The organism is Roseateles sp. (assembly GCF_049240545.1).
Lineage (GTDB): Bacteria > Pseudomonadota > Gammaproteobacteria > Burkholderiales > Burkholderiaceae_C > Paucibacter_A.
In genome coordinates, this window is record NZ_JBMLSK010000107.1 from 59,526 (window position 1) to 152,040 (window position 92,515).

General features: G+C 64.2%; 88 protein-coding genes and 1 pseudogene. 47 read left to right on the plus strand and 42 right to left on the minus strand.

Annotated features, from left to right (window positions below):
- The 4 genes from ACOVRJ_RS07260 to ACOVRJ_RS07275 all read left to right on the plus strand — a co-directional run.
- Positions 1-3,253: hypothetical protein (locus ACOVRJ_RS07260; protein ID WP_422043210.1), on the plus strand; the 3,253-nt coding region annotated here is incomplete at its 5' end.
- 65 nt (positions 3,254-3,318) lie between these two features.
- Positions 3,319-4,464: an OmpA family protein gene (locus tag ACOVRJ_RS07265; RefSeq protein ID WP_422043211.1), complete on the plus strand. Its 1,146-nt coding sequence runs from the start codon at positions 3,319-3,321 to the stop codon at positions 4,462-4,464.
- Positions 4,465-4,578: 114 nt separating this feature from the next.
- Positions 4,579-6,555: an amidohydrolase gene (locus tag ACOVRJ_RS07270; RefSeq protein ID WP_422043212.1), complete on the plus strand. Its 1,977-nt coding sequence runs from the start codon at positions 4,579-4,581 to the stop codon at positions 6,553-6,555.
- A 37-nt stretch (positions 6,556-6,592) separates the two neighbouring features.
- Positions 6,593-8,065 (plus strand): alginate export family protein, encoded by a 1,473-nt coding sequence (locus ACOVRJ_RS07275; protein WP_422043213.1) that lies wholly within the window; start codon positions 6,593-6,595, stop codon positions 8,063-8,065.
- Positions 8,066-8,130: 65 nt separating this feature from the next.
- Here the strand turns inward: ACOVRJ_RS07275 and ACOVRJ_RS07280 are convergent, their stop codons facing one another.
- The 3 genes from ACOVRJ_RS07280 to ACOVRJ_RS07290 form a co-directional block, all read right to left on the minus strand.
- Positions 8,131-8,574, minus strand: coding sequence for a GNAT family N-acetyltransferase (locus ACOVRJ_RS07280; RefSeq protein WP_422043214.1), 444 nt, complete (start codon positions 8,572-8,574; stop codon positions 8,131-8,133).
- The gene (locus ACOVRJ_RS07285) at positions 8,571-9,176 is read right to left on the minus strand and encodes a GNAT family N-acetyltransferase (RefSeq protein ID WP_422043215.1); all 606 of its coding nucleotides are present in this window, start codon (positions 9,174-9,176) and stop codon (positions 8,571-8,573) included. The genes ACOVRJ_RS07280 and ACOVRJ_RS07285 overlap by 4 nt, the downstream gene beginning before the upstream one ends.
- Positions 9,177-9,806: 630 nt before the next feature.
- Complete coding sequence (locus ACOVRJ_RS07290; RefSeq protein ID WP_422043216.1) at positions 9,807-10,430, minus strand: FMN-binding negative transcriptional regulator; 624 nt, start codon at positions 10,428-10,430, stop codon at positions 9,807-9,809.
- Between the two features lie 92 nt (positions 10,431-10,522).
- On the opposite strand from ACOVRJ_RS07290, the gene ACOVRJ_RS07295 reads away from it, so the two are divergent.
- On the plus strand, positions 10,523-12,145 hold the full coding sequence (locus tag ACOVRJ_RS07295; protein ID WP_422043217.1) for a PLP-dependent aminotransferase family protein: 1,623 nt from the start codon (positions 10,523-10,525) through the stop codon (positions 12,143-12,145).
- On the opposite strand, the gene ACOVRJ_RS07300 is transcribed toward ACOVRJ_RS07295, so the two are convergent.
- The 5 genes from ACOVRJ_RS07300 to ACOVRJ_RS07320 all read right to left on the minus strand — a co-directional run bounded on the left by ACOVRJ_RS07300 (position 12,142) and on the right by ACOVRJ_RS07320 (position 19,337).
- Positions 12,142-15,312, minus strand: a complete 3,171-nt coding sequence (locus ACOVRJ_RS07300) for an efflux RND transporter permease subunit (RefSeq protein WP_422043218.1) — start codon at positions 15,310-15,312, stop codon at positions 12,142-12,144. The genes ACOVRJ_RS07295 and ACOVRJ_RS07300 overlap by 4 nt on opposite strands.
- Positions 15,313-15,329: 17 nt before the next feature.
- Positions 15,330-16,562, minus strand: coding sequence for an efflux RND transporter periplasmic adaptor subunit (locus ACOVRJ_RS07305; RefSeq protein ID WP_422043219.1), 1,233 nt, complete (start codon positions 16,560-16,562; stop codon positions 15,330-15,332).
- Positions 16,559-17,854 carry a TolC family protein gene (locus tag ACOVRJ_RS07310; protein ID WP_422043220.1) on the minus strand — a complete coding sequence of 432 codons (1,296 nt, stop codon included), beginning with the start codon at positions 17,852-17,854 and terminating at the stop codon, positions 16,559-16,561. The genes ACOVRJ_RS07305 and ACOVRJ_RS07310 overlap by 4 nt, the downstream gene beginning before the upstream one ends.
- Positions 17,855-18,002: 148 nt before the next feature.
- Positions 18,003-18,425 carry a hypothetical protein gene (locus ACOVRJ_RS07315; RefSeq protein ID WP_422043221.1) on the minus strand — a complete coding sequence of 141 codons (423 nt, stop codon included), beginning with the start codon at positions 18,423-18,425 and terminating at the stop codon, positions 18,003-18,005.
- A gap of 66 nt (positions 18,426-18,491) precedes the next feature.
- Positions 18,492-19,337: a helix-turn-helix domain-containing protein gene (locus tag ACOVRJ_RS07320; protein ID WP_422043222.1), complete on the minus strand. Its 846-nt coding sequence runs from the start codon at positions 19,335-19,337 to the stop codon at positions 18,492-18,494.
- Between the two features lie 116 nt (positions 19,338-19,453).
- Between ACOVRJ_RS07320 and ACOVRJ_RS07325 the strand changes: the two genes are divergently transcribed.
- The 3 genes from ACOVRJ_RS07325 (at position 19,454) to ACOVRJ_RS07335 (ending at position 22,218) form a co-directional block, all read left to right on the plus strand.
- Positions 19,454-19,744 (plus strand): DUF2834 domain-containing protein, encoded by a 291-nt coding sequence (locus ACOVRJ_RS07325; RefSeq protein WP_422043223.1) that lies wholly within the window; start codon positions 19,454-19,456, stop codon positions 19,742-19,744.
- A 172-nt stretch (positions 19,745-19,916) separates the two neighbouring features.
- On the plus strand, positions 19,917-20,984 hold the full coding sequence (locus tag ACOVRJ_RS07330; RefSeq protein WP_422043224.1) for an alpha/beta hydrolase family protein: 1,068 nt from the start codon (positions 19,917-19,919) through the stop codon (positions 20,982-20,984).
- A 121-nt stretch (positions 20,985-21,105) separates the two neighbouring features.
- Complete coding sequence (locus ACOVRJ_RS07335) at positions 21,106-22,218, plus strand: MBL fold metallo-hydrolase (protein ID WP_422043225.1); 1,113 nt, start codon at positions 21,106-21,108, stop codon at positions 22,216-22,218.
- A 53-nt stretch (positions 22,219-22,271) separates the two neighbouring features.
- Here the strand turns inward: ACOVRJ_RS07335 and soxZ are convergent, their stop codons facing one another.
- Together soxZ and soxY are read right to left on the minus strand one after the other, a co-directional pair.
- Complete coding sequence (gene soxZ, locus ACOVRJ_RS07340; protein ID WP_422043226.1) at positions 22,272-22,589, minus strand: thiosulfate oxidation carrier complex protein SoxZ; 318 nt, start codon at positions 22,587-22,589, stop codon at positions 22,272-22,274.
- 17 nt (positions 22,590-22,606) lie between these two features.
- On the minus strand, positions 22,607-23,059 hold the full coding sequence (gene soxY / locus ACOVRJ_RS07345; protein ID WP_422043227.1) for a thiosulfate oxidation carrier protein SoxY: 453 nt from the start codon (positions 23,057-23,059) through the stop codon (positions 22,607-22,609).
- A 179-nt stretch (positions 23,060-23,238) separates the two neighbouring features.
- Between soxY and ACOVRJ_RS07350 the strand changes: the two genes are divergently transcribed.
- The gene (locus tag ACOVRJ_RS07350; protein ID WP_422043228.1) at positions 23,239-24,333 is read left to right on the plus strand and encodes a YeeE/YedE family protein; all 1,095 of its coding nucleotides are present in this window, start codon (positions 23,239-23,241) and stop codon (positions 24,331-24,333) included.
- A gap of 58 nt (positions 24,334-24,391) precedes the next feature.
- On the opposite strand, the gene ACOVRJ_RS07355 is transcribed toward ACOVRJ_RS07350, so the two are convergent.
- From ACOVRJ_RS07355 to ACOVRJ_RS07365, 3 genes are all read right to left on the minus strand, one after another.
- Positions 24,392-25,666, minus strand: coding sequence for an FCSD flavin-binding domain-containing protein (locus ACOVRJ_RS07355; protein ID WP_422043229.1), 1,275 nt, complete (start codon positions 25,664-25,666; stop codon positions 24,392-24,394).
- Positions 25,666-26,034 carry a c-type cytochrome gene (locus tag ACOVRJ_RS07360; protein WP_422043230.1) on the minus strand — a complete coding sequence of 123 codons (369 nt, stop codon included), beginning with the start codon at positions 26,032-26,034 and terminating at the stop codon, positions 25,666-25,668. Before ACOVRJ_RS07360 ends, ACOVRJ_RS07355 begins: the two co-directional genes overlap by 1 nt.
- Positions 26,035-26,308: 274 nt before the next feature.
- Positions 26,309-26,464 (minus strand): hypothetical protein, encoded by a 156-nt coding sequence (locus ACOVRJ_RS07365; protein WP_422043231.1) that lies wholly within the window; start codon positions 26,462-26,464, stop codon positions 26,309-26,311.
- A gap of 132 nt (positions 26,465-26,596) precedes the next feature.
- On the opposite strand from ACOVRJ_RS07365, the gene ACOVRJ_RS07370 reads away from it, so the two are divergent.
- The 6 genes from ACOVRJ_RS07370 to ACOVRJ_RS07395 all read left to right on the plus strand — a co-directional run bounded on the left by ACOVRJ_RS07370 (position 26,597) and on the right by ACOVRJ_RS07395 (position 33,153).
- The gene (locus ACOVRJ_RS07370; RefSeq protein WP_422043232.1) at positions 26,597-26,836 is read left to right on the plus strand and encodes a DUF2789 domain-containing protein; all 240 of its coding nucleotides are present in this window, start codon (positions 26,597-26,599) and stop codon (positions 26,834-26,836) included.
- Between the two features lie 51 nt (positions 26,837-26,887).
- Complete coding sequence (locus ACOVRJ_RS07375) at positions 26,888-27,889, plus strand: XdhC family protein (RefSeq protein WP_422043233.1); 1,002 nt, start codon at positions 26,888-26,890, stop codon at positions 27,887-27,889.
- Complete coding sequence (locus ACOVRJ_RS07380; protein ID WP_422043234.1) at positions 27,879-28,556, plus strand: hypothetical protein; 678 nt, start codon at positions 27,879-27,881, stop codon at positions 28,554-28,556. Before ACOVRJ_RS07375 ends, ACOVRJ_RS07380 begins: the two co-directional genes overlap by 11 nt.
- Before the next feature lie 103 nt (positions 28,557-28,659).
- Positions 28,660-31,227, plus strand: coding sequence for a tetratricopeptide repeat protein (locus tag ACOVRJ_RS07385; RefSeq protein WP_422043235.1), 2,568 nt, complete (start codon positions 28,660-28,662; stop codon positions 31,225-31,227).
- 51 nt (positions 31,228-31,278) lie between these two features.
- A complete protein-coding gene (locus ACOVRJ_RS07390; RefSeq protein WP_422043236.1) occupies positions 31,279-32,277 on the plus strand; it encodes a GNAT family N-acetyltransferase in 999 nt (332 codons plus the stop codon).
- Positions 32,278-32,340: 63 nt separating this feature from the next.
- A complete protein-coding gene (locus ACOVRJ_RS07395) occupies positions 32,341-33,153 on the plus strand; it encodes an META domain-containing protein (protein ID WP_422043237.1) in 813 nt (270 codons plus the stop codon).
- Between the two features lie 18 nt (positions 33,154-33,171).
- Here ACOVRJ_RS07395 and ACOVRJ_RS07400 read toward each other — a convergent pair whose 3' ends face one another.
- The 3 genes from ACOVRJ_RS07400 to ACOVRJ_RS07410 form a co-directional block, all read right to left on the minus strand.
- Positions 33,172-33,930 (minus strand): transporter substrate-binding domain-containing protein, encoded by a 759-nt coding sequence (locus tag ACOVRJ_RS07400; RefSeq protein WP_422043238.1) that lies wholly within the window; start codon positions 33,928-33,930, stop codon positions 33,172-33,174.
- Between the two features lie 106 nt (positions 33,931-34,036).
- Positions 34,037-34,228, minus strand: coding sequence for a helix-turn-helix transcriptional regulator (locus ACOVRJ_RS07405; RefSeq protein ID WP_422043239.1), 192 nt, complete (start codon positions 34,226-34,228; stop codon positions 34,037-34,039).
- Positions 34,228-34,608 carry a hypothetical protein gene (locus ACOVRJ_RS07410; protein ID WP_422043240.1) on the minus strand — a complete coding sequence of 127 codons (381 nt, stop codon included), beginning with the start codon at positions 34,606-34,608 and terminating at the stop codon, positions 34,228-34,230. The genes ACOVRJ_RS07405 and ACOVRJ_RS07410 overlap by 1 nt, the downstream gene beginning before the upstream one ends.
- Before the next feature lie 154 nt (positions 34,609-34,762).
- On the opposite strand from ACOVRJ_RS07410, the gene ACOVRJ_RS07415 reads away from it, so the two are divergent.
- On the plus strand, positions 34,763-35,413 hold the full coding sequence (locus tag ACOVRJ_RS07415) for a glutathione S-transferase family protein (RefSeq protein WP_422043241.1): 651 nt from the start codon (positions 34,763-34,765) through the stop codon (positions 35,411-35,413).
- On the opposite strand, the gene ACOVRJ_RS07420 is transcribed toward ACOVRJ_RS07415, so the two are convergent.
- Positions 35,410-35,874 carry a MaoC family dehydratase gene (locus ACOVRJ_RS07420; protein ID WP_422043242.1) on the minus strand — a complete coding sequence of 155 codons (465 nt, stop codon included), beginning with the start codon at positions 35,872-35,874 and terminating at the stop codon, positions 35,410-35,412. The two genes, ACOVRJ_RS07415 and ACOVRJ_RS07420, sit on opposite strands and share 4 nt — an antisense overlap.
- Positions 35,871-36,713: a hypothetical protein gene (locus tag ACOVRJ_RS07425; protein WP_422043243.1), complete on the minus strand. Its 843-nt coding sequence runs from the start codon at positions 36,711-36,713 to the stop codon at positions 35,871-35,873. Before ACOVRJ_RS07425 ends, ACOVRJ_RS07420 begins: the two co-directional genes overlap by 4 nt.
- A 328-nt stretch (positions 36,714-37,041) precedes the next feature.
- On the opposite strand from ACOVRJ_RS07425, the gene ACOVRJ_RS07430 reads away from it, so the two are divergent.
- The 4 genes from ACOVRJ_RS07430 to ACOVRJ_RS07445 are packed head-to-tail and all read left to right on the plus strand — an operon-like array spanning position 37,042 to position 42,181.
- Complete coding sequence (locus ACOVRJ_RS07430; protein WP_422043244.1) at positions 37,042-38,295, plus strand: hypothetical protein; 1,254 nt, start codon at positions 37,042-37,044, stop codon at positions 38,293-38,295.
- Positions 38,292-39,161, plus strand: a complete 870-nt coding sequence (locus ACOVRJ_RS07435; RefSeq protein WP_422043245.1) for a hypothetical protein — start codon at positions 38,292-38,294, stop codon at positions 39,159-39,161. Before ACOVRJ_RS07430 ends, ACOVRJ_RS07435 begins: the two co-directional genes overlap by 4 nt.
- 39 nt (positions 39,162-39,200) lie before the next feature.
- Positions 39,201-40,499 carry a hypothetical protein gene (locus ACOVRJ_RS07440; protein ID WP_422043246.1) on the plus strand — a complete coding sequence of 433 codons (1,299 nt, stop codon included), beginning with the start codon at positions 39,201-39,203 and terminating at the stop codon, positions 40,497-40,499.
- Positions 40,496-42,181: an SUMF1/EgtB/PvdO family nonheme iron enzyme gene (locus tag ACOVRJ_RS07445; RefSeq protein ID WP_422043247.1), complete on the plus strand. Its 1,686-nt coding sequence runs from the start codon at positions 40,496-40,498 to the stop codon at positions 42,179-42,181. The genes ACOVRJ_RS07440 and ACOVRJ_RS07445 overlap by 4 nt, the downstream gene beginning before the upstream one ends.
- 174 nt (positions 42,182-42,355) lie before the next feature.
- Here ACOVRJ_RS07445 and ACOVRJ_RS07450 read toward each other — a convergent pair whose 3' ends face one another.
- The gene (locus ACOVRJ_RS07450) at positions 42,356-43,150 is read right to left on the minus strand and encodes a hypothetical protein (RefSeq protein WP_422043248.1); all 795 of its coding nucleotides are present in this window, start codon (positions 43,148-43,150) and stop codon (positions 42,356-42,358) included.
- 229 nt (positions 43,151-43,379) lie between these two features.
- On the opposite strand from ACOVRJ_RS07450, the gene ACOVRJ_RS07455 reads away from it, so the two are divergent.
- The 4 genes from ACOVRJ_RS07455 (at position 43,380) to gstA (ending at position 45,737) form a co-directional block, all read left to right on the plus strand.
- Positions 43,380-44,003: a helix-turn-helix domain-containing protein gene (locus ACOVRJ_RS07455; RefSeq protein WP_422043249.1), complete on the plus strand. Its 624-nt coding sequence runs from the start codon at positions 43,380-43,382 to the stop codon at positions 44,001-44,003.
- A 15-nt stretch (positions 44,004-44,018) separates the two neighbouring features.
- Entirely contained in the window at positions 44,019-44,537 is a 519-nt protein-coding gene (locus ACOVRJ_RS07460) for a GNAT family N-acetyltransferase (protein ID WP_422043299.1), read from the plus strand.
- 179 nt (positions 44,538-44,716) lie between these two features.
- The gene (locus ACOVRJ_RS07465; protein WP_422043250.1) at positions 44,717-45,049 is read left to right on the plus strand and encodes a PspC domain-containing protein; all 333 of its coding nucleotides are present in this window, start codon (positions 44,717-44,719) and stop codon (positions 45,047-45,049) included.
- 76 nt (positions 45,050-45,125) lie between these two features.
- The gene (gene gstA / locus ACOVRJ_RS07470; protein ID WP_422043251.1) at positions 45,126-45,737 is read left to right on the plus strand and encodes a glutathione transferase GstA; all 612 of its coding nucleotides are present in this window, start codon (positions 45,126-45,128) and stop codon (positions 45,735-45,737) included.
- 22 nt (positions 45,738-45,759) lie between these two features.
- Here gstA and ACOVRJ_RS07475 read toward each other — a convergent pair whose 3' ends face one another.
- Positions 45,760-46,227: a TerB family tellurite resistance protein gene (locus ACOVRJ_RS07475; RefSeq protein WP_422043252.1), complete on the minus strand. Its 468-nt coding sequence runs from the start codon at positions 46,225-46,227 to the stop codon at positions 45,760-45,762.
- A gap of 10 nt (positions 46,228-46,237) precedes the next feature.
- A complete protein-coding gene (locus ACOVRJ_RS07480) occupies positions 46,238-46,954 on the minus strand; it encodes a VC0807 family protein (protein ID WP_422043253.1) in 717 nt (238 codons plus the stop codon).
- A gap of 88 nt (positions 46,955-47,042) precedes the next feature.
- Here ACOVRJ_RS07480 and ACOVRJ_RS07485 point away from each other — a divergent pair, with 88 nt between their 5' ends.
- Both ACOVRJ_RS07485 and ACOVRJ_RS07490 read left to right on the plus strand, forming a co-directional pair.
- Positions 47,043-47,651, plus strand: a complete 609-nt coding sequence (locus tag ACOVRJ_RS07485) for an NUDIX hydrolase (RefSeq protein ID WP_422043254.1) — start codon at positions 47,043-47,045, stop codon at positions 47,649-47,651.
- A gap of 855 nt (positions 47,652-48,506) precedes the next feature.
- Positions 48,507-50,441, plus strand: a complete 1,935-nt coding sequence (locus ACOVRJ_RS07490) for a TonB-dependent receptor domain-containing protein (RefSeq protein WP_422043255.1) — start codon at positions 48,507-48,509, stop codon at positions 50,439-50,441.
- A gap of 86 nt (positions 50,442-50,527) precedes the next feature.
- On the opposite strand, the gene ACOVRJ_RS07495 is transcribed toward ACOVRJ_RS07490, so the two are convergent.
- The 3 genes from ACOVRJ_RS07495 to ACOVRJ_RS07505 all read right to left on the minus strand — a co-directional run bounded on the left by ACOVRJ_RS07495 (position 50,528) and on the right by ACOVRJ_RS07505 (position 53,653).
- Positions 50,528-52,108 (minus strand): thioredoxin family protein, encoded by a 1,581-nt coding sequence (locus tag ACOVRJ_RS07495; protein WP_422043256.1) that lies wholly within the window; start codon positions 52,106-52,108, stop codon positions 50,528-50,530.
- 215 nt (positions 52,109-52,323) lie between these two features.
- Positions 52,324-52,725: a hypothetical protein gene (locus ACOVRJ_RS07500; protein ID WP_422043257.1), complete on the minus strand. Its 402-nt coding sequence runs from the start codon at positions 52,723-52,725 to the stop codon at positions 52,324-52,326.
- Positions 52,726-52,909: 184 nt separating this feature from the next.
- Positions 52,910-53,653, minus strand: a complete 744-nt coding sequence (locus ACOVRJ_RS07505; protein WP_422043258.1) for an ankyrin repeat domain-containing protein — start codon at positions 53,651-53,653, stop codon at positions 52,910-52,912.
- Positions 53,654-54,717: 1,064 nt separating this feature from the next.
- Between ACOVRJ_RS07505 and ACOVRJ_RS07510 the strand changes: the two genes are divergently transcribed.
- The 6 genes from ACOVRJ_RS07510 to ACOVRJ_RS07535 all read left to right on the plus strand — a co-directional run bounded on the left by ACOVRJ_RS07510 (position 54,718) and on the right by ACOVRJ_RS07535 (position 58,519).
- Positions 54,718-55,359 carry an alpha/beta family hydrolase gene (locus tag ACOVRJ_RS07510; protein ID WP_422043259.1) on the plus strand — a complete coding sequence of 214 codons (642 nt, stop codon included), beginning with the start codon at positions 54,718-54,720 and terminating at the stop codon, positions 55,357-55,359.
- Positions 55,360-55,566: 207 nt separating this feature from the next.
- Positions 55,567-56,076, plus strand: a complete 510-nt coding sequence (locus tag ACOVRJ_RS07515; RefSeq protein WP_422043260.1) for a GNAT family N-acetyltransferase — start codon at positions 55,567-55,569, stop codon at positions 56,074-56,076.
- A 72-nt stretch (positions 56,077-56,148) separates the two neighbouring features.
- Complete coding sequence (locus tag ACOVRJ_RS07520) at positions 56,149-57,027, plus strand: tetratricopeptide repeat protein (protein WP_422043261.1); 879 nt, start codon at positions 56,149-56,151, stop codon at positions 57,025-57,027.
- A 72-nt stretch (positions 57,028-57,099) separates the two neighbouring features.
- Entirely contained in the window at positions 57,100-57,486 is a 387-nt protein-coding gene (locus ACOVRJ_RS07525; protein ID WP_422043262.1) for a VOC family protein, read from the plus strand.
- A gap of 68 nt (positions 57,487-57,554) precedes the next feature.
- Positions 57,555-57,884 (plus strand): GFA family protein, encoded by a 330-nt coding sequence (locus ACOVRJ_RS07530; protein WP_422043263.1) that lies wholly within the window; start codon positions 57,555-57,557, stop codon positions 57,882-57,884.
- A gap of 59 nt (positions 57,885-57,943) precedes the next feature.
- The gene (locus tag ACOVRJ_RS07535; RefSeq protein WP_422043264.1) at positions 57,944-58,519 is read left to right on the plus strand and encodes a hypothetical protein; all 576 of its coding nucleotides are present in this window, start codon (positions 57,944-57,946) and stop codon (positions 58,517-58,519) included.
- Positions 58,520-58,525: 6 nt separating this feature from the next.
- Here the strand turns inward: ACOVRJ_RS07535 and fabI are convergent, their stop codons facing one another.
- The 7 genes from fabI to ACOVRJ_RS07570 form a co-directional block, all read right to left on the minus strand.
- A complete protein-coding gene (fabI, locus tag ACOVRJ_RS07540; RefSeq protein WP_422043300.1) occupies positions 58,526-59,308 on the minus strand; it encodes an enoyl-ACP reductase FabI in 783 nt (260 codons plus the stop codon).
- Positions 59,309-59,310: 2 nt separating this feature from the next.
- Positions 59,311-60,588, minus strand: coding sequence for an acetate/propionate family kinase (locus tag ACOVRJ_RS07545; RefSeq protein WP_422043265.1), 1,278 nt, complete (start codon positions 60,586-60,588; stop codon positions 59,311-59,313).
- Complete coding sequence (locus ACOVRJ_RS07550) at positions 60,585-61,535, minus strand: phosphate acetyltransferase (protein ID WP_422043266.1); 951 nt, start codon at positions 61,533-61,535, stop codon at positions 60,585-60,587. Before ACOVRJ_RS07550 ends, ACOVRJ_RS07545 begins: the two co-directional genes overlap by 4 nt.
- The gene (locus ACOVRJ_RS07555) at positions 61,532-63,928 is read right to left on the minus strand and encodes a DUF3141 domain-containing protein (protein ID WP_422043267.1); all 2,397 of its coding nucleotides are present in this window, start codon (positions 63,926-63,928) and stop codon (positions 61,532-61,534) included. Before ACOVRJ_RS07555 ends, ACOVRJ_RS07550 begins: the two co-directional genes overlap by 4 nt.
- 132 nt (positions 63,929-64,060) lie before the next feature.
- Positions 64,061-64,456 (minus strand): DUF4440 domain-containing protein, encoded by a 396-nt coding sequence (locus ACOVRJ_RS07560; protein WP_422043268.1) that lies wholly within the window; start codon positions 64,454-64,456, stop codon positions 64,061-64,063.
- A gap of 6 nt (positions 64,457-64,462) precedes the next feature.
- The gene (locus tag ACOVRJ_RS07565; protein ID WP_422043269.1) at positions 64,463-65,098 is read right to left on the minus strand and encodes a class I SAM-dependent methyltransferase; all 636 of its coding nucleotides are present in this window, start codon (positions 65,096-65,098) and stop codon (positions 64,463-64,465) included.
- 19 nt (positions 65,099-65,117) lie between these two features.
- The gene (locus ACOVRJ_RS07570; protein ID WP_422043270.1) at positions 65,118-65,486 is read right to left on the minus strand and encodes an HPF/RaiA family ribosome-associated protein; all 369 of its coding nucleotides are present in this window, start codon (positions 65,484-65,486) and stop codon (positions 65,118-65,120) included.
- A 372-nt stretch (positions 65,487-65,858) separates the two neighbouring features.
- Here ACOVRJ_RS07570 and ACOVRJ_RS07575 point away from each other — a divergent pair, with 372 nt between their 5' ends.
- The 5 genes from ACOVRJ_RS07575 (at position 65,859) to ACOVRJ_RS07595 (ending at position 71,262) form a co-directional block, all read left to right on the plus strand.
- Positions 65,859-66,623 (plus strand): hypothetical protein, encoded by a 765-nt coding sequence (locus tag ACOVRJ_RS07575; RefSeq protein ID WP_422043271.1) that lies wholly within the window; start codon positions 65,859-65,861, stop codon positions 66,621-66,623.
- A gap of 217 nt (positions 66,624-66,840) precedes the next feature.
- Positions 66,841-68,013, plus strand: a complete 1,173-nt coding sequence (locus ACOVRJ_RS07580; protein WP_422043272.1) for a response regulator — start codon at positions 66,841-66,843, stop codon at positions 68,011-68,013.
- 443 nt (positions 68,014-68,456) lie between these two features.
- The gene (locus ACOVRJ_RS07585) at positions 68,457-69,902 is read left to right on the plus strand and encodes a peptide MFS transporter (protein ID WP_422043273.1); all 1,446 of its coding nucleotides are present in this window, start codon (positions 68,457-68,459) and stop codon (positions 69,900-69,902) included.
- 121 nt (positions 69,903-70,023) lie between these two features.
- A complete protein-coding gene (locus ACOVRJ_RS07590; RefSeq protein WP_422043274.1) occupies positions 70,024-70,437 on the plus strand; it encodes an SRPBCC domain-containing protein in 414 nt (137 codons plus the stop codon).
- Positions 70,438-70,476: 39 nt separating this feature from the next.
- Complete coding sequence (locus ACOVRJ_RS07595) at positions 70,477-71,262, plus strand: GFA family protein (protein WP_422043275.1); 786 nt, start codon at positions 70,477-70,479, stop codon at positions 71,260-71,262.
- Between the two features lie 12 nt (positions 71,263-71,274).
- On the opposite strand, the gene ACOVRJ_RS07600 is transcribed toward ACOVRJ_RS07595, so the two are convergent.
- Together ACOVRJ_RS07600 and ACOVRJ_RS07605 are read right to left on the minus strand one after the other, a co-directional pair.
- Positions 71,275-72,720, minus strand: a complete 1,446-nt coding sequence (locus tag ACOVRJ_RS07600; RefSeq protein ID WP_422043276.1) for a PLP-dependent aminotransferase family protein — start codon at positions 72,718-72,720, stop codon at positions 71,275-71,277.
- A 9-nt stretch (positions 72,721-72,729) separates the two neighbouring features.
- Positions 72,730-73,323: a LysE family translocator gene (locus ACOVRJ_RS07605; protein WP_422043277.1), complete on the minus strand. Its 594-nt coding sequence runs from the start codon at positions 73,321-73,323 to the stop codon at positions 72,730-72,732.
- Positions 73,324-73,469: 146 nt separating this feature from the next.
- Between ACOVRJ_RS07605 and ACOVRJ_RS07610 the strand changes: the two genes are divergently transcribed.
- Positions 73,470-74,132, plus strand: a complete 663-nt coding sequence (locus ACOVRJ_RS07610) for a DNA alkylation repair protein (protein ID WP_422043278.1) — start codon at positions 73,470-73,472, stop codon at positions 74,130-74,132.
- A gap of 41 nt (positions 74,133-74,173) precedes the next feature.
- Here the strand turns inward: ACOVRJ_RS07610 and ACOVRJ_RS07615 are convergent, their stop codons facing one another.
- Positions 74,174-74,530, minus strand: a complete 357-nt coding sequence (locus tag ACOVRJ_RS07615) for a hypothetical protein (RefSeq protein ID WP_422043279.1) — start codon at positions 74,528-74,530, stop codon at positions 74,174-74,176.
- 261 nt (positions 74,531-74,791) lie between these two features.
- On the opposite strand from ACOVRJ_RS07615, the gene ACOVRJ_RS07620 reads away from it, so the two are divergent.
- From ACOVRJ_RS07620 to ACOVRJ_RS07640, 5 genes are all read left to right on the plus strand, one after another.
- Positions 74,792-75,307 (plus strand): nucleotidyltransferase family protein, encoded by a 516-nt coding sequence (locus ACOVRJ_RS07620; protein ID WP_422043280.1) that lies wholly within the window; start codon positions 74,792-74,794, stop codon positions 75,305-75,307.
- Between the two features lie 468 nt (positions 75,308-75,775).
- Positions 75,776-77,959, plus strand: coding sequence for a TonB-dependent hemoglobin/transferrin/lactoferrin family receptor (locus ACOVRJ_RS07625; RefSeq protein ID WP_422043281.1), 2,184 nt, complete (start codon positions 75,776-75,778; stop codon positions 77,957-77,959).
- Between the two features lie 26 nt (positions 77,960-77,985).
- A complete protein-coding gene (locus tag ACOVRJ_RS07630; RefSeq protein WP_422043282.1) occupies positions 77,986-78,654 on the plus strand; it encodes an energy transducer TonB in 669 nt (222 codons plus the stop codon).
- A 71-nt stretch (positions 78,655-78,725) separates the two neighbouring features.
- Entirely contained in the window at positions 78,726-79,526 is an 801-nt protein-coding gene (locus tag ACOVRJ_RS07635; protein ID WP_422043283.1) for a DUF4198 domain-containing protein, read from the plus strand.
- An 11-nt stretch (positions 79,527-79,537) separates the two neighbouring features.
- Positions 79,538-80,023, plus strand: coding sequence for an EF-hand domain-containing protein (locus tag ACOVRJ_RS07640; RefSeq protein ID WP_422043284.1), 486 nt, complete (start codon positions 79,538-79,540; stop codon positions 80,021-80,023).
- On the opposite strand, the gene ACOVRJ_RS07645 is transcribed toward ACOVRJ_RS07640, so the two are convergent.
- The 5 genes from ACOVRJ_RS07645 to ACOVRJ_RS07665 are packed head-to-tail and all read right to left on the minus strand — an operon-like array spanning position 80,020 to position 83,717.
- Positions 80,020-81,408: an ATP-binding protein gene (locus ACOVRJ_RS07645; RefSeq protein WP_422043285.1), complete on the minus strand. Its 1,389-nt coding sequence runs from the start codon at positions 81,406-81,408 to the stop codon at positions 80,020-80,022. The two genes, ACOVRJ_RS07640 and ACOVRJ_RS07645, sit on opposite strands and share 4 nt — an antisense overlap.
- An 11-nt stretch (positions 81,409-81,419) precedes the next feature.
- The gene (locus tag ACOVRJ_RS07650; RefSeq protein WP_422043286.1) at positions 81,420-82,097 is read right to left on the minus strand and encodes a winged helix-turn-helix domain-containing protein; all 678 of its coding nucleotides are present in this window, start codon (positions 82,095-82,097) and stop codon (positions 81,420-81,422) included.
- Between the two features lie 20 nt (positions 82,098-82,117).
- Positions 82,118-82,855 carry a cytochrome b/b6 domain-containing protein gene (locus ACOVRJ_RS07655; RefSeq protein WP_422043287.1) on the minus strand — a complete coding sequence of 246 codons (738 nt, stop codon included), beginning with the start codon at positions 82,853-82,855 and terminating at the stop codon, positions 82,118-82,120.
- Positions 82,827-83,306, minus strand: a complete 480-nt coding sequence (locus tag ACOVRJ_RS07660) for a diheme cytochrome c (RefSeq protein WP_422043288.1) — start codon at positions 83,304-83,306, stop codon at positions 82,827-82,829. Before ACOVRJ_RS07660 ends, ACOVRJ_RS07655 begins: the two co-directional genes overlap by 29 nt.
- Positions 83,307-83,315: 9 nt before the next feature.
- Complete coding sequence (locus ACOVRJ_RS07665; RefSeq protein WP_422043289.1) at positions 83,316-83,717, minus strand: DUF1924 domain-containing protein; 402 nt, start codon at positions 83,715-83,717, stop codon at positions 83,316-83,318.
- Positions 83,718-83,828: 111 nt separating this feature from the next.
- Here ACOVRJ_RS07665 and ACOVRJ_RS07670 point away from each other — a divergent pair, with 111 nt between their 5' ends.
- The 3 genes from ACOVRJ_RS07670 to ACOVRJ_RS07680 all read left to right on the plus strand — a co-directional run bounded on the left by ACOVRJ_RS07670 (position 83,829) and on the right by ACOVRJ_RS07680 (position 89,363).
- A complete protein-coding gene (locus ACOVRJ_RS07670) occupies positions 83,829-86,402 on the plus strand; it encodes a cation-translocating P-type ATPase (protein ID WP_422043290.1) in 2,574 nt (857 codons plus the stop codon).
- A 163-nt stretch (positions 86,403-86,565) separates the two neighbouring features.
- Positions 86,566-87,618, plus strand: a complete 1,053-nt coding sequence (locus ACOVRJ_RS07675) for an ABC transporter substrate-binding protein (protein WP_422043291.1) — start codon at positions 86,566-86,568, stop codon at positions 87,616-87,618.
- Entirely contained in the window at positions 87,615-89,363 is a 1,749-nt protein-coding gene (locus tag ACOVRJ_RS07680) for a diguanylate cyclase domain-containing protein (RefSeq protein WP_422043292.1), read from the plus strand. Before ACOVRJ_RS07675 ends, ACOVRJ_RS07680 begins: the two co-directional genes overlap by 4 nt.
- A gap of 2 nt (positions 89,364-89,365) precedes the next feature.
- On the opposite strand, the gene ACOVRJ_RS07685 is transcribed toward ACOVRJ_RS07680, so the two are convergent.
- From ACOVRJ_RS07685 to ACOVRJ_RS07695, 3 genes are all read right to left on the minus strand, one after another.
- Positions 89,366-89,866 carry an LEA type 2 family protein gene (locus tag ACOVRJ_RS07685; RefSeq protein WP_422043293.1) on the minus strand — a complete coding sequence of 167 codons (501 nt, stop codon included), beginning with the start codon at positions 89,864-89,866 and terminating at the stop codon, positions 89,366-89,368.
- Positions 89,867-89,906: 40 nt separating this feature from the next.
- Complete coding sequence (locus ACOVRJ_RS07690; RefSeq protein ID WP_422043294.1) at positions 89,907-90,569, minus strand: alpha/beta hydrolase; 663 nt, start codon at positions 90,567-90,569, stop codon at positions 89,907-89,909.
- Between the two features lie 62 nt (positions 90,570-90,631).
- Complete coding sequence (locus ACOVRJ_RS07695) at positions 90,632-91,582, minus strand: DMT family transporter (RefSeq protein ID WP_422043295.1); 951 nt, start codon at positions 91,580-91,582, stop codon at positions 90,632-90,634.
- Between the two features lie 143 nt (positions 91,583-91,725).
- Between ACOVRJ_RS07695 and fadH the strand changes: the two are divergent.
- Positions 91,726-92,515: pseudogene (gene fadH, locus ACOVRJ_RS07700) on the plus strand (NADPH-dependent 2,4-dienoyl-CoA reductase); the annotation flags it as partial.

Here is a 92,515-nt window from a genome sequence, read left to right on the forward strand (position 1 = left end):
GCTGCAGCTGCGCATGATGGGCGAGCTGGGCGATCGCGCCACCCTGTATCGCTCGCCGGTCGGTGAGTTGGAATTCAGCAGCCTGGCCAAACCCTTGAAAGAGGGCCCTTATGCGCTGAATGCGCAGGTGGCGCGGCTGGAACTCAAGATCACCGGGGCCGGCGTGCCGGCCGATGGCGTGAGCCGCTTGCAGGTCACGGTGCGCGCCTTCACCGCCAGCGGCGCACCGGTGCAAGAGGCCGCGCTGCTGACGCTGGAGCACAGCGGCGGCCGCCTGGAGTTGGCCGACTCAGGTGCCAGTTCGCTGATGGCACCGCGCCTGGACCAAGACCGCCGCACCCCCGGCACCCAGCTGCGGCTGGAAAACGGCGAGGCCCGCTTCGTGCTGGTGGCGCCGGTCAATCCGCAAGATGTGCGCTTGCGCATCAGCGCCGGCGAGACCGTGGTCGAGGGCTTGCTGCCCTTTGACGCCGAGCTGCGCGAGATGGTGGCGGCCGGTTTGATCGAAGGCATTCTGCGCATCAACAAGCAGCACTACGACAGCAACGTCACCCCGGTGCGCCTGGAAGACGGCTTCGAGCAAGAGCTGCGGGCCTGGAGCCGCCGCTTCGACGGCGACAAGGGCACGGCCGCGGCCCGCGCCGCAATGTTCCTGAAGGGCAAGATTCGCGGCGACGCACTGCTGACCTTGAGCTACGACTCTGAAAAAGAGAGCCGCCAGCGCCTGCTGCAAGAGGTGCGCCCCGACGCCTATTACCCGGTCTATGGCGACGCCAGCATCAGCGGCTTCGAGGCGCGCAGCTCCGGCAAGCTGTTTGTGCGTATCGACCAGAAGCGCAGCTTTGTGCTGTATGGCGACTTCAACACCGGCAGCGGCTTCACCCAGTCGGCCGGATCCGGCCTGGTGGCGGGCAGCCCTTTGAGCCAGCTCGGCCAGTACAACCGCACGCTCAATGGTCTGCGCGGCCATGTCGAGAACACGCAGGGCGTGGGCAATGTCTACGCCAGCCGCGACACCTTGCGCCAGGCGGTCGATGAAATTCGCGCCAATGGCACCAGCGGGCCGTTCGCCATTTCCAGCAGCCATGCGCTGGAGAACAGCGACAAGATCGAGGTGCTGGTGCGCGACAAGAATGACCTGCGCCGCATCCTCAGCAGCCAGCCCTTGCAGCGCTGGGTCGACTATTCCTTCGAGCCCTTCAGCGGCCGGGTTTTGCTGGCCCGGCCCTTGCCCAGTCTCGATGAAATGGGCAATCCGCAAAGCCTGCGCATCAGCTATGAGGTGGACCAGGGCGGGGAGAGCTTCTGGCTCTTCGGCGCCGACGGCCAAATCAATCTGAGCCCGGCCCTGACGGTGGGCGGCAGTTTGGTCGAAGACCGCAATCCGCTGCAGCAGTTCCGCCTGCGCAGCGTCAATAGCGGATTCAAGGTGGCCGATAAGACCACGTTGGTGGCCGAGGCCGCGCAGACCGAAGGCCGCCTGCAGAATGGGGTGATGCCGCTGGCCGCGGCAGCATCGGCAATGGGCGATGAAGTGAGCGGCTCGGCCCAGCGGCTGGAGCTCTTCCACGACGGCGAGAGCCTCAAGCTGCGCGCCTGGGCGCAACGCGCCGACCTGGACTTTGGCAATGCCAATGCCGGTGTCACGCCCGGCACCCGCCAGATGGGCGCCCAGCTCAGCGCGCAGCTCAAAGAGGGCCTGAACCTGAGCGTCGAGGCGCGCGAGATTCAAGACCTGGCCAGCGACGCCAAGCGCAGCGGCGCCAGCGTCACGCTGAGCCAGCAGCTGCAGCCGGGCTTGCAGCTCAGCGGCGGCTTGCGCCACAGCCAGGAGCAGGGCCGCGTGGCCGGCCTTGCCGCCGGTATTGGCGACAACCCAGCGCCGGGCAGTGCCTTCGCACCCGGCTCCGCTGGAGGCATACCGGGCAATGGTTCGAACTTGCTGAACGGCTCGGCCGGGCTGGGCAATCTCAACAATATCGGCATCGGCGGCGGCCTCAACCCAGGCTTGGTGCCGGATCTGAACAGCAACACCGCCTTTGTCGGCTTGCGCGCTCAGGTCGGCGAGGCCTGGAGCCTCAGCGCCCAGGCCGAGGGCGGATTGAACAACAGCCAGCAGCACCGCTTGCAGCTGGGCGCCCGCTACCAGGTGGCTGAGCGCACCGGCCTGTATGCGCGCGCGGAGACGCAGAGCGGCCTGGCTTCCTACTACGGGCTGGACGCCGGCCCGCGCAGCCACAGCCTCTCGGTGGGTGTCGATTCAAGCTACTTGCGCGGCGGCAATTTCTTCAGCGAGTACCGCCTGCGCGACGCGGCCCAAGGCCAGGAGCAACAGCTGGCCAGCGGCTTGCGCCATGCCTGGCAGCTGGACGAAGGTGTGTTGGTGACCGGCGGCGCCGAGCGCCTGCAAATCAGCGCCGATCAGCCGCAGACCGCAACCGCCTTGAGCAGCAGCGTGGACTACACCGGCTCCGAGTTGTGGAAGGGTTCGGCCCGCGTCGAGTGGCGCCGGCTCGACGGCGCTAGCCTGGGCCTGCCTCAGCCCGATGGCCGCATCAAACCGGTCAATGGTCAGCAAGACAGCCTCTTGATCACGCTGGCCGCGGCGCGCAAGCTCAGCCGCGACTGGACCGGCCTGCTGCGCGACTACCACCTCGGCCAAGACAACCACGGCCTGCGTGCCAATGGTTGGCAGAACCGCCTGCAGTTCGGCGCCGCCTACCGGCCGGTGGACAACAACCGCTGGGACTTGCTGTCGATGCTGGAGTACAAGGCCGAGACCAATGTCAACGGCCTGGACGAATGGCGCCGTGTGGCGCTGGCCAGCGTGCATGCCAACTTCCACCCCTCGCGGCCCTGGTGGTGGAGCGCGCGGCTGGCGGCCAAGCAGGTCAAGGAGCAGTTCCCGCTCAATGAGGGCGCGGCCCTCAGTCGCTACAGCGCCTGGCTGCTGGGCGGCCGCGTGGTCTATGACATCAGCGAGCGCTGGGACCTGGGCCTGCTGCTGAGCCGCATGCAAGGCTTTGGCGATGAAGCCAGCAGCAGCCGCCAGACCGCCGTCGGCGTGGAAGCCGGCTATTTGCTGCGGCAAAACCTCTGGCTCAGCGCCGGCTACAACTTCAGTGGCTTCAGTGACCGCGACCTCAGCAGCGACTACACCGCGCGCGGCGTCTATCTGCGCCTGCGCTTCAAGTTTGACCAGCAGCTGTTCAAGAACTGGGGCGGTAGCAGCAGCGGTGGCGAGCAGCCTTGAGCCGCTGCCGCCCCGTCCTGCCCAGCCGACCCCAACCGATTGACGCCCTCCAAGAACACCCCGCCATGAACACATCGTTCTTCTTTTCTACCGCCTCGAAGCCCTGGCTGCTGTCGTCCATGCTGGCCCTGTGCGCTGTGCCGGCCTTGGCTCAAAGCCTGACCCCGCCCGAGGCGCGCATCAGCGACGCTGCGATTGGCGCCGATCTGCAGCAGTTTGAAGCCCAGCAGCAGCGCCTGCGCAGCCTCAATAGCACGGGCCGCCGCATTCCGCTCAGCGACTACAGCATGGCCAAGGCGCAATGCTGGCTGGATGTGGCCCGGCATGAATATGCCCGCAATGACCGCAGCGCCTTCCCCGAGCTGGCCTTGCAGCAGTCCCAGGCGATTGCACGTTATCTGGAGCAGGGCGCCGCGCCCCAAGGCGTTGAAGACCCGGCCCTGGCCAGCCCCTTGATCAACGGTGCCGAGCGTTTGCGCGAGGACCTCTGGGCGCAGGCGGCGACCTTGAAGAAGGCCCCCGGTGCCACCTGTGTGCAGGCGCTGGTGGCCTGTGCCGAGGTTGAGCTGGTCCATGCAGGTCATGAGCAAACCCAGCTGCAATGGCGTCACGCCGCGCCTTATGTGGGCATGGCCGAGCAGCAACTGGCGCGTGCCCAACGCGGCGCCGAGGCCTGCGCCGCTGCCGAAGCCGCCAAGCCCGCACCGGTGCTGGCCGCCGCGCCGCGCCCAGCGCAGCCCGCGCCGGCACCCGTTGTCAGTACCCAGAAATGGACGCTCAGCGGCGACGCCTTGTTCAAGTTCAATCGCTCCGATCTGGCGTCCTTGCTGCCGGGCGGCCGCGAGGCCTTGGAGCGCTTGGCCCTGAGCCTGCGCCAGGACTATCAGCGCATCGACCATGTGCAGGTGGTCGGCCACACCGATCATCTGGGCAGCGCCGCGCGCAACGACCACCTGGCCTGGCGCCGCGCCGAAACTGTGCGCGACCGTCTGCTGGCGCTGCAGGTCAGCGGCCCCATCGCCGCTTATGGCATGGGCCCGCGCCAGCCCATCCACGCCTGCCCCGATGCGCTCTACGAGAAGGCCGCCACCGACCGCAAGCCCTTGATTGCCTGTTTGCAGCCGAACCGTCGGGTTGAGATTGCGGTGGTGGGGGTGCGCTTTCCGGTGCCGCCGAGTTCTACGCCGAAGGTTGCCAGCGAAGGCCCCTGAGGCCAAGCAAAAGGGGCTTGAGCAGGTGCGCTGTGCATGCCCCTGCAAGACCTAGGCCAGCCCCGGCTGTGGGATCATCTCCGGCATTGTCAGTGCCTAAGAAAGGATCAGCACATGAAGCTTCAAGGAGTCGAATGGCCACGGATGCGCGGCCAAAGGGCGGGCGGCCAGCGTTGGTACTGGGGCGGTGCGCTGCTGCTGTTGACCTCGCTGAGTTGTTCGGCACTGGAACTAGCAGACAAGATCTACAGCGGCGGCGCGATTCTGACCATGGAAGACGGTCAACCGCGCGCCGAGGCCTTGGCCACGCGTCAGGGTCGCATCTTGGCGGTGGGCTCTCGCGCTGAAGTGATGCGTTACTCAGGCGCCAAGACAGAAATGGTGAATCTGGCCGGGCGCGCTTTGCTGCCCGGCTTTGTTGACAGTCATGGCCATGTGGTCGGCGGCGGTATGCAGGCGATGTCGGCCAATTTGTTGGCTCCCCCCGATGGGCCGGTGAAAGACATCGCTTCTTTGCAACAGGCTTTGCTCAGTTGGCAGGCGCAGAACGGCGCGGCGGTCAAGAAGTTTGGCGCCATCATCGGTTTTGGATATGACCCGGCCCAGATGGCCGAGCAACGGCATCCCACGGCGGCAGAGTTGGACGCAGTGTCCAAGGATCTGCCGATTTACTTGATGCATCAATCGGGGCACTTCGGGGTGGCCAACACGGCGGCACTGAAGCTGATCGGCATCACGGCCAAGACGCCCGATCCTGCCGGCGGCATTATTCGCCGACTCGCCGATGGCCGCCCCAATGGCGTGATGGAGGAGACCGCGCATTTCCAGTCTTTGATGAAGGTGATGGGTGGCTTGGGGGTAGAAGGCTTCACCGAGTTGGCGCGCGCGGGTGCGCAGATGTGGGCTCGCTATGGCTACACCACCGCCCAAGAGGGCCGTGCCATGCCCGACACGGTGGCCACCATGCGCAAGGTGGCCAGCGAAGGTGGCTTCGCCATCGATCTGGTGGCTTATGTCGATGTACTGGTGGACCGGAATTTCATCGCCGCCCATGTGTCTCAAGATTATGTGAACCGGGTCCGGGTCGGCGGAGCCAAACTGACGATCGATGGCAGCCCCCAAGGCTTTACGGCCTGGCGCGACCGTCCGTATTACAAACCAGTGGGGGATTACCCACCGGGCTATGCGGGTTACCCAGCGGCCACTGAAGCACAGGTCAATGAGGCGATGGCCTGGGCTTACAAGAATGGCATTCAAGTCTTGACCCATGCCAATGGCGAACGAGCCACCGATGTGATGTTGGCAGCGATGCGTGCCGCCGCGGCGAAGTACGGGCCGGGCCGTCGGCCGGTGCTGATCCACGGCCAGTTCATGCGGGAAGATCAGGTCGACGCCTTGAAGGCGCAAGGTGTCTTTCCCTCCTTGTTCCCGATGCACACGTTTTACTGGGGCGATTGGCATCGCGAGCACACGGTTGGGCCTGTGCTTGCCGAGGATATGTCGCCCACCGGTTGGGTGCTGCAACGCGGTATGAAGTTTGGCACCCATCACGACGCGCCGGTGGCCTTCCCGGACTCGATGCGGGTTTTGTCCGCCACCGTGACGCGGCGCTCCCGCACCGGGGACATCCTGGGGCCGCGTCACCGCGTCCCTGTGGAAACGGCGCTCAAGGCGATGACGATCTGGCCCGCTTGGCAGCATTTTGAAGAGAACAGCAAGGGCTCCTTGGCTCCGGGCAAGTTGGCTGATTTGGTGGTGTTGTCAGCGGACCCTACGGCGGTTGATCCGGAGAAGCTTGATCAGCTGAAAGTGCTGCAAACCATCAAAGAAGACCGTGTGGTGTACGCAGCCCCTGCCGAGTCGGCCACGACCTCATTTGCCCCGCTTGCGGGTGAATCAGGCGAAGCCTTCTCTCGAGCGCTGGGTGTTTTGGCCGGCTATAGCGAGATGGCAGGCTTGCCGGACACCGAAGTGCGGCAGCGGGTGCGTTTGCTGCGCGCCTCCTCCGGGGCGCATGGCGGCGCTTGTGTGTCTCAGTTCCTGGTGCAAGCGTTGCATGCCCAGACCAGCGCGGTGCCCATGAAGCCGTGAACGCCCGCAGCGCTATTTTTTTGAAAAGTTTGATTCCATGAGCGAAAGCAAAAAACCAGGCCGGGCGTTGAGCCCGCGGCGAGCACGGTGCGGCCTGGTGTGCGCGGGGCTGGGCGTGCTGGCCAGCTCTGGTGCTTGGGCGCAAGCCCAGTCCAGCGAGAGCGAGGCCAGCGCTCGCTTTTTGGCTTGGCGCGTGCATTTTCAAGCCGGTGTGAACGCCGTGGCGGAACAGCATTTGTTCTGGAACCTGGCAGAAAAAGCGGCGCCCGACAGCGGCTATGAACCCAACAAGAAATGGCTGGAGTCCTATATCAAGCCAGGTCTCAGCGTGCAACAGCCCTTGGCCGGCGAGTGGATCTTGTTCGGCAAGCTGTCCTCGGTGGCCTCGTACACCCACGGGACCGACGCCTTTGCAGGTGGCAACACCGGCGCGGTGACGCTGGAAGATGGTTATATGGGTTTGCGCGGCCAAACGGATCAGGGCATGGGCCTTGAGCTCTCCGTGGGGCCGCGCGACCTTAAGCTGGGCACGGGCATGTTGATTGCAAATGGCGCCTCCAGCGGATTTGAGCGTGGGGCCTTGAAGTTCGGGCCGCGTAAAGCTTGGGGCATGAGCGGCATCGCGAAGCTGACTGCGGGAGGCGCAAGCGGCACCGCCTTTTTTGTTGACCCAAACGAGTTGCCGTCTTCCGATGGCAAGAATCGTTTGGCGGGTGTCGATGTGCGCTGGGATTCTCCTCAAGGCGGTTTTTTGGGGGCGACATGGTTGCGGGCCCTGAATTCGGAATCGCCGTATGTTCAGGCTGCGCCGGGCGGGCAAGGCGCACCCACGATATTGAGCGGGGCTCGCCATGGCACCAGCGTCTTGAGTGCCTATACCGCGACCGGTCAATTGACGGGTCCGTTGGCGTCTTGGCAGTTTGCCGCTGACCTTGCCTATCAGTGGAATGACACTGTGCAGTTGCGTGCCTGGGCGGGTCGCTTGCGAGTGAAGTACAGCTGGGCTCAGCTCCCTTGGGCGCCGAACCTGAGCTACTCGTATCAGAGCTTTTCGGGCGATGACCCCAACACCTCCAAGCTTGAGCGCTTCGATCCCATGTACTACGAGGGCAACCCTAGCGCTTGGTCGACTGGGTCGAAGTCCTCCATGGCCTTCGTGAATTCCAATGTCAACGCCCATCTGTTGGCGCTTCAATTGAAACCGACGGACATGGACGTCCTAACGCTGCGCTATGCCCTGATTCGTGCCAACCAGCTCCGCAGTCCGATTCAGTTTGGACAAGCCACGCGTTTTGAAACCTCGGGGGACGCTGCCAACCTTGTCGCCGGGGTCACCTCACCCGGTTTGGCCAAGGATGTATTCCTGGAATACAGCCGAGTGCTGAGTCGCCATTTGTTTTTGTCTGGCGGCATCGCTTTGTCTCTGCCGGGCCAAGGTATTCGCGATGTGGTCGGCGGGCATACGCCGACCTGGAGCGGCGGCTACCTCAACTTGGTGTTGGACTATTGATGCGAGACTGGTCTGGGTGATGCCCAGTTGCGGATGAGCGGGCGCCCGACGTATTTAGGCGGCATTCAGTCGGTGAATCCGCGGTCCCGGGCGAGCTCAGGCTTGGCAAAGCGGGCCAAGGCAGTTTTCATGCGGCGAAAGCCCAGGTGCTCATAAAACGGCTCTTTGCCCGGTGCCGCGTACAGCATCGTTTGGGCGCCACCGGCGCGGGTCTGCAGGTTTTGCATGATGGCGCGGCCGAGGCCTAAACCTTGAACTTCGGGCGCCAGCGCCACGTCGAAGATCACGGTCCAAGTCAGCCGGTCGCTCAAGGCCCGCCCGGCGCCGACGATCTGGCCCTCGCGATAGGCAAAGCAAGACAAGCTGCTGTTGCGAAAGCTCTGCTCCAAGACTTTCGGATCGCGGGTACCTAGCGGCGCGCGCTCAAACACATCGACCAGCGCAAGCCAATCCACTTCGTCCAACTCATGCTTGAGCAAGACCTGACCCTCGGGAGGCGAGGGTCTCATGCGCTTTGGCGCGCAGCCATGTGCTGCAAGCGCTGTTTCACCTCTGGCCACTCGCTGTCGATGATGGCGAAGTAGACGGTATCGCGCACCCGGCCGGTGTCGGTCTGCACATGGCGGCGGAAGATGCCTTCTTGTTGTGCGCCGATGCGGGCAATGGCCGCACGCGATTTCTCGTTCAGAAAGTCGGTCTTCAGCTCGACCCGGTGTGCGCCCAGTGTCTCAAAGGCATGGGTCAGCAAGAGCGTTTTGGCCTCGGTGTTGGCGCAGCTGCGCTGCCAGGCTTTGGCGACCCAGGTCCAACCGATCTCCAGCCGGCGGTCACGCAGCGAGATATTGCCGAAGCGGGTGCAGCCGATGATGGGGCCGTCTTTCTGATCCGGCCCCGCCAACACCAAGGCAAAAGGCAGGCTGCTGCCGCTCAGCTGCTCGGCCAGTGCTTGTTCCACATAAGCCCGCATATCGGCGGAACTGCGCACTTGATTCGGCACCCAGCGCCATAAGTCAGGGTCTAGGCCGACTTCGGTCAGGCCAGGCAGATGGGCGAGTGACAGAGGTACCAGGCGCAGATGTAGGCCTTGAAGCGTGGCTGGAGTCACTTGCATGGGGATGATGGGCGTCATGGTCTTTGCCAAAGTGTGAAGTATGGAAATCTGATGTCTGGGCTGGTTCGCTCCGGTGGCCCGGCCCGTCGTCGTGCTCATGGTGTCCGGGTCGGCTCTGGCGAGCCGACTGCCCTCGCTGCTCACTGCGCGGGTCAGCGGCGGCCAACTCACTTCGTTCGCGGCGCTCACTCCGTTCAAACAGGGGCCGCCAAGTCAGACCTTGAAGCGCGCTGTGCGCGCCAGACCCGCTCCGCTGCGCCCTCGGCCGGGCACAAATCGCCCGTCGGCGGGCCAGGCCCCCTTCGAGTGCGGCTTTCACCACCTGAGAAAACCGTCGTTCGCTATGCAAGCGCACTGCAGCTCGGGCAGTTGCTGGGCGATTTGTGAGGGGCCGAGCAGCGCAGCAGCTTGGGACGCGCGCGCAGCGCGCTTCAACTTCTGACTTGGCGCAGCATGTTTGAACGAAACGAGCGCAGCGAGTGCAGTGAGTTCTGCGCCGGTCCCAAGATGCGAGCAGCGCAGGGAAGTCGACCCGCGAGGGGCGACCCCCGAGCCATGAGCCCGGCGGCTGCCCAAGCTGCAGTGCCCGCCCGATAGGCTGCTGCCTTTCAGTAACGAGGGCCATGTTCTTCAAAGCCCCATATGCGCCATCCAAGCGGCCACATCTTGCTCGCTGGGCGTGCCGCTGGCCAGGGCGGTTTGAATGCGGGCGCGCTCGGCGGCGCTGCGGTTTTGGCTCAGCTTGAACTTGCCTTCCCAGCGCTGCACATGCAGGCGAAAGCCGACGATGGCGCCCAGCAACTTCTGCTGAAAGTCCGCGGGCAGGGCGCGCCATTGCTCGGCATAGCCTGGCTCATGCTGGGCGATCAGGCGCTTCAGCAAGGCGTCCTTGGCCTCGGGCTCTTGCACCAACTCCAAGCGGCCATACAGATGCACCGCGGCGTAGTTCCAGGTCGGCACATTCAGCGCGCTGTCGTAGTGGCTGGGCGACACATAGGCGCCGGGGCCATTGAAGACGGTGTGTACCTCCAGGCCTTTTTCGTGCAGAGCCGCCAGCCAGGCCCAATGCGGGTTGGCGCGCGCCATATGGCCTTCGATCACCAGGTCTTCACCCTCGATCACGGTCAGCGGCACATGGGTGCCAAAGCTTTGGCCCTGAGCATCGGGGCCCAGCAGCAAGGCCAAGGGGTAGGCGGCCATCAAGCGCTTGGCCTGGGCCAGTTCTTTCGAAACGAAATGAGCGGGTTGGTACATGAGCTGGGCGCTTTCGGTGGGCGAGGGTAGTTGCCTGCTCGAAGCATAGGCGCGACCTTGGTACCATGAAAGATCCAATTTTGATCAATTCAATGGGTCCAATCTCAAACGCGCCGGCGCATGCCCCTTTGCCCTTTGACGCGACCGGCTTGCGCTTGGAGGCGGGCGGGGGCTTGATCCAGCAAATCCACGCGCAGCTCAAGGCCAAGATCTTGCAAGGTGAGTTGAAGGCCGGCGCCCAGTTGCCAACCAGCCGTGATTTGGCGCGCGCCCTCGGCGTCTCGCGCAACACCGTCGTGCGGGCCTATGAGCAATTGAGCAGCGAAGGTTGCTTGCTGACCCGACTGGGCGCGGGCTGCTTTGTGGCGGCGATCGAGGGCTTGCCGCAGGCGACCGCAGCCAAGTCGAGCGGGGCATCGCCGCAGAAACAGACACCTCCTGCCGACGAACCCAACACGCCGCTCTGGCAGCGTCTGCAGGACTACGAACCCACGCCGGTGGCGCCGCCCACACCGCGTGCTTTTCGCTATGGCTTGCCGGCGTTGGATCTGTTCCCTCATGCCTTGTGGGCGCGGCTGCAAGCGCGCTTTTGGCGCCGCCAGGCGCGCGGTGTCCGGCAGGGCGCGCGTGAGCATGAAGACATCGCCAGCCTCAGCTACTCAGAAGCTGCCGGGTTGCCGCGCCTGCGTGAGTTGATCGCCAGCTACCTGAGCCATTCGCGCGGCCTGCCTTGCAGCGCCGAGCAGGTGATCGTCACCGCCGGCTCGCAGCAGGCCATTGCCATGGCCGCGCTGGCCTTGCTGCAGCCGGGCGATCGGGTCGGCATGGAGTCGCCGGGCTACCGCGCTGCGGCAGCGGCTCTGGGTTTGAGTGGCGCCACCGTGGTCCCGGTGCCGGTGGACGAACAGGGCCTGAGGGTCAATGCGCTGGAGGCCTTGGGCCGGGCCGGCTCAGCTCAGGCGCTCAAGCTGCTCTACATCACGCCCTCGCACCAATACCCGACCGGCGTGGCCATGCCTTTGCAGCGCCGGCTCGATCTGCTGGACTGGGCCGAGCGGCATCAGGCCTGGCTTTTGGAAGACGATTACGACGGCGAGTACAGCTTCAGCGGCCTGCCGCTGGCGCCGCTCTCGGCCTTGAATGCACGCGCGCAGCAGCGCACGCTCTACATCGGCAGCTTTTCTAAGCTCTTGTTTCCGGGCCTGCGCCTGGGCTATCTGGTGGCTCCCAAAGCCTGGGTGCCCCAGCTGGCACGGCTGCGTTCGATGTTGGACCGGCAGTCCTCGATAGCCGATCAGGTGGTGATGGCCGACTTCATGGCCGAGGGCCATTTCCTGCGCCATGTGCGGCGCATGCGGCGCGGTGCGCGGCAGCGGCGTGATGCTTTGATGCAGGCCTGGAGCCAGCTCTTGCTGCCGCAGTTGCCGCCAAGTTGGCAGGGCTTGCTGAAGCTGCAGCCGGTCGATGCCGGGCTGCAAGCCTTTCTGCCGCTGCCCAGCCGAGCTTTGGAAGTGCATTTGCACCGCGCGGCGCTGGCCGCTGGGATTGAGATTGGCAGCCTCGCCCTGGTGGGCGGGCTGCCGGCGCACAGCAGCCAAGCCGGCCTGACGCTGGGCTTTGCCACCGTGGGCCCGGCGGAGATTCGCCGGGCCACGCAGGCCTTGGGGCGGGCGTGGCGGCCGTTATTGCTGGCCGCCAACCCACACTCCGTTTAAAAGGCCTCGACGGTCTTGCCTTGCGCGCCTTCGTCGGCAATCTGGCCGACCAGGCGCTCAATCGCGGGCCGGCCGAACATCGCCACCAAGACCGGCGTCAAGAAGCTGTCCAGCAGCGTCGAGCTGATCAGGCCGCCAAAGATCACCACCGCCACCGGGTGCAAGATCTCGGTGCCGGGTCGCTCGGCTTCAAACAGCAGCGGCGCCAAGGCCAGGGCTGCCACCAGCGCCGTCATCAAGACCGGCGTCAGCCGCTCCAGCGAGCCGCGCAGCAGCATGGCCGGGCCAAAGCGCTGGCCCTCGAAGGCGCAGAGATTGACGTAGTGGCTGATCTTCAGAATGCCATTGCGGGTGGAGATGCCGGCCAGGGTGATGAAGCCGATCAGCGCCGCCACGCTCAGCGGCTGGCCCGAGATCCACAGCGCCAATACCGAGCCCACCAGAGCCAAAGGCACGTTCGCCATAATCAAAAGGCTCAGCGCCATGCTTTGGTAGCGGCTGTACAGCAGCATCAAGACCAGGGCCGCCGAAGCGATGGACAAGAGCCCGATCAAGCGACTGGCCTCTTCCTGCGCGGCGAACTGCCCGCCCAGCTCGGTGAAGTAGCCCGGCGGCAAGGTCTGCGCAGCCAGCACCTTGCGGATATCGGCCACCACATCGGACAAAGGCCGCTCCGAAGCATTGGCCGAGATCACGATGCGGCGCTTGCCTTCGTCGCGCAGGATCTGGTTCGGGCCATCGCTTTCTTCGATGCGCGCCAGGCTGGACAACGGCAGCGCGCCGGCCGGGGTCTGGATCATCAGGCCGGCCAGTGCTTCCGGCCCACGCGCCGACTCGGCCAGACGCAAGACCAGACCAAAGCTGCGCTTGCCTTCCACCACCTGGGCCAGCTGTTCACCGGCCACCAGGGTCTGCAATTGCTCCAGCAACTGAGCGGGGGCCAGGCCGTGGCGCTCGGCGGCAGCGGCGTCCACGCGCACCAGCAACTGCGGCGTGAGCACCTGCTTTTCGATTTCCAAGTCTCCCAAGCCGGGGATGCCGGCCAGCGCCGCACGCAGGCGCTCGGCCTCGGCGCGCAAGAGGTCCAGGTCTTCGCCATAGAGCTTCAGCGCAATCTGGCTGCGCACGCCGGAGAGCATGTGGTCGATGCGGTGGCTGATCGGCTGGCCGATGCTGACCGAGGCCGGCAAGGGCGCCAAGCGCGCGCGCATATCGGCGTAGACCGCCTCGTTGCTGCGCTCGCTGGGCTGCATCTTCAGGTCCAGCTCCGAGGTGTGCACGCCTTCGGCATGCTCGTCCAACTCGGCGCGGCCGGAGCGGCGCCCCACATGCACCACCTCGGGCACGCCGGCGATCAGCGCCTCCGCTTGCTTGGCGATGCGCACCGATTCCTCCAGCGTGGTGCCGGGGTTCAGGCGCAGGCCGACCAGCACCGCGCCTTCATTGAAAGGCGGCAAAAAAGTGCGGGCAAAGAAGGGCACGCTGGCCGCAGCCAGCAGCACCGCCAGCCCGGCCACGCCCAGCATCAAACGGCCATGGCCCAAGGCCCAGCTCAGCGCGCGCTCGTAGTGGCGCTTGATCCAGCGCACCGCGCCGGGCTCGGCGTGGTCCAGGCTCTTCATCTGCGGCAGCAGGTAGAAGGCCAGCACCGGCGTCAGCGTCACGCTCACCAACATCGAAGCCAAGATGGCAACGATGTAAGCCAGGCCCAGCGGCATGAAGAGTCGCCCCTCAATGCCGGGCAAGAAGAACAGCGGCAGGAACACCAGCACGATGATCAGCGTGGCCAGCACGATGGCTGAGCGCACCTCCAGCGTGGCCTTGAGGATCAGCGGCAGCGCCGACTGTGGTTTCGCCAGCTGGCGGTTCTCCTTCAAGCGGCGCAAGGTGTTTTCCACCCCCACCACCGCGTCGTCCACCAACTCGCCCAGCGCAATCGCCAGGCCGCCCAGCGTCATGGTGTTGATGGACAAGCCGAAGTAACGCAGCACCAGCACGGTGATCAAAAGCGAGACCGGAATGGCGGCCAGCGAGATCAGCGTGGTGCGCGCATTCGCCAAGAAGAAGTACAGCACCACCGCCACGATGACGGCCGCGCTGATCAGCTTGCCTTGCAGCGTGCCGATCGAGGCCTCAATAAAGCTGGCCTGGCGAAAGCTCACCTGCGGCGCCGAGATGCCGGCCGGCAAGCCCGGCTTCATCTCGGTCAGCGCGCGTTCGATCTGCTTGGTCAGCGCCACCGTGTCGGCGCCGGGCTGCTTTTGCACGCCCAGAATCACAGCCGGCTGGCCGCCGAAGCCGGCGTCGCCGCGTTTCAGCGCCGGCGCAAAGCCGACCTGGGCGACCTGTTCCAGCAGAATCGCGCGGCCATTGGCGTAGGCCACCGGCAGGCGCTGCAGGTCTTGCAAGCGGCCTTGGGCGCCGCCTTCGCGACCGATATGGCGGATCAGCACCTCGCGGCCGCCCAGCTCTACATAGCCACCCGAGCTATTGCCCGAGAAGCCGCGCAGGGCCGTCGTTAGCGCATCGAGCGAAACGCCCAGCGCCGCCATGCGGGCCGAGTCCGGTTGCACCTGGTACTGGCGCAGTTCGCCGCCGATGGGGATCACCTGGGCCACGCCGGGCAGGGCCAGCAGACGTGGGCGCAGCACAAAGTCGGCGTATTCGCGGGTGGCGAACTCCGGCTTGATCGCGTCAGTGGTTCCGGGGGCTGAGGGCTTGGATTCGTAGGGAATCGCGATCAGCATGATCTCGCCCATGATGGAACTCACCGGCCCCATGCCGGCGTGGCTGATGCCGGCCGGCAGTTGCTCGCGCACGCTGCCCAGTCGCTCCGACACCATCTGGCGGGCGCGGTAGATCTCGGTGTCCCAGCCGAAGCTGATGTAAACAAAGGCCAAGCCGACCGAGGAGACCGAACGCACCGATTCCACCCCGGGCAGACCGCCCATGGCCGCCTCCAGCGGCAAGGTGATGCGCTGCTCCACCTCCTCGGGTGCCATGCCACCGGCCTCGATCTGCAGCGTCACCTGCGGTCGGTTCAGATCGGGGAACACATCCACCGGCGTGCGCTGCAAAACCAAGGCTCCGAAGCCCATCAGGGCCAGGGCCGCCACCAGCACCATCAGGCGCTTGTGCAAAGAGAAATTCAAAAGCCAAGCAAACATTGTCCTGACTCCTGGTTTCAGCGCACTTGGCGCAACAGTGACGCGCCTTGCACGACCACGCGCTCGCCGGCCTTGAGGCCTTCTTGCACGCTCACTTGTGCGCCATCCAGCGGCGCCCACCGCACCGGCCGTGGCTCAAAGCGCTGCGGCCCGGTCTGCACCCAGACCATGTCCAGATTGCTGCTGTTCTTGACCACGGCGGCCTGCGGCACGGCGATGCCGTCGAGCTTCTGGCGGGTTTGCACCAGCACCTTCAGCGTCTGGCCCAGGGCCAGGGGTGCCGCGCTCTGGCCGGGCTGCCCGGTGGTGCGGAACTGCAAGGGCAGGGCGCCTTCGCGCAGGCTCAAGCCCGCGCCGACAAAGCGCAGCGGCAGGCTGCCGGCGCTGTCGCCGGTGCCGATCAAGGCATGGGCGCCGCCCACTTGCCCGGCCAGTGCGGCGTCAAAGGCATCGGCCTCGACGATCAGGCGCGCCGGGTCGACGATTTCGAACAGCGCCTCCTTGGCATCGACCACCTGGCCGGCCACCACATGGCGGGCCGCGATCACGCCGCTGACCGGGGCCAGCAGCGGCTCGCCGCCTTGTGGTGCCGGCGCTTGGGCCTTCAAGCGTTGGCGCAGGCCATCCAGCTCGAAGCGAGCGGCTTCGATCTCACGTTCCGGCACGCTGCCTTCGAGCTGCTGCAGGCGTTTGAACTTGCTCTGCGCCATGGCTTCTTGGGCGCGCAGATCGGCCAGCGTGGCGCCCAGGGCGGCTTGCTCCGAGGGGCTCAGGCTGGCACGCACCCAGGCCAGGGTTTCACCCTTGCGCACCGTTTGGCCCAGGGCGGGCAGGCCGCGGGGACCGGCTTCGATGCGGCCCGCGAACAAGGCTTGCACCTTGCCGCCGGCGTTCGGGTCCATCAGCACCCGGCCGTTCAGGCTGACGCTGCGCGGCAGGCTTTTCAGCTCGGCCACCGCACTCCGGATGGCCAGCTGCTGTTGGCTGGCGGCGGGTAGGTTGACGCTGCCGTCGGGCAGGCGGTGGGGCTTGTCGGTCGGGGCGACCGCCGCCGCAGCTGCGGCTTTTTTCTTCGGGGGTTCGTCGTGATCGTGGTCGCCGTGGGCTTGCGCGATCAATGGGCTGCCGAGCAGCAGGATCAGGGCGGCCAGCAGCGGGCCAGTTGCTCGAGTCGGGGTCATGTTGGGATTGAATTTCTTGATGAAAAGGGAGGCGGTGCCGGTGCGGCCGGGGACGAGGGCGTGTTTCATGGCATCCAGCCCTGCGCCTGGCTCAGGCGTGAGGCGCTGCGTTGTTGTTCGATGCGGCTGCGGGCCAGGGCCAGCTCGGCCTGCGCCTGTTCGGCCTCGGCGCGCAAACGGGTGGGCAGGTCGATGGCGCCCAGGTCAAAGGCGCGGCGCTGCAGTGCCAAGCTGTCGCTCGCCAAGGCCAGCCGGGACTGGGCCAGGGCGGTTTGCTCGGCGCTGCGCTGCGCTTGTTGGCGGGCCTGCGCGATGGCGGCGGCTTGGCGCTCATGGAAGAGCGCGATTTCGACCTCCACCTCGGCCCGCTCCGCAGCGGCTTGGGCCGCTTGCACCGCGGCTTCGGGCTGGCGCCCCAGCGGCAGGCTCAAGCTCAGCCGTGCACTGTTGGCCGCAGGCTCCAGGCTGGAGCCGCGTTCGCGCGTCAAGGCCAGGCCCAGCGTGGGGCCGGCATAGCTGCTGGTGCGGGCGCGCTCCACCTGGGTGCTGAGCAGTGCTTGCCGGGCTTGCAGCAAGCTCAGCGCCGGGTGCTCGCCGGCCGGCGCCTCGGGGCTTGCGGGGTCAAAGGCTTCGTCTGGCGCACTCGGGCTGGTGTTGGCCGAGCCCACCAGCAAGGCCCAGGCGCTTTGCGCGGCGGCCCGTGCCGCCTGGGCTTCGACCAGGGCGGCTTGGGCGCTCTGTTCGGCCGACAGGGCTTGGTTCATGTCCAGCCGGGCCAGGTCGCCGGCCTTCAAGCGCCGGGCCACATCGGCGCGCAGCGCTTGCAGATTGGCCAGGTTTTGCTCGGCGGCGGCTTGCTCGGTGCTGGCCAGGCGCAGCGCCCACCAGGCTTCACGCAGTTCGCCGCTCAAGGCCCAGCGGGCCGCGGCTTGAGCGCGGCTCCACTGCTGGCTTTGGGCTTCGGCGCTGCGGCGCTCGGCCTGGCGCTCGGCCGGCCAGCGCAGCGGCAGCTCCAGCGCGGCCTCGTTCTCGCGCGAGCCTTGCGAGCCCCCACTCCAGGCATCGCTGCGGTGCGACAGCTGCAGGCTCGGGGGCGCGGCCAACCAGCGTTCGGCAGCCAGGTTTTGCTGCGTGATCAGCGCCTGCGCGTGGCTGGCGCTGCGGGCCGCCGGATGGCGTGGCCAGGCCAGCACCAGGGCCTGTTCCAGGTTGCTGATGACCGCAGGGCTTGTGCTTGTAGGGTTCTTTTCGGACTCAGCCGCCTGCACAGGCAGGCTGGACAGGGCCAGGCAGATCAGGCCCAAGACCAGCGCGGGCCGGGGGCGGGGATTCGTCGATAAAACAGGTCGTCGGAAAGACATGAACTTCTCCGTGAACAAAACGGGAGAAGCCGGCGAGCGAGAGAAAGAAAGAGAGAGCGAGAACGCAGGAGGCCATCCGCCTCAAGGTCGAGGCGGACGCGTCAACGAGGACGGGTGTCTAGATCAAAAAAGCTGCACGCGGCCGGCTTCAGAACGAGGCTGAAGTCGGCGCGAATAGCGGGACGCGCTCGATCGCTTCGGGCGCTAATCCGGCGCGCGGCGGCGCCTCCTGCGGTCGCATCGTCTCGCGCAGGGTGGCGAGCGCAGATCCGCAGTCACTGGGCACGCCCAGATTGCAGGCGAAGTGGCATTGGGCGCAGTCGCCATGGTCCAGCGAGGCGGCGTCGGCCGCCTTCTTGCTGTCCTTCAGGGTCTTGGCGCTTTTGCTTTCATGGCGATGTTCATGATGGCCGGCATGCGTTTGCTGAACGCTGGTTTCGTCTTCATGCAGGCAATAGCCCAGCGCCAGAGCCAAAGAGCTCTGCAGCGGCAGACATGCCAAAAGCACAAGGAGGATCCAGCGGCGCAACATGGGCGGCAGTATAGGTGGGCGATCCAAGTCCTTGCCCAAGAGAGGTCAACAGATCGTCCGGGCCAGCAGAAATCAAGCCTGCCGCGCCGGCGGTGATGGCCCCGGTCAGCAGGAAGAAGGCCTGCCAGGGGGAAGGGTGAGCTGCGTTTGTCGGGCGGCCTCGAGCAGCACCGCACGGGTCTTGGCATCGGCCGGGAAGACATGTTCCACCCGTAGCGAGGCCAGGGTGATGTCTTGCGGCGTGCCGAAGGTGGAGAACATGCTGAAGAAGGCCAGCTCGCCGTGGGTGGTGGCGAAGCGGGTGGTCAAGACTGGGGCCAGTTGGCGCGTCCAGGGCGCGAGTTTTTGGCCACCCAGGCGCGCTTGAAACTGCGCCGCTAACTGCTCCACACGTGGCAGCAACTCGGGCACGACCGAAGCGTCGTCGCGCAGATGGGCCAGCATGGCGGGGGCCACTTCGTCCAGATTGCTGATGTGGCGGCTCATGCCTTCGGGGTGCAGCAGTAAGTCCAGCATATTCAGGCTTTGGTCCGGCGGCTGCTCGGCCAACCACGGCATCAGCGTCAGTGCCATCCAGCGCGCGCCTTGGTTCATTTGCAAAACGTTCCAGCCGGCGTCCATCACCATGGCGGGCAGCGGGTCGTGGGCCGCCAGCATCAGTTGCAAGGCCTCGCGCACCGGTGCGAGCACCGCTGCGCCCATTTCATTGCCACTGTAGGCCGCGGCAAAGCCGGCTTGTTGCAGGGCGGTGTTGCGCAGGGCCAGCGGCGCTTGCAGCTCTTGCAGCCAGGCCAGCAGCAGCTCTCGGCTGGCTTGGGCCCGGCCGCTCTCTACAAAGCTCACATGGCGCTGGCTCACCCCCAGGCGCAAGGCCAGGTCCAGCTGACTGATGCGGCGCGCCTTGCGTGCGCTTTGCAGGGTTTCGCGGAGGGAGGGGCTGGCGGCGAGCATGAGCGGATTCCACCACAGCCCGGCCGCCTCTCAACGACCTGCGAGGTAATTGCGGCCCCGGCGCGCGGCTCGGACACTGGCCTCCATTCGATTTTTTAACAGCAAGGAAGAAAGCCATGAACAAGACCGTGTTGATCGTCGTGCTGCTGCTCTTCAGCGCCCTGAGCGTCTACGCCGTGCAGCATGCCGGCGGGGTGCTGGAGCTGGTGCAAGTGCTGCTGCGCATCCCCGAGGGTTGGCAGGTGATGGCCGATCTGATCATCGTCATGGGCTTGCTCTTGGTCTTCATGCGCCGCGACGCGCAAGCCCAGGGGCGGCCGTTCTGGCCCTGGGCGATCTTCTCGTTGGTGGTGGGGTCCTTCGGGCCATTGCTGTACTTCATCACCGCGCGTCGCAGCCGCGGGTGAGCGCTCGCGAGGGCCGATGCTCCTCGTTCCGCAAGACCTGACCCCCTGGTCTTCTCGCGCTTGGCGCCGGCCTTGAGCCGCTCGCGCCGGGTCAGCGCGGCTTCGTCGCAGGCGGCTTGGCGGCTGGGCAGGGGCTTTTCACAATCAAGGGCAACACTTGTTTGATTGCCCCATGAAGCCACAACAACTACACCGTCGCTACACCCTGGCCGCCCTCTGGGTGAGCCTCTGCTTCGCCGCCCCCTCCTGGGCTCAGCCCGTCGCAGCGCCGCAAAGCCAGGCCTCGGCCTATGAAGCCGGCTGGACCCAGCTGCAAACGCCCGCAGTCGGCCCAGATGCGCCGGCCACGACAGTGGCGCTGTACTACCCGACCCAGGCCTCCGCGCGCACGTTGGCCATGGGGCCCTTCACACTGCAGGTGGCGCCGGGCGGCCCAGCTGTGGCCCAGCTCAAGGGGCTGATTCTGCTCAGCCACGGCATCGGCGGCAGTGAGCTGGCGCACAGCGTGTTGGCCCAAGCGCTGGCCCGCAGCGGCTATCTGGTGGCTGCCCTGCGCCACCCCGGCGACAACTGGCAAGACCGCTCGTTGATCGAGCAAAACCCCGAGCGCTACTTTGATGAGCGGCCGCGCCAGGCCTCGCGGGTCATCGACGCTCTGTTGGCCGACCCTGCCTGGAAGGACCGCATCGCCCGCGACGCCCAGGGTCCGCGCATCGCTGCCTTGGGTCATTCGGCCGGCGGCTACACCGTGCTGGCGCTGGCCGGTGGGCAGCCCGATCTGAGCCGGGTGCGGCAGCATTGCCAGACTCAAGCCGCCGCCGATCCAATTTTTTGTGGCGTCGCCCGTGGTGCGGCAAGCCAGTCCGCTGCCGCAGTCGCTGCGGCAGCGGTGCTGCGCGACGAGCGTGTTCGGGCGGTGGTGGCCATGGCCCCGACCGGAGTGCCGTTCACGCCCGAGTCGCTGGCGGCGGTGCGGGTGCCAACGCGGGTCTATGTGGCCGAGCAAGACCGCTTCTTGGTGCCCCGCTTTCATGCCGAGTGGGTCGCCAGCAAACTGCCCGAACCGAATCTGCGCCGGGTGGCCCATGCTGGGCATTACGCCTTCATGGACACCCCCAGCTTCGCGATTCCCAGTCCCGACGGTGATCTCGCTGCCAACCCGCCGGGCTTCGATCGCGCTGCCTTCTTGCAGCAGGCGGCGGGCGAAATCACTCGCTTCTTTGATCAGCAGTTGCGCTGAGCTTGTGGACCAGCTCCGACGGGATTCGCTGGTGGAGCAAGACGCTAAGGCCGGCCTTCTGAGGCGGTGCGACACTTCACACGAGAATGAAACTTCCCCTCTACTTGATGACCACCCTTCGATGAGCAGTCTCTTGCCTGATTCCCGCCCGAGCGTTCGGTCTTCGGCCACCCTGATCGCATTGGCCTGCGCTCTGGCCGCATGCTCCATCCCCAACCAGGTCAGCGTGGTCACCGAGGGGGGCTTGAAGCCAACGCAGAATGAGGGCAGGTATCGCAATCTGTACTCCGGTAAGCAAACCTACCCGTCGACCTGTTCTGAAGACTGCTATCCGGTGCGCTCCGAGCTTCAGTGCGAGGTCTCCTCGCCCGCTCAATCATGCCGTTACGTCGGGCCCCGTCCCACGCTCGCGGGCGACACCGGCTTCAAGTTGACCTGGCATGGGCATGCCAGCTTCAGCATCAGCACGCCCGATGGCAAAGAGCTGTTGATCGATCCGGTCAGTGAGCAGTTCGACTGGCCTGTCAGCTGGGCGAACCGCTTGCTGGGTAGCGGTCACCGTCAGCCCCCACCGAGCCTGAAGGCTGACCTCTTTGCCAAAGCAGATGCGGTGCTGTACTCCCACCTGCACTACGACCACTTCAACAAGACCGACCTTGCCAAGTTCGGCGAACAGGCGCAGTTCTTCGTGCCCTCGGGTATGGCCGATTACTTCCCCAGCAAGGGCTACCGCATCCATGAGGTTGATTGGTTCTCATCCACTTTGCTTGGCGAGACGACCATCCAAGCCATGCCGGCGCACCACTTCAACTCGCGCTATTGGGTGCCCTTCATCTACGACGACCATGAAAAAGCCTTGTGGAGCGGATGGCTGCTGAAGCATGGCGGCAAGACCCTGTTCTTCGCTGGCGACACCGGCTACTCCAAACACTTCGCCGATATCCGCGCCCGGGTGGGGCCGATCGATATCTGTCTGCTGCCCATCGCCTCGTATCACCACGAGGAGCAAGGCGCCTGGTACCGGCATGTCCACACCACCCCTGAGGATGCTTTGGCCGCGGCCCAAGATCTGGACTGCAAGCTCATCATTCCTTGGGGTTATGGCAAATACAGCTGGGGGATGGGCGACGTCAGCAGCCATGCGCCATTGCAACGCCTGCTCAAGAACTATTCGGAGCAGAAGCGACAGGTCCCACTGCTGATCCTCAACGAGGGTGAAAGCGTGGCCCTTTAGGCGCGACCGGATCTGGGGTCTACTGAAACGGATGAAGTCCTGATCGAGTCGCCTCAGCTGCCCAGCACGCTGGCCTCGTCGCTGCGAGACGCGTTGCGGTTGTCGCGCCAGCTGACGCCAATGCGGTCGCCGGCCTTGGCGCTCTTGAGCGTGAACTGCAGGTAAGGACTTTTCGACACCGCAGGGCCCCAGTCCGCGGTCAGCACCACACGACCGTTATGGGTGACGCTGACTTCCTGGATGTACCAGGCGGGCACGAGTTTGCCGGCGGCATCGCGGCGTTGGCCGGACTCCATTTCATGGTTCATCAGGATACGCACCAGCGCTTTTTCGCCCTGCAGTTGCACGCGGATGCGGCTTGCTTCCGTCATCTTGATTCTCCTGGGGGTCAGCCGCAGCCGCCCTGAACGACGCGAACGTCGCTTTTGCTGAACAGGGCGCGACCATCGGCCATCAGGGCCACGGCGTAGACATCGGAGGTCTCGCCCATCTTGGTGCGCAAGGTGAGGCTGGGTTCCATCGCCTCACTGACGGTGAATGAAGCCACCAGCGCGGCTGGGTTTTTCTCGACCAGCAGCAAGAGGCGTCGCACACCTGGCAACTTGCATGCGATTGTCATCTGCACGGCCGCACCGTTATCCGCAATATCAGGCGCTTGCAGCGTGACGGCTGCGTGCGGGGTCAAGTTCAGCCCGCCCAAGGCCTTGACCGCTTCGGACACCGATTTGGTCTCGAACGCATGGCGTGGGCTGTTGGCTCGGGCCCAGGGCGCAATGCCGGCGCTGGCCAACAAGGTGGCCAGTGCTGCGGTTTGGCGCAGGGTGTCTCGGCGGGATTGCATGGGAGGGCTGGGCGTGCGGGGCGCGCTGTGAAAAGGATGGCAATGTTAGCGAAGCTTGAATGGCCCGAGGTGCACGCGGACATCGCGGTGGGCGCCGATTGAGCCCGAGTCACAATACCGGCTCCGCCACAAGGTGAGGCGGTGGGCAGGGCCCAAGGCTTGTTGGCAGGAGTGACAGGGTGGATATCAGTGCTTGGATTGATCGCTTCGGCACGGCGAGTTTGTTAATGGCGGGCGGCGCTTTGGCGGGTTTGCTCTTCGGAGCGGCGGCGCAGCGCAGCGGCCTGTGTACGCGTGCGGCCTTGCTTGAGTGTTGGCGCGGTCGGCTGGGTGAGCGCAGCGCGCTGTGGTTGCTGACCCTGGCTTGGGCCTGCATCGGAACGCAGGCTTTGGTCTTGTTGGGCTGGCTTCAGCCCGTGCAGTCGCGTTTGGTGGGCTCGCCTGCCAGTGTGTCGGGCTTGCTGGTCGGCGGGGCCTTGTTCGGCATCGGGATGGTGTTCACGCGCGGCTGCCCGGCCCGGCTGTTGGTGCTGACGGGCGGGGGCAATCTGCGCGCCTTGCTCAGCCTGCTGGTTTTCGGCGTGGTAGTGCAGGCCACGCTCACCGGGGCCTTGGTCGGGCCGCGTCAATGGGTGGCCGAGTTATGGCGCCTGGATCCGGGGCCGTTCCGGGATCTGGGGCGCTTGACGGGCATGGGCAGCGCCTGGGCCTGGTTGTTGGGGCCTGCGTTGCTGGCCAGTGCCTGGCTGCTGCTGCGGCGCAAGGGCGTAGCTCAAGCGGAGCGAGAAGCTGCTCCAGCCCTCTCAGGGGCAGCCTGGGCTGCGAGCTTGGCGGGCCTGGTGATTGCGCTGGCTTGGGCATGGACGGCATCCATCGCCGCCGTTTCTTTTGATCCGGTGGCGGTGCAGAGCCTGAACTACAGCGCGCCCGCTGCCGAGTGGTTGCAGCGTCTGCAACTGCAGGCCGAGTTTCATCCCCCGCTGGGTTTGGATACCGGACTCTTGCCCGCCACCCTCTTGGGTGCATGGGTCGCCACGGTGCTGGCGCGGCAATGGCGCTGGCAGGGCTATGGCCCCGAGCACCGTGTGGGCGCCAACGTGCTGGGTGCTGTGCTGATGGGGTTTGGTGCCGTGCTGGCGGGGGGCTGCACGGTGGGGCACGGCCTGAGCGGTTTGGCCCTGGGGGCGACCTCGTCCGTGCTGGCCCTGCTGGGCATGGCCGCAGGCGTAGGCCTGGGGCGGTGGGTGGCTCAGCGGCGTGGCTGGCCGCTGTAGTCAAAGTCCCGCATCGAAGCTGCGGTGCGAGGGCACAAGCCTCGCACCGACCTCAGACTCAAGCGAGCGTGTCTGCCCAGATATTGCGTGCCCAGGCATGGGCATACAGGCCTTCCAGCTCGTTGGGTGCGCTGGACAGCCCACCCGACCCTGGCACCGGCAGCATGGTCTTCTTCTCGGCGTCGTAGGCGTGCACACTCGCTACGTGCACGACTTCGGTTTCGCTGACAAAGCTGTAGCAGGTGTTGTTGTAGATCGGCTTGGCGTTGGGCATTCCGCCGCTGAGCAGGGCCACCACCGCGGCGGCCACGGTCTTGCCGTGCTGGTTGGCCATATGGCCTGATTTCGGCATGCCAGGCGGGAGCTGGATGGCGTCGCCAATCACATGAACGCCGGGCAGCGCCTTGGACTCGAAGGTCAGGAAGTCCACCTCGCACCAACGCTTGTTGGCCGTGGCCAGGCCGGCATTGACGGCCACATCGCCGGCGCGCTGCGAGGGGATGACGTTGAGCACCTGCGCCCGCACGTCATCGTTGAACTCGAACTTCAGCGTTTGCGTGGCCGCGTCGACATCGATCACGCGGTGCTTGGGGTGGTAGCTGACGATGCCCTTGTAGCGCTCGGCCCAGACCTTCTTGAACAGCGCACCCTTGGACGTCACATCATCATTGGCGTCAAAAATCAGGACCTTGCTGCGTGGTTTGGCCTTGGCCAGGTAGTTGGCCACCAGCGAAGCGCGCTCATAGGGGCCGGGCGGGCAGCGATAAGGGGCGAGCGGAATGCTCAGCGCGAACACGCCGCCATCCGGCATGGCTTCGAGCTGCTTGCGCAGGGCCACGGTCTGAGGGCCGGCCTTCCAGGCGTGCAGCACTTGTTCACGCGCCTGCGGCTCCTTGAGGCCGGGCAGGCTTTCCCATTCGAAGTCGATGCCGGGCGACACGATGACGCGGTCGTAGGGCAGCTCGCTTCCGTTGGCCAAGCGCACCACCCGTTTGTCGGGGTCAATGGCGGTGACGCGATCTTGCACCCGCACCACGCCATGGCGGCGGCTCAGGTTCTCATAGGGGATGGTGACGTCGGCCAGCGACTTGGAACCCTGCAGCACCAGATTCGAGATCGGGCAGGAAACAAAGGCCGCGTTGGGCTCGACCAGGGTGACATCGATAGACTGCTCCGACCACATGCGCACGTACTTGGCCGCTGTGGCGCCGGCATAACCGCCGCCAATCACCACCACCTTGGGCCGCGCACGGCCACCGATTGAAGCGCAGCCAGTGCTCAGGCCGACCGCGCCGATGGCGGCGCTGGCTTGTAGGAAGTTTCTTCTTTGCATCATTGGGCTCCTTCACGCGGCAGGCTGGCAAAGTAGCCGGCCAGGGTGGCGAGTTGTTCGTCGGTGTAGCCCTTGGCGAGCTGGTGCATCACGGTGGCAGGGCGCACGCCGTTTTTGTATTCGAGCAGGCTGCGCAGCAATTCCTCACGCGAACTGCCCGCCAGGCTGGCCATGCCGGGCTGGGCGCGGCCGTTGGTGCCGTGGCAATTGGCGCAAGAGGCCGCCCAGCTGCGCACTTGCAGACGGTCAGGGGCCGGTGCCTGCGCCTGGGGCTGAGATTGCGACGCTGACTGCACTTGCGCTTGCGCTAGCGCCAGTCCAGGCGCGGCCATCAGCACCGCCAGCAGCGTGAGGGTCGTGAATTTCATGGGGGCTTTCTCCAGGTGCTGCGCGGGTTTGAGCACCCGCGCCGGCCGCGATGCTCGCACAGCTCCGGTCGACTCGCAAATAACAGTTTCTTTCGAGCTTATGCGCTGCGGCTTTAATCTGCTTTGGCCTGCTCTCGAGAAACCTGGGTAAATGGTCCGCCGCCTCACAGCTTGCCCGTGAACACCTTCCCCAGCCATCCCAGGTACCAATCCAGCAGCCGTTGAAACCAGCGCTTGCGTGGGGGCGTTGCGGAGGTCATTTGAGCAGCCGCCGTCAGTGCCTTGTCAGGGCTTCGAACGCATGCGTGCCGGTCCGCTTGAGGCTCTCGCAGCCGCTGAGGCTGGCCTGCTGCAGGGCCGGGTCATCGGTGAGCGCCGCCCAGGCTTGGGCTTGCGAGACGGGCAGCGTGGCTTGGCCGGTGAAGTTCATGGCTTTCTTGTTCTTGTCCTGAGTTGAGGGCAGGCCAAGGATAGCGACAGGGATCGCGGTCGCGAAGGCTTGGCAAATAAAAGTGCGACCATAGCCCCGGCGGCCTTTGCCGTCAAAGCCAGGAGTTTTGTCATGAGTCAGCCCCACCGCCGTTTCAGTGAATTGTTCGCCCAACTCGGCTTGCCGAATGATCCGGCGGGCATCCATCAGTTCTTGAGTCAGCATGCGCCCTTGGCGCCGGAGACTGCCTTGGCGGACGCGCCGTTCTGGTCGCCTGCACAGACCGAGATGCTGTGCCGCCAGCGCCAGGATGATGCCGACTGGGCCGAGCTGGTGGATCAGCTGGATGCGGCCTTGCGCTACCGAGCCTGAGCCTCGCCTTGACCTCGCTTGGCTTGAATCGCCCTGTGTAGGATTGGGCCTATGGATAACGTCGATCTTCAAGTGTTGCGGCAGGTAGCCGCTTGGCAGGCGCAGGGCCGCCACGTCGTGCTGGGCACCATCACCCGCACCTGGGGTTCGGCGCCTCGGCCGGTGGGCTCGGTGGTGGCGGTGCGTGATGACGGGCAGATCGCTGGGTCGGTGTCGGGCGGCTGCATCGAAGACGATTTGATCGCCAAGCTGCGCGAGGGCGCGCTGCAGTTGAACGGCCCGGAGCTGTTGCGTTATGGCGTGGGCGCCGAGGAGGCCAACCGTTTCGGCCTGCCTTGTGGCGGCACCTTGGAGCTGATGCTGGAGCCCTTGGGCCCGGGCTCGCAAGTCAGCGAATTGCTGGCGCGGCTGGACCGCGGCGAGCGCGTCTGCCGCAGCCTGGATCTGGCCAGTGGCGCGGTGCAATTGAGTGTGCCGGTGGCGGGCGCCGATCTTTTGAGATTGAGCGAGCAGCAACTGATCACCCATCATGGCCCGCAATGGCGCTTGCTCATCATTGGCGCCGGGCAGATGACGCAGTACTTGGCCGGCATGGCTTTGGGCCTGGACTACCAGGTGCTGATTTGCGACCCGCGCGAGGAATACGCCGAGGGCTTCTCCGTGCCCGGCTGCACGCTGACGCGCGAGATGCCCGACGATGTGGTGAGCGCCTTTGCCCCCGACGGCCACAGCGCCGTGGTGGCGCTCACCCACGACCCCAAGCTGGACGATCTGGCGCTGATGGAGGCGCTCAAGAGCCCAGCCTTCTATGTGGGCGCGATTGGTTCGCGCGTCAACCAGGCCAAACGCAAGGCCCGGCTGGCCGAGCATTTCGATCTCAGCGCCGCACAGTTGGAGCGTTTGCATGGGCCGGTAGGCCTGAACATTGGGGCGCGCACGCCGCCGGAGATTGCGCTGTCCATCCTGGCGCATATGACGGCGGAACGCTATGGTGTGCAGCTGAGCAGCCAGGCGACACGGCCTCTGTCTGCGGAGTCGGGCTGTGCGGTTTAGCTGGCATCTGGGCTGGGTCTTGAGCCTGGCCTGTAGCTTGAGTTGGGGCCAGACCTCGATTCGTGATCAGGAAATTGCCGAGTGCCGTCCGGGCGAGATTGCCACCTGGGGCGATGGCCAGGACCGGCCTGCCGTGAGCAAGCCGCTGTCCTTTGTGTACTGGCATGCCGGCGCCCCCGACTGGTTCAGCGAGGCCGAGGTGATGAAGACCTTGCGCCTGGCGTCCAAGGCCTGGTCGGGCTGCGGGGTGGGCAGCCGGGTCCGGCTGATGGCGCCCGAGGACGATGTGCCCAAGGGCGCCATCGTGGTGCAGTGGAGCGAGCCGGGCAGCATGGGCAATTTCGGCCTTGCCAATCTCAGCCGCCGCACCTTGGCCCTGAGTGCGGCTGCGTTCCAGCTGCTGCGCACGCGCAACCCCAAGCATCCGGCGGAAGAGATTTTGCAGATGGTGATCTCGCATGAGATGGGCCATTTCTTCGGCCTGATGGCGCATTCGCGCCGCTGTGTGGACGTCACCTCCTACTACCACGACGGCAAAGGCCGGCAGTGCTTTGCTCGCGACCCCTCGCAGCTGAAAAAGTTCACCGAGTACCGCAGCACCCTGCCCACGGCCTGCGATATTCAGCGTTGCCGTGCGGCCAATGGTCTGCCACCGCTTGCGCCCTGAGCATGGCCATCCCGCCCTCGCAGCCGCTGGCCAAGGTCCGCAACGCGCCTTGGGCTTAAGCTCACGTTTTTGCCCCTGAGTTCAACTGTTTCGGATTCATCCCATGCCCCAGTTCCGCAAGGCCGGCTCGGCCCTTCATGTTTGCCTGAGTCTGGCCTTTGCTTTGGGCTCGGTGGTGGCGGCCCCGGCCCTGGCCACGCCCAGCAAAACCCCGAGCAAAGCAAGCACCAAGAACGCCACCAAAGCGCCGAGCAAGAGCAAGGCTGCCGCCAAAAAACCCGCGCCCAAGAAGGGGGCCGCCAAGGCGGCGCCGCAGCCGGCCAACACGGCCTTGACGATTGAGCGCCTGTTGATTCAACAAGACTACCGGGCCGCAGCCCCCTTGATTGAGGCGCTGCAAAGCAAGCCGCAGCTGAGCAATGCCGAGCGCACCCAGCTTTACCAATGGGCCTTCATTCGCGAAGACCTGGCCACGGTGGACGCCAAGACTCGCGACGTGCTGGACCCGCAGGCCAAGGGCATGCTGGCTGCGGACTTCCAAGCGGCCGGCCGCTTGGCCCTGGAGCAACGCCAGTTCGAGCGCGCCAAGGCTTGTTTTGAAGGCGCTTTGCAACTCAGCCCCAGTCCGCAGGACCGTGCCGCGGCCCTGCAAGGCCAGGGCCAGCTGGCTTTTCAGCTGCGCGACTACGAGGGCTCGCTTCAGTTGCTGGAGGCCAGCGTCAAGACCTACCCCCGGGCCGACGGCTTGATGGCCCTGTCCGAAAGCCTGATCCGCCTGGGCCGTACCGATGAGGCCATCAGCGCCTCAGAGCGTGCGGTGGCGCTGAACCCGCGCCATGAGCTGGCGCGTTACCACCTCGGCAACGGCTATGCGCGCAAGAACTACAGCGAGTTGGCCAAGCAGAACCCCAAGGCCTTTGCCGCCGCCCAGGACTTGACGCGCCAGGCCTCGGAGGCCTTCGTGCGCGGTGACTTCAAGGCGGCCGAAACGTTCAGCTTCCAGGCCCTGCGCCAACTGCCGGGCTATGGGCGTGCCCATGCGGTGCTGGCCAAGGCGATTGAATCCCAGCGCATGGCGGTGGACATTCACCGCGCCGCCGCCGAGGCTCGATTCGCCGCCACGCCCATGCCCGAGGTGCTGGGAATTGAGCGTTATGTTTTGAACTGGGCGGAGTTGTCGCCACGCCATCAAAAGCGCGTGGCCCTGTCCGTCGCGCCCTGGAAGGCCTACCTCCCGGTCTTGTTGGAGGGCGGGCTGACGCATTACATCAAGCCACTGCACATGAAGCTCTCGGAGACGCCCGGCGCGCAGGCCTTGAAGGATGCCCGCATCAACTACGACTCCCGGCTCTGGGACGATGTGCGCGGCGTGGGCGGCTTCAATACTGTCACGGGCATCGAGGACGTGGAGCGTTCGATCTTCGATCAGTACAACACCGTGCTGCATGAGTTGACGCACCAGGTCCACGGCATCTTGACGGCTGACCAGGCCCGCGAGATTCAGGAGTTGTACCGTCGCGCCAAGGAGCGCGACGAGGCCATGCAGGATGCCTTTTTGTCGCGCTATGCCGGGGGTTCGGTGTGGGAGTACTTTGCCGAGGGCGCCAACAGTTATGACTCACCGCGCCGCGACGCCTATGACCGGCGCGAGATCGTGCGTGAGCGATTGCAGCTCATGGACCCGGCCTTGATGGCCCTGGTGAAGCGCCATTTCGAGCAGACCGATGTGCGCGCCAGCCTGCCGATTGCCTTGGTCAATGCTGGCAATCAAAAGCTGGAAGAGGGCAATGCCGCCGCGGCACAGGCCCTGTTTGCGCGCGCCGCACAGGCCGCCCCTGAAGACGAGCAAGTGCTGGGCGCGCTCTTGAACGCACATGCCATCCTGGGCCAAAAGGCCGAGGCCCGGGCGGTGGCGGCCAAGGCGCTCAAGCGTTATCCCCAAAGCGGGCAACTGCGCGCCAGCGCCTGGGACGCAGGCTGGCATGCCGGCCAGCCCTTGGCTGAACTGACTCAAGCCTTGGCGGCCAGCCGTGAGTCCTTGCAAGGCGAAGATCGCTACCGCGTCGACCTGAGCTTGGGCGAGGCCTACCGCAAGATGGGCGATGCGCCGCGTGCGCTGGCCGCTTTCGATGCCGCCTTGGCGTATCAGGCCGACAGCCCCGAGGCCTTGTGGGGCCGAGCCGCGGCGCTGGGCCTGGCCGAACGCTGGGACGAAGCCTTTGCCGTGTACGAGCGGGCCTTGCGCCTGCGCACCGGGGTGGTGGACTTGCGCGCTGATTGGATCCAAGACCTGCTGCGCGCCGGTCGCTTGCCCCAGGCGCGTGCTCAGCTGAAAGAAGCGCGCTTGCTGGATGACCAAGAGCCGCGCCTGCTGGCGCTGCAAGCCTGGCTGACCTTGGCCGAGCGCGACCCGGCGGGCGCTTTGCGCCTGGCCGAAACGGCGCTGGCCAAGGGCAGTTGGTGCGATCTGGCGCGTATCGTCAAGGGCGCAGCCCTGCGGGCGCAAAGCCAGGAGGCCGAGGCGCAGGCCGCGGTCGCGCCGCTGCGTCAGCGCATCGCCAGCGCAGCGCCGCCCGAGTACTGGTACCGGGCCGAGAAGTCCAGTTGGCAGTCGGTGCACCAGTTGCCCGCGCTGGAACGCGACTTGATCCGCCGCTGGTTGGGTGAGTAGCGCCTTGCGTGTCTGCTGCTTGCTTCGCTGTCGATGCCGTCAGTCCTGCCGATGATGCGAACTCTTGAAACGCTGCGCCTGAGGATACGTCCGCTGACGGAAGCGGATGCCGCATTCATGCTGCGCTTGCTGAATGAGGAGAGCTGGTTGCACTACATCGGCGACCGCGGCGTCCGGACGCTGGACGCCGCGCGAAGCTACATCCTGAAGGGGCCGGTCGAGATGTACGGGCGCCTGGGTTTTGGTTTTTGCGCGGTGCAACTCAAGGCGAGTGGCGAAGCAAGTGGTGAGGTCATCGGCATCTGCGGTCTGGCCCAGCGCGACTATCTGGACGGCCCCGATCTTGGCTTTGCCTTGCTGCCGCAGTTTTGCGGCCAGGGCTATGCCTTTGAGTCTGCCTCGGCGGTGCTGCGCTTCGCGCAGCAAGACTTGGGTTTGAGCCGCGTGCTGGCCACCACCCGACACTACAACCAGGCGTCGCAAGGCTTGCTGGAGAAGCTGGGCCTGCGCTGCTTGCGCGAGATCGATCACCCGGACGGTGACCGCAAACTGCTGCTCTACGGGATTGAGTGGCCGTGCGTCAAGCCTGTGAACCTTTACCCAAGCCTAGCGCCGCATAATCAAAAGGTCTTTGATTTGGAAGTTAGCTCTATGCCAAGACCTGCCCGCGCCGGTGCCTTGATTTACGCGCACAAGCTGACTCAGCTGTCGAACTTTTATCAAAAGGTCTTGGACATGCAGCGTTTGCATGCCAGCCCGATGCACGAGGTGTTGGAGTCGGCGGATCTGCAGTTGATCATTCACGCCTTGCCCGAGTCAATTGCGGCCACCTTCAGCATCAGCACGCCGCCGGTGGTGCGTGAGGAGCAAGCCATCAAGCTCTTCTTCACCGTGCCCAGCATTGCCGCGGCAGCCGAGCAGGTGCGCGACTTGGGCGGCGCGATGTTCGGCCCCAACTATGCCGGGCCGGGCTTTACGGTGCGCAATGCCTACGACCCCGAGGGCAATGTGTTCCAGCTGCGGCAAAACCTCAGTCCAGAGGCCGAATGAAGCCCCGCGTTTTTGGTGCTAGGGTAGATCCTGTACTGTTGATCTCGACTCTGGAGGATGTGCATGAATGGTGTTGTGAATCCCAAGCGGATGGCCTTGGCTGCAGCAGGCTTGTTGCTGACGCTCAATTTCAGCGGATGTACAGCGGTGAGTGCGGCTAAGCCGAATGCCCCCGCTGCGCCGGTCGCGCTGGAAGGCTCGGCCTGGATTCAGCGGCTGGGCGACGCGGCCGGCTCTAAGCAGGGGGCGACGGTTCGATTTGAAGGCGGACAAGTGCTCGGCAGCGATGGCTGTAACCGATTCTCCGCGCCTTACAAGACGCAAGGTTCGAGTTTCGAGTTGGGTGCGCGTGGCCCTTCAACGCTGATGGCCTGCCCGCCCGAGGTCATGGCGCGCGCCGATGCCTTTATGGCAGCTCTGAGTAGCGCCAAGACATATCGCGTCAACGATCAAGGTCAGCTGGAGCTCTTGGCGGCGGATGGCAAGCTGCTGCAAGCGCTGGCGCCGCAGTCCCTGGCCTTGGTGGGCAGTGTCTGGAATGCGACCGGCATCAACAATGGCAAAGAGGCGGTGGTGAGTCTGGTGGCGGGCAGCAGCGTCAGCCTGAACTTCAGCGCCGAGGGCCGAGTCTATGGTTCGGCTGGCTGCAATCAGTTCAATGGCACATACAAGCGTGAAGGCGCCGCCAAGCTGACCCTGGGCCCTTTGGTCAGCACCCGCATGGCTTGCTTGAATGCTGAAGTGGCCGAGCAGGAGCGGGCATTTCTGAAGGCGCTGGAGTCGGTCGCCACCTTGCAGATCGAGGGCTCATGGCTGGAATTGCGCCGCGCTGACGGTGCGCTGGCGGTGTCGCTGCAGCGGGGCGAGGGTTCCTGATCAGCGGGCTCGCCTGGCTCAGTGCTTGGGCGGGATCATCCAGCGCTCGTAGATCTTCTTGGCCGTGCCGTCGTCGACCATGGTCTTGAAGACGGCATTCACCTCCGCCTCGACCGCGAGCTGGCTGGACTTCTTTGAGAAAGCCACGGTCAGATGGGTGGTGTTGAGCACCAGCACATCGCCGAACTCTGCTTCCAAGCCGAATTTGTGGATCAGGTGACCGAGGGTGGACAGCGATCCCGCGACTGCCTTGGCGTCCCGGTTCGCCACCGAGATGCGGATGGCCTGGGTGTAGTCCAGCACCAGCTCCTTGCGCACCGTCGGGTCCACGTCGAAGCGCGGGTCTACTTTCAGCCCGCGCGGCGCTGCGGTGACGATGTGCTTCAGATTCTCATAGCTTTTGAGTGGTACGCCCTGGCGCGCCCTGACGCCGAATTCCAGCGGCACAAAAGCGGTGCCCCGATTGGCATAAGCGGCACGGGCATCGCCCCAGGCCATGAGTGAAAAATCAATATCCCCGACCTGCAGATCGCGTTCGACGCGGGCATAGGGGGTCAGCGTGCGCACGGTGCTGTGGCCGCTGCGCCGCTCAAACTCCTTCAACAGGTCAACTACGATGCCGACATAGGGCTCTTTGGCAGCGAGCACCGGGTCGGGGTTGGGCTTGGCCCAGGGGTCGAACTGGATCAGGGCGACCTTGAACTCCGCGGCGCTCGCGCAGGGCAGGGCCGCGCAGAGCAGCAAGGCGGCCAGGGTCCGCCGAATCGGGCGGCTCATTGATGATGGAGGCGAGGAGGGCTCAGAAAACACGGACCCAATTTACACCAGCCCCCTCGGCTTTTTGGCCAGAACGGGGGCTGGGCTTCCAGCTTATTTGCTTTTTTCATTCCGCCGAGAAAATCGCTTCGATCGGCATCTCGAACACCTTTGCAATGTCAAAGGCCAGCGGCAGGCTGGGATCGTAGCGCTCGTTCTCGATCGCATTGATGGTTTGGCGCGAGACCTTCAGCCGCTCGGCCAACTCGGTCTGCGACCAGCCGCGCTGGGCGCGCAGTTCACGCAAGAGGTTCTTCATTATTTGTAGCGCCTCGAGGCCAGCACCAAGCCGAGCATCCACAGGCCCGCCATCAAGGGCCAGATCACAAACATGCTCAGGCGCGGGTAGCCCAGGCCTTCTAGAAAGCCGTAGCTGAAGCTGATGAAGGCGGTGCCAGCAAAGGCCATGGCCAGCGCTTCGAGCTGAACCCGGCGCTGCAGTTCGTCCAGGCGGCTGAGCTGCCGCAAGATGGCCCACACCACCAAGGCTCCCGGCAGCATGGGGCTGAGCGCCAGCAAATCACGCCAGGGCGTGGCCATGTCTTTTTGGCTGTTCAGCCAAGCGATGGAGCCGGCCAGAACGCCGGTGTAGGCCAGCAGGGACAGGCCGAGTTCCTTGAGATATCGCGCGTGCTTCATGCTTGTTTTCTCCTTGGGGTGTAAAGCATGCTTTCCAATGTAGTGAGTTTCTTATGGTGTGTAAAGGGTGCTTTACATCTATTTTTGAGGGCCCGCGCGGCTAGGATGCGGCGTCCCTGTTCTTCTTCCCTGACAGCGAGCCGCTTCCATCATCATGATTCAACTGCACTACTACCCCAGCAATGCCAGCATGGCCCCGCACCTCTTGCTGGAAGAAATCGGCCAACCCTTCGAGCTGAAGAAGGTGGACCGCGAGAACAATGCGCACAAGTCGCCCGAGTACCTCAAGCTCAATCCGAATGGGCTGATCCCGGTGCTGGTCGATGGCGACATCGTGCTGTACGAGACCGCCGCAATCCTGATGCACCTGGCCGACACCCACCCGAGCGCGCAACTGGCGCCGGCCCTGGGCGGCGCCGAGCGGGCGCAGTTCTACAAATGGATGGTCTGGTTGACCAACACCTTGCAGCCTGCCTTGCTGGCCTACTTCTACCCCGAGCGCTGGGTTAATGAGGGCAATAGCAGCGGCGCCGCTGAGGTGAAGGCGCAGTCCGAGGCGCGGGTGGTCAGCTTGTTGGCGCAGTTAGAAGCGCAGCTGGCGGCGCATGGCCAGGCCTGGGTGCTGGGCGCGAATTACAGCGCGGTCGATGCGCTGGCCTTCATGTTGTGCCGCTGGACGCGCGGTTTTTCCAATCGCCCGGCGCGCGACTTTGCTCAGATCGGCGCCTATCTGCAGCGCATGGCCGCTCGCCCGGCTTTGCAGCGCATGCTGGCCACCGAGCAGTTGAGCGCGCCCTGGTACTAAGCCGCTGAGGAGGTGCTGCGGCGGGCGAACATGGTCCAGCCCTCCATGCTCAGCACCTGTTCATCGGCCTGGTTGAAGACTGCCCACTCGGAGCGCACCAAGCCGATCTGCGGTCGGCTCTGGCTGCCGCGCGCGGCCAGCACTGTCATGCGGGCACGCAGCGTGTCGCCCGGCCGAACCGGCTTGAGCCAGCGCAGGCTGTCGATGCCGGGCGAGCCTTGGCTGGTCGAATCCAGCAAATAGGCATCGCACATCATGCGCATCAGCATCGCGCAGCTGTGCCAGCCGCTGGCCGATAAGCCGCCCAGCACCGAGGCCTCGGCGGCCGCTTCATCCAAATGCAAGGGCTGCGGGTCAAAGGCGGCGGCAAAGGCCAGCACCTCTTCGCGGCTGACCTGCTTGCTGCCCAGGTCGAACACGCGACCGGGGCTGAAGTCTTCGAAGGCGTAGGTTTTCCTCATGGGGCAATCCGCGAGGGCAAGGCCAGAGTAGAGCGGGCCGCGTCACGCAAAAACCAGCGAGCGCCAGCCAGCATCAGCCAGAGCAGGAACAGGGGCATCAGCAGGGTTTGCAGAAGAAACACCACCATCAGCTGCACCAAATGGTCCAAGAGTCCATCCGCCTTTTGCTTCCATTTCTCCAGTTTGGCGCTGAAGTCAGGCGGTGTGACGGCATTCTTGACCCGGTCGATCAATGAAAAGGGCTTCGGACTGTCTGGCTGCTGCCGGGCAGCATCGGACTGGTGCTGAATGCTCTCAGCAGCAAGGTGGATTTCTTGTTGACTGGATTGATAGCTGACAATCGAAAAATGCTGGAAGACAGCGTTGCTGCCTAAGACGGCGATGGGCAGCGCGAAGCGAATCATCAGTAGGGCAATCAAGGCCGCTTGGCTCAAGCGTGGCAGGCGCCATCGCATCCAAATCGCAAGAACGACTCCCAGCAGGGCCATGCCTGTGCATACCTTCACCAGCCAATGGCTGCAAATGGCAAGCAGGACCTTTTGAATGCCAAAGGAGACCAGCGCCGCCATCATCAAGCTAGAGAACTGCTCCACCAGATCATTGACGGGGTCCAGCGCCTGGCCAATGGCAATGGTGACTCCAAGGCTGATGTTGAACTCCTGCAGCACGGAGATGCCTGCATTAAGGATGCGAGCGGCCGCAAAAGTGGTGATCGCGCGTTGGGTACCGGCTTCTATCTGTTCACCGGCCAATTGGTCGATCTGAGGCAGCAATACGGCTGCCCACGCTGTGGCGAGCAAGAATACTGTGAGCGCAATTCGGCGAAGGTTCGAGTTCATCGCGTCAGAATAACCGAGCGCGTCAACGGTAAAGGGCCTCGCGCCCCATACTGTCCTCGAGCGACGCATGAGCTCCATCAACTGGCCAGCTCCGGTCACTCACACACCCAGACTGGGCGGCAGCAAGGTGCCCGTATCTGAAGTTCGTCGAACTTCAGCATTAGGCTGGTTTCAGACCCAAATCATGTCTTTCGACTGAAGGCGACAGCGGCAAGCGGTCCCTCGGGATTCCACCGAGGCTCTTGACTTGACTCCCGTCATCAAGTTTGGAAAATCACAGAACCCAGTCGTATCGGTCTAGACCAAACCAAACTAAATCTGAAGGTATTTGTCCGGTGCTAAGGCAGAGCTTAAAAACAGCCCACACGACCGCTGGCAGGGAAGCCAGCGGCGAAGCAAGCAAGTAGGCAGGGAGGAGCCAGCAATGGATCGAGTCGGGATGAGAAGGGCTGCGTGTCTACGCGGTATGGGCTTGGCAGCCTTGCTGTTCCCGCTGCTCAGCGGGTGTGGCGCAGTGCGTACTTGGAACGCCACCGATCACCGGTATGACAACGGCAATGCCTCGCCGGCTCGCCCTGTTCACAAGAACCCGGCCATGCAAAGTGCTGCGCAGCATTACGGGCTCATGGCACTTTTCGCAGACCTGGTGTATCGGAATGAATGGGCAACTGGGGCTCGGCAGGCCAATACCTGCCGCTACCTCGACACCGCGCACGTGCACGAGACCGACTTGAACCTACCCGAGGGCTGGACACGATGGCTGCCCGAACCGGGGAAGCCCCTTGACAAGATCAAGCCCTGCCTCAGCGACACCGACACCGGTCTCTCTTACGAGACCTTCGTATACCAGGGCAAGGAGGGTGCAGGCACGACGCGCTTTTCGCACGCCGTCATTGCCTTTCGCGGCACAGAGAACGATGGCGGCCAGTTGCGGCCCGACTGGGCTGCCAACCTTGCTTCCGCCTTCGGCTTTGCTTCACCTCAGCATGAGCAGGCGTGGGAGTTGATCAGGGACTTGGCGAATCACCTGAGCACCGAGGTGCCCCCTGGCCGCCTGTACGCCACGGGGCACTCGTTGGGTGGGGGCTTGGCCCAACAGGCCGGCTACATGAGCCCCCATATCTCTGAAGTGTTTGCCTTCAATTCGTCGCCCGTGACCTATTGGACGCGCCTGCGTGAAAGGAAGGGTGTTCAACAGGCCTTCCCCTTCGTTCACCGTGTCCATGTGGGGGGCGAAGCTGCGGGCTCTATTCGAATCCCCGCTGGCATGTTCACGCGGGAAATGCCCCACCGCACCGACATCACGCTGCGTTTGCCCGACGAGCTGCGCAACCCGGTGGACGCGCACGGCATCCGGCATCTCACCTGCGCCTTTGCCGAGACGCTGCACAAGGCGGAATTGAAGAGCCGCTTCCCATACTCGGAGTCGCATGTGGAACGGTGTGTAGTCCAACAAGCGCACCGCAAGCTTTCTAACAACAACCAACGTAGCCTGTGCGACGTGAGGGACCAGCCCAAAGACCAACCCCAGCCCACATGTTCCACCAAGCAACCCGCTTTCAACGAAGGAACCGTCCCATGAGCGTGACGCCCAACACCACCTGGCAAGCTGCATGGCAGCGCCCGCGCCGACTCGCACTGGCCGCCACTTGCTTGGTCCTGTCCGGCTGTGCTCACCTGGCGGGCTGGTATATGCCCGACCCCATCACCACCGCGGAAAAAAGCAGTACCAAGCCCTACGTCAAGGACCGGCAAATCGATCTCAGCCTGGTGACCGATGCCGAGTTTTCAGGGCAAGAAAAGCAGAGCGCTCGGCGGGAGTTGGCTGCGATCATGCTCGACCTGTCGGACCGTGCCTGTGCCCTTCACAAAACCACCATTTACTCCAACTCGGCCACTGTGAACTTGGTCGGCGGCGTGTCCACCATTGTTTTGTCGGGCTACGCCGCCGTCGCCAAGAACGCCGTGTATGCCGCCAACGCTGCAGCGGGGGCCACCGCCACAGCGGCCATCCAGGCCAAGGTCAGCCAAGAGGTCTACCAAGCCCAACTCGGCTCGGCCATCGCCAATGCCATCGACTACCTGCGCGCGCAGGAGCTGGTGCAGGTCAATGCGGTGATCAACAAGCCTGAGGCCACGGTGTCCGAAGTGGTGTCCAGCATCAACCGCTACCACCAGAAGTGCTCCTTGGTCGACGGGGTGGCGGAGCTCAGCCGTGCCTTGGAGGGCCAGCGTGCCAACACCGCCAGGCAGCAAGACCTTGACCGCAAGGCCGTCAGGCAGGAACTGAAGGCCTGGATGGATCAGCTCGAAGTCCAGGCAAATGCTTTGGCCAAGGATTCACCTGAAGAGCAGGCCCTCCGAAGGCGGCTGACGGCCCTCCAATCCGAGTATGAGAAGGCCTTCCTTTCTCAGCAATCCGCTGCGCCGGTCGTCGTGAAAAAATGACCGCCCGAAGCGTCTGAAAACCGCCCACCGGGAGCCTTGATGAATCAACTGTCCGCTTGCTCTTGCGCCACACCCTTAGGGCGGGGCTCTGTTAAGTTGCACAGGCGCCGCGTGCTGGGCTTCTTCACGGCGCTGGGCCTTGGATCTGCCGCGCAGGCGCAGAGCGACTCCCTCCTGCCCCCACAGAGCATTGGCCGCAGCGCACCGCCCTCCGGCCCCGGAGCCGCTGGTGCTGACCCGCTGGCCAAGATCTCTGCCGCCGATGGCCGCGCTGCCGCCACCGAGGCTGTGAATGCTCTGGACAGCTTGGCCGCCGCCGCCGACCGCATCGTGGGTGAAATCCCTGGTGTGCAGACTTCTCAGGCCGAGCTTGAGCGCAAAGTGCGCGAGCTTGAAAGCCAGCGCAATGCCATCATGGAGGAGTATCGAAACGGCCTTTTTTGTTCCGGTTGCGATCGCACCCGCTCTGACATCCTGTCCAAGGGCGAAACCTTCCCGCATCCAGGCCAGTCCATCGTGCGGCCTACCAGCGAGCAGATTGCGAATAAAGAGCGGTCGCTGCAAACCCCCATCGACCAGCAGCGCACCGTGCTCAACGGCCTGAACCAGCGCCTCGACACCCTGCGCAAAGAACGCGACGAAGCCATCGACCAAATCCAGTGGGGCGTCAACTACTGGGAGACCGGCTTCTCCTTCCACACCCAGGTGCTGAGCATGCGCCTGCAGCATGCGCAGGCCCAGTACCGCACCAAGCAAGCGGAGATCAAGCAAGTGCTCACCACCTTGGGCCAAGACCTCTTTCAGGCCCAGCAGCGCGCCCTGCTCGACCGCGCGCCCGCCCTGAAAGAACACATCGTCAAACTCCAGGCCGACCAAACGCACTGGGGCAAGACCTTGGCCCAGCTCGACAAGGACCACGCCCAGCAAGAGAGAAAGCTTCAGGCCGCCCTGCGCGAAGCGCGCGATCGCATCCCGCAGGACGCCAGCACCATCAACACTGCCCTGCAACGGCCCAACCTGGCCCGCGAGCTCACCTTGGTCGTGAGCGGCAGCGAGAAGAACCCCTTTGCCTCGCCCGACAACCTGGGCGTCAAGTTCCGCTTGGGCGACTACACCCCCAGCCGCCGTGCCCAGGTGCTGCCCGGTGTGCAGCGCATGGTCGATCGCTACCGCGCGCTCGACAGCCTGGCCATCGCCTCCGGCACCCAGGCCGTCCCCACCACCGGCACGGCGCCTGCACGCACCGTGCCCACTGGCTTGCTCAACCCACCGCCCCCGGCCGACAAGGCCGGGGCCAAGACAGTTCCCTCCCACCTCATTGACCTGCCGCCTCCATGAAGAACCTCACCCAAGCGCTCGCGGCTGCCGCCTGCAGCCTCCTGCTCGCCACCCACAGCGCACCAGCGCTGGCCCAAGCCGCCAACCAACAAGCGCTGTTGCTGGATCAAGTCAAAGCCCAGTTGCAGGAAGGCAAAACCCAAGAGGCCCTGCAAACCGCTCAGCAACTGCAAGCTAAAGCCCCGGCCGACTACCGCAGCCACTACTACCTGGCCCTGGCCCACATGGGCCTGCAGCGCTACCCCGAGGCCCAGGCTGCGGCCGAGCGCGCCTTGCAGCTTGCCCCCGCCAATGCCCGCGCCGCCGTGCAGGGCTTGCAGGCCGAAATTTCCAAACGCAGCCAAGGCGGCAACCTCATTGCTCAAGCCGAGCAGGCGTACAACGAAGGGCTTACTGCCAAAGCCGCGCGCCTGTTTGACCAAGCCTGGCAGGCCAGCCCCCAGCAGCCCGAACTGGGCATGCGCGCCGCCTTGCTCTACCTCGACCCTTTGAACCAAGTGCTGGACGCCGGCCGCGTGCTCTGGCAAGTGGCCCAAGCCCACCCTGGCCACCCCTTGGGCAAGACCGCGCAAGACCGCCTGACCCCGCTGCAAGGGCAGCTTGACGCCCAAGCCCGCCAATGGATTGAGCAAGCCCAAACCCAAGACCCCAGCACCGCCCAAGCCACCCTGGCGCGCGCCCAGGGCATTGCCCCCCGCATGCCCGAGCTGCTGCAAGCCCGCGCCCGCCTGGCAGCCCGTGGCAGCGACAGCGCTGCGCTGCAAGCCGCCATCAAAGACCTGGTGCGCGCCAAGCAAGCCCAGCCGCGAGCGCTCGGCATGCTGCCGGGCATGCAGCGCTGGCTGCAAGACCCCGCCTTTGCCCAGTTCATGGCCGACCTGCTGGGCGACACCCTGGCCGCCGATGTCACGCGCTGGGCCGACCCCGCTGAGATCGAGCGCGAACGCGAACGTGAACTCAACTATGCGGGTGACTTCGTTCGCCTGCCCGGCGGCAGCTTTATCATGGGCAGCCCGGCCAGCGAGCCCAGCCGCAGCAGGGAGGAAGGCCCCCAGCGCCAAGTGGCCATCAGCGCCTTCTGGATGGGCCGCACCGAAGTCACCCAAGGCCAGTGGCGCGCCGTGATGGGCAACAACCCCAGCGGCTTCAGCAGTTGCGGCGACACCTGCCCGGTGGAGAGGGTGAGCTGGGACGACATCCAGCAGTTCCTGCAAAAGCTCAACCAACTCACCGGCCAAAACTACCGCCTGCCCACCGAGGCCGAATGGGAATACGCCGCCCGCGCCGGCTGCACCACCCCCTTCAACTTGGGCGGGCAGTGCCGCAACAAGGTGGAGCCTAGCGAAGCCAACTTTGACGGCAATTTCACCTACAACGGCAGCAGCGAAGGGGTGTATCGGAAGAAGACTCTGCCCGTGGGGAGCTTTGCTGCCAATGGCTTTGGCCTGCACGACATGCATGGCAATGTGTGGGAGTGGGTGAAGGACTGCTATGCCGACTCCTACGCCGGGGCGCCCAGCGATGGCAGTGCGGTGAACCCCGGCGCTTGCTCCCGCCGGGTGCTCCGGGGCGGTTCGTGGGGCAGCGGCCCGCAGGGCTCGCGCGCTGCCGACCGCGGCAGGGTCACCCCCGGCGACCGGTTCGACAGAGGCGGGTTCCGCCTTGCCAGGACCGCGCCGTGAGGGGCGGGTATTCGCTTGCTGCCTGGCCGCTTTACCCCTTGGGGCGAGTACTGCGGCTCCAAGCTGGCGGGCGCCGACTTGCCCCGTGCGAAGGGCCCGGGGCGCCCAGCCCGGCGCGATCTGCAAGGCGGGCGGGCTTGACCCCCAAGCCGCGCGAAAGCGACTGGCTAGCCCTCAGCCCCTCACGCCTATGGCGGCCACCTGTTGGCGAATCAGCCGCTTGTTGGCCTCAGCCTCGGCCTGTTGCTTGGCCCGGAGCTTCTGTTTGAGCCAGCTGATGACGGTGCCTTCTTGGTCGAAGGGGGTCAGGGATTGCCCCTTTTGGCCATAGACGACGCAGTGGCCGCCACCGCTGTTGCCCACCGGGTTGCAATAGCAAACGGCCTGCTCGCGCGCGGAGGGGATCAGCCCGGCACGCAAGCCCGTGCACACGGCATCGATGTCATGGCCCGAGGCTGAAATCTTGAAATCGCCACCGGGTTCGCCTTTGCCCTCGTCAGGGCAAACGTAGCGGCCATCGCTGGTGGACTGGAATCCGTCCGTCAGGAAGGGCTTGGCTTGGCCCAAGCAGGAGGCGATGCGGACCGAGTCCGCCGGGGCGATGTAGAAGGTCTTCTGTTCGCCCGGCTTGAGAACCGTTTGGTGTGTGTAGAAGAGGTTCGGGAACTTGCGCTGCGTGTCGCCCTTGGCCGAGGCTTCCGCCAACAGGGTTTCGGCTTTGCTGGGCTTGCGCGTGTCGCGGTAGTAAATCGAGGCGACCTCGCTGCAGCGGTTCTCCACCGTGAGTTGGCCGCCGTGGTCGGGCAAGCGATGGATGCAGGAGCCGCCGTCCGGCGTTGGCAGTTGCTCTGAGGCCTGGGCTGGGACAAGGCCGGCCCAAAGCCCAAGGCCCAGGAGCACCAAGCGGTAGCTGGCATTGCGCAAGTGAATGCCGAGGGTGTGCGCGTTCGTGTGAGCGGCCAAACTCATGGGGCGGGTGTCCTTGTCTTGGAGGGTAAGGTGGCGTGCTGGCAGGCGGCACGACCATAAACGAATCGAGGCGCTAACGCTAGATGCCCGTCCCAGTGGGTGTTTTGGAAGATGTGCCGATGTGGGCTTTCTGGCGGACACCGTCAGCCCTGGAACTCCACTAAGCGCGGCTCTTCGAATTCTTGTGCGCCTTGCCATGCTGTCCATTTTTATGGATACTGATTCCATCATGCTGGAATCAACCGAAAACAATCCGATCAACCAACGCATCGCCACCCGGCTGCGCAAGCTGCGTGCCGAGCGTGGTTTGTCTTTGGAGGCCTTGGCCAGCTGTTGCGGTGTCAGCCGTTCCGCTCTGTCTTTGATCGAGCGGGCCGAGAGCAGCCCCACGGCGGTGGTCTTGAACAAACTGGCCGCTGGCTTGGGGGTGACCTTGTCTTCCTTGCTGGAAGACGAGGTTTTGGGGGCCGCTGACACTGCGAAGTCAGTGCCGGCTTCGCCCTTATCCCGCATTGAAGAACAGTTGGTGTGGCAGGACCCGCTCAGCGGCTATTTGCGGCGCAGTGTCTCGCCGGCCGGTGTGGGCTCGCCGATTCAGATCGTGGAGGTGCAGTTTCCAGCCTGTCAGCGGGTGGCGTTTGAGAACGCGCCCGGCGCGCTGGCCCAGCATCAGCAAATTTGGATGCTGGCCGGCGAGATGGAGTTTGGTATCGGTGAGGCCACCCATCGTCTGAAGGCGGGTGACTGCCTGGCCTTCACGCTGGACCGGCCGACTTTCTTTTACAACCCGGGCGAGCAAAGCGCCCGTTACGCCGTCGTCATCGTCGCAGAACCTAAGCAAGGGAAGAAGTAAGTGAACGCCAACGCCTTGAAACCACGGCGACTGGATGCTCAAGAGGGCCTCACAGAAGCCCAGATCGAGCAACTGGCTCAGGTGCTGCTGGACTGTGTGGCCGGCGGGGCTTCGGTTGGCTTTATGCAGCCCTTGGCCCCTGAAAAAGCCCGGGCCTTTTGGCGTCGTATTGCCGCCGATGTGTCAACGGGTGCTCGCGCCTTGCTGGTGGCCGAGGACGCGCAAGGCATTGTTGGCACGGTGCATTTGGTGCTGGATCAGCCGGACAACCAGCCGCATCGGGCCGATTTGTCCAAAATGCTGGTGCACCGCCGGGCGCGTCGCCAGGGCCTGGGCGCGGCCTTGATGGGCGCCGCCGAAGATCTGGCGCGCCAGTGCGGCAAGACGCTGTTGGTGCTGGACACCGCCACCGGCAGCGAGGCCGAGCGGCTTTACGCTCGCCTGGGTTGGACACCGGTGGGCGTTATCCCCGGCTACGCGCTCTGGCCCGAGGGCGGTGCATGCGGGACGACGCTGTTCTATCGGGCGCTCTAAAGTCCCAAGTTTGCGCGAGGGTTCGCGTCACCAAGGCCGCTCATTGCGGATTTGGCCCGCTTCAGCCTGCCGAAACTCCCGTCTGTCGACCGCGGCACCGGCTCCGAGCAAGTGAGGCGTTAAGCTTGCGCCCATGCTGGCTTGAGAGCCGGCGTCCACTTCATCCGAGGAGAAACACCGTGTCCGACAGCATCGAACTTGAAAAACTGGCTGAGCTCCACCGGCGCGGCGTCCTGAGTGACGAGGAGTTTGCGCGCGCCAAGGAGCGCGTCTTGAACGGCTCCACCAGGCCCCAAGCCGCCAAGAGCGATAGCCCGGCCATGGCCGCCATCAACGAACTGCGCCGCAGCCGCGACGACCGCTGGTTGGGCGGTGTTTGCGGTGGCATCTCGCGCATCACCGGCATTGACACCTGGATCTGGCGCCTCTTGTTCACCTTGCTGGTCTTGTGCGTGGGCACCGGCTTGTTCGTTTACATCCTCTTGTGGATTTTCGTACCCGAAGATCAATAAGTGCTCGGCGGGCGGGGCATTCAGATTAGGCGTAGGCTCTGTCCTTTGTTGTTTCAATCTGCAAGGATCTCAATCGATGAAGCTCTACTACAGCCCCGGCGCGTGCTCCCTGTCCCCCCACATCGCCCTGCGTGAAGCGGGCCTGGCTTTCGAGCTGGTGCTGGCCAGCACCAAGACCAAAAAGCTGAAAGACGGGACCGACTTCAACACCATCAATTCCAAGGGCTCGGTGCCGGTCTTGGAGTTGGACAACGGCGAGCGCCTGACCGAAGGCCCGGCCATCGTTCAGTACATCGCCGACCTCGCGCCGGCCTCGAACCTGGCCCCGGCCAACGGCACTTTTGCCCGCTACCGCCTGCAAGAGTGGCTGAACTTCATCACCTCCGAGCTGCACAAGGGCTTCTCGCCGCTGTTCAACCCGGCCACGACAGAAGAGTACAAGCCGCAAGTGCGCGCCAAGCTGGCCGAGCGTTTCGCCTGGGTCGATGCGCAGCTGGAAGGCAAGACCTATCTGCTGGGCGAACAGTTCACAGTGGCTGATGCCTACCTGTTCGTGGTGTCGAACTGGGGCCAGTACGTTGGCGTGGAAGTGGCCGGCTATCCGAATCTGGTGGCCTTCCGTGCCCGTGTGGCGGCTCGCCCGGCCGTGGTCGAGGCCATGACGGCCGAAGGCTTGTTGCGCGGCTGAGCGCCGCTGGCTTCCTCTTTCCTCAGTCGCTCAAGCCCGCCGAGGCTTGGGCCCTGAGCTTGGCGTGGATGTAGGCACCCTGAGGAATGTGCAGCAGATCGGACAAGCGCCACATCACGTGGCGCTCATGTTCGCTCAGGTGGCCGTCTGCATAGGCCACTTGCCACATGTACTCGACCATGCGCAGCTTTTGCGGCATGGCGAAACTCTCGTTGATCTTGCTGGTGAAGCTGAACCAGTCGCTGGCATTTTTGGCCTCGGTTTCGGCCAACTCGGTCAGCCGCTCGGCCTCCGACGCACTGAGCGTGAATTTGGCGCACAACGCGTTCAAGACCGCTTGCCGTTCGCCGGCATGAAAACTCGGGTCGGCCCGCATCACCTCGACCAACATCACCGCCGTGGCCAGCTGCAGCCGGTGCTCTTCCTCCGCTGGGCTGCCGGCCCCGCCCAGCAAGCTGTCGAACAACTGCTTCAAATGCTTGATCGGCACGGCATTGTCCTCACTGCGGATGCAGGCAGTCTTCCAGGCTCAGGCCGGTCATCTGCCGAATGCCGCGTGCCAGATAGAACAAGACCCCCATGGTCAGCAAGGTCGAGGGGATGGCAATCATCGGCCAGCTGAGCAGATTCATGCGGCCCAGCTCGGCATTGAACTGCTCGGTGCCGGCCGGGCTTTGCACAATCCACACCGCCAACACATAGTTCATCACGCTGGAAAACGCGAAGCTGCCCGCCAGCATCAAGGTGCCCAACCGTAAGCGCCGCTCGAAGGCCTCACTGGCGCCCCGCTCGGCCAGCGCCGCTTCGATGCGCGGCACATTCATGATGCTGGGGTTGAAGACCATCAAGCGCACCAGCGGCCGCTTGCTCAGCACCGACAGCAGCACGGCGAGGGCAATGACGCCCGGCACGGCCGCTTCCTTGATGGCCAGCCAGCGGGTGTCCAGGGCCAAGAGTGCGATGCCGCCGGTCAACAGGGTGCTGACCAGGCCCAAGGCCGCCATCCAGCTGAAGCGCTTTTCGCGCAGCGCGGTGTAGATCGCCCAGCCGATGGGAAAGGCCAAGGCCAGCAACAGCGCCCCCACGGTGCCGAGTCGCTCGGGCTTGCTGAGCAGCATCAGCACCAGCGAGGGTGCGAGCACCGCAATCATCAGCTCATTGAGAGTCTGGTTGGGCTTGGCCGCTTGGGCGGGAGGGGAATGGGGAAGATCGCTCATGGCGCGATTGTCGCAAAGGCCAGCGCTTCTCGCAGGTCACCGAGGCCCTCATCTAGAGGGCAGGCCAGCAGTTGGGACAATGCTCGCCATGCTCATACCCTCACTTCGTTCGCAAGCGCAGCAGGTTCTGAATGCCTATCTGCAGCAGCGCTTTCCCCAGGAGGCGGCACGGCTGCAAGCCCTGGCCCAGCAACTCGCCGAAGATGCGCAAGACCCGTTTTGCCGCAGCAATCTGCGCGGCCACGTCACCACCAGCGCGGTGGTGCTGGACCCGGCGGCGCAGCAGATGCTGTTGATTCATCACAAGACCCTCGACCGCTGGCTGCAGCCCGGTGGTCACTTCGAGGCCAATGATGCCGCCGACCCTTTGCTGGCCTCGGCCCTGCGCGAGGCCCACGAGGAAACCGGTGTCAGCCAACTGCTGCCGCACCCCGAATGGCGCGACCCGGCCACGGGCCTGGCCCTGCCTTTTGACATCGACAGCCACGCGATCCCGGCCAACCCGCGCAAACAAGAAGGCCCGCACTGGCATCACGACTATGCCTATCTCTTGTTGGCAGATAGTGTGCAGGGCTTGAGCCCGCAGATCTCCGAGGTTCATGCGGCGGCCTGGGTGCCTCTGTCCGAGCTGGCGCTGCTGCCCGATCAGCGCATGCGGGTGCTGGGGGAGAAGCTGTTGCGCTTGGGGTTCGCGTAGGACGCGAACGGTTTTTTGCCTTGCCCAGCCAGGCTGATCCAGGGTTTGGCGAATGGAGCGAAGCTGCTGGGGTCGGTCAATTTGCCGTCAGACGTAGGCGGCAGTGATGTGCCCTGAGCGGAAGTTCATTCCTGATTGCTCTAGCGGCACGATGCCGGGTGTTCGGCCCGGCGGCCGACTCACTTTTCTTGCTTCGCCAAGAAAGGTAAGCAAAAGAAGGCGACCCGGACGCCTGGCCCCTGCGGGGTCCGTTGCGGTGCTCGCAATTCAGGGCCCGTGCCCAACTCACTTCGCTACGCTGCGTTCAAACAAGGGGCACGAAGTCAGATATTGAGGGCGCTGCGCAGCTGCCCTGAATTGCTGCGCTCCTCACCCAGTCATACGGGATGAAGAGCTACGGCTCGCTGCGCATCGCCTTAAGGGGTGCGCGCTGCACCCAGTTCGAGGCGATGCGCACCAAGCCGTGTTCTTTGGCGTTCCCCTTCTGCGGGGGCGGCATCTTTGCCTTCTTTCTTGGACGCCCAAGAAAACGAAGTTTCGGCGCAGCCAAAGAAGGTCGCCCGCCGGGGCGAACTCCCGGCATCGTGCCAGAAGACCCAAAGTCACGAGAGATTGCCCCTGCCGAGGCCCGCTCTGGGCACTTCGCTGCCACTGAAGACCTGAGAACTGCCCATTGCCAGAGGCCGAACAATCCGTTCGCAAGGCCAATGGACCGGCTTGCAGTTGACTTGGCCCCTGAGGCCTCGTCACTGCACCTGACTTTCGTTCGGGTCACGCAGATCGCCTAGACTGCGCGGCTTTGCGTGATTGGCGCCTTGACCGCAGGGCGGCCATCCCAAGAGCGGCCCCGTATTCATGAAGCTTCGATTTCCAGCACCGGCTCTGCCGACCTTTCTTGCCCTGAGCTTGGCCACTTTGGGCTCGGCCCAGGCCAATGACGCCGCCGTGCAAGCCGCCAACGACGCTTTTGGCACCAGCATCGGCCGCGAGACCATTGGCCTTTACACCAGCAGCAGCGTGCGTGGTTTCTCGCCCACCGCAGCCGGCAATGTGCGGGTGGAAGGCTTGTACTTCGACCAGGTCTGGGGCATCAGCGCGCGGCTGCGCGAGTCCAGCCGGGTGCGTGTCGGCTTGTCGGCGCAGGGCTTTGCCTTCCCCGCGCCCACCGGCATCGTCGACTACAGCTTGCGCCGCCCGCATGAAGACGGGCGCAGCAGCGGCCAGCTGATGCTGACCGCCGACAGCTGGGGCGCGCAGTTTCTGGACCTGGACTTCAACCAAAGCCTGGCCGAGGGCAAGGCCGCCTTGACCGGCGGCATGTCCCTTGGCCTGCCCGAGTACCCGAATGGCACCAAGGGCCAGTACGGCACCGGCAGCTTGGCCTTCTGGTGGCGGCCACAGGCCGGCACCGAGGCGATGGTCTTCGTCTCGGCCATCGACACCCCGTTTGACCGCACCGGCCCGCAGGTCTCCAGCGCCGGCGCCGAGCTGCCGCCGCTGGGCGAGCAGCGCAAGTTCAAAGGGCCCGACTGGGCCAGCTACCGCGGCACCGGCCGCAACTACGGCGGCCTGCTGCGCCATGCTTTTGATGCGCAATGGCAGTTGCGCGCCGGGCTCTTCCACTCCGAGTTCGATGACCGGGCCGGCTTCAGCAATCTGCTCTTGAACATGAGGCCGGACGGCACGGCGCAGCGCCTCATCATTGCCGACGCGCCCAGCAAGATCGCGTCCGACAGCGGCGAGCTGCGCCTGAGCTGGGCCTTCAGCCCGGCACCTTGGGCGCAGCGCCTGCATCTGCAACTGGCCGGCCGCGCACGCGATCGGCGCTTGGGCGATTCGCAGACCTTTGACTACGGCCGCATGAGCCAGACCGAAGTCTTCCAGCCGCCCGAGCCGGTGTTCAACTTCTCCGCCAAGCAAAGCGTGGACGAGGTGCGCCAGTCTTGGCTGGGTCTGGCCTATGAGCTGCGCTGGGCGCAGCAGTTGGAGCTGAACGCCGGCCTGCAGAAAACTCATTACCGCAAGCGCGTCAGCCGCCCCGAGCAGGCGATGGCCGAAACCTCCGACGCACCGCTGCTCTACAACCTCAGCGCCGCCTGGCACTGGAGCCCGACGCTGGCCTTCTACGCCGGCCTGACCCACGGCCTGGAAGAAAGCGGCGTGGCCCCCGGCAATGCCAGCAACCGCAACCAAGCCATGCCCGCCATCAAGACCTCGCAGCACGATGCCGGCTTGCGTTGGCAGCTGCACCCCAAGATGAAACTGGTGGCCGGGGTCTTTGAGGTCAGCAAACCCTATTACAACCTCGACGCCAAGCAGCTCTTCACCGAGCTGGGCGAGGTGCGGCATCGCGGTGTTGAGATCTCGCTGAACGGCCAACCAGCGCCCGAGTGGCAGCTGGTGGGCGGCGCGGTGCTGATGCAGCCGCGAGTGCTGGGCGAGGGCGTGCGCCTAGGCCGTGTCGGCGCCCGGCCGGTGGGCCAGCCGGAGCGGGTCTTCAAGCTCAACGCCGTCTGGCGCCCGGCGGCCCTGGGCGGCTTGAGCCTGGATGCCGGCTTGAACCACACCGGCGCCATGCCCGCTACCCGCGACAACCGCGTCGAACTGCCGGCCGGCACTGAGCTGGACTTGGGCCTGCGCTGGCCCTTCCAGTTAGGTGCTCAGCCCTCGGCCCTGCGCCTGCTGCTCAGCAATGCGCTGAATCGCCGCAGCTACGAGCTGCGCGGCAGCGGCAGCTATGCCGAGCGGCCGGGTCGCCTGCTGGCGCTGACGGTCGATACCCGCTGGTAGGCTCGGGCGGGCTTCGGGCAGAAAGAAAAAAGGGCCGCTGTTGAGCGGCCCTTGGGCTGAAATCGACGCGAGCTTCAGGCCAGGCCTCAGACCTTCTTGGCCGGCGCCTTCAACAAGCCTTCGCAGGTGGCGCGCTGCTTGTCGGCGGTGTCCACCTTGCTGCAGATGCCGTCCAGCTGGGTCTTCAGGCGGGCGATGGAGGCGTCATGCTTGCCATCGGCATTCCACTTCAGCAGCGTGCCGCCCACGCGTTGCAGCGAGCGGGCGCTGCGCTCGTAGAAGCTGCCCTTGTCTTGCGCGGCTTCGTTGAACAGCTGCGCGGCGGTCTTCTCGATGCGGGCGGCGTCTTGCGGCGCCAGCTCGGTCAGCGCGGCCACATAACCCGAACCCCATTGCAAGCGCGTGGCCGGGCCCTGGCTCTTCTCGAAGCTTTCTGCATACCAACGCAGCGCTTCTTCCTTGCGGCCTTGCTTCTTGGCGTTGCCGCCCAGCTGGCTCATCAGGTAGTAGGGCGAATGGCTCTTGCTCAGGCTGCTCTTGAGCAAGTCGTCGCTGTCTTTCCACAGACCTGCCTGGCCCAGCCAATGGGCGGCCGAGCTGATGACGGCCTGGCGCTCGTAGCCATCGGTGATCTCGCGGTCGGCCTTGGCGGCGGCATCCTTGACGTCTTTGACCAGGGCCGCGTTCAGCTTCGGTTGCAGCTCGGTCTTGGGCGTGTCCAAGCGAGCCAGACCGATGCGCGCACCGAGGGCGCCCAGCCGGTCCGCACGCGACAAGCTGCTGTCGGCCTCCAGGCGCTTGAGCGCCACCTCAAACTCGCCCAGCAGCTTGGTTCGCGCTGCGCCGGCTTCAGGCGTTAGCGTTTTCACGATGTCGGCGGCGCCGTTGGTCAGCACATCCATCTGCGCACGCGACTCGGCCGGGCTGGTCAGCACGCTGCGCACCAACTCGGCCAGCTTGGCGTCGGGCTTCAGGCCCTTGCCTTCATTGCTGGCGCTCAAGGCCTTGAGCCAGAGCCGGGTGGTTGTTTCGCCGTCCACACCTTGCGAGGCGGCGGCCAATTGCGCCAACAGGGCCGGCAATTCAGCGGCCGGCACCAGCTGCGACTCGCCGGTTTCCCAGGAGTAGAAGCCCAACAAGCGCCATTCATTGGCGCTCAGCTTCTTGCCTGCCTTGGCGTCGGCCAAAACATCGCCCACCGGGCGGCCACCGGCCAGGCCCAGCTGCAGCACCTTGATGACCTGCGGCGCATCGATCTCGCCCGGCAGGCGGGTGATCTCGCGGCCATCGGCGCTGAACAAAATCATCGTCGGGTAGCCGCGCACCTTGAAGCGGGTGCCGAGCTTTTGCGCGCCGGGCGAATCGCCGTCGATATGCACCGGCACGATGGCCTGGGTCTGCTCGATGAAGTCCTGGCGGTTGAACAGCGTGGCCTTCAACTGATTGCAAGGCGGGCACCACTTGGCGCCCCAGTACAGCAGCACCGGCTTCTTCTCGGCCTTGGCCTGGGCAAAAGCTTTTTCGATATCCGCATCGGCGCTGGCCGCCTGCCAAGCCACGCTGGCCGTGGCGCTGGCCGCAAAAGCCGCATGCGGCAGGCCCACAGAAAGAGCGGCAGCCAGGCTCAGGGAGGCAATGGCGAAAGCAGTGCGGTTCGGTTTCTTCATGGTGAGCATCGTTCCGGTCACGGTTCAGCCCGGGTGAGGCTGAAGTTCAAAAAATGGCGGTGCCGCATTGTGCGGCCAAGTTGGCGGTGGCGATATACGGAAGATAACTGAGCTTATGACTTGGGCTCGGGGTCTTTGACTCGGTGCGAACTGACCGGGCGAGGCCGTGGGGAGTGCGCATTTAGGAGCATTAAAGAGTTGCCCCCTAATCCACTTTATGGTTTGCGGAAGTAAGCTTGGAATTGACTTGTATTTCGTATGTTTCTGCAAATCAAACCGGCATCGCCTTTGAAATAGTAAGTATCCTCGCCAACTGTGTTGTCCTCTCTTTCAGTCCATCCCATATCTAAAATCAGTGAATTCGCTTCGCCGCAGAAATTTGTGCCCGGTTGTACTCTCAAATCTACCAGTGCAATCAATATAGTTTTCCCGGTAAAAACCAGGGGTTCACAGGTGACCAATCTACTTATTCCAGAACAAACTTCAGCAACAATCGCCGAGAGTTTCTGTTTGTTTGTTGCTGAAAACTCCCTTTGCCTTTCTTCGGCCCCACATCCGATCAACCATGTAAGCGTTGCAAACAACAATAAAAATAGGGCTATTGTTCTATTTTTCATTTGTGTCACTTAAAAGAGGTAATGAATGCTCGATTCATCTCGAGGGGGAGAGTTCGATGTATTAAATTTAAAACAAGGCTCTACTTAGTCGGAGCTACAAAACTCCTGTGACCTGCATGAATACTTGCAATTTGGGGTGAATGCAAATGGTCATTGGGGTTGACCGGGTTTTGTAGTGCTGATTTTATTTGACTGTACCTTCTTTTTCTTCAATAAACGATATTGCTTTTTCTCGCCATTCAGCCTGGTCAAGATCCTTCTTTAATAATGGATAAATAGTAATGTATTTTTTTAACGGTATGCCATTTTTGGTTTTTGCTGTGTAATCTGCGCCAAGCTCCAGGAGTCGGTAAACTATTTCAAACCTGCTTAGCCTTGCCGCATCAATAATTGCGGCTTCTCCTCTTTTATTGATGGCGTTTATTGATGCACCGGACTTAATCAGTAAAGACAGCTTTTTTGTTACTTCGGCCTTGTTTGTGGATAGCATAATCAAATGAAGTGGAGTGGCTCCATCGCTTGTTCTAGCTATACTTGGATCACCCCCATCCGCCAAAAGAATACTCAACATAGACGAGTTCTCTACAAGGTAAGAGGCGACGTGAACCACTGTATTGCCGTTATCGTTGAATAAATTTGGATCCGCTCCAAATTGCAGGAGAGTCTTTGCACCCTGCAAATTACTCACATAGACTGCGGAAAAAATAGGAGTTAAACCGTTTATTCCTCGCTCATTAATATTTATGCCCTTGGCTAGTAAGCTTTCTATCCGCTGAACATCGCCTTTAGCTGCAGATTCCGCCAAGTCTTGAATATTTTTGTCAACGAATATTTCATTTGGCCGTAATTCCCTCCAAGGTGTATCCGCTTTACTTTGAACCGCAAACGTCAAAAAGAGAAAAGAAAATACGATACCTAAAGCATTCATAAAATCAAAATCCTTCTGCGCCGAGCGCTTTATACACCCCACTCATCTCATGAGGTCCAAATGGTGGGAGGGCAATGTGGGCGCCCACTATTCGAGGTAGCGCAAAGAAAATGTTTTGCAAGAAATTCAGCTCATCCGTTCTGATGCAGCACGATCGTGTATTTGCTGAACTTGCTCTTCGCGAATAACCTGAAGTCAATCCAGCGGCGTTGAATGTAACGGCTGCACTTCCCAGAGCAAGGCCGGGTTCATGTCTTTAATAACCTTGAAGAACGAAAGATCTGATCCGGAATTGGAGCGTACTCTAGAACCCCCTATCCTGCGCTTAGTCATCGAATGTACGACTTTTTGTACCCCTTTTTCTACTGAAAAGCTTATCCTTCAATAGTCTTAAAAATCCTATCAGTCCCATAATATTTGTAATCGCCACAAGGCATAGCCCAATAGCAAATGCCTCTCCATTTGTAAGATTTAGCCAAGGTGCGATTGATCGATGGAGCATTACCAATAGCAGTAGTCCGCATATTATTAAGTAATAATCGACTCCGCCCTTGATGGTCTTTGTGTGGCTCATAAGACAGGCAGGCTTTGGTTGCGATAGTATTGAGCTTTTCATGTTATTTTATTGAGCTGAGTTTTGGTCAGTCACTGCCTAGAAAGAAACTGCAGCATATCCCGCTCCAGAAAACTTCGCACTTTAACGATAGTCGAGCCTTTTTCAAAGACTGGGGTCATGTATTTAGTATCAATCCCAACGTTTGAAGAGGGCTCGGGTAGCGATTTAACATTTAAGACCTGACCTCGACTCGTTCGCCAAGAGACAGTAACCCTATGGTCATCAACTCGGGGGGCAAGGTGCCTAAAGTCTCGAGTTCAAGCGCTGAGCTTCCCATCGACATACGCTAGCAACTCCGCAGCTTCATATGCATCCCCAAACCGTGCTTTCATGTGTTGCCTTGCTGCTTTTTTCATCAGGCGGCGCGCTGGCTCAAACCACGGTCGTACACCGCTCGGACGGCACGCAGATTTCAGCCAGGGTGGATGTCCCTGCGGGCACTGCGAAGGTGCCTGCTCTTGTTCTGGCGCCGGGTCAGGGTTACCACATGAGCTTGCCGGCCATGGAGGCAACGGCCCGAGCGCTCACCGAGCGTGGTGTCGCGGTGTTCCGCTTCAACTGGACCTACTTCACCGCGGAACCCAAAGGCCAACCCTCGGCAGATTTGGCGCTTGAACTGCAAGACCTGCTGGCCGTGCTTGCGGCCGCACGGGCACATCCGCGCGTGGACCCGCAGAACATCACGGTCGGCGGTAAGTCGCTGGGCTATGTCGTGGCGTGGCGCGCTTTTGTGGCTGATCAGAAACTGCGAAGCGCCTTGCTGCTGACGCCCATCTGTAGCCGTGTGCCCAAGGGTGAAACCACGCCAAGGCCGGAAGGCCCTGAAAACTATCCAGGCCTGGCGTCTGAGCGTCGTACGTCCTTGTGGATCGCGGGCGACGCGGACCCTTTGTGTGATCCGGCCGCTCTCTATGCCTTTGCGGCTAGCGGGCAAAAGGCACTGCGCGTGGCCATTGTGGGCGGCGACCACAGCTTCGAGAACCGCGCACTGGCCGCTGGCGAAGCAGACGAGTTTCGCGCTGGCAATTTGCGTGCGGTATCGGCGCTCGCCGCTGGTTTCGTCGACCCGGTCAGCCGTCCTCGGCCCTAGCTCTTGGCGGCCTACCTAGCCGCCTAGCAAAGCCATTACAGGCCGGAGTCAGGAGTTCAAGTCGCTGGCCTTGGGCAGGGCGGGGTGGCGTCGGGGACAATAGGGCCTCCGCGTAGGCCGGAGTGGCTGCTGCAGCAGCGCCGTCGGTCTGACTGAGTTTGTTGTTTTTGCTTGCTTGTTGTGCCCCTGTCCCATCTGATCCGCCCCATGCAGCCCGCCGATCTGGCCGAAGTGCTGCGTATCCAAGCCGCTTGCTTTACCGAACTGGTGCCCGAGTCTGAGGCCTCGCTGGCGGCCAAGCTGCGTGCCGCGCCAGCGCACTGCTGGGTGGCAACGGCGAGCGCCGAGCCGGCCAGCCCTTTGGCGGCCTATCTTTTCGCCCTGCCTTGGCAGGCCGAATCCCCGCCGCTGCTGGATGCGCCGGACTGCAGCCTGCCCGCGCAACCCGACTGCCTGTATCTGCACGACCTTTCGGTTGATCCGCAGGCCCGGGGCCGTGGGCTCGCGCAGGCCTTGGTGCAACGATTCTTGGAGCGCTTGGAAGCCAGCGGCCTGAACCGCGCCTGCCTGATCGCGGTGCAGAACTCCTCCGACTTTTGGGGGCGCTGGGGATTCCAGCCCTCGCCGCTGGCGGCCTCACTGTCGGACAAGCTGAGCAGCTATGGTCCTGATGTGGCCTATCTGGAGCGTCGAGCGCCAGTGCCCCAGGCCGTCTGAGACCGCAGTTAGCCCACATCCACCCAAGACGATGTCTTGCCCACAGAGGGGGCCAGGCCTTAAATTGCGGCCATGCGCCACCTGATCCTCGCCACGCTGCTGACCGGCCTTGCGGCCCCGCAGGCCCAAGCCATCGACCTCGCCCCCATGTGGGACTTCTCTCGGCCCGAGCTCAGCGAGCAGCGCTTCCGCGCGGCACTTGAGACCGCCACCGGTGACGATGCCTTCATTCTGCGCACCCAGATCGCCAGAACCTATGGCTTGAGAAGAGACTTTGATGGGGCGCGCAAGCTCTTGCGCGACTTGGAGCCGGGCTTGGCCTCGGTCGGCCCCGAAGCCCAGGTTCGCTTTCATCTGGAGTTGGGGCGGAGCTTTGCCTCGGCGGCGCATCCGGCTGCGCTGCTGACGGCAGAGGCCAAAGCGCTGGCCCGTCAGGAGATTCAGCGCGCGCTGGACCTGGCGCGCGCGGCCCAGTTGGATGGCCTGGCGATTGATGCGATTCATATGTTCGCCTTCATCGACACCGCGCCCGCCGATCAGCTGAAGTGGGGCGAGGCGGCCTTGGCCTTGGTCGAGTCTTCCACTCAGCCGCAGGCCCAGCGTTGGGAGGCTTCAATCCGAAACAATGTGGGCTTTGCCCTGCACCAGCTGGGCCGCTATGAGGAGGCCTTGGTCCAGTTTCAGAAGGCGCTGGCGATTCGAGAGCGCGGCACGAACGCCGAGGCAACGCATGCTGCGCGCTGGATGGTGGCTCGGACGCTGCGCTACCTGGGCCGCGATGATGAAGCGCTGCAGATGCAGCTGGCCCTCGAGAAGGCCGCCGACGCGGCGGGCAAGCCCGACCGCTATGTGTTCGAGGAACTGGAGGCGCTGTACCGCAAGGCGGGCAATGCCGCCAAAGCCGAGCACTATGCAAAGCGCAGCAAAGCCGCCGAACTCAATCCCCAGTGACCCCAGGGGACAGAGCAGGGCATTGAACCTATAGTCGGCTTGGTGTCAAACCCCTGAGCCGAGGTCTCTCCGATGAAGCGCGTCACAGGTATTGGTGGAATCTTCTTCAAGGCCAAAGATCCCAAGGCCATGCACGCTTGGTACAAGCGCCATCTGGGCATTGATGTGCAGGACTGGGGCGGCGCGGCCTTCACTTGGACCGATGCGGAGGGCAAGCCGAGCGCCGGGACGACCATCTGGTCTGTGGGCCCAGCCGACGGCGATCAGTTCGCGCCGAGCAGCGCGCCCTTCATGATCAATTACCGGGTTGCCGACGTGGTGGCATTGATGGCCGTGCTGAAAGAAGAGGGCTGCAATGTGCTCGACAAGTTCGATGACGGCGAGTACGGCAAGTTCGCCTGGGTGATGGACCCGGAAGGCAACCGAGTCGAGTTGTGGGAACCACCCCCCGGTCAATAAGGGAAGCCGCAGCCACCATGTCTACTTCACCAAACCCCTCACTTCAGGGCTCTTGCCACTGCGGCGCCGTGCGCCTGACCTTGCCGTCAAAGCCCGACACGAGCTTGCGCTGCAACTGCTCCATCTGCCGCAGGCTGGGCGCGCAATGGGCTTACTTTGAGTTCGGCAGCGTGCGCGTCGAGGGGCACCCGGCGCACACAGTGGACTACATCCAGGGCGATAAAACGCTGCGCACAATTCGCTGCAAGACCTGCGGCGTGGTCACGCATTGGGAGCCGCTGGATGGGAAATCCGGGGCCAGACACGGCGTCAACCTGAACAACTTTGATCCCGAGTGGGTGCAGACGGTGCCGGTGCGCCGTTTTGATGGTGCGGACAGTTGGACGTTTCTCGACTGAATGCTTGATTGATCGCGCCCCTGCGTCTTCAAGATCAATCCCCCAAGCTCAACAGATTCATGCCCAACAAGGTCGCCGAGTTCCTCCGCTTCAGTGCAAGCGACCCGCTGGCGCTGCAGCGTGACATTGCCGAGCAGCGGATCAAGCTGGCGGCGGCGCTGCAGGCGGGTGACTCTTTGGCCATCGTGGATGCTGTGGCTGATCTGGGCAGCATGCTCACCACCGCGCGCTTGGAGCCTGAAGCCGTGGATTTGCTTGAACAGCACTCGGTACTCGCAGAGCGCCATGCGGGTGATGAGCCGGCGGGCTGGTTCTGGAGCGCCTATGCCACCGCACTGCAATACAGCGGTCGCCGCGATCAGGCCGAAGCCTTCTTCATCCAAGCGATTGAATTGGCGGGTCAGAACGGCTGGCGTCGGCTGGAGGCGCTGGCTTCGCATCACTGGGGCCGCAGCCTCGCGGAGCAGGGCCGACTGGCCGAGGCGCGGGCGTGTTTTTCAAGCGCGCTGGTGATCCGTGAAGAACGCAAGGATGAGCCCGGCCAAGCGTCCTCGTGCCGGGCCTTGCTGGAGCTATCGGTGCTGGAGGCTCGGAAGGCGGGTGCGGCAGCGGATTCCGTTGAGACCAGCCGCTGAAGCCTTTCAGCCCATGATGTTCGCCCCGCCGTCCACATAGACGGTGTTGCCCGACAGATGGCGCGCATAGGGCGTGGCCATATAGGCGCAGGTGTAGCCCACGTCCATGATGTCGACCAACTCGCCCAGCGGGGCGCGGGCTTCGGTCTCGTGCAGCAGGACGTCGAAGTCCTTCAAGCCGGAGGCGGCGCGGGTTTTCAGCGGGCCGGGCGAGATGGCGTGCACCCGGATGCCTTGGTGGCCCAGCTCATAGGCCAGGTAGCGGCAGCTGGCTTCCAGTGCGGCTTTCACCGGGCCCATCACGTTGTAATTGGGCACCACCTTGTTGGCGCCGTAATAGCTCATGGCGAACATGGAGCCGCCTTGCTTCATCAGCGGCACGGCCAGTTGGGCCATGCGGACGAAGGAGTGGCAGGACACGTCCATCGCCTTGCCAAAGCCTTCGGCCGAGCAGTTCAAGAGCCCGCCTTGCAGATCGTCCTTGGGGGCGAAGGCGATCGAGTGGACCAGGATGTCCAACTCGCCCCAGCGTTGCTCGATCTCGGTGAACACGGCCTCCAGCTGCCCCGCCTGCGTCACATCCAGCGGCAGGAACAGCGGCGCTTCGAGGCGGCCGGCCAGCGGCTCCACATGCGGCTTGGCCTTGTCGTTCAAATAGGTGACGGCCACTTCGGCGCCCAGTTCCCGGAAGGCCTTGGCGCAGCCCCAGGCAATCGAGGCTTCGTTGGCAATGCCTACCACCAGGGCCTTCTTGCCGGCCAGAGGTTGGTTGACGGCTTTGTCGATCATGTTCATGCGGACTCCTGTGGGTGGGAAAGCAAGTCCAGGGTGTGGCTTGCGATCATCAGTTCTTCATTGGTTGGGATGACCCAGGCGGCGCAGCGGCTGCCCAGGCGGCTGATCAGCGGGCCGCCGCTTTCATTGGCCAGGCTGTCCAGCTCCACGCCCAGCCAGGCGGCGTGCTTGCAGATGGCTTCGCGGATCTTGACGCTGTGCTCGCCAATGCCGGCGGTGAAGACGATGGCATCGATCCCGCCCAGGGCGGCAGCCAGGGACCCTAACTCGCGGCTGATACGGTATACAAACAGCTCGATGGCGGCCTGGGCGCGCGGGTCTTCGCTCTCGCTCAAGGCGCGCATATCGCTGGAGATGCCAGACACGCCGAGCAGGCCCGACTCTTTGTAGAGCAGTCGCTCGATGGCGCGGGCGTCCATCTTCAGCTCGTCCATCAGGTAGAGCACCACGCCGGGGTCCAGCGTGCCGCAGCGGGTGCCCATCATCAGGCCATCCACGGCGGTGAAGCCCATCGAGCTGGCGACACTTTGGCCGGCCTCAATCGCGCACATGCTGGCGCCATTGCCCAGGTGCATCACCACCGTCTTGCCGGCGGCCGCGTGGGCATCAAAAGCGGGCAGGGCGTGGGCGATGTACTCGTAGCTCAGGCCATGGAAGCCATAGCGACGCAGGCCCTTGCGGGTGATGCTGGGCGGCAGCGCAAAAGCTTGCGAGACCTCGGGCGCCGTGCGGTGAAAGGCGGTGTCAAAACAAGCCACTTGCGGCAGGCCGGGCAGGCGCTGCTCAATCAGCCGTATCGGCAGCAGATTGTGCGGTTGGTGCAGTGGTGCCAGCGGGCTCAGGGCCTGCAGCTCGCTCAGCACCTCGGGCGTGATCAAGACCGGGTTCGCGTAGCTGACCCCGCCATGCACCACCCGATGCCCCACGCCGATCAGGCGCAGGCCGCCGCCGTTGTGCTCGCGCAGCCATTGGGTCAAGAAGTCGATGGCGCCGCTATGCCCCAGCGGGCCGGGCCCAGGCGCCGGCGAAGGTTCGGGCCATGCCAACTCGTCCAGCAGATGGCCGTGGCTGTCTTTGACGTGAAAGCGCGCCGCATGGCCCAGCTCTTCCAGCACGCCGCTGGCGAGCAAATGCAGTTTGCGTTGTGCTGCAGGGCCTTCGGCTACTTCAACCCGGTAGACGCTGAACTTCAGGCTCGAGGAGCCGGCGTTCAGCACCAGCAGCGCTTCGTGGCTGCTCCCCTGCGGCAGCCTTGGGGCGGGCGTGGTGCTCATAGGCTGGGGCTGGCCGCCAGCTTCTTGCGGTGCTGGGCCAGCAGCACCGCCACCGCGCAAGAGGCCATGCGGGTGATGACCGAATCGGCGCGGCTGGTCAGGATGATGGGCACGCGCGCGCCCAGCACAATGCCGGCCGCGTCCGCCTCGGCCAGGAAGGACAAGCTCTTGGCCAGCATATTGCCGGCCTCCAGATCGGGCACCACCAAGATATCGGCCTGGCCGGCCACCGGGCCGCCAATCTTCTTGATGGCGGCGGCCTCGGGGCTGATGGCGTTGTCCAGCGCCAAGGGGCCGTCCAGCACGCCGCCGGTGATCTGGCCGCGATCGGCCATCTTGCACAGGGCCGCCGCCTCCAGCGTCGAAGGCACTTTGGGGTTGACGGTTTCCATCGCCGACAGAATCGCCACCTTGGGGCAGGGGATGCCCAAGGCATGGGCCAGGCCGATGGCGTTCTGCACGATGTCGACCTTGTCTTCCAGAGTCGGCAAGATGTTGATGGCCGCGTCGGTGATGAACAGGGCGCTCTCGTGGTGCGGCACGTCCATGATGAAGCAGTGGCTCAAGCGCCGCTCGGTGCGCAAGCCGGTGTCGCGCTTGACCACGGCGGCCATCAGCTCGTCGGTGTGCAAGCTGCCTTTCATCAGCAACTCGGCACGGCCGGCGCGCACCAGGGCCACGGCGGCCTCGGCAGCGGCGTGGCTGAAGGGCGCGTCGACGATCTCATAGGCCGAAATGTCGAGGTCGGCCTCGGCCGCGGCGGCCAAGATGCGATCGCGCGGGCCGACGAAGATGGGCGTGATGATGCCCAGCTGAGCCGCGTCCAGCGCGCCGGCCAGCGAGGCGGCATCGCAGGGGTGGGCCACGGCGGTCAGCGCCGGTGGCAGGTCTTGGACGGCCGCGACCAGTCGCTCATACTTTTCGCGCTTCTTTGGGGCTTCGCTCATGGGGCGCTCCTCTTGCTGCTGGGTCGGGCCGTCTTGGCGGGGCTGGTGCGCTTGGCCGCTGGGCGAGTTGCAGTGCGGCTTGGCGTGCGGGGCTTGGTAGGTGGCGCAGTGGCGGCGATGGGGTGCTCCTCACTCTCTGCGTCGGCAATCAGCGGCAGAGCCAGGACCTCGGCAATCTCACACAGGCGCTCGGCTCTTTGCTCGCTGAGCGGGCCTTGGGCGCGGGCGATGCGCTTGACCAGCTCGAAAGCGTCCCGTGCAGATTCGACGTCACGCAGCAGTTTGGGCAGAGCGGCCAAGGCGCGCGGTCGGTCCAGCAAGAGGGCCAGGTGTTGCGTCTTGGCGCTTTGCTTCAGGTCGGCCAGGGTCAGCTTGCTTTGGCCGGCGGCGTGGGCTTCGCGCAGCATTTGTTGAATCATGCGGAAGGGCCGCTCGTCGACCCCGGCGCCGTCGGAAGCGAGGTGGATCAACATGCGCATGCCGGCGTCCAGCGCCGTGCCTTGCTCGATGGCGGCCTCGGCCTGCGCCTGCTTCATGCGCAGCAGTTCTTCATGGGCCCAGCCGGTTTTCTTGTCGCGAACCTTGCTCTGTTGGCTCAGGCTGAGCTCATGCATGCCCACGGCGGCTTTCAGCCAGGGCGAGCGGTAGAGGTTGATGAAGAGCCGTTCTTGGGCCGCGTCGCGAAGCTCCCGGTACTGGTCCAGGCCACGAACGATCCATTCGGAGGCGGTGTGCTCGGCTGCCAGGAAGGGGTTGTCCGCGCTCAGCGGCTGGCGCTGCTTGCGCACTGTGTCGGCGAGGCTCTTGACGGGCCACACCGCCGGATTGGCGTCAGACACCATCCAGCGCTCCATGCGCGCCGGATTGAGGGCGCGGGCCACTTGCGCCGTGGGCTCATTCGCCACCGTCTTCACCAGCGGCGAGAGGAACTTGTCGTAGTTGGCCTGGTTGATCTCGGCCACGCGGCGCGCTACTTCGAAGTCTTGCTCATCCTCGCGGCCATCGTCCAAGGCCAGGATGTCGCTGACCTCGCGCGGCTTGAAGACCGAGAGATAGCGCCCGTGAATCAGCTCGCTGTGGTGCATCTCGGGGTGGGTGTCTTCAATCACCATCTCGTACAAGCCAGGCGGCAGCAGGTCGATCAGGTCGAGCGCGCCGGCGATCTCGGTAGTTTCTTTCTTGGCCACACCGGCCGAGACAAAAATGCCCAGGTGGCCAACAGTTTCGTGCAGGCAGTAGACGATGGTCTGCTCATGGGCGCGGATCTCGTCGGTGTTGTCGTAGAGATCGGCGATCCAGTTCAGCGCTTGCTGTGGCGGGGTGATGTTGTCGCCCCAGGAGGCAAACACGACGATGGGCGAGCGGATCGCGCGCAGATCGATTTGCAAGCTGCCATCGGCGGTTTGCACGCCGCCGCGCGAGAGCTTGTTGCCGACGAACAGGTTCTGCACGATCCAGTCCATCTCGGCCTTGTTCATCAGGTAGTGGCCACCCCACCAGCGCTCAAAGTCCAAGAAGCGCTCGCGCTCGGTGTCGACCTTGGCGTACAAGTTGTAGAGCTTGCTCCAGTAGGTGTTGGCGGGGTTGAGGTTCTCGAAATTGCTGACCAGATGGGCGCCGTCGAACTTGCCATTGCCCAGGTCGCCGGTCAGCGAGGCCAACCAGGAGCCGCCCAGCAGGCCGCCCGAGTAGCGCATCGGGTTCTTGCCCTCCACGCCGGCCCAGTAAGACACTGGCGCGCCGGCGAGCAGAATCGGGCCGACCGACTCGGGCTGCGCGGCGGCAATCAGCATCAAGGCCCAGCCGCCTTGGCAGTTGCCGATCACAAAAGGCCGGCCTTCGGCCTGCGGGTGCAAGTCATTGACCTTTTCTAAGAACTTCACCTCGGCGCGCGCCACCGCCTCGATGGTCTGGCCCGGCATGGGCTCGGGGAAGAAAGTGAAGAAATAACAGGGGTGGCCGGCGCCCAGCGCGATACCGATTTCGCTGTCGGGCTTGAAGCCGCCAATGCCAGGCCCGTGCCCGGCGCGCGGGTCAATCACCACAAAGGCCCGCTTGTTGGGGTCGGTCGGCCGGTCGGCCGGTGGCTTGATGCGCACCAAGGCGTAGTTGGCCGGCAACTCAAACTCGCGCGCGTCCAAGACGGTTTCGAACTCGAAGACCAGCACCGGCGGCTTGCCCGATTTGGCATGCTGGGCGTAGACATTGCCGCGCTCGCGCAGCACATCCCAGAACAAGACCGAGCGCTGCGCCGCATCCACCCAATAGTCCAGCGCTTGCTGGGCCAGGGGAGTCAGCGGGGCGCCAGCGGCCGCAGCCCCTGCCGATGCGCTCTGTCCCGCCGGCTGAAAGAAGTTCAAAAGGGTGGTCTGAGGCAATTGGAAGGGAAACATGGGCGGCTCTCTTGTCGGGGCCACGCCCCGGTTCAGCAAAGATACTAGAAATGCTGCACCGCAGCAAACCCATGATGTGCCGACTTTGTTACCTTTGTGTGACGGCGCTGGGCCGTTCTGCCCAGGCGGGGCTCAAAAGGTTTCGGTGGCCGTGCCCTGGTGAAAAATCATCTGCCAGCCCAGGGCTTCCAGACGCCAGATCGAGGAGCGCCAGCTGGGGCGGCTGATGTGCCCATCTGGGCTTCGGTGGGCGCTGCGGTAGGTCAGCAGCGCGGCGTTTTCGCCGAGCATTTGCAGTGCGAAGTCTTGTGAAACCACCTCGACTGTTGTGTCCGCCGGGTCTTCGGCGGCCAGCAGCTCCAGCATGGCGGCGCGGCTGTAGCTGCGCCCGGAGCGGCCGAACTCGCGGAATTGCGGATGCAGCAGACGCTCTACGGCGGCCGCATCCGCGCGCACGGCGGGCTGGTGCAAGAGGCGCTCCAGCGCGATCAACTGTTCCAGCAGGAGGGTGTTGGTGCTGTCTTGCATCTCAGTTCAAGACGCCCGGTGCAAGACCATGCCGCCCTGGTTCAGCAAGGGCTCCACTTGACTGAAGCCTGCCTCGCGCAAGGCAGCGGCCTGCTCGGCGGCGCTCATATAGAGCTGATCATTGCTCATGCCGCCAGGGCCGGCCCAATGGTCGCAAACCCAGTAGCTGCCGCCTGGCTTCAGCAAGCTTCTGACTTGGGCGTGCAGCTCGGTGGCATAGCGTTTGTGGCGCAACTCATGCACTGCTTGGTGGGTCAGCACCTGGTCAAAATACCCCAGACCTGAGGTCCAGTCCGGCGCTTTGAAGCTGCGCTCGACGAACTGCACGCGGTCGCTCAGCGGCCCCAGTCGCTCGCGCGCCAGGGCATGCATGGCGGGGGAGAAGTCCAGCGCCACATAGTCGAGTTCCAGCTCGGGCAAAGCCTGCAGCAGATGTTGCGCCAGAAAGCCCGGGCCTGAGCCTAACTCCAGCACCCGACGGTTCGGCAGGGCAGGCACCTCCCGCAGACCTTGCGCGAAGCGTGCAAAGAACAGCGGCCGGTCGGGCCGCTTGGCCAGGGCCGTCTCCGCCCAAGCCTGCGCGTCGGGCAGCTGGCGCAGGTCGATGGGGCTGGGGACGTCGCAGGGGACCTCGTTCAACATGGGATGTCCAGGCTAAGCCTCAGGCGCTGGGCTCGGCATCCAGGTCGGCAACCAAGTCTGCCTTGCTGTTGCCGCGAGGCTCTTGTTTCTCAAGCGCCGTCGCCAGGGCGCGTTTGAGCTTGCGCATGGCGCCGTCGATGGCTTGGTGGATATTGCCGGCTTCCTCTTTCACGACCAGCGGCTCCATGCCTTTCAGGCGCGCTTCCAGGCTGCACAGCACGACGGCGTCTGCGGTTTTGGCGTGTCCTTTCACGTCCGACAGGTGGGCTTCAACGCGGGTGATGCGATCGCCAAAACGATCCAGCTGTTCTTTGGCCAAGGCGCTCAGGTGATCGCTGGTCAGTTGAGTAGCGGCGATATGGGTGTCGGATTGAAGAAGAACTTGCATGATGCGGACTTTCCTTTGCTTCAAGTGAACGCGTCCATGGCCCCTGGTGGGCGAGGATCGGGCTTGCGCCACAGAGCCACCTTAGCAGAGCTTGCAAGCTTGGTGCAGCGGCTGGTAGCGACAAGGCCACCCTGTGGGCATGAGCAACACTTGGTGCCGTTGGCCGGAATTCCAAGGGCCAGCCCAGCGTCGTGTGGATGGAGAACCGCGGGAACTGCTGCGTCAGGCATCAGCCTGCTGCCAGAACCGGCGGGTTTGGCCTCATCCAACGCGCTGTACGGTACTGAAAAACGAGACTCTGCCGCCGCCCGCCGGGCATAGGCCCTGGCTCGCTAGAGTGCCGACCATCCCTTAGCCCCAGGAGCGTGCAAGATGATGATGCGCAAGCCGAGCCCAGCCGCGTTTGTGAACCGCTGGATCTGGACCACTGCCGCCGCTTCGGTACTGGCCGGGCTGAAGGCTTGCAGCACCCCGGGGTCGATGCAGGCGCCCTTGGGTTTCGAGGGGCAGAGCCTGACCTTGGCCGCGGCCAATCGGAGTCGCGCTACCGGCTTGTTGGTGGACGAGTCCTTTGATTTGGGACCTTACCGGGTGACCGGCATCGAGGGCAAGTCGGCCAACTCGGGCGACTCCCTTCAACTCGGCAGCGCCAAAGTGGAGCACCGGCGTGGTGGCTTCAGCTACCGCATGGCCGGCGGGCCGAGCGGTCACACCGATGCCGCCGCGCAGTGCGCCAGCCGGTCCAAGGACACGACGGTGCCCTTGTTCAGCGCGGTCACTTTGCAGCGTCAAAAATCCAGTTTCACCTGCGACTGCCGCACCCAGGACGGACATGCCGCGGCACTGACCATCAGCAGCGACTCCGGCTGGCAAAGTGCGGCCGGCGCGAATCCGGTTCAACTGATGATCCGGGTCGACGGTGTGGAGTACGGTGTTGGTCGCTACGACGGACACGGCCGCCTTGTGCCGGATGATGAACCCTTCATGGGCTACCGGGTGGACGGCCCCGCCGGCCCGGTCGCCGCCCTGGGGTTGAGCTATCCGGGCACCGTCTGGCTGCATGAGCGTTTGCCAGGAGCCAAGCGCGAAGCGATGAGCTGCGCCTTGGCCGGCTTGATGTTGCACCGCGGGCCCTGAGTGCAGGGAGTTCTGCGACGTGGCCCGAGCTGGCGAGCTTCGACCCTTGGCAGGCGCCCGCCCACTTGCTGGGGTAGCAGGGCGGGCTTTTCATCACGGAGCCGGTTTTTCTGCGCTAAGCTCAGGCTGAGCATCCGGGCTTGATGGGCGGTGAGAGTCAAGCAATCGGGTCGCTCATGCCCTTGTTTGTCTCAAGTTCGTCCGCTTGAAAGTCAGCATGAACGCGCAAAACCAGAACGCATCCAAGCCAACCCTTTTGCTCGTTGACGATTCGTCCGAGATGTTGGATTTGATGGAGGCCTTGCTCAGCGACAGCTACAACATCTTGACGGCCTCCGCGGGCGTGCGGGCCCTGGAGCTCGCAGCGAGCGCCACGCCGCCGGATCTGGTTTTGCTCGATTGCCTGATGCCCGGTATGGACGGCTATGAAACCTGCCGCAAATTGCGCAGTTCCAGTGCTGCCGCGACGCCGGTGATTTTTCTTTCCGCCCTGACCTCGATTGAAGAGCGTTTGCTTGGTTACTCGGCGGGTGGCGATGATTACGTCTGCAAGCCCTTCGATATGGCGGAGCTGATGGCCAAGATCGAGCGGCAACTGGCCGCCGCGGCTTCGCGTCGCGATCTCGGACAGCAGCTCAACGAGGCCGTCAATGCGGTGATGAGCAGTGCGGACATGGTGGGCGAGGTGGGGGTGGTGCTGGATTTCCAGCGCAAGCTGAACAGTTGCGAGGACTATCCCAGTGTGGTCGCCAATTTGTTCGAGTCGCTGGAGCGCTACGGCCTGGATGGTTGCATTCGCGTCAGCGGCCAGAGTGGCCTTGTCTCTCAGAACAGCAAAGGCCCTTGCACCGCCTTGGAGCAATCGATCCTGGATCACTTGGTGGCACAGGGGCTCGATCCGCACATCCGCCCCCTGGGGCCGCATACCGGCTTCAACTTCGGCAGCGTCATCTTGTTCCTGCGCGATCTGCCCATGACGCGACCGGCGGGCATGGACCCTGAGTTGGCCGAGCGCTATGGGCGCGCCATCGACAACGTGGCCTTGTTGATTGAGGGCGCTTGCACCAAGGTGGTGGCGATCGACAATGAGCTGGCCCTGCGTCAACTCAACGACAAGTTCGTCAAGATGATGGCCATGACGCGTTTTGCGCTCACCGATATTTCGGTGCGCAATCAAGAGCTTGCGAGTGCGGTCAAGGCGTTGTTCGAGGCCATGGCGAAAGACATGGAAGACAGCTATGTCCATCTTGGCTTGATGCAACAGCAAGAGGACTTTCTCAGCGGTCTGGTCAAGAGTTACAAAGACTCGGCCATGCAGTCGCTGACCAAGAGCCAGGAGACCGAAGGCCGCTTGCGCCAGGTGATTGAGCAGTTAGGGCAGTTGAAGTAGGTCGGGCTGGCGGTGCCATGGAACCTTGTTCGGCGGGTGCCGTCAAAAACTAGCGGTTTGATTGTTTTGCTCCGGCGTCCCGGCCCGCCGCCGGGCTCATGGTGCCCGGGTCGGCTCTTTCGAGCCGACTGCCCTCGCTGCTCACTGCGCGGGTCAGCGGCGGCCAACTCTCTTCGTTCGCTGCGCTCACTGCGTTCAGACAGGGGCCGCCAAGTCAGTCGTTGAAGCGCGCTGCGCGCGCCTGACCCGCGCCGCTGCGCTCTCGGCCGGGCACAAATCGCCCGTCGTCGGGCCGAACCACCTCCGGCTTGGGTTTTATGCGCTGCCGACCAAGCCAGCGCGCTCAGCGCTGAAGTGCCTTTAGACACCCCGGACAACACCGCTTGTAGAGAACAGCGTTTTCGTAGACAGTCGCGGCTTCTTAATATATTTAGAAGCTTGCCGTGACCACTTTGACACACGACGACGTTCGTGCCCGCAGCGATCGCGCTTTTCTGGGCCATCCGGCCGGCCTCGGCTGGCTGGCCTTTTGTGAACTCTGGGAGCGCTTCTCTTACTACGGCATGCAGGCGCTGCTGGTCATCTATCTCAGCAACTACCTGTTTCTGCCCGAGAACATCGGCAATGTGGCCGGTATGGATGCCTTGCGCGCCCAGATCGAAAGCGTCATCGGCCCGCGCTCGCCGCAGCAACTCGCCTCGGTGGTGTTCGGCCTGTATGCCGGCCTGGTCTACCTGACGCCTTTGTTTGGCGGCCTCTTGGCTGACCGCTGGCTGGGCCGCACCAAGGCGGTGGTCATCGGTGCCAGCCTGATGGCCTTGGGGCACTTCTTGATGGCGTTTGAGACCAGCTTCCTGGCGGCGCTGGCCTGTCTCTTGCTGGGCGTCGGCTGCCTCAAGGGCAATATCGCGGCGCAGGTGGGCGCTTTGTACGGGCCGGGCGACAAGCGCTCGGCCAGTGCTTTCCAGATCTTCATGCTGGCGATTCAGATCGCGGTGATTGCCGCGCCCATCGTCTGCGGCACCCTGGGTGAGAAGGTCGGTTGGCACTGGGGCTTTGGCGCGGCGGGCGTGGGCATGGTGATCGGCCTGATCGTCTACTTGGCCGGTCGGCGCTATTTGCCGCCCGAGCTGCCGCGCCATGAAAAAGCCGCTGCGGCTGCCGAGGCCAAGAAGACGCCGATGAGCCGCCAAGAAAAAAGTCGGCTGGTGCTGCTGCTGGCCATGATCCCGGTCTTGATGCTGTCCATCGTGGGCAACCAGCAATACAGCAACGCCTTCCCGCTCTGGTCGCAACAGCATATGGACCTGCTGCTGTTCGGCTGGCAGGTGCCAGTGACCTGGCTGCAGGCGGTGGATGCACTCACCAGCACTGGCACCATGCTGGCCTCCTTGGCTTTTTGGCGCTGGTGGGCCAGCCGCCGCCGCGAGCCCGATGAGCTGACCAAGATGGCCTACGGCTCCCTGATCGCCGCCTGCGGCCCGGCCCTGCTGGTGCTGGCCGCCGCCTCGATTGCCGGCACCGATCAGAAGGTGAGCTTCATCTGGACCATTGGCTACACCCTGCTGAACAACCTGGGTTTTGCCAACATCTTGCCGGTGGGTCTGGCCCTGTATGCGCGGGCCGCGCCGCGCCAGCTGGCTGGGTTGATGATTGGCGTGTACTACCTGCATCTGTTCTTGGGCAACTCCTTCGTCGGCTGGCTGGCGGGTCTCTTGGAAGAAATGCCCGGCACCCAGTTCTGGGGTTTGCATGCCCTGCTGGTGGCTTCCGCAGGCGTGCTGCTGCTGACCATCAAGTTCATCTTTGGACGCATGCTGCTGCCCGATGATGATGACGATGCCGCCACGCAAAAGGCTGGCGCCCAGCCGGCAGCGGCTGCCGCTTGATGCCGTTTGCAAATGGGCGGGTGCTGGCCAGCCGCCCGCAGTTCTCGCAGCGTCCAATCTGGCCACGCGAATGCAGCGGGCGAGGCCTCTACACTTCGCCAACAAAGCACTCGGAGGCCTCATGAGAATTTCCGTTTCGACCCGGGTTGCCGCCCCCTTGGCCGAGGTCTGGCGCGCCTACAGCTCGCCGGAGGACATCAAGGTCTGGAACACCGCCTCGCCGGATTGGCACACCACGGCCTCCACGGTTGACTTCCGCGAGGGCGGCAAGTTCTGTTCGCGCATGGAGGCCAAAGACGGCTCCTTCGGTTTTGACTTTGCGGGCGAGTACACCCGCATCCTGCCGCTGCAGCGGATTGAGTACCGATTTTTTGGCGAGCGCCAGGCGAGTGTTGATTTCTCTGAAGGCGCGCAAGGCGTCACCGTAACCGTCAGCTTCGACGGTGAAGAGATTCATACCGAGGAGGAGCAGCGCAGCGGTTGGCAAGCCATCCTCGACAACTTTGCTCGGCATGTGGTGGCCACTCAGGGCTGATGCTCAGCGCTGGGTGTGAACAGGTTTGGGAGTGAGGCCTTGAGCACTGAACTTGTAGGCGCTTGCTTCTGCGGCGCCGTCACCCTACGTGCCGCCGCGCCACCCAAAGGCGTCATCCACTGCCATTGCGGGCAATGCCGCCGGCTCAGCGGCGCGGCCTTCACCACCTGGGTGAGCGTGGCGCGAGAGCGTTGTACCGTCAGTGGCGCTGAGTCGCTGGCGGTCTTCAGCCCCACGCCGAATGGGCGGCGCCACTTTTGCAAGCACTGTGGCAGCCATGTGTTCACCGAAGACCTGCGCATGCCGCAGATTTACGGCGTGCCGGCCGGCATTCTGCAGGGCGAGGCTTTGAGCATTGCCCCCAGTCAGCACTACTTTGTCTCGCACAAGGCGGCTTGGCATGAGATTGCCGACGCGCTGCCGCAGTTCGGGGGCGAGTCGGGGTATGAGCGGCTACAGAACCTCGGTGCCGAGCCGCCGGCCTCCGCCCATCGCGAGCGTTTTTTGGCGTACTTGCGCCATTACGCCGCCAAGGATTTGCAGGCCATTGCCGACATGCTGGCCGCAGACGTGGTGCTGCGCGACTGGAAGATTTGCGTCCATGGGCGCGAGGCGGCGGTGGCCGAAACCCGCGCCAACTTCGCCGCCGCGCGCAGCCTCTTGATCGAGCCCCTGCAGCTGTACGAATCCCCCCAGAGCGTCGCGGGCGAACTCCGCATCCTGGTGGACGATGAGGTGGAGCTGTTTGTGGTGGATGTGCTGGACTTTGACGCCGAGGGCAAGATCAAGGCGATACGGGCTTTTCTCGGGCGCGGCCCGGACTGAAGCCCTGGATGCTTAGGCCGGCGCAGCCCCAGCGCGCGCCAGCGCCGCCTTGGCCCCGGCAACACCTTGCAGCCGCTCGCGCAGATAGTTGGCCAGGCGTGGTTGCTGGCTGAAGGCAGCGTTGAAGCGGATGTGCGAGTCAAAAGCGCGGTCGGCCGAGAAGGTGGCGCCGCGCACCAGCAAGATCTTGTTGCGGTAGGCGTCTTGTACCAGCAGGTTCAGGTCCACCTCGGGTGGCACTGAACCCCACAGGAACAAGCCGCCTTCGCCGGGGTGGTCCAGCCGGATGCCGGCCTCGCTCAGCTGCTTGGCGCTGCTGTGGCGTGCAGCGAGTAACTTGGCATTCAAGCGGTCCAGATGCTTGCGCCAACGCCCGGCGGCCAAGACTTCCAGCATCAGGTATTCCTGCAGCGCCGAAGTGGTCAGCACCGAGTAGATCTTCTCGCGCATCAGCGCCTTCAGCAGCGCAGGCTCGGCGGCCATATAGCCCAGGCGCAGTGCCGGGCTCAGCGCCTTGCAAAAGCTGGAGTAATAAATCACCCGGTCCAGGCCCGACAGGCTGGCCAGGCGGGTGGCGTGGCCGGGGTGGAAGTGGCCCTGCACATCGTCCTCGGCGATCAGCAAATCAAATTGCTGGGCCAGCACCAGCAGCTTGTGCAAATTGGCGGCGCTGCTGCCCCAGCCGGTCGGGTTGTGCAACACGGTCTGCACGAACAGCAGGCGCGGGCGGTGCGCCAGGCAGGCGGCCTCCAACTCTTGCAGGTCCAGGCCATCGGGGCGGCGCTTGATGGGCAGGATGCGAATGCCCATCAAGCGCAGCCGGTCGAACATCAAAAAGTAGCCGGGGTCTTCCACCAGCACCGTGTCGCCGGGCTGCAAAAAGGCGCGGCAGATCAGGTCGATGGCATGGGTGCCGCCATAGGTGGTGAGGATGCGGCCGGCGTCGGCGGCGATGCCCATGCCGCGCAAGACCAGCGCGATCCGCTCGCGCAACTCCGGCACGCCTTGCGCCGGGCAGCGCGAGGCCATGCCGGCGCTGGCGCGGGCCATGCCGCGCTGCAAGGCAGCCAGCGGCACCGCGTCTTCCAGCCAGTTGGGCGGCAGCGCGCCGCTGCTGGCGAGCAAGACGCCGGCGCGCTGGTCATTGGCCTGCTGGGCCAGCCACACGCCTTCTTGCTCATCGCCGGCCTCCAGCGCCGCCGCATCGGGCAGGGCAGCGCTGCGGGCTTCACACACAAAGTAGCCGGCCCGGCCGCGCGACTCGATCAGGCCCAGTGCCACCAGCCGGTCATAGGCGCTGACCACGGTGTTGGGGCTCACCGCCAGCTGGGTGGCGAGCTGGCGGATGGACATCAAGCGCGCCGCAGCGGGCAGGCGGCCATCGGCCATCAGCTCGCGCAAGCGCAGCTCGATCTGGTCAGACAGCGGGGTGGGGGAGTCGCGATTCAGAGAAAACACGGGCCGAGATTAGCGCAAGAAGCTGATCGCCAGGACCACCAAGGTTGCCCCCATGCTCAGATTAAAAACGCGGCGCTTCAGCGGGTCTTGCAAAAAATGCCGGATCGCCACGCCGAACAGCGCCCAGGTCGATGAGACCGGCAGCCCGACCAGGATGCCGGTCAGGGTCACCAACAGGGCGCCGAGCGGCACACTCAGGCCCGTCGGCATGAAGACCGAGGCCAGGGTGATGGCCTTGACCCAGCTCTTCGGGTTGATGGCCTGGAACAAGACCGCTTGCCACATGGTCATGGGCTGGCCGGCCTCGGCGACCGACATGGCGCGGAGCTTCCAGGCCAGCCAGATCAGATAGAGCGCGCCGGTCATGCGCAGGATTTGGTGCAAGACCGGGAAGGCGGTGAACAGGCTGCCCAGGCCCAGGCAGGTGAGCAAGGTCAGCAAGGCGCCGCCGACCTGAATGCCCAAAATCAGCGGCAGTGCGCGGCGATAGCCGAAGTTGGCGCCCGAGCTGGCCAGTAGCACATTGTTGGGCCCCGGCGTGCCCGACATCACAAAGCAATAACTCGCCAAAGGCAGCAAATCGGTGGGGGACAAAAAGGGCATAGTGGCGGCTCCAACAACAAGGCCTCCACTGTCATTGCTCAGCGTGTTTTGACCAAGGTACAGGCGAGGTATACAAGGCTTGCGCTGTATCAGTGCGCGCAGCCCTACAGTCGCGTTTGTCGGGAAACAAACGTGGAGGGTGGGGTATGGCGAAGAACTTGCCAGAGGTGCTGGCCCAGCTGCAGGCACAGGCGCGCCCCGATCAGCTGGACGCCATGGCTCGCTTTGGCCTCACCGGCGCGCAGCGCTTGGGCCTGTCGGTACCCAGCTTGCGCGCCTTGGGCAAGCAAATCGGGCCTGACCATGAACTGGCCTTGGGGCTCTGGGACAGCGCCATTCCCGACGCGCAAATCCTCGCCAGCCTGGTGGCTGAACCCAAGCGCCTGACGCTGGCGCAGATGGATTCTTGGACCCAAGGCATGCAAGCCTGGGATGTCTGCGACCAAGCCTGCTTGAACGCCTTTCGCCGCAGCCCCAAAGCCTGGGCGCGCATTCCGGTGTGGGCGGCGCAGCAGCCGGAGTTCGTCAAGCGCTGCGCGTTCTCTTTGCTGGCCGTGATGGCGGTGCATGACAAAAAGCGACCCGACGCCGACTTCATCGCCCTGCTGCCGCTGATTGCGCAAGCCGCTGACGATGACCGTAACTTTGTCAAAAAATCGGTCAACTGGGCGTTGCGCCAGATCGGCAAACGCTCGGCCCTGCTGCGCCCCGAGGCCATCGCCCTGGCCGAGCAATTGCGGCTGCGGCCCGAGAAAAGCGCCCGCTGGATTGCGGCCGACGCTTTGCGAGAGTTGCGCACTAAGCCTTAGCGTGGGCTGGCATTTGGCCGCTCAGGGCAGCTCAGGAAAGCTCAGGGCAAGGGATGGTCGCTGTGCGAGACCTCATAGCCATCGGCCACATAAGCCGGCCCCTTCATCATCCAGACGATGACGCAGCCGCAGGTGACCGTCAGTGCTAGGGACCAGACGGTGAACACCAACCCCCACATGGCGAAGTCAAACAGCTGCAGCTGGCGCAGCTGCGCGTTCAGGGCCAGCGCCGTGTCAGGGCTGGGCTGCAGGGCCTGCCAACCCCGCATGGCCAAGGCCGCCAGCAAAGGCCCAAAGGTCCCCGCCGCCAGCCAACGCGGCAAGGCCTTCAAGAGCCGCCATTCCAAGCCGGCGGGTGACCGCTGCTGATAGCCGGGGAGTTTGCGAAGCCAGTCCATGGGGCTATTTTGCGTGAAGGGCGCTGGGTATTGCGCTTGCTGAATGCAGAGCCGGGGTTGGGGGTATGGGTAAGAGGCACGTCAACGTGCGGGAGGGTCGCGGGCGGATCAGGAGTTGGCGCGAGCACATGCTCCAATGTCAGGCTGACACTGTCAGTCGCCCACACATCGCTCCTCACGCCACCTATGTCACCAATGCCATCGACAGAGGCTCGCCGCCGCCAAGAACTCATTGCGATCGTTGAAACCTCTCCTTGGGTCATGAAGGCGCTGGCCACCGTTGCATCGATGCATCTGGCGTCTTGGTGCATTGGCGCTGGTGCAGTGAGAAATCTTGTTTGGGATCGACTCCACGGGTACACAGAACCGTCGCCACTCACGGATGTTGATGTGGCCTACTTCGACGCAGACGACTTGAATCCGAAGACGGAGGCGAAACTGCAATCTGAACTGGAGGCAAGAGCTCCTGGCATCCCTTGGGAAGTCACGAATCAAGCGGCCGTGCACCTCTGGTTCGAGAGCTACTTTGGACACCCGGTTCAGCGCTTGAGCTCTCTTCAGGAAGCCGTGGCCACTTGGCCGGAATACGCGACTTCGGTGGGCATTACCCTCGACGCCAAGTCGAAGATTCAGATCATTGCCCCGTGGGGCCTGGAAGACCTTTTCAGCATCAAGATCAGAAGGAATCCGACACGCGTGAGCCTTCAAACCTTTCAGCAGCGCACGGCGCAAAAGCAGTATTCCCAGCGTTGGCCAAAGGTCGTCGTCGAAGCTTGAACCCGGCGTGTTCTAAGCCGAGCCTTCAACGATGGCAGAGCTGCGAGTCATCCAGCGTGCAGCGGCAGGGCTTGATGTTTTCAACCCTCCAAATTTTGGGGTGACTTGGCTGACTCTTGCGCTTTCTTGCCTCTTTCCGTCCTTGGTTCGTGTCCTTTGGCACCAGGTCGAAGTGATCGGGGGCCGAACGCCAGACAGGCTGTCGAAACTTCGCTGCGACAATAGCATTAATTGCGAATAATTCTCGTTTATACTTTCGAGCGTCAGCAGTCAGCGTAGACGCTCCAAGGGGTGTCGCTGTGCAACGGGGTGGGTCGGGGCTAAGAAGGTGGATCGCTTTCTTGCACCAACCGAATCGATCGGGACCTATCTTGATCGAGGCTTTGTCTCGAACTGCTGCCTCTCTCACTTCTTACCGCACAAGCCAGCACTCTTGCCAGCCCGTGTCAGTCATCAAAGGACTCGCTCATGCTGCGCAAGACTCCGGTCGCGCTGGCGCTCGTCGCCTGTTTTGCCCCCATCTCTGGGCAAGCCCAACAATCCCCTGCTACTGGCACTGAGGCCACCCGCCTTGGCGAAATCACCGTCAGCGCCACGCGAACCGAGCGGGCCAGTGACGCCGTGCCGAACACGGTCACCGTCTACGATAAGAAGCGCTTGCAGCAACGCGATGCGCGTGACTTGAAAGACTTGCTGGAAGGCGAGGTGGACTTGGCCGTGCGCGCCGTGGCGCCACGTTTCACCGCTGCAGGGTCCTCCACCGGGCGCGGCGGCAATGAAGGCATCAATATCCGCGGCCTGGAAGGCAATCAGGTGCTGATGATGATCGACGGCATCCGCATGCCGCAGAGCTTCAGCTTCGGGGCCTTCTCCAGTGGCCGGGTTGATTTCGTCGACCCCGATATGCTGGTCAGCGCGGAGGTCTTGCGCGGCCCGGCTTCTTCGCAGTTCGGCAGCGACGGCCTGGCCGGCGCGCTGAGCCTGCGCACCTTGTCGCCCGCAGACCTCTTGGGCAAAGACAAAACCCAAGCCGGATTCTTGAGCGCCAGCGCGCTGACGGTGGACCGCTCCACCAAACTCACGGGCGCCTTCGCCGGCGCGTCCGGTGCTTGGCAGGGCCTGCTGATGGCAACCGTACGCCGCGGCCATGAGACGCGCAACAGGGGTGAGAACGAGGCGGCTAACGCGACGCGTACCCGGCCCAACCCCAGCGATATCCGCAGCGAAAGCGTGTTGGCCAAGGCCGCGTTGAAGGTGGATGCCAATCAACAACTGCAAGCCAGCTTGGACCTGCGCCGTCGCAAAGTTGACACCGAGGTGCTCAGCGCACGGGCGGCGAGCTTCAGCCCGAGCACGCCCACGGCTGTGGTGGACTTGGACGCGCAGGACCAACTCGATCGCACCCGCGTCTCGCTGGAGCACAAATGGGAGGACCTGAATGCCGACTGGCTGCAATCACTGAAGACCCAGGTTTATGTGCAGAACAGCAAGACCCGCCAGTACTCCATCGAAGACCGCTATGTCTCGCCGGACCGCATTCGCGATGGATTCTATGAAGAGCAGCTGATTGGCCTGTCGAGCCAGGCGCAGACGCAGCTGAGTGGGCACCGTCTCAGCTACGGCATCGATCTGAGCCGCAACCGCATCAGCGGTCTGCGCGACGGCACCGTGCCGCCGGCCGGCGAGAGCTTCCCCAGCAAGCCTTTCCCCGATACCGACTACACGCTGGGCGGCGCCTTTGTGCAAGACGAGATCGAAGCCGGCAACTTCAGCGTGATCCCGGCCCTGCGCTTCGAGCATTACTCGCTCAAGCCCAAGACGGCGGGCTATAGCGGCGGCCAGGTGGTGTCGCTCTCGGACCAGGCGCTGACCCCGAGGCTGGGTCTGATCTGGCGCGCCGCCGCCGGCTTTCAGCCCTATGCGCAATGGGCGCTGGGATTCCGCGCCCCCACGCCCGACCAAGTCAACAACGGCTTTGCCAACCCGGCGCAGGGCTACCGAAGCATAGGCAACGCTAACTTGAAGGCTGAGCATGCGAACAGCCTGGAAGTGGGCCTGCGCGGCAAGCTGGCCGAGGTCTTGCGCTGGCAGCTCAGCGCTTATGAAAACCGCTATCGCGACTTCATTGGTCAGGAGACGGTGAGCGGCAGCGGCACGCCGGCCGACCCGCTGGTCTTTCAGTACGTCAACCTGGCCAAGGTGCGCATCCACGGTGTCGAAGCGCGTTTGATGTGGCAGCCGATCAGCGGCCTCCACCTGAGCGGCGCCATCGCCAAGTCCAGCGGCAAGACCGAACGAGACGGTGCCAGCAAGCCCTTGGAAACGGTGCAGCCGCTGCGCGCCAATCTGGCGGCGCGTTGGGAGTGGGGTGACTGGGACTTGCAAGCCGCTTGGCTGCACAGCGCGGCCAAACAGGCCTCCGCCAGCAGCTTGGCCAGCAACTTCCTAACGCCCAGCTATGACGTGATCGATGTGGGCGCGGCTTACCGCATCCAGCCGGGCTTGCGCATCGCCGCCTATGTGAGCAACCTTACCGACAAGAAGTACTGGCGTTGGTCGGATGTGCGCGGCATTGCGGCCACCAGCCCGGTGCTTGACGCCTACACCGCGCCGGGTCGGCAGCTGCAGCTGTCGATGCGGGCCGACTTCTGAGCGACTCGTCAGTAGGCAGAGCGGTCATGAATCGACTGGCGCTTGGCGCTGCCCTTGTCTTGCATGGCGGGCTTCTGGCCTTGCTGCTTGGCGCCGGCTTGCGCGGGAGCGAGGCGCCGCCACGCGAAGTCTCGACCACCGTCCGATTGATTGCGGCGCCCGCCGTGCTCGAGCGGGCGCCCTCCGCTCGCCTGCTCGGCGCCGCACCGAACCTGCAGATGCCGCAAGCCATGGCAGTAGCGATCCCCAGCTTTCTGATCAGCCCACCGCCATCGGCAGCGCCGATTGAATCGTCTCTTAGTCCGGTGGCTGTGGTGTCAAAGACGACTGAGACCCCCGCAGCGCCGCGCCCAGCTCCGGTGGAAGCAGCCAAGCCCCAGGAGGCTCGCTACCAGGCGGCCGCGCTGCCCCCAGAACACGGCCACTGCAGCGCGCGCGGCATCGAGCGGCTCTACCCGCTGATGCTGCGCGAGCGCGGCGTTGAGGGCCGGGTCGTGCTGCGCGTGCAGGTGGACGAGCAGGGCAGGGCGGCGGAGGTCGTGGTTCAGGGCGGCAGCGGCTGGCGGCTTCTGGATGAGGCCGCGCGGCAGGTGGCTTTGTCCTGTCCCTTCCAGCCGGCGCGCCGGGGTGATCAGCGCGTTTCCTCCTGGGTCGAGTACCCGGTGCAGTTCGCGCTGGGGCGGGCGGTCCAGTGAAAAACGGCAAACCCAAACGCCGGATCCAACTCAATACAGCACTTTTTTCTTCAACAGGCACAAGCAAAACTATGCACCCACTCAAGTCAAGACAACTCGGCCTTTGCCTGACCCTGCTGCTTTGCAGCGCGGCGGCTCAGGCGCACTCGCCCTATCTCAAACCCAATACCTTCGCGGCCGAAGAGCAGCGCAAGCATGTGACGGTTGAGGCCTCCTTTGCCGAAGGCGATTTGCGGCCGGACGTGGCAATGAAGTCCGAGGCTTTTCACCTGATCGGCCCGGATGGCAAGAAGCTGCCCTTGGCGCCCGCCGCGCAGCTGAAGGACGCCAGCTACCTCGAAGTACCACTGGCTGCTGGCAATGGCACTTATTTGGTCTCGTCCGGCGTGCGCAAGGGCCGCCTGGCCAAGGCGGTGCTGCGCCAAGGCAAGGTGCAGTTCATCGAGCGCAAAGACGATGTGCAAGCCGGCGATACGCCGATCGAGGTGCAAAGCATCTCCCGTGCCGATGTCTACGTCAGCCGTGGCCGACCCAGCGCGGTGGACTACGACACCGAGGGCGTCGAGATCTACCCGGTCAGCAAGCCCTATGACCTGTATGCCGGCGAGACCGTCACCGTGCGGGTGCGCGAGAACCGCAAGCCGCTCGCGGGCGAAACCCTAACGCTGATTGCCGACGGCCAGCACTACGCCAAGCAAAAGCAGGCCGAAGTGGACTTCAAGACCAACGCCGCCGGCGAAGTGAGCTTCAAGCCCAAGGATGCGGGCTTGTACTTGCTGCAGGTGCGTGTGCGTCGCCCCTCGGCCGATAACGCCGCACTGTGGCTCAGCACCACCGCCACGCTCACCCTCGAAGTCTTGCCCCAACCCTGAGGTTCAACACCATGAAACACCTGCTTCTGGCAGCCCTGCTCGGCCTGAGTGCCGTCCCCGCTCTGGCGGCTTCCCATTCCTCCACCATCTTCATCAACGAGCAAGACCTCAACGGCGACGGCAAGGTCGGCCTGGAGGAGTTCAAGCTCAGCCGCCACGTCGAGTTTGTGCGCATCGACTTCAATGCCGATGGGCTGCTGAGCGAAGCCGAGTACCTGGGCGAGTTTGAAGGCCGCCTGATGCAGCGCATCGGCAAAATGGCCGACGCCGAGCGCCGCCGCGAGGAACTGCAGCGCCAGATGCGTCAGGCCAAGGTGCGCTTCGGCGTACTGGACACGGACAAGAACGGCAGCATCAGCTTTGAAGAGTTTCAAGCGGCCGGCCTGCGCATGTTCAAGCTGCATGATCGCAATCAAGACAATGTGGTTGACGAGGCCGATGTGAAGATCGCCGAGGCGGAACGCAAGGCCGGCAAAGAGAGCTTTGTAGCGCCCTAAGCCTTCGCCTGTGCTGCATCGGGTGTGAAGCTCAAGCTCACCTGCAAGCCACCCAGGCGCTCACTTAGCCCCGCTTGCAGCACAGCGCCGTGCAGCTCGGCAATGCGCTGGGCAATGGTCCAACCCAGGCCGCTGCCGCTGGCCTCATGGCCGAGCACGCGGTAGAAACGTTCGCCCAGGCGCTGCAGCTCAGCTGCGGACATGCCGGGGCCGCTGTCGTCCACCAATAGCCGCCAGCCGCCTTCGGCCTCAGCACTCGTATCCACGGCCTGCAAGCGCAACTCCACGCGGGCACCGGCCGGGCTGTAGCGCAAGGCGTTGTCGATCAGATTGCGCAGCAGGGCGCTGATCAGGGGTTCATTGCCTTGCAGTGTTGCGCTGGCTGGCGCTTCGTCCAGGCTGAGCATCTGCCCTCGTTGCAAGGCGGCGGGAGCCAAGTCGGCCAGCACCTGGCGCAACACTTGAGCCAAATCCAATGTCTGGAAAGCCGGCCGCTCGCCCGCCTCCAGCCGGGCCAGCGTCAGCAACTGTTCGACCAAGCGGGTGGCGCGGTCGCAGCCCAGCAAGGTGGCTTGCAGCGCATGTTGGCGCAGATGGGCGTCGGGCTCGGCCAGCGCCACCTGGGCCTGGGCGCGGATGGCCGCGATGGGCATGCGCAATTCGTGGGCGGCGTCGGCGGTGAAGCGGCGCTCGGCCTGCATCAAGGCGCTGATGCGGGCGAACAAATCGTTCATCGCGCGCAGCATGGGCTGCATCTCGCTGGGCGCCGCCGGCAGGTCGAGCGGCGCCAGATCCAGCGCGCTGCGCTGCGACAGGGTCTGACCCAGCTCGCGCAGTGGCGCGGTGCCGCGCCGCACGGTCCACCACACCGCCAAGGCCAGCAAGGGCAGGCTCAGCGCCATCGGCCACAAGGCACCGCGCAGCACCGCCCACAGAATCGAGCGGCGCGAATCGAGGCGCTCGCCCACATAGACCTGCACATCGCGCTCGGCGCCAAAGGCGGCAAAGACGCGCCAGCGGCGGCCCTCGATCTCGGCGTTGCGCAGGCCTTCACGAAAGCCCTCTTCAAAACGCAGCATCGGCTCGGCCGGCGCTTGCGCCGATCGCTGCACCAGTCGGCCTTCATGAAAGACCTGAAAGGCGACCTTGTTGGCGTAGCGGTGCAGGGTGGGGGCGTCGATGGCGCGTTCGTCATCATCAGCATCCGCGCCGCTTTGCTGCGCCACCAGCAGGGCGGCGGCCTGGGCGAGGTGGCCGTCCAGCAGTTCATCGAGTTCGTGGCTGGCATCCCACCAAATCGTCACGCTGAGGCTCAACCAAAGCGCCAGCACCCCGCTCAACACCCAGGCCAGCAAGCGGCCTTGCAAGGAGGCGGGCTGCTTCATCTTCATCAGCCTCATGCGCTGGGCGCCTCTCGCATTAGCACATAACCGACACCGCGTACGGTCTGGATCAGCTCCGAGCCCAGCTTGCGACGCAGGTGGTGGATGTGCACCTCGATGGCATTGCTCTCCACCTCTTGGCCCCAGCTGTAGAGCTGCTGCTCCAGCTGCTCGCGAGAGAGCACGCGGCCGGCGGCCAGCATCAGCACCTGCAGCAAATCGAACTCCCGGGTGGACAAGGGGATGGGCGTCTCGCCACGCAGCACCGTGCGCGCGGCCGGGTCCAGCTCCAGGTCTTGCACCCGCAGCAGCTCTTGCGCCTGACCATGGGCCCGACGCAGCAGCGCACGCAATCGAGCACCCAGTTCCTGCAGATCGATGGGCTTGATCACATAGTCGTCAGCGCCGAGGTCGAGGCCGCGAATCCGGTCCGGCACTGCGTCGCGGGCCGTCAGCACCAAGACCGGCAAGCTGATCTTGTCGCGGCGCAAGCCGGCCAGCACGTCCAGCCCATCTTTCAGCGGCAGGCCTAGGTCCAGCACGGCGGCGGCGTAGGGCTGGCCCTCGGCCCGCAACTCGCGCTCGGCGGCCAGGCCGTCGCGCACCCAATCGACCACAAAACCCTGCTGGCGCAGACCGGCGCGCAGGCCGTCTCCCAGCAAGGCATCATCTTCGGCAAGCAGGATTCGCATGGCTGGATTATTGGCCCGACTTAGTCGTCGCCTTCATCTGGGTCCTGATGTCGGGCGCTGATGCCGGGTCGCTCAGCCGTGGAAAGCGGCGCCTGCTGCCATTGCCAGGTCCAAAAGCCCAACACGGCAATCAGCAGCAGTGCGGCCAGCGGGCGCAGATTCTGCTTGACCAGGTCGGGGCCAGCGCCGGGGGTGCGACCGGTCATCATGGGCAAGGCGTGGTTCTGGCGGCGCAGCAGGCTGATGCCGACAATCAAACCGATATGACCCAGCACCACGGCCAAAGTGGTGTTGCCGAGCAGTTCGTGCAGATCCTCCAACAGGTCTTCGACCCGCGCGCCACCCCATTCTTGCTCCAGGCCCAATCCGCTGAATGCGGCGGCCAGGGCTGCCAGCAAGAGAGCTGCCGCGAGCAAGGTGTTCAAACCTTGAAAACTGGCCAGCGCATTGCCACGCCCTTGCGGCCAGGCCAGCAGTTGCTGCGGCAGGCCACGCAGCTTGCTGGCCCAGCTGCCAAAGCGCACTCGCTTGGGGCCGAGCAAGCCCCAAAGTACCCGAGCCAGCACCAGGCCAATCACCGTGTAGCCCAGGGTGATGTGAACGGCATGCCAGCGCTCGCTCTCGGCGCTGAGGTAAGCACCGCTGAAACTCAGGGCCAGCAGCCAATGCAGCATGCGAGTCGGTGCATCGATGACGCGCCGACCGGGCGGGCTCACTTGGGGGATGGAATTAACGGGGGATGCGGACGCGGTGTTCATTGAAATCTCCTTGTTCGGCTTGGCGGTGGCAGGCGGCGCAGTTGGCGGCGCTCTTGATGCTGGCGCGCTGCCAGGTGGCGGCTGAAATCTCATCGTGTTGGCGAATGAACCAAGACGAGCGAGTGATGCGGTCTTGCGGCGGCGGCGGTTCCTTGCTCGCTCGTTTTGCGGTGTTGGCGTTGGCGAGCAACCAGCGCTGCAGCTCCGCCACGCTGGCCGGGTCCAGCGAAGCGTCGCTGCCGAAATGCTGGGGCAGGCTCGTCATCAGCCGCTGCCAAGACGCCGCCGGCAATAGGCCCGGCGGATAGGCCAAATGGCAGGCCGCGCATTCCTGTTGGTACTTGGGCAGCAGCGGCACGGACAGGCTGCGAGCGCCATGCTCATCGGCGCCGGCGCTGCCTTGGGCGAAGAGGGTCAGGACCGCCACGCCTATCCAAAACGTAGTTTTCATACGGCCTCCTCAGGGCTTGAGTGTCATCAACCAGGCCAGCACATCGGCCTTCTCGGCGGCGCTGCACTCGCGGCTGAGCACGTCTTTGCAATTGCGTCGAAACCATTTCTCCACCTTGACCGAGTCGCTGAAGCGGCGCGGGTTGAAGGCCGGGGCTAAGGGCTCTAGGGTCTTGCCGGTGCCGGCGTGGCGGCCGGCGCTTGTGGGCCGCGCCTGGTGGCAGGAGGCGCAGCTCCATTCACCGCCATGGCTGCGGGTGAAAAATGCCTGGCCTTGCTGGGCATTGGCGGGGCGACCGGCTTGCGCGCTGTAGTCGGCCAGCAGCTCGGCCGGCGTGGCCGCAGCGGCTGTTCCGATCTGAGCGCTGATGACAACAAGCGCAGCCAAAAGGGGGCGGTGTGCGTTTCTCATGTCTGAGATCTTGCGCGGCCCAGCTTAGGGCAGTCTTAAGGCGAAATGTCATGCATGAAGGCCTTGCGCTACATCAAGAGCAGGCCCCGAGGGCTCAGCACAATGAGACTCATGAATGAACACGCCAGCCTCGCAGCAGACTCAGGCCTGAGCCAAACTCAGGCCGACCGGCTCTTGGCTGAAGACGGCCCCAACGAGCTGAGTCCGCCGAAGAAGCGCCGCGCCTGGCACATCTTGGCCGACTTGGCGCGCGAGCCGATGTTGCAGCTCTTGCTGGCCGCCGGTGCGGTCTATCTGCTGCTGGGCAACCGGGGCGAGGCGTTGATGCTGCTGGCATTTGTGCTGCTGACGGTGATCATCAGCGTCAGCCAAGAGCAGCGTACCGAACGGGTGCTGGAAGCGCTGCGTGATCTGAGCAGCCCGCGCGCCCAAGTCATCCGTGATGGCAAGACGCTGCGCATCGCAGGCCGAGAGCTGGTCTGTGGTGATTTGTTGTTATTGACCGAGGGTGATCGGGTCGCGGCCGACGCGCAGCTCTTGCAGGCCAATGATCTGCAGTGCGATGAGTCCTTGCTCAGCGGTGAGTCCTTGGCCGTGGCCAAGCACAGCCAGGAGCCGGGTCAGGCCCTTGGCGAGCAGCACCAGGTCTTTGCCGGCACCTTGGTGGTCAGCGGGCAGGGGCGGGCGCGCGTCACCGCCACCGGGCCGCGCACCGAGATGGGCCGTATCGGCAAGTCTTTGGCCGAGATCGACATCCCGCCCACGCCCTTGCACCAACAAACGCGGCGCTTGGTGCGCATCTTCTCGGTGATTGGTCTGAGCCTCAGCCTCTTGCTCTTCTTGATCTATGGCCTGGCGCGCGGCGAGTGGTTGAGCGGCCTGCTGGCCGGCATCACCCTGGCCATGTCTATGTTGCCGCAGGAGTTCTTGCTGATCCTGACCGTTTTCATGGCCATGGGCGCTTGGCGTTTGTCGCGCCAGCAAGTGCTGACCCGCCGCCCCGCGACCATTGAAACCCTGGGCTCGGCCACGGTCTTGTGCACCGACAAGACCGGCACCTTGACGCTCAATCAAATGGCCGTGGCTGAGCTGACTGCTTACATGCCCGGTCCAGGCGGGGCTGCTTCATTGCTGACTTGGTCCGTGGGTGACAAGCCCTTGCCTGCGGGCCTGCATCCCCTGCTGGAGTGGGCCGTCTTGGCCAGCGAGCGTGAGCCCTTTGACCCGATGGAGCGTAGCTTGCTGGCCTTGGCCCAGGCCCAGTTGCCGGCTGAGGCTTTGCATCCCGCTTGGGTCTTGGTGCATGAATACGCGCTCAGCCCCAGCTTGCCCGCCATGACTCATGTTTGGCAGACCGAAGACCAAGCCTCGCATGCGGTGGCCATCAAGGGCGCGGTGGAAGCTGTGCTGGCCTTGTGCGCACCGGAGCCTCAGCTTCGGGCGGCCGTGCAGGCGCAGACCGAGGCCATGGCCGCACGCGGCCTGCGCGTTTTGGCGGTGGCCCAAGCCGAATGGCCGGGCCCGCCCTGGCCGGCCGAGCCGGCGGGCTTTGCCTTCAAGCTGCTGGGCTTGCTGGCCTTTGCTGACCCGCTGCGGCCCGAGGTGCCGGCGGCGATTGCCGAGTGTCGGGCGGCTGGCCTGCGTGTCTTGATGGTGACTGGCGATCACCCGGCCACGGCCTTGGCCATCGCAGGCCAAGCCGGCTTGCTGCCTTCGGGCGCCACGGCCCAAGCGCTGACGGGCACCGATATGGCCGGCTTGAGTGACGCTGAAATGCAGCGTCAGGTGCAAAGCCTGCAGGTCTTTGCTCGCATCAAGCCGGCGCAAAAACTGGCGCTGGTGGAGGCTTTGAAGGCCCAGGGCGAGGTGGTGGCCATGACGGGCGACGGCGTCAATGACGCGCCCTCGCTGAAGGCCGCCCATATCGGCATTGCCATGGGCGGGCGCGGCACCGATGTGGCGCGCGAGGCGGCCAGCCTGGTTCTACTGGACGACAACTTTGCGTCCATCGTGCATGCGGTGCGCCTGGGGCGGCGCATTTTTGACAATCTGCGCAAGGCTCTGGCTTTTGTGATGGCGGTGCATGTGCCGATCGCGGGCCTGTCCTTGCTGCCTTTGCTGCTGGGCTGGCCGGTGATCTTGTCGCCGGTGCATATCGCGTTCTTGGAGTTGCTGATCGACCCGGTGTGCTCGGTGGTGTTTGAAGCCGAGCCCGAGGAGGCCGATGTGATGAGCCGCCCGCCGCGCGATCCGGCGGCGCCTTTGTTCTCTACCGGTCTTGTGCTGTGGAGCTTGGCGCAAGGTGGGGTGCTGCTGCTGGCCGTGGGGGGCTGGTTTGCGTCGCTCTTGTCGGCGGGCGTGGAGGAGGCGCAGGCGCGGGCCTTGGCCTTCACCGCCCTGGTGGCCTGCGATATGGCTTTGATCTTGGCGAATCGCTCCATGTCCGGCGGCATGGTGAAGGGTTGGTTGCGGCCCAATCGCCTGCTCTGGCTGATGTTGGGCGGCACCGTGGCGCTGCTGGCCCTGGCCTTGGGTGTGCCGGTCTTGCGCGAGGTGTTTCGCTTTGCGCTGCCCCCGCTGCCTTTGTTGGGCGGAGCGCTGGGCTTGGGACTGCTAGTCTTGCTGTTGCTGGAGGCCTTCAAACGCTTGCTTTGGCGCGGTCTGCGGGCTCGACCAGCGGCCTGATTCGACCCTTCTGTGTGCTAAAAGTAACGGACGATGCCCAGACACCCAGGCCTTTCAAGGAAAAGTCAGCGGCATAGCGCAGTATTCGAGTTTGATCCAAGCATTCTTCAGGCATTGCGGGCCACGCGTCCCGTGCCGAACTTCAAACCCAATGCATGTGGCCATGTGGCAGCGAAGAGATTTTTGTAAGCATTTGAGCACGGCGCTGGTGTCCGTGGCGGCGCCCGCCTGGGCGGCAGAGGGCAAGCGGCTGCGCGTGCTGGCCTGGCCGGGCTATGCCGAACCCGAGGTGCTGAAGCGTTTTGAGCAGCGCACCGGCGCCCAGGTCGCGCTGACGGTGATCGATTCCGATGTGGATCTGTGGCAGAAAGTCAATGCTCGGCAAGGCGGAGACTTTGATGTCTTCGCTGTCAATACGGCGGAGATCCGGCGCTATGTTCGTCAAGACCTGTTGGCCGAGATCAAGCCCAGCTTGGTTCCCAACCTGGCCAAGCAGCTGCCGCGATTTCGCAGCGGCAGCGCCATGGCCGGTTTGAGCGTTGAAGGTCGGCGTTATGGCGTCCCTTTCACCTTTGCAGAAATGGGCCTGATCTATGACCGCAGCCGGGTGCCGGCAGCGCCGGACTCGATCGCCGCCCTGTGGGACACGCGCTATCGGGGGCGCGTCATCGCCTATGACGGCGGCACGCACAACTTCAGCTTGGCGGCCCAAAGCCTGGGCTTGCCCACGCCTTTCGCCATCCCGGCCTCGAGCTGGCCTGCAGCGGTGGATCGCTTGATTGCGCTGCGTCGCAATGCCGGGGGCTTCTACACCGGGCCGGAGGAATCGGTGGCTTTGTTCAAGCGTCGCCAAGCGGTGCTGATGCTGGCCAATTTTGGTCGCCAGCAATTGCTGCAGCTGAGGGCCGCCGGCGTGGATGCGGCCTATGCGATTCCCAAGGAGGGCGCACTGGCCTGGCTGGACTGCTGGGTCGTGACGCGGGCGGCGCAAGACGCACAACTGGCGCACGCCTGGATCAACCATGTGCTGGAAGACGAAGCCAGCCGCCTGCTGGGCAGCCGCCAAGGCCTGGGCAATACCACCCTGGAATCGTCCGACTACCGGGCCGAGGACCCGCTGATCTGGCTGCAGCCGGTGGAAAGCGAAGAGCGGCGCAATCAGCTATGGGCCCGCATCATCTCGGGCGATCGCGCATCGAGAGTCTTGGCACCATGAAGAAATCGCAACGTCAGGGCATTGCCGTCAAGCTGGGCCTTTTGCTGGCCGCCGTCGGTGTGATGGCGGCCGGGCTGACGGGGTTTTATGCCTATGAGGCCAGCCGAGACATGCTGGTCAATGCCGCCAAAGAAGAGTTGCTGACCTCGACCCGTGTGCTGGCAAGGCGCATCTCGGTGAGTCGGGAGGAAATCAGCCGCCATCTGCAGGTCTTGAGCAACCATCCGGCGGCGGTCGAGGCTTTGCTCAAGCCCGGCGAGCCAGCAGCGGCCGAGCAGATGGCCACCTTGTTCAGCCAATTCATGGCTGCTAATCCGGCCTACTTCCAGCTGCGCTTGGTGTCCGCCAGCGACTATGGGCTGGAGCGCGTCCGGGTGGATCGCCGCAGCAGCGGTCTGGTGCGGGTGCAGGGCTTGGACCTGCAGGAGAAGGGCCATTACGACTACGTGGCCGACACCTTGAAGCTGGCCGCGGGCGAGACCTATTTGTCCCGCGTCAGCATCAACCATGAAGTCAGCGCCAATGCCGGGCAGAACCAGCCCACGCTGCAGCTGGCCATGCCGGTGCGTGAGGCTGCCGGCCCGGGTGCGGGCTCTGGCGACGCCTTGGGTCTGGTGGTGGTCAATGTGGACCTGCAAGGCATATTTGCCTTGTTGAAGGCGGACTTGCCGGTCAACTATCAGGTCTTTTTGGCGAATGCCGAAGGCGACATCCTGATCCATCCGGATGCGGGCAAGACCTTCGGTTTCGATCGGGGGCAGCGTCAGCTGATTCAAGACGATATGCCGCCGACGCTGGACCTGGTGCAAGGCAAGAAGAACCAGGTCGTCTTTGAGGCGAGCGAAAACGTCTATGCCCAAACCCCCATCGTGGCCGCCTTCATGGCCCAGGGCATCAAGGTGCATTCGTCTGAAAGCCGCATGGTGCTGGGCCTGGGCGAGCCGCTCGAAGATGTTTTGGGCCGCACCCGTGAGCTGGCTCTGGCCACTTTGCAGATCGTGGCCGCCTTGTGCCTGCTTTGCCTCTTGTTGGCCATGGGGCTGGCGCGCTTCTTTGCCCGCCCCATCAATGCGGTGAGCGAGGCCGCTCAGCGCTTTGCCCAAGGCCTGCCGGCCGGCCCCTTGCCCTTGACTCGGCAGGATGAGATCGGCAGCTTGGCCCGCAACTTTGCTCAGATGCAGGAACAAATCAAGCAGCAGATGGCCGACCTGGTGCGCAAGCAAGAGGCCTTGGAGCATTTGGCGCAGCATGACATGCTGACCGGTCTGCCGAACCGGCGCCTGCTGGAGGGGCGGCTCGATACCGCCATTGCGCATGCCAAACGACACGGCGGAGGCGTCTGCGTCTTGTTCATCGACCTGGACCGATTCAAGCAACTGAACGATCGCTTTTGCCATGATGCCGGCGATGCGGTCTTGAAGATCGTGGCCGAGCGGCTGCAGGGCATGATGCGCGAGGTGGACACCGTGGCGCGCCTCGGTGGCGATGAGTTCGTGGTGCTGCTGGACGCCCAGACCAGCATGGCCCATGTGGCGGCCATCGCCGAAAAGCTACTCAATGGCCTGACCGCGCCGATTGCCTATGAAGGCCATCAGCTGCAGCTGGGGGCCAGCATCGGCATGGGCCGCTACCCGCAAGATGGCCACACCCGCGCCGAAATCATGGCCAAGGCCGACAAGGCGATGTACGAGGCCAAGGCCGTGGGCCAGGGCGGGGTGCGCTTCTACTCCGAGAGCAAGACCTAGGCTCAGTTCGGCAGTTTCAGCGTCCCGCTGCTGTTGAATCGCACGGTGCCGAACAAGCCGCCCGCCAGCTTGCCGGTGAGCACATAAGGCATCTCGCCTTTGTCGGCCGCTCCGGGCAGGCTGAGGGCCTGTCGCACGGCCGACAGGGCCGAGACCGTCAGGGGAACCTCAAGCACGCTCTCGCCAAAGCGCGGCACCAGGCCTTTATGGCCGCTGACACCGCTGGCAAAGCTCTTGCCGTTGAGATCTAGCTCCAGCGCCACGCCCTCGTATTCAATGGCGGCCGCATTGGGGTTCTGCACCCTCAGCTTGACCAGAAAACGCAACTCCAGCCCTTCGCCACGCAGCGATTCAATGCCGGCCACCTGAACCTTCAGCGCGTCGCGATGCGCTAGGCCGGCGCAGCCCGGCAGGAGCAGCAGCAGACTCAGGGCCGCGAGCAGCCAGCACAGGCCTCGCGCGGCTGTGGAGGTCGACCAGGGACGGGGAAAAGCAGCGTTCATGGCATCAGAAATTTGCTCATTAGGCTGCCAGCATAATCTTCTATTTCAAGACCTGCAGCAGCCAGCGGTTCAAGTCATTGACCTCTTCCATGCACATCGAGTGCGCCATGGGGTAATCGTGCCATTCGATCGGGTAGCCCAGGGTGGCCAAGGCATCGCGTGCGGTGCGACCGCGCTCGATGGCCACCACATCGTCTTGGCTGCCGTGGGCTAGGAAGAGCGGCGTCTCGGCATTGGCGGCGTGGCGTTCGGCGGCGGTGCTGGCCATCAAAGGCAGATAGCCCGACATGCCCGCCAGCCCAGCCAGGCGCGCGGGGTAGCGCAAGCCCGCCAACAGCGTCATGGCACAGCCTTGCGAGAAGCCTGCCAGCACAATGCGATGTGCGGGCACGCCACGTTCGCGCTCACGGTCGATCAAGGCATGAACCTCGCGGATGGAGTCTCGCAAGCCTGCTTCGTCCTCGCGTCGATGGGTTTCCAAACCGTAGAGGTCGTACCAGGCCCGCATCACATAGCCATTGTTCAGCGTCACCGGCCGCTCCTTGGCGCGCGGCATCACGCAGCGCAGCGGGCCCACCTCGGCCAGCTGCAGGGCATCGACCATGGGAACGAAGTCGGCGCCGTCGGCGCCCAGGCCGTGCAGGACGATCAAGCTGGCGCGGGCTTCGCCGGCGGGGTGCATTTCTATGGTTTGCAAAGTCATGGTGCGGGGCTCTGAAGGCTGCGAGAAATGGAGGGCATGGTAGCGACTTGTGCGCGGGCTTCTCAGTCCAGAGGCAAGACCGACTCGATCGGCCGGGCCTTGGGCTGGGGCGCAAACTGCGCCCAGGCCACACCGGCCAGCGTGATGGCGGCGCCCATCAGCTTGGGTGCGGTGAATTGCTCGCCGGTGCTGAACCAGGCGGCGATGCCTGCAATCGGCGGCATCAGGTAAATCAAGGGTGCCGTGCGCGCCACGCCGCGCTCGGCATTCACCCAGCCCCAGGCCAGCCAGGTCAGAAAGCCAATGCCGACGATGCCCCACACGGTGCCCAGCCACAGCAGCGGCGACACGGCGACCCAATTCACCGTCCGCGCCACCGGCCAGGCGTAGGCCAGCACCGGCAAGGTGGCCGCCAAGCTGGCGTAACACATCACCAGCACGGCGCCGTGGCGGGCGATCAATGGCTTGGCGGCCACGGTGTAGTAGCTGAACATCGCGGCGGCCAGCAGCAAAATGGCGTCACCGCCGCTGGCGCGCCAGTTGGCGGCCAAGAGCTTGTCCGACATGAAGAGCAAGGCGCCTCCCGCCGCGACGGCAATACCGGCCAGTTGCGCCGGGCGCAGTTTTTCAATGCCGAAGGCGCGCAGGATCAGCAAGGTGAACACCGGCCCGCAGGCCAGCAGCACCGAGCTTGAAAACGGGGTGGAGAAATGAATGCCATAGCTGCTCAAGGCCAGATGCAGGCCCTGGCCCAGCAGGCCTAAGCGCACCAGCGCCCAGGCGTCGCTGCTTGACACGCGCGGCCAGCGCAGGCCGTAGCGATGCAGCAGCAGACCGATCACCAGCAGCGGCATCAGTGCGAAGCGCAGGAACAAAAAGCCTTCCGGCTGCATGGCCGTCAGCAGCGCCTTTTGCAAGGGGAAGTTCAGCCCCCAGGCGATGACGATGGCGAGACCGACGGCCAGGCTGTAGCGAGCGTAGGGGCTTGGGGAGGGGCGGGCATCGGCAGACATGCGCGCATCTTGCCTCAGCCCCGTTTGACCCGCCGTTCGGCACTTGCAGGGAGTAGGGCGAGCTCTCCAAAGCAGGGCAAGCACGGGGGAGGGGCGGGGGATCGACTGCTAGCATCAAAAATTCACTTGCCCCGGAGCCGCCCATGACCTACCCCCATCTGCTTGAACCGCTGGATCTGGGCTTCACCACCCTGAAGAACCGCGTCTTGATGGGCAGCATGCACACCGGGCTTGAAGATGGGCGCAAGCATTTCGACCGCATGGCCGAGTACTTCGCCGAGCGCGCGCGCGGCGAGGTGGGCCTGATCGTGACCGGCGGCTATGCGCCCAATATCGAAGGCTGGGCCAAGCCCTTTGCTGGCACGCTGGCCACCTCGGGCGCGGCGCGCCGCCACAGTGTGGTGACCAAGGCGGTGCATGCCGAGGGCGGCAAGATTGCGCTGCAGATCCTGCACACCGGGCGCTATGGCTACCAGCCCTTTTGCGTGGCGCCTTCGCGCATTCAGTCGCCGATTTCGCCCTTCACCCCGCGTGAGCTGAGCGAGCGCGGCATCGAGCGGCAGATCCGCGCCTTCATCCGCTGCGCCAAGCTGGCCCGCGAGGCCGGCTACGACGGTGTGGAGGTGATGGGCTCCGAAGGCTATTTCATCAACCAGTTCTTGGTCAGCGCGACCAACCAGCGCACGGACGGCTGGGGCGGCAGCTATGCCAATCGCATGCGGCTGGCGATTGAGATCCTGACGCGCATGCGCGAGGCCGTGGGGCCGGACTTCATCATCATCTACCGGCTCTCGATGCTGGACCTGATCCCCAACGGCAGCTCCTGGGACGAAGTGCTGGAGCTGGCGCGCGGCGTGGTCAAGGCGGGTGCGACCTTGATCAACACCGGCATCGGCTGGCACGAGGCGCGCATCCCCACCATCGCCACCAGCG

Excerpts from the sequence above, each read along its gene's own strand:
- ACOVRJ_RS07290 (WP_422043216.1), bottom strand. The coding sequence starts at position 10,430 with ATGTACCAACCCGCTCATTTCGTTTCGAAAGAACTGGCCCAGGCCAAG.
- soxZ (WP_422043226.1), bottom strand. The coding sequence starts at position 22,589 with ATGACGGAAGCAAGCCGCATCCGCGTGCAACTGCAGGGCGAAAAAGCG.
- ACOVRJ_RS07670 (WP_422043290.1), top strand. The coding sequence starts at position 83,829 with ATGAATGAACACGCCAGCCTCGCAGCAGACTCAGGCCTGAGCCAAACT.
- ACOVRJ_RS07445 (WP_422043247.1), top strand. The coding sequence starts at position 40,496 with ATGAAGAACCTCACCCAAGCGCTCGCGGCTGCCGCCTGCAGCCTCCTG.
- ACOVRJ_RS07640 (WP_422043284.1), top strand. The coding sequence starts at position 79,538 with ATGAAACACCTGCTTCTGGCAGCCCTGCTCGGCCTGAGTGCCGTCCCC.
- soxY (WP_422043227.1), bottom strand. The coding sequence starts at position 23,059 with ATGCAATCCCGCCGAGACACCCTGCGCCAAACCGCAGCACTGGCCACC.
- ACOVRJ_RS07545 (WP_422043265.1), bottom strand. The coding sequence starts at position 60,588 with ATGAGCACCACGCCCGCCCCAAGGCTGCCGCAGGGGAGCAGCCACGAA.
- ACOVRJ_RS07685 (WP_422043293.1), bottom strand. The coding sequence starts at position 89,866 with ATGAACGCTGCTTTTCCCCGTCCCTGGTCGACCTCCACAGCCGCGCGA.
- ACOVRJ_RS07360 (WP_422043230.1), bottom strand. The coding sequence starts at position 26,034 with ATGAAATTCACGACCCTCACGCTGCTGGCGGTGCTGATGGCCGCGCCT.
- ACOVRJ_RS07565 (WP_422043269.1), bottom strand. The coding sequence starts at position 65,098 with ATGTTGAACGAGGTCCCCTGCGACGTCCCCAGCCCCATCGACCTGCGC.
- ACOVRJ_RS07420 (WP_422043242.1), bottom strand. The coding sequence starts at position 35,874 with ATGAGGAAAACCTACGCCTTCGAAGACTTCAGCCCCGGTCGCGTGTTC.
- ACOVRJ_RS07305 (WP_422043219.1), bottom strand. The coding sequence starts at position 16,562 with ATGAAACACGCCCTCGTCCCCGGCCGCACCGGCACCGCCTCCCTTTTC.
- ACOVRJ_RS07535 (WP_422043264.1), top strand. The coding sequence starts at position 57,944 with ATGCCCAACAAGGTCGCCGAGTTCCTCCGCTTCAGTGCAAGCGACCCG.
- ACOVRJ_RS07425 (WP_422043243.1), bottom strand. The coding sequence starts at position 36,713 with ATGAACTCGAACCTTCGCCGAATTGCGCTCACAGTATTCTTGCTCGCC.
- ACOVRJ_RS07330 (WP_422043224.1), top strand. The coding sequence starts at position 19,917 with ATGAAGCCACAACAACTACACCGTCGCTACACCCTGGCCGCCCTCTGG.
- ACOVRJ_RS07490 (WP_422043255.1), top strand. The coding sequence starts at position 48,507 with ATGAAGCTTCGATTTCCAGCACCGGCTCTGCCGACCTTTCTTGCCCTG.
- ACOVRJ_RS07270 (WP_422043212.1), top strand. The coding sequence starts at position 4,579 with ATGAAGCTTCAAGGAGTCGAATGGCCACGGATGCGCGGCCAAAGGGCG.
- ACOVRJ_RS07450 (WP_422043248.1), bottom strand. The coding sequence starts at position 43,150 with ATGAGTTTGGCCGCTCACACGAACGCGCACACCCTCGGCATTCACTTG.
- ACOVRJ_RS07495 (WP_422043256.1), bottom strand. The coding sequence starts at position 52,108 with ATGAAGAAACCGAACCGCACTGCTTTCGCCATTGCCTCCCTGAGCCTG.
- ACOVRJ_RS07455 (WP_422043249.1), top strand. The coding sequence starts at position 43,380 with ATGCTGGAATCAACCGAAAACAATCCGATCAACCAACGCATCGCCACC.
- ACOVRJ_RS07695 (WP_422043295.1), bottom strand. The coding sequence starts at position 91,582 with ATGTCTGCCGATGCCCGCCCCTCCCCAAGCCCCTACGCTCGCTACAGC.
- ACOVRJ_RS07370 (WP_422043232.1), top strand. The coding sequence starts at position 26,597 with ATGAGTCAGCCCCACCGCCGTTTCAGTGAATTGTTCGCCCAACTCGGC.
- ACOVRJ_RS07580 (WP_422043272.1), top strand. The coding sequence starts at position 66,841 with ATGAACGCGCAAAACCAGAACGCATCCAAGCCAACCCTTTTGCTCGTT.
- ACOVRJ_RS07325 (WP_422043223.1), top strand. The coding sequence starts at position 19,454 with ATGAACAAGACCGTGTTGATCGTCGTGCTGCTGCTCTTCAGCGCCCTG.
- ACOVRJ_RS07610 (WP_422043278.1), top strand. The coding sequence starts at position 73,470 with ATGGCGAAGAACTTGCCAGAGGTGCTGGCCCAGCTGCAGGCACAGGCG.
- ACOVRJ_RS07550 (WP_422043266.1), bottom strand. The coding sequence starts at position 61,535 with ATGAGCGAAGCCCCAAAGAAGCGCGAAAAGTATGAGCGACTGGTCGCG.
- ACOVRJ_RS07590 (WP_422043274.1), top strand. The coding sequence starts at position 70,024 with ATGAGAATTTCCGTTTCGACCCGGGTTGCCGCCCCCTTGGCCGAGGTC.
- ACOVRJ_RS07400 (WP_422043238.1), bottom strand. The coding sequence starts at position 33,930 with ATGAGCCGCCCGATTCGGCGGACCCTGGCCGCCTTGCTGCTCTGCGCG.
- ACOVRJ_RS07675 (WP_422043291.1), top strand. The coding sequence starts at position 86,566 with ATGTGGCAGCGAAGAGATTTTTGTAAGCATTTGAGCACGGCGCTGGTG.
- ACOVRJ_RS07320 (WP_422043222.1), bottom strand. The coding sequence starts at position 19,337 with ATGCTCGCCGCCAGCCCCTCCCTCCGCGAAACCCTGCAAAGCGCACGC.
- ACOVRJ_RS07615 (WP_422043279.1), bottom strand. The coding sequence starts at position 74,530 with ATGGACTGGCTTCGCAAACTCCCCGGCTATCAGCAGCGGTCACCCGCC.
- ACOVRJ_RS07555 (WP_422043267.1), bottom strand. The coding sequence starts at position 63,928 with ATGTTTCCCTTCCAATTGCCTCAGACCACCCTTTTGAACTTCTTTCAG.
- ACOVRJ_RS07620 (WP_422043280.1), top strand. The coding sequence starts at position 74,792 with ATGAAGGCGCTGGCCACCGTTGCATCGATGCATCTGGCGTCTTGGTGC.
- fabI (WP_422043300.1), bottom strand. The coding sequence starts at position 59,308 with ATGATCGACAAAGCCGTCAACCAACCTCTGGCCGGCAAGAAGGCCCTG.
- ACOVRJ_RS07525 (WP_422043262.1), top strand. The coding sequence starts at position 57,100 with ATGAAGCGCGTCACAGGTATTGGTGGAATCTTCTTCAAGGCCAAAGAT.
- ACOVRJ_RS07355 (WP_422043229.1), bottom strand. The coding sequence starts at position 25,666 with ATGCAAAGAAGAAACTTCCTACAAGCCAGCGCCGCCATCGGCGCGGTC.
- ACOVRJ_RS07435 (WP_422043245.1), top strand. The coding sequence starts at position 38,292 with ATGAGCGTGACGCCCAACACCACCTGGCAAGCTGCATGGCAGCGCCCG.
- ACOVRJ_RS07405 (WP_422043239.1), bottom strand. The coding sequence starts at position 34,228 with ATGAAGAACCTCTTGCGTGAACTGCGCGCCCAGCGCGGCTGGTCGCAG.
- ACOVRJ_RS07520 (WP_422043261.1), top strand. The coding sequence starts at position 56,149 with ATGCGCCACCTGATCCTCGCCACGCTGCTGACCGGCCTTGCGGCCCCG.
- ACOVRJ_RS07310 (WP_422043220.1), bottom strand. The coding sequence starts at position 17,854 with ATGTCTTTCCGACGACCTGTTTTATCGACGAATCCCCGCCCCCGGCCC.
- ACOVRJ_RS07655 (WP_422043287.1), bottom strand. The coding sequence starts at position 82,855 with ATGAACACCGCGTCCGCATCCCCCGTTAATTCCATCCCCCAAGTGAGC.
- ACOVRJ_RS07500 (WP_422043257.1), bottom strand. The coding sequence starts at position 52,725 with ATGAAAAATAGAACAATAGCCCTATTTTTATTGTTGTTTGCAACGCTT.
- ACOVRJ_RS07690 (WP_422043294.1), bottom strand. The coding sequence starts at position 90,569 with ATGACTTTGCAAACCATAGAAATGCACCCCGCCGGCGAAGCCCGCGCC.
- ACOVRJ_RS07665 (WP_422043289.1), bottom strand. The coding sequence starts at position 83,717 with ATGAGAAACGCACACCGCCCCCTTTTGGCTGCGCTTGTTGTCATCAGC.
- ACOVRJ_RS07415 (WP_422043241.1), top strand. The coding sequence starts at position 34,763 with ATGATTCAACTGCACTACTACCCCAGCAATGCCAGCATGGCCCCGCAC.
- ACOVRJ_RS07375 (WP_422043233.1), top strand. The coding sequence starts at position 26,888 with ATGGATAACGTCGATCTTCAAGTGTTGCGGCAGGTAGCCGCTTGGCAG.
- ACOVRJ_RS07390 (WP_422043236.1), top strand. The coding sequence starts at position 31,279 with ATGATGCGAACTCTTGAAACGCTGCGCCTGAGGATACGTCCGCTGACG.
- ACOVRJ_RS07505 (WP_422043258.1), bottom strand. The coding sequence starts at position 53,653 with ATGAATGCTTTAGGTATCGTATTTTCTTTTCTCTTTTTGACGTTTGCG.
- ACOVRJ_RS07680 (WP_422043292.1), top strand. The coding sequence starts at position 87,615 with ATGAAGAAATCGCAACGTCAGGGCATTGCCGTCAAGCTGGGCCTTTTG.
- ACOVRJ_RS07605 (WP_422043277.1), bottom strand. The coding sequence starts at position 73,323 with ATGCCCTTTTTGTCCCCCACCGATTTGCTGCCTTTGGCGAGTTATTGC.
- ACOVRJ_RS07285 (WP_422043215.1), bottom strand. The coding sequence starts at position 9,176 with ATGCAAGTGACTCCAGCCACGCTTCAAGGCCTACATCTGCGCCTGGTA.
- ACOVRJ_RS07265 (WP_422043211.1), top strand. The coding sequence starts at position 3,319 with ATGAACACATCGTTCTTCTTTTCTACCGCCTCGAAGCCCTGGCTGCTG.
- ACOVRJ_RS07575 (WP_422043271.1), top strand. The coding sequence starts at position 65,859 with ATGATGATGCGCAAGCCGAGCCCAGCCGCGTTTGTGAACCGCTGGATC.
- ACOVRJ_RS07570 (WP_422043270.1), bottom strand. The coding sequence starts at position 65,486 with ATGCAAGTTCTTCTTCAATCCGACACCCATATCGCCGCTACTCAACTG.
- ACOVRJ_RS07645 (WP_422043285.1), bottom strand. The coding sequence starts at position 81,408 with ATGAAGCAGCCCGCCTCCTTGCAAGGCCGCTTGCTGGCCTGGGTGTTG.
- ACOVRJ_RS07335 (WP_422043225.1), top strand. The coding sequence starts at position 21,106 with ATGAGCAGTCTCTTGCCTGATTCCCGCCCGAGCGTTCGGTCTTCGGCC.
- ACOVRJ_RS07625 (WP_422043281.1), top strand. The coding sequence starts at position 75,776 with ATGCTGCGCAAGACTCCGGTCGCGCTGGCGCTCGTCGCCTGTTTTGCC.
- ACOVRJ_RS07515 (WP_422043260.1), top strand. The coding sequence starts at position 55,567 with ATGCAGCCCGCCGATCTGGCCGAAGTGCTGCGTATCCAAGCCGCTTGC.
- ACOVRJ_RS07635 (WP_422043283.1), top strand. The coding sequence starts at position 78,726 with ATGCACCCACTCAAGTCAAGACAACTCGGCCTTTGCCTGACCCTGCTG.
- ACOVRJ_RS07365 (WP_422043231.1), bottom strand. The coding sequence starts at position 26,464 with ATGAACTTCACCGGCCAAGCCACGCTGCCCGTCTCGCAAGCCCAAGCC.
- ACOVRJ_RS07630 (WP_422043282.1), top strand. The coding sequence starts at position 77,986 with ATGAATCGACTGGCGCTTGGCGCTGCCCTTGTCTTGCATGGCGGGCTT.
- ACOVRJ_RS07650 (WP_422043286.1), bottom strand. The coding sequence starts at position 82,097 with ATGCGAATCCTGCTTGCCGAAGATGATGCCTTGCTGGGAGACGGCCTG.
- ACOVRJ_RS07300 (WP_422043218.1), bottom strand. The coding sequence starts at position 15,312 with ATGTTTGCTTGGCTTTTGAATTTCTCTTTGCACAAGCGCCTGATGGTG.
- ACOVRJ_RS07410 (WP_422043240.1), bottom strand. The coding sequence starts at position 34,608 with ATGAAGCACGCGCGATATCTCAAGGAACTCGGCCTGTCCCTGCTGGCC.
- ACOVRJ_RS07295 (WP_422043217.1), top strand. The coding sequence starts at position 10,523 with ATGGGTCCAATCTCAAACGCGCCGGCGCATGCCCCTTTGCCCTTTGAC.
- ACOVRJ_RS07660 (WP_422043288.1), bottom strand. The coding sequence starts at position 83,306 with ATGAAAACTACGTTTTGGATAGGCGTGGCGGTCCTGACCCTCTTCGCC.
- ACOVRJ_RS07280 (WP_422043214.1), bottom strand. The coding sequence starts at position 8,574 with ATGAGACCCTCGCCTCCCGAGGGTCAGGTCTTGCTCAAGCATGAGTTG.
- ACOVRJ_RS07395 (WP_422043237.1), top strand. The coding sequence starts at position 32,341 with ATGAATGGTGTTGTGAATCCCAAGCGGATGGCCTTGGCTGCAGCAGGC.
- ACOVRJ_RS07275 (WP_422043213.1), top strand. The coding sequence starts at position 6,593 with ATGAGCGAAAGCAAAAAACCAGGCCGGGCGTTGAGCCCGCGGCGAGCA.
- ACOVRJ_RS07560 (WP_422043268.1), bottom strand. The coding sequence starts at position 64,456 with ATGCAAGACAGCACCAACACCCTCCTGCTGGAACAGTTGATCGCGCTG.
- ACOVRJ_RS07440 (WP_422043246.1), top strand. The coding sequence starts at position 39,201 with ATGAATCAACTGTCCGCTTGCTCTTGCGCCACACCCTTAGGGCGGGGC.
- ACOVRJ_RS07480 (WP_422043253.1), bottom strand. The coding sequence starts at position 46,954 with ATGAGCGATCTTCCCCATTCCCCTCCCGCCCAAGCGGCCAAGCCCAAC.
- ACOVRJ_RS07385 (WP_422043235.1), top strand. The coding sequence starts at position 28,660 with ATGCCCCAGTTCCGCAAGGCCGGCTCGGCCCTTCATGTTTGCCTGAGT.
- gstA (WP_422043251.1), top strand. The coding sequence starts at position 45,126 with ATGAAGCTCTACTACAGCCCCGGCGCGTGCTCCCTGTCCCCCCACATC.
- ACOVRJ_RS07485 (WP_422043254.1), top strand. The coding sequence starts at position 47,043 with ATGCTCATACCCTCACTTCGTTCGCAAGCGCAGCAGGTTCTGAATGCC.